A 111997-nucleotide genomic window follows, 5' to 3' on the forward strand; every position below is an offset into this window, starting at 1 on the left:
CTTCATCGTTCGACTTGCATGTGTTAAGCACGCCGCCAGCGTTCGTCCTGAGCCAGGATCAAACTCTCCGTAAAAAAATTACGAACACCAACCCCGAAAGGAAGGCACTCAAGTTTGACCTCTAGCAAATAAGACATCATTACTGACATCAATTTCCAAAGGAACCCAACCGGATCACAAGACCCGGACGGGGTTATAAATTTGGCATTGAACATAGTGCACGCTGTTGAGTTCTCAAGAATCGGACACGTCCCGCCTCCACACCTGAAGAGGTGCTTCACAACGGAAGTGATCGAAGATGTTGCCTTAGTCGGAAGACTTCGCTAAGCTGGAGAAGTTGTTCTCTCAGCCGCCGTGGCAACTTGACTAACTTAGCACATCCGCAGGCCGTGTCAAATCCGGCTTCTTCGCGATGCCGTTGCGCTCGTAGGCGCTCCGACGTTGCTCGGTTCCGGACCTGAGTCCGTCGCCGGGCGGCGAAGTTGCTGGATCCGAGGGATCCTGCGAAGGCTTTACATCCGTGCGGCAGACGTGACCCGAAGGACTGTCTTGCCGAGTGGATGGTGCCGAATGAGGCCGGGACGTTGAACCGTGCTCCCTGAGGAGCCCTGTTCTTCCGTTTCCCTGCGGCCTGTGTGGCGACTTGGAATAAGTTACGGCCCGATCCCGGCACTGTCAAACCGGGCCCCCGAAACCGCTCATCCCGGGCGTGTCGCGCTGGGGGTCCTCCCCAGGGCGCGGATGCCCGGACTCTCCACCGACCGAGCGGTCGGCCGTCCGCCGCCCCGGCACTGCTGGCCACAATGGGCCCATGCCTCTCCCCGACCAGCCCCGACCCGTGCTCGCCTCCCTCGAGGAGGCTGTCGCCGTGATCCGCACGGCGGCGTCGGACCGGCGTCTCCTGCTGGTGGGAGTCACCGGATCACCGGGCGCCGGCAAGTCCACGATCGTCGAGCGGCTGCGTGCTCGCCTTCCCGGCGCGCTCGTCCTCCCGCTCGACGGGTACCACCTGCCCCAGCAGCGGCTGCGCGAACTCGGCCGACGTGAGCGGATGGGAGCGCCGGACACCTTCGATGCGGTCGGATTCCTCGGGGCCTTGCAGAGTCTGCGGACCGCGCAGCCGGGCGACACCGTGCGGGTCGCCTCCTTCGATCGCGCGATCGAGGAGCCGGTGCCGGACTCGCTCGCCCTCCCCGTGGGTGAGCGGACCGTCGTCCTGGTCGAGGGCAACTACCTGCTGCTCGAGGACGACGGCTGGGGTGAGGTCGCCGGCCTCCTCGATCTGACGCTGCACCTGCGGGTCGAGCCGACCCTGCGCCGGCGGCGACTGGTCGCGCGGCACCTCCGCTTCGGCAAGACCCTCGAGGAGGCGATCGCCTGGACCGACGGGCCCGACGAGCGGAACGCGGAGCGGATCGAGGCGGCGGGAGCGCGGGCCGACGCGATCCTCGAGGAGGCCGCTCCCCGTGCCGTGCGGATCCTGCACCTCTCGGACACGCACCTGCTCGCCGACCCCGCCGCCCGCTACAACCGCGTCGTCGATCCGCGCGCCGCACTCGACGCGGTGCTCGCCGCCCACTCCGCCGTCGCCGACCTCGACGCCGTCGTGGTGTCCGGCGACCTGAGCGATGACGGCGATGCCGAGTCCTACCGGGTTCTGCGCGCGAGGCTCGAGGAGTGGTGCGCCGAGCGGGATGCCGCGCTCGTGCTCGCCCTCGGCAATCACGACGACCGCGAGGGCTTCGGCTCCGACGGGGCCTGGAACACCGAGGTCGTCGTGCGCGGGGTGCGGATCCTCGTGCTCGACTCCTCCGTTCCGGGCGGAGCGTCCTGGGGACTCCTCGCCGAGCCGACGTTGGCGTGGCTGCGGAATCGAGTGGCCGAGGACCCGGAGACGCCGACGGTCGTGGTGCTGCACCACCCGCCGATCGAGGCGGTCACCCCGCTGCACCGGGGGATGGGACTGGCGAATCCGCACGACTTCTGGGAGGCGGTCGAGGGATCGACGCTCCTGGCGGTGCTCGCCGGGCACTGGCACCACGCCTTCGTCGACACGACCCACCCGGCTCCGGTGGTGGTCGCTCCCGGTGCCGCGAATCGGACCGACGTCCTCGCCGGGCCGCAGCACGAGCGGTCGATCGCCGCATCGGGCTCCGCGATCGTGGAGATCCTGCCGAACGGGGTGCGCGTGACGAGCACCGAGATCGATGCTCCGCACCGGGGCAGCGAGCTCTTCGACGTCACCGGGGAGGTGCTCGCCGACTGGCAGCGACGCCTCGGTTTCCCGGGATGACGCCGTCGCACCGAGGGGTGACGCCCGTCGGACGGGGAAGCGGACGGCGCGGGGCCGCATGCGACAGCCCGCGCCGCCCGCTGCTCGGGGGCGCTCGGTCCGGGGGACCGGGCGGAGGTGCGCGGCACCGGGATCAGCCGGTACCGCGCACCAGGGGGTCAGGCGTGGATGCCGACCTCTTCCGGCGAGACGTCCGCGCCGGGGGCGGAGGGCTCGAGGGCCTCGGCGACGCGCTGCGACAGCGAGCTGTCCACGTTCGCCCAGTACTGGAGCACGCGCTGGCGCAGCTCCGGGCGGGTCACCTTGGAGACGTGGCCGGCGATGTTCGCGACCAGTCGCGCCTTGGCGTCGTCGTCGAGGACGTCGCGGTAGAGCGTGCCGGCCTGGCCGAAGTCGTCGTCCTCGGGGTGCAGGGTCGCCGCGGCCCGCGTGAGCGCGCCGTCGGTCTCCCAGCCGGGGCCCTCCGCCGCGCGGGCGGGGTCGGCGTGCGCGCCGCCCATCGTGTTCGGCGCGTAGACGGGCACCTCGGAGCGCTGGAAGTCGAAGCGCATCGCGCCGTCCTTCGAGTACGAGTGCACCGGCGACTTCGCGGCGTTGACCGGCAGCTGCGCGTGGTTGGTGCCCACGCGGTAGCGGTGCGCATCGGCGTAGCTGAAGATGCGCGCGAGCAGCATCTTGTCGGGGCTGGCCTCGATCCCGGGCACGAAGTTCGAGGGGGCGAAGGTCGCCTGCTCGATCTGCGCGAAGTAGTTCTCCGGGTTGCGGTCGAGGGTCATCGTGCCGACCTCGATCAGGGGGTAGTCCGCGTGCGGCCAGACCTTGGTGAGGTCGAACGGGTTGAACCGGTAGGACTCGGCGTCGGCGTACGGCATGACCTGGACGGAGAGGGTCCACGAGGGGTGGTCGCCGCGGTCGATCGCAGCGGACAGGTCGCGGATGTGGAAGTCCGCGTCCTCGCCGGCGATCTGGTCGGCCTGCTCCTGGCTGAGGATCTCGATGCCCTGGTTCGTCTTGAAGTGGTACTTCACCCAGAAGCGCTCGCCGGCGGCGTTGATCCACTGGTAGGTGTGCGAGCCGAAGCCGTCCATGTGCCGCCACGAGCTCGGCAGACCGCGGTCGCCCATCAGCCAGGTGACCTGGTGCGCCGACTCGGGCGAGAGGGTCCAGAAGTCCCACTGCATGTCGTGGTCGCGGAGGTGGGTGCCGGGAAGGCGCTTCTGCGAGCGGATGAAGTCGGGGAACTTGATGCCGTCGCGGAGGAAGAACACCGGGGTGTTGTTGCCGACGAGGTCGTAGTTGCCCTCGCTCGTGTAGAACTTCAGCGCGAAGCCGCGCGGGTCGCGCCAGGTGTCGGGCGAGCCCTGCTCGCCGGCGACGGTGGAGAAGCGGGCGAGCATCTCGGTCTCGACCCCGGGCTGGAACAGCGCGGCGCGGGTGTACGCGCTGACGTCGCCGGTGGTGACGAAGCGGCCGAAGGCGCCGCCGCCCTTGGCGTGGACGACGCGCTCCGGGATGCGCTCGCGGTTGAACTGCGCGAGCTTCTCGAGGAGGTAGTGGTCGTGGAGCGCGATGGGGCCGTCGGCTCCGACGCTGAGCGAGTGCTCGTCGCTGGCGACGGGGGCTCCGGCATCGGTCGTCGTGAATCGTTCCTCGGTCATGAGTCCTCCTGTCGGCGGAGCGCTGTCTCGCCCTCCGCGGCGGTGATGGCGGGCGCCGGCCGGGTCTCGGCCTGCGCGAGGCAGTCGGGGCAGGTGCCCCAGAACGTGATGTCGGCCGTGTCGATGGCGAAGCCGCTCGACGACGACGGGTGCAGGCAGGGCGCCTGGCCGACGACGCAGTCGACGTCGGCGACGGCGCCGCAGCTGCGGCAGACGACGTGGTGGTGGTTGTCGCCGACCCGGAGCTCGAAGCGGCGGGCGTGACCCTCCGGCTCGATGCGGCGGGTGAGGCCGGCCTCGGTGAAGGCGGCGAGGACGCCGTACACGGCCTGGGCCGAGGCGTCGGGCAGGTCGACGCGCACCCGCGCGAGGATCTGATCGACGTCGGAGTGCGGATGCCCCTCGAGCGCCTGCAGGACGGCCCGCCGGGTCGCGGTGGCCTTGAGCCCGGAGGCTCTCAGCCGGTCGTCCGTCATCGTCATGAGGACAAGGCTACCGAGTTGTGTTGAATAGTTCAAAACAACGGCGCGTCGCGGTGGGTGCGCCGGCGCCGCGTGCGCGTGCTGGCGGGGCGGGTCTCGATACGCCGCTCCGCGGCTACTCGACCAGCATGCGCGGTGCGCTCGCGTCCCTCGCCTTCATGCTGATCGAGCAGCCCGCGCAGCGGGCGTATCGAGATCCACCTGCGTCAGCACGCGCGTCTGCAGACCGCCCTGCTGGGCGCGGTGGGTCTCGATACGCCGCTCCGCGGCTACTCGACCAGCATGCTTCTCGCTGATGGACGAGCCCGCGAAGCGGACCGCTCCTAGGCGACCGGGCCCTCGACGAGGGTGACGGTCGCGGACTGCGAGGTGCCGGCGGCGGTGGTCCAGGTGAGGGTGACCGATTCGCCGGGCTCGCGCTGGGCCAGGTCCGCGGAGAGGGCGTCGCCCGAGGTGACGGCCGTGCCGTCGACCGCGGTGACGACGTCGCCCGCGACGAGACCGGCGGCGGCAGCGGGGGTGCCCTCGATCACGCCGGCGATGACGGCGCCCGCCGCGGTGCTCGCGCCCGAGACGGCTCCGGAGGCGGTGCCCGCCGTCGTGCCGGACGGCAGCGAGACGCCGAGGAAGGCCGGGTAGCCGATCGCGACGGTCGATGTGTCGGCGCCCGCCTCGATCGTCGCGACGATGTCGAGGGCCTTCGAGATCGGGATGGCGAAGCCGGTGATGTCCGCGGTTCCACTGGAGGCGGCGGTGTCGATGCCGACGACCTTCCCGGCCGCGTCGACCAGCGGGCCGCCCGAGTCGCCCGCGACGATGTCCGCGTCGACCTGGATCAGGCCGGTCAGCTTCTCGCCGGTGATGCCGGTCTCGGCCTGGGTGGTGATGCTCTGGCCGAGGGCCTCGACGGTGCCGGCCGCGGCGACCAGGTTGCCGGTGCCCTTCGCGTTTCCGACGGCGGTGACGGCGTCTCCGACCGCGACTCCGTCGGTGTCGAGGGTCGCCGGGGTGAGGCCCGAGGCGTTCTCGAGCTGGAGCACCGCGATGTCGTTCGTCTTGTCGGTACCGACGACGCGGGCGGTGTAGGCCTGCCCGGTGCTCTCGACCGTGACGGTGATGCTGGTGGAGCCCTCGACGACGTGGTTGTTGGTGAGGATCATGCCGTCGGAGGTGAGGATGACGCCGGTGCCGGCGGAGGTCGCGCCCTCGTAGGTGAGGTCGGAGGTGATCGTGACGACGCCGGCGGTCTGCGCGGTGCTCGCGGGGACGGCGTCGGTCGCCGTGGACGTCGAGGTGGAGCCGGAGGTCCCCGAGCCGGTGCCGCCCGAGCCCGAGCCGTATCCGTATCCGTAGGTCGACCCGCTGCCGGAGCCGTATCCCGAGGAGGACCCGCCCGAGTAGGGCAGCACGACGATGCCGCCGCCGAAGGAGCCGCGGGAGCCGCCGGGGTAGACGATGGTGCTGGCGGCGCTCGACGAGGCGGCCGAGGCGGACTCGGAGCGGCCGGCGAGCGAGACGCCGCCCGCGGTGACGCCGATCAGCAGGGCGAGCCCGGCACCGCCGGCGATCAGGGCGCGACGGCGACGGCGGCGGTCGTCGGTCCGGAGCGCCTGGCGCTCCTCGGCGCCGGTGGGGTCCGTCGCGGTGGCAGCGGGCTCACGCTCGGCGCCGTGGGATTCGGGTGACTCGTTCATGATGCGTCCTCGTGGCCGGGGCCGCCCCTGACGGCGACCGGAGTCCATTCGACGACCCGCCGCATCGCGCGGGCTGGACGCTGCCTATGGCGATCCTATGAACCCGGCGCCATCCCCACCTCCGCTTCCTCCCGTCAGGAAATAGTTGTGGCTACAACTGAGTTGGACCTAGCATGACCGGCATGACCACCTCCTCCCCCGACCTGCTCGCCCCCGACACCGTGATGGGCGCGGTCACCCTGCGCGTCGCCGACCTCGACGGCATGGTCGCCTACTACCGCGACGCCGTCCTGCTCGATCTGCTCTCGCAGGACGGCTCGGTCGCGGTGCTCGGCCGCGGCGGCGTCCCGGCGGTGATCCTCCAGCACGCTCCCGAGTTGCGGCACGCGGCCCCCCGCAGCGCCGGCCTGTTCCACACCGCGATCCTCTTCGAGTCGGAGGCGGCGCTCGCCGCCTCCGTGCACAGCGTCGCGACCCGGCACCCCGGCTCCTTCACCGGCAGCTCCGACCACCTGGTGAGCAAGGCGTTCTACTTCGACGACCCGGAGCACAACGGCGTCGAGCTCTACTGGGATCGCGACCGCAGCCAGTGGTCCTGGACGCACGGGCGGATCGAGATGTCGACGCTCTTCCTCGACCCCAACGCGTTCCTCCGGGAGCACCTGACCGAGGAGGCGATCGCGCAGCCGCGGCTCGGCGGCGCCTCGGTCGGCCACGTGCACCTGAGCGTCGGCGACGTCGCGACGGCGAAGGAGTTCTACGTCGACCGGCTCGGCTTCGAGACGACGATCGCCTACGGCGGGCAGGCGCTGTTCGTCTCGGCGGGCGGCTACCACCACCACATGGCGATGAACACCTGGAACTCGCTCGGCGCCGGGCGGCGGCAGCTCGCGCTCGGGCTGGGGCAGGTCGAGATCGTCGTGCCGGCGGCGGACGATCTGGGCGCGCTCGGCGAGCGCCTGCGCAGCGCGAAGGTCGCGACCGCGGACGACGGGCGGACGCTGTCCTTCGAGGACCCGTGGGCGAACACCCTGCGGGTGACCGCGGCGGCCTGAGCGGAAGCACCCGGAGGCCGGCGATCCCGGGACGGATCGCCGGAAAGCCGGGCGGGTACGATGGGCGCGCGGAGATCCGCACAGCCCCTCGAGACTCCGGAGAACACGGTGCCCACGATCGTCGTTGAAGTCATGCCCAAGGCCGAGCTGCTCGATCCGCAGGGGAAGGCCGTCGCCGGCGCGCTCTCGCGGCTCGGCCACTCCGCCGTCACGGGCGTGCGGGTGGGCAAGCGCTTCGAGATCACCGTCGACGAGGTGACCGACGAGGTCCGTGCCTCGATCGCCGCCCTGGCCGACGACATGCTGTCGAACTCGGTGATCGAGGACGTCGTCGGCATCCACTACCCGGAGGCGTGATCATGCGGATCGGCGTCATCACCTTCCCCGGTTCGCTCGACGACCGCGACGCCCAGCGCGCGGTCCGCTTCGCCGGCGCGGAGCCGGTGGCCCTCTGGCACGGCGATCACGACCTCGACGGCGTCGACGCGATCGTGCTGCCCGGCGGCTTCTCCTACGGCGACTACCTGCGCTGCGGCGCGATCGCCTCGCACTCGCCGATCATGCGCGAGGTGATCGACGCGGCGAACGCCGGAACCCCCGTCCTCGGCATCTGCAACGGCTTCCAGATGCTGACCGAGGCGCACCTGCTGCCCGGCGGCCTGATCCGCAACGACGTCGGCTCCTTCGTCTGCCGAGACCAGCGGCTCGTCGTCGAGAACGCCGCCACCGTCTGGACCAGCGACTTCGAGGCCGGCCAGGAGATCACCATCCCGCTGAAGAACGGCGAGGGCGGCTACATCGCCTCGGCCGAGACGCTCGCGGAGCTCGAGGGCGAGGGCCGCGTGGTCTTCCGCTACCTCGGCGCCAACCCGAACGGCTCGATGAACGACATCGCCGGAGTCGCGAACGCGCGCGGCAACGTCGTCGGCCTGATGCCGCACCCCGAGCACGCGGTCGAGCCGGGCTTCGGCCCTGACACCCCGGCCGCGATGCGCTCGGGCGTGGACGGGCTCGCGTTCTTCACCTCCGCGGTGCGCGCGCTGGTCGCCACGGCCTGACGCCCGGCCGCGCTACTCCCGCGCGGCGCGCAGACCTGCGATCTCGCGCGCTGCGCCGTAGAGCGCGAGGACGGCCGCGGCGTGCGCCTCGGGCGCGAAATCGGTGAAGGCGTCCCGGGCCGCCGCGGCCGCCGCGTGGACCGGGGCGCGGTCGCGGCAGAGCCGCTCCAGGTACTCGGCGAAGGCGGTCGGCTCGACGGGCGCGAGAAGTCCCGGGCCGTCGAGGCCCTCCGTGAGGGCCGGGTCGACGTAGAGGACTCCGCGGCCGCCCTGCAGCGCCTCGACCACGACCATCGGCTGATTGTCGAAGCCGGACGAGGTCAGGGCGACGAGGTCGGAGCGGCGGACGGCGTCGCCGATGAGGCGGTTCTCGACGAAGCCGCGGAAGACGACAGCCGGGGACCCCGCCGCGAGCCGGATCGCGGGGGCGAGCGAGGGACCGGTGCCGATGATCTCGACGCGGAGGGCGTCCGGGTCGCGGGCGAGGACCGCGAGGCAGGCCTCGACGAAGGGGACGAGCCGCTTCTCCGGTGCGCACCGGCCGACCCAGAGCAGGCGGAGCGGACCGGAGCCGTCCGGCGCGACGTCGCCGGCGCCGCGTTCCCGGGGGATCACGGTGTTGGGCAGCACCGCCACCCGCGGCAGGCCGGCGCGACGGAGCGCCTCGGCCTGGTGGGCCGAGGGGGAGATCACGAGATCGGGCCGGGCGGCGGCGCTCCGGGTGACGTCGCGGAGGAGCTCGCCGAGGAGGTCGCCACCGCCGCGTCGCGGGCGCGGGCGGTGGCCGGTCACGGCGGCGACGTAGGCCGCGGCGACCGGCGCCAGCAGGCGGCCGGCGCGACCGGGCACCCCGCGCCAGAAGAAGGTGTGCACGGTGGCGACCGAGGGGAGCGACAGCGCCGCGGCGACCTCCAGCGCGGCGACCGCGAGGCCGAACTCGGAGTGGACGTGGACCGCGCCGATCCCCTCCTCGCGGAGCAGCCGCTCGAGCAGGGCCCGGGTGCGACGGGAGTTCCGGACGACCGGCAGCTGCGCGACCGGGATCCGGGGTGCCGGGATCGGGCGCACGTCGATGCCGTCGAGCGGCAGCGTCGTGGCGGAGCGGGGGACGACCAGCAGGACGCGGACGCCCGCCTCCACGAGGCTCCGGCACTCCGCGACCATCGCCGTCTGCGCGCCGCCGGTGTAGTCGAGCGCGTAGTCGCTGACGACCGCGACGGTCGACTGCGCCGCCGGGGGAAACCGAGTACTGCTCATGACCATCGGGCGACGCTAGCAGCGGCCGGCGGGGCGGCTCCGCGGAGGCGCGTCGGGCGGCGCTGGGTGCGGGCGGGCGACACGGGAGGCGCGAAGCTTGCTGCGCGCTGCGCAGCATGCTGGTCGAGTAGCCCCGAAGGGGCGTATCGAGACCCCGCGTGCATGCGGTGGTGGATCTCGATACGCCCGCTGCGCGGGCTACTCGATCAGCATGGACGGCGCCCGCTCCGTGGACCGGTGTCTCGAAGAGGGCGCGCGGCGCAGCCGCTCGATCAGTGAAGAACGGGGTGCGGCGCAGCCCCTCCATCGCGAGCCGGGGCTACGGGCCCGTCAGCACCTCGGGCTCCGGGGTCATCGAGATGGTGGGGATGGAGGCGGTGATCACGGTGCCGTCCGAGCGGCGAGTGCCCTCGATGTCGGAGGTGGTCGGCGCTCCGGTGAGGCGGGGGCCCTGGTGGCCGAGGCCGACGCGGACCGGGTTGCCGGACTCGACGTGCACGCGCTCGCCGCGGACGGTGATCGCCGCGGCGTCGCCGTCCTCGACGGTCAGCAGCACCGCCTCCTGGGTCACCTCGACCCGCACCCGCGTGCCGTGCAGCGCGATGCGGAAGGTCAGGCGGTCCCAGTCGTCGGGGAGGCGCGGGTCGAGCGTGATCCGCCCGCCGTGGTCGCGCATCCCGCCGAAGCCGTAGACCAGGGCGGACCAGACGCCGCCGGTCGAGGCGACGTGGATGCCGTCGGCGGTGTTGCGGTGCAGGTCGGCGAGGTCGACGAACAGTGCCGAGAGGAAGTAGTGCCGGGACAGCTCGCTGTAGCCGACCTCGGCCGCGATGATCGACTGCACGACCGCCGAGAGCGTCGAGTCGCCGGTGGTCAGCGCGTCGTAGTACTCGAAGTCGGCGCGCTTCTGCTCCGCCGTGAACTCGTTGCCCTGCAGCAGCAGCGCGAGCACGACGTCGGCCTGCTTGAGCACCTGGAAGCGGTAGATCACCAGCGGGTGGAAGTGCAGCAGCAGCGGCCGCTTGGACGCCGGGGTGTTCTCGAGGTCCCACAGCTCCTTCTCGAGGAACGCCGCGTCCTGCGGGTGGATGCCGGCGCGCGCGTCGAAGGGGATGTGCATCTTGTCGGCCGCGCGGGCCCACTCGATGACCTCGTCCTCGTCCAGCAGCAGGCGGGCGACCATCCGCTCGTAGGCCGACGGCTCGACGGCCTTCAGCAGCTCGACGGCGCGGGCGGCCGCGCGCAGGTTCGAGCGGGCCATCACGTTCGTGTACAGGTTGTCGTTGACGACGGTCGTGTACTCGTCCGGCCCGGTGACGCCGTGGATGTGGAAGTGGTCGTCGCCGTTGCTGCGCCAGAAGCCCAGGTCGGCCCACATCCGCGCGGTCTCGACGAGGATGTCGATCGCGCCACGGGCGAGGAAGTCGTCGTCGCCGGTCGCGCCCACGTACTGCATCAGCGCATAGGAGATGTCGGCGTCGATGTGGTACTGCGCGGTGCCGGCGGCGTAGTACGCCGACGACTCCTGGCCGTTGATGGTGCGCCAGGGGAAGAGCGCGCCGCGCTGGTTGAGCTCGGCCGCGCGCGAGCGGGCCGCCTCGAGCATGTTCTGACGGAAGCGCAGGGCGTTCCGCGCCACGAGCGGCGCCGTGTAGCTGAGGAACGGGAGGACGTAGACCTCGGTGTCCCAGAAGTAGTGGCCGCCGTAGCCGGAGCCCGAGACGCCCTTGGCCGCGACGCCGCCGCCGTCCGTGCGGGCGGTGGACTGCGCGAGCTGGAAGAGGTTCCAGCGGGTGGCCTGCTGGATCGCCGGCTGGCCGTCGATCTGCACGTCGGAGCGGACCCAGAAGTCGTCGAGCCACTCGCGCTGCTTGGTGAACTGCTCCTCCACCGGGGTCTCGCGGGCGCGGTCGAGCGTGCGGTCGCAGCGGTCGGCGAGCTCGCGCACGGGGACGCCGCGCGACGTGTGGTAGGTCAACGTCTTCACCAGGCGCACCGGGACGCCGGCCTTCGCCTTCACCCGGTAGACGTGCTTGGCGAGGTCGTCGTCGATCTGGGAGGTCTGGTCCCACTCGTTCTCGGTCTCGAGCACGTGCTCGGCACCGCAGGCGACGGTCATCCGGGAGTTGGTGGTGCGGTAGCCGAGCAGATAGCGCGTGCCGCTGACCCGCTTGAGCTGCGGCTGCAGCACGCGGTCCTCGAACGACTCGGCCTTGCGCGGGTCGAAGCCGGCGGCCTCGCTGCCCGAGGGCGCGTGGTACTCGTCGACGCCGTCCTGGCGGTTGAGGATCTGACTCGAGATCAGCACCGAGGCGTCGTGGTCGAGCATCTCGACCTCGTAGTCGAGGATCGCGAGGTGCCGGTCGGTGAAGGAGACCAGGCGGCGCGAGCGGATCAGCACGCGCTTGCCCGAGGGGGTGCGCCACTCCAGCTCGCGGGTGAGCACGCCGTTCGCGAAGTCGAGGCGGCGCGTGTAGGCGAGGACGTCGGCCTCGCTCAGCACGAACGGCTCGTCGTCGACGTAGAGGCGGATGATCTTCGCGTCCGGCACGTTGACGATGGTCTGGCCGACGCGGGCGAAGCCGAACGCCTCCTCCGCGTGCCGGATGGGCCAGGTCTCGTGGAAGCCGTTGATGAAGGTGCCGTAGGCGTAGCCGTCGCGGCCCTCCTCGACGTTGCCGCGCAGGCCCAGGTAGCCGTTGCCGGTCGCGAAGAGCGTCTCGGTGCGCCCCTGCAGCTCGGTGGCGAACTCGGTCTCGATCAGCGACCACTCGTCGACCGGGAACCGGTTGCGGTCGAGCGGGTCGGAGGTGATGGGGTTCATGCGGCGTCCTCGGGGGCGGGGGCGGAGGGGAGGAAGGGGAGCAGCTCGGCCAGGTCGTCGACGACGATGTCGGCGCCGTGCTCGAGGAGGGTGTCGCGGCCGACGCCGCGGTCGACGCCGACGACGAGGCCGAAGGCGCCCGCGCGGCCGGCGGCGACTCCGGAGTGGGCGTCCTCGACGACCACGCACTCGGCGGCGGTCAGCCCGAGCAGCTGCGCGGCGTGCAGATAGGTGTCGGGGGCGGGCTTGCCGGCGATCGCGTCGCGGGCGGCGAGGAGGCCGTCGACGACGACCTCGAAGCGGTCGCGGATCCCCGCGGCCTCGAGCACCGGCACGCCGTTGCGGGAGGAGGTGACGACGGCCACCTCGACGCCCGCGGCGATCGCGGCGTCGACGAGCGCGAGCGAGCCGGGGTACGGGGCGACGCCGTTCTCGGCGAGGGTCTGGTTAAAGGCGTCGTTCTTGCGGTTGCCGAGTCCGCAGACGGTCTCGAGGGCGGGGTCGTCGCTCGGCGAGCCCTCGGGGAGGGTGATGCCGCGCGAGGCGAGCAGCGCGCGGACGCCGTCGTAGCGGGGGCGGCCGTCGATGAACCGGAAGTAGTCGGCGTCGGTGTAGCCCTCGGCGATGCCGCGCGACTCGAGGTACGGCGCGAAGAGACGGGCCCAGGCCTGCATGTGCACGTCGGCGGTGGGGGTGAGCACCCCGTCGAGGTCGAAGAGCAGCGCCTTCGCCCGGCCGAGGGCGGAGGCGTCGGGGCGCGTCGGTGAAGCAGTCACAGCGGGGAGGACCTCTGGTCGGGGCACGGGTGCGGTGGGCTCCGCCGTCGACAGGCCGTCCGCGCGGACACCGGGTATCGTATACGCCCCCCGGTCGCCGTCTGGAACCGTTTACACGTCCGACATCTGCGGGCCCCGGACGGTCTACACGGCGTGTGCGCGCCGGTGCGCGCGGAGTCGTCCGCGGAACGAAGGCCGGACGACCGGATCCGCGCGTTCGCGGGCGATCCCGGGCGCTCGGCCTTCGTTGTGCGGCTCGTCAGGCGGTGTCCGCGAGGGCGTCCCCCGCATCGGGGGTGGCCGCGAGCTGCGAGACGCGGGCGGGGCTGATCCCCAGGGCGGCCGCGACGGCCTCGACGGTGTAGCCGTCGGCGCGGAGGGTGCGGACGGCCTCGCGGCGGAGCGCGCCGGCGTGCCGCAGGGCGGCGCGGGCCGCCTCCTCGGCGCGGGCGCCCTCGTCCCAGATCGCGAGGACCTCGGGCGGAGCCTCGACGCTCACCCGCACGTCCACCTCGGCGATGCCGACGTGCACCGCGGCGAGCTCGCGGGCGGCGGCTGGGATGCCGCGGGTCGAGACCGCGCCTCCGGTCGCGACGATCTCGACGCCGTTCGGCGCGGTCGAGGTCAGCTCGGGGATCTCGATGGTCCACCAGGGAGTGCCGTCCCGGTAGGCGCGGGCCGCGAGGACCCGGGGTCCGCTCGTCATGGTCGGTTCCAATCGCTCGGGGTGTCCGCGAAGACCGCCTGCAGCTGGCGGACGACGCCGGGCGAGACCTCGCCCCGGTGCTGCACGAGGGTGACGGTCGCCCCGCCCTCGGCGGGGCTGCACGTCTCGTGGCTCCCTCTCTGCCGGGTGCGGTTCCACCCTTTCGAGCGGAGGAACCTCGTGACGTCGCGGTACTTCTGCGGCCTGGTCATCAGGGTATTCCAGCCCACCCTGCTGCTCAAGAGTCAGGGTGGGCTTGAACTTCGTGGAGAACGGAGGGATCTCGCGCCTGGGGAGGAGATCCGCGGCGGGCGGTCAGCCGAGGGGCTGCAGGTCGGCCTCGCCCGGGCCGGCGGTGAGGCGGTGCCGGCCGAGCGGGAGCATCAGCGGGGTGCCGGAGGTGGGATCGGTGATGATCCGGCTGTCCAGGCCGAAGACGGCGCGGACCGTGTCCTCGGTCAGGACCTCAGCGGGGGTGCCTGCGGCGTGCACGGTGCCGCCGGCGAGGGCGACGAGGTGGTCGGCGTAGCGGGCCGCGAGGTTGAGGTCGTGCAGGACCATCACGACCGTCGTTCCGCGGTTCCGGTTGAGGTCGACGAGGAGGTCGAGCACCTCGACCTGGTGGCTGACGTCGAGGAAGGTGGTCGGCTCGTCCAGCAGCAGCAGGTCGGTCTCCTGGGCGAGGGCCATCGCGATCCAGACCCGCTGGCGCTGGCCACCGCTGAGCTCGTCGACGGCGCGGTCGGCGAGGGCTGCGGTGTCGGTCGCGTCGAGCGCGGTCGCGACGGCCTCGTCGTCGTGCGCGTTCCAGCGGCTGAGGATGCCCTGGTGCGGATGGCGGCCGCGGCCGACGAGATCGGCGACGGTGATCCCCTCCGGAGCGATCGGCGACTGCGGCAGGAGGCCCAGGGTGCGGGCGAGCTGCTTCGCCGGCGTCCTGTGCACGGCCTTGCCGTCGAGCAGCACGGTGCCGGCGCGCGGCGCCAGCAGCCGCGACATCGAGCGCAGGAGGGTCGACTTGCCGCAGGCGTTCGCGCCGACGATGGCGGTGATCCGGCCGGGCGGGACGACGAGGTCGAGGCCCTCGACGACGGTGCGGTCGCCGTAGCCCAGGGTGAGCGTGTCGACGGTGAGGGTGTGCTCGGCGGTCACAGGGACCCTCCCGATCGGTTGCTGCGGACGATGAGGTAGATCAGGTACGGCGCGCCGAGCACGCCGGTGACGACGCCGACCGGGTAGCGCAGCCCCAGCGCGTACTGCCCGACGAAGTCGGCGACGAGCACGAGCAGCGCACCGACCAGCGCCGACGGGATCAGCAGCGAGCGGCCGGGGCCGACCAGCCGCGCGGCGATCGGGCCGGAGAGGAAGGCGACGAACGCGATCGGGCCGGCCGCGGCGGTCGCGAAGGCGATCAGGCCGACGGCGGCGACGATCACGACGAGGCGGGTGCGGTTCACCCGGATGCCCAGCGCGGAGGCGGTGTCGTCGCCGAGCTGCGTGCCGGAGAGGTCGCGCGAGCGGGCGAGCAGCACCGGGGTGAGGACGACCACGGCGATCAGCACCGGCACGACCTCGCTCCAGCGGGCGCCGTTGAGGCTGCCGGTGAGCCAGCGGCTGGCCTCCTGGAAGTCGAAGGCGGCGGCACGGGAGAGCACGTAGGCGGTGACGCTGTCGAGCATCGCGGCGACGCCGATCCCGATCAGGATCAGCCGGGTGCCGGCCACGCCGCTCCGGTAGGAGAGGGCGTAGACGACGAGCGCGACCAGGAGGCCGGCCGCGATGGCGAGGACCGAGACCTGCGTCGCTCCGAGCGAGAGCGTGACGATGGCGAAGGCCGCGGCGGCGCTCGCTCCGGCGCTGATGCCGATGATGTCGGGGCTGGCCAGCGGATTGCGCAGCATGGTCTGGAAGGCGACGCCGCCGAGGCCGAAGCAGAGGCCGACGAGCACGCCGAGGATCGCGCGCGGCAGGCGCAGGCGCCCGATCGTGAAGGAGGCGCCGGGGACCTGCTCGCCGAGGATCACCCGGACGACCTCGGCCGGCGAGTAGATCGTCTGCCCGACGATCAGGGAGACGGCGAAGACGACGACGAGCAGCGCGACGAGCACGGCGATGACGGCGCGCCGGCGGGCCCCGCGACGGCGGCGGCTCGCCGCGACGGCGAGGGCCGTGGCGGAGGGCGCGGCGGAGCGGGCCGCGGGCCGGGACTGCACGGCGGTCACAGCTCGCGCACCTTCTGCCGGCGGACGATCGCGATGAAGACGGGGGCGCCGATCAGCGCGGTGATGATGCCGACGTCGATCTCGCTCGGCCGCGCGACGATCCGGCCGACGACGTCCGCGCCGATGAGGAGGACCGCGCCGGCGACCGCGGAGAACGGGAGCAGCCAGCGGTGGTCGACGCCGACGATCAGCCGGCAGGCGTGCGGGACGACGAGGCCGACGAAGCCGATCGGCCCGGTGACCGCGGTGGTCGCTCCGCAGAGGACGACGGCGCCGAGGGCCGCCGCGCCGCGGGCCAGCGCCACCCGCTCGCCGAGGCCGGCCGCCAGCTCGTCGCCGAGGGCCAGCGTGTTGAGGCTCTTCGCCGAGAGCACGCAGAGCGCGAGTCCGACGGCGAGGAAGGGCAGGACCTGGCCGATGCTCGCGAAGGTGCCGCCGCCGACGCCGCCGATCTGCCAGGAGCGGATGCCGCCCGAGAGGTCGGCGCGCGGCAGGACGATGGCGCTGATCACCGAGACGAGCGCGGCGGAGGTGGCGGCGCCGGCCAACGCGAGCTTGAGCGGCGTCGCTCCCCCGCGGCCGAGCGAGCCGACCACGTAGACGAAGACGGCGGCGACGGCCGCGCCGCCGATCGCGACCCAGATGAAGCCGGTCGCGGTGGAGAGGCCGAAGAAGACGATGCCGGAGACGACCGCGAGCGAGGCACCGGTGTTGACGCCGAGGATCCCGGGGTCGGCGAGCGGATTGCGGGTGACGCCCTGCATCAGCACGCCGGCGACCCCGAGCGCGGCGCCCGCGACCGCGGCGAGGACGGTGCGCGGGAGGCGCTTGGCGACCGCGGCCTGACCGAAGCCGTCGGTGGAGCCGCCGAACGCGGCGACCACGTCGCTCCAGGCCACATCGCGCGAGCCGATCAGCACCGACACCACTGCGACGCCGGCCAGCACCAGCAGCGAGACGAGCAGCCAAAGGGCGCGCAGACGCCTCGGGCGCCGCACGGCGGCGGCACCCGAGACGGGAGGTGCGGTGAGGGTCACGCGGTCGGAGCTCACGCAGTCGGGCGGGAGTGGATCACTCCGCCTTGTCCGCGGCCTCGGCCAGCATGGCGAGGTAGTCGTCCAGCACGTACGAGATCGACAGCGGGGTCGGGTTCGCGGCGGTGCCGAGCGGCGTGGAGGGCAGGCGGACGATCGCGTCGTTCGCGACGGCCGGGATCTGCGAGAGCAGCGGGTCGGCCTTGAGGGTGTTCACGAGCTCGTCGTCGCCGTAGGTCACGATGACGTCGACGTCGTTGAACGCGTCGGCCTGCTCGGCGCTCTGGGTGAGCGAGAACGCGTCGGTGGTGGCCGAGGCGGTCGCGATGCTCTCGGGCGTGGTCAGGCCGAGGTCCTCGAAGAAGGCCGGGCGGGTGTCGTGCGTCGTGTAGAAGCTGACCTGGCTGAGGTCGGTCGGGTCGACGTGGGTCAGGAACATCGCCGAGGCGCCGGCGAGCTGCGGGTGCGCGGCGACCTTCTCCTCGATCTCGGTCTCGAGCTCGCCGATGAGCGCGGCGCCCTCGTCGGCCATGCCCATCGCCTCGCTGTTGAAGGTGATGGTGTCGCGCCAGGAGGTGCCCCAGGCGGTCTCGGGGTAGGCGACGACGGGCGCGATCTCGGTCAGCGTGTCGTAGTCCTCCTGGGTGAGGCCGGAGTAGGCGGCGAGGATCACGTCGGGCTGGGTGTCGGCGACGGCCTCGAAGTCGATGCCATCGGTCTCGTCGAAGAGGACGGGGGTCTCGCCGCCGAGCTCCTCGAGCTTCTCGGACACCCAGGGGAGCAGTCCGTCGCCGTCGTCGTCGCCGAAGTTCGCGGCGGCCATGCCGACCGGGACCACGCCGAGCGCGAGCGGGACCTCGTGGTTGGCCCAGTTGACGGTCGCGACGCGCTCCGGCTGCGACTCGATGGTCGTGGTGCCGAGGGCGTGCTCGATGGTGATCGGCTCGAAGCCGGAGTCGGCGGTGTCGGAGCCGGCCGCGGCGGACGAGCAGCCGGCGAGGCCGACGGTGAGCAGGGCGGTCGCGACGAGCGCGAGCGACTTGGTGGCGCGGGGCATTGTTCCCTTTCGGAAGGCTGTGGTCGTGGCGCGCAACGAGCGACGGACGCCGTGCACTAAGGACAGCCTAACCAAAGAATGTGCAGGTTCTCAGCCGGAAAGGGCTGGGGCGTCCTTACCTCAGGCCGTGACGAGCTTCTCCACGGTGCGGAGGTTCCGTGTCGTCGTGGTCGAGCGGAAGACCGCGCGGGCCAGGATCTTGGCGGCCGGCGTGTCGGTGGAGGAGCCCTTCGGGCAGCGCCAGTAGAGGACGCCGTCGCCGCGGGCGAGCAGCTCGACGGCCGGGTCGGTCGCGCCGACCGCGGACTCGGCGGCGTCGAGGGCGGCGGAGTCGGAGCCGAAGACGACGTAGGGGTGCGCGGTCTCGTCGATCCGCTCGAACGGGTAGGCGGCCGCGGCCGCGGCGAGCGCCTCCTGCGTGACGAGGACGATCCAGGCGTCGTAGCCGAAGCGCTCGCCGAGGGCCGCCTCCAGTGCGGGCTTCAGCTCGGCGGGGTCGCGGTCGGAGTCGAAGGCGGCGTTGCCGCTGGCGAGCACGGTGCGGACGGCCGTGCCGCCGACGCTCGCGACGGTGGCGGCGAGGTCCGCGCTGCGGACGGTGCGGCCGTTGACGTTCACTCCGCGGAGGAGGGCGACGAGGCGGGTCATGCCGCCGACGGTAGCGTGGCGGGATGGCGCGCGGTGGACGGATCTTCGGGGGCGGTGCGGGGCGGGCGGGATCGGACACGGGCTCGGACACGCTCGAGGCGGCGATCCTGCGCGCGAGCGCCCGTGGGCCCGGCGCGCGGACCCGGGCGGAGATCGTGCCGCCGTCGGGGCGGCACCTCGTGCTGCCGTCCACCTCGGGGACCGTGCTCGCCGTGGACGTCGACGCGCTGGTGGCGCTGGCCGCCTCGGAGGACCTGCTGATCGCGCTGGAGCGGCGGCCCGGCGACTTCGCCGTGGCGGCGACTCCGCTGCTCTCGTGGTGGTCGGCGGACGAGACGGTGCCGGACGAGGAGACGGAGCGACGGCTCGACGCGCGCGCGCTCGCCGCGGTGACGCTCGGGCCGGGTCCCGGGACGGATGTGGAGTCGCGGCTGCGCGGGCTCGTCGCGCGGGCGGACGTCGACGGGCTGGCCGCGGCGCTCGCGCTGCTGGCCCGGGTGCCGGATCCGCCGGCCGCGTTCCAGGACGCCGACGGGTTCTGGCGGCTGATGGTGCCGGAGGCGCCGTTCGAGCGGCGGCTGCTGCTGGCGCCGGCGGTCGAGGCGCCGGCCGAGCGGGTGCTCCTGCTGCTGCGCGACTGCGCCTTCACGGCGACGCTGCCGCGGCGACGCGCGGTGATCGCGGCGGCCTGCGCGCAGGTCGTGGCGGCGGCGCCGGACCCCGGGGCGCTCGCCGCACTGGCGGAGGCCGTCGACGACGCGCTGGAGAAGCGCTGGCGCGCGCTCTGACCCACCTCGGGCACGCATCGAGCGACCGCCGCTCCGGCGCCCGGAGCACCCGCGCAGGCCGGGTGCCTAAGCTGGACGGATGTCCCTTCCCGGTCTCGAATTCCGTCGCTTCCCCGCCGCCCTGACCGCCGAGGGCGGACCCGACGCCGCCACGGCCGCCTGGGGCACCGCGATCAACGCGGGCTTCCACGAGAAGGAGTACACGCCGGAGCAGTGGCGCGACTGGGCCGAGCACATGGTCGCCGACCAGCGCGAGCTGACCGCGGTGCACGACTCCGCCTCCCCCGAGGGCATCGACGGCGAGTCCGTCCCCGTCGCCACCTACGCCGCGTTCCCCGGCTCGCTGCAGGTCGGCCGCGGGCGCGAGCTCGCCGCGCACCTCGTCTCGCAGGTCACCGTCCGGGCCACGCACCGCCGCCGCGGGATCCTCCGCGCCATGATCACCGACGACCTGCGCCTGGCCCGCGAGTCGGGCGCCGCGGTCGCCGTGCTCACCGCGAGCGAGGCCTCGATCTACCGCCGGTTCGGCTTCGGCCGCTCGGCCTTCACCCGCTCGATCCGCGTCGACACCGGCCCGCGCTTCGCCCTCCAGGTCGAGCCGGCCGGCCGCGTCGAGGTCGTCGCGACGACCTGGCTGCAGTCGCGGGTGGAGGAGGTCTTCCGCGCCTTCCACGCGCGCACCCCCGGCTCGCTGACCCGCCAGTCGCGCTACGCCGCGAACGCCGTCGGCACCGAGCCCGGCGAGACCGCGCCGGGCCGCGCCGTCCGCTCCGCCGTGCACCTCGACGCCGACGGACAGCTCGACGGCTACGTCACCTACAAGGCCGTCGGGCCGGACGAGGACGACCGCACCCTCGAGGTCGTCGACCTCGTCGCCGCGACCGCCGACGCCTACCTCGGGCTCTGGGGCTTCCTCGGTGCCGTCGACCTCGCCTCGACCGTCACCTGGGACATGGCGCCCGTCGACGACCCGCTGACCTGGGCCCTGCGCGACGCGCGCGTCGTGGAGGTGACGAAGGTCGCCGACCTGATCTGGACCCGCGTGCTCGACGTGGCGGCGGCGTTCGGCGCGCGGCCGTGGACGAGCGACGGCACGCTGGTGCTCGCGGTCCGCGACGAGCTCGGCCTCGTCGACGGCACCTACCGCATCACGGTCGAGGGCGGCGAGGGCCGCGTGGAGCGCAGCGACGACGCGGCGACCCTGTCGCTGGACGTCGCCGACCTCGGCACGCTGCTGCTCGGCTCCGCCCGCCCGTCCACGCTGGCGCGGGCCGGCGCGGTGACGCTGGCGGAAGCGGACCACGAGGGCGTCGACCGCTTCTTCTCGCCGATCGCGGCGCCGTACTGCATCTCCTTCTTCTAGGCCGCGCGCAGGGGGAAGCCCTGCTGATCGAGTAGCCCGCGAAGCGGGCGTATCGAGATCCATCAGCGCCGGAACGGGGGTCTGCAGGCCTGCCCTTCTGAGGACGACGGGTCTCGATACGCCCCTGCGGGGCTACTCGACCAGCATGTGGCGGCGCGGCCGCGTCCCTTCGACCAGCATGCAGAGTCCGGGACTCGCAGGGTCCTCCGGGTGTCCCCGCAACCGCGGTCGGTCATGCTGGAGGATCCCGACCCGCGAGGAGTTCCGCATGGGCGCATCCGTGATCGTCGACGCCGTCGTCGTGCTGAGCCTCATCGGCGCGCTCGTCGACGGCCTGCGCCGCGGCTTCCTCCGCACGCTCGGCGGCCTGGCGGGCGTGGTCGCCGGGGCGATCGCCGCCTCCTTCGCCGTTCCCGCGGTCTCCGCCTGGGCGGCCGGCAGCGAGTGGCGGCTGCTCGCCGTGATCGGCACCGCGGTGCTGCTGCTCGGCGTCGGCTACGCGATCGGCGCGACCATCGGCGCCGTCTTCGGCCGCGGCGCCGACAAGGTGAAGCTCGGCCTCCTCGACCGCCTCGCCGGAGGGGTCGCCGGCGTCGCCATCACCGGGCTCGTCTGGATCGCCGTCACCTCGGCGGTCTCGCTGCTCGGCGTGCCGCTGGTCACGACCTCCGTCGCGGGCTCCACCGTCATCCGCACCATCGACGACCTCACGCCCGACCCGGTCCGCGGCTTCCTCGCCCAGCTCCAGTCGACCGTCGTCGACGAGGGCACCTCCTGGATCGTCGAGGCCCTCGACGCCCCGACCGAGGCGCCCGTCATCCCCAGCGTCGCGACGGACGACCCCGAGGTCGCGACCGCCGCCGATTCGGTCGTGCGCGTCTCCGGCACCGCCTGGGCCTGCGACGTCGGCGTCACGGGCAGCGGCTTCGTCGTCTCGGACGACCGGGTGGTCACCAACGCGCACGTGGTTGCCGGAGTCTCGCAGCCCGTGGTCGAGGCGCCGAACGAGCCGCCGCGCACCGGCCGCGTCGTCTACCTCGACGCCGCCGCCGACCTCGCGGTCATCGCCGTCGACGGGCTCTCCGCCGCGCCGCTCGCCCTCGACGACGCGGTCCTGGCCGGTGACGACGGCGTGGTGGCGGGCTACCCGTTCGGCGGACCGCTGACCCTCGGCGCCGCGCAGATCTCCTCCGACGCCACCGTCTCGCTGATGGTCGACGGCGCGCCGACCTCGCGCGAGGTGCTGACGCTCGCGGCCCTCGTCAACCAGGGCAACTCCGGCGGACCGCTGCTCTCCCTCGACGGCACCGTCTCGGGCGTGGTGTTCGGCAAGGCCGCCTCGGTCGACAACGTCGGCTACGCGATCCCGCTCTCGGTGCTCGGACCGGTGGCCGCCGAGGCGCCGTCGCTGACCGACACGGTCGATTCCGGGCCCTGCCGCTCCGCCTGAGCGCGCACTCCCGCGCACAACATCAGCTGAGAAGGGGGTCCCTCGCCCCACAGCGGAGGCACCCCCTTCTCAGCTGATGTTGTGCTGCGCATCCGCGCACACCCCGGTCACTCCGCCGGCAGCGGCCCGTCCGTGAGCACCAGCCGCAGCTCGTCGAGCTGCACCACGGTCGGATCGGTCGCCAGGTACTCCTCGACCCGCGGATCCAGCGGGAAGCGCGCCGACTCCTCGATCGCGATCGCGACGATCCCCTCCGACGCCGGATCCGTCGTGTACCGATCGCCGATGTAGGGCACGTAGACCCCCGACGACATCCCCTGCACCAGCACCAGCCCGCCGTCGAGCCCGCGCTCGTGCAGCGCGCCCGCCACCCGCGCGATCCCGGTCGGCCGCTCCTGCGCGATGCCGACGGAGGTCGCCGCCGCGATCACCAGCGAGGCCACCAGCAGCAGGACACCGACCGGCCGCGCGATCCGCCACGGCAGCACGAGCCCGTCGCGCAGCGCCTCGGCGATCCCCACCCCGGCCAGCACGCAGAGCAGCCACGCCCACGCCACGTAGTAGTGCGGCAGCGCGACCGCGCTGATCAGCAGGTGGAAGACCAGCAGGAGCAGCGTCGCGCCCGCCAGGTACAGCACCAGCGCCCGCCGCCGCGGCGCGAGCAGCGCCAGCAGCCCGCCGAGCACGAGCACGGCGAGCGCCGCCGGACCGACGCCCGACAGCATGAACCAGAGGTTCGCCCACCACGGCGGGAAGCGGTACGGCGCCCCCGCGACGTCGATCATGTGCCCGCTCGCGTTGTGCTCGCTCTGGAAGTCGAGCAGGTAGCGGATCGCCTCGACCGGGTGCACCGGCAGGTAGGCGAGCACCGCGGTCACGAGGAAGGCGAGCGCGAAGGCCGCGAAGCCCCGGAGCGCCCGGCGGAAGTCGCCGATCAGCAGCAGCGGCACGAGGAACACCGGCGCGAGCGCCAGGGTCGTCAGCTTCGAGGTGACCGACAGCGCGAAGAGGACGCCGGCGAGTCCGATCAGCCCGCCAGTGCGCTCCCCCGCCGCCCCGCGTCGCGCCCAGGCCCAGGCGGCGGCCATCGCGGCGACCGCGAAGAGCACCATGAACGGCTCCAGGAGCGCGAGCCGGTCGATCCGGGTGCCGCCGGTCGCGGTGGTCCGCGGGAAGAGAAGGAACAGGCCGGCCGGGATCAGCGCGAGGACGGTGCCGAGCTCGCGCTTCAGCCAGAACCAGAGGATGACGCCGGTGAGGAGGGTCGCCGCGCCGGCCGCGATCCGCCCCGCGAGCAGGCCCTCGCCGAGCACGACCTGCGCGAGTCCGATCAGGTACTTCGCGGTCGGCGGGTGCTCGAGATTGGGCGTCATGTCGCCGTGCAGATAGCTCCAGCCGGCGGAGAGGTAGACGGGCTCGTCCGAGGAGACGTTCGCGGCGCCGAGGTTGCCGAAGCACTGCCAGAGCGCCCAGAGGAGGGTCGCGAGGACGGCCGCTGACCGCGCCGTGCCGGTTCCGCGTGTCGTGCCGACGGCCCGCGCCGTCTCGCTTCCGCGCGCCGTGCCGATCCCCCGCTCCACCCGGCCGATCCTAGGCGGTGCCCGATCGACGGGCAGGACGCCCGGAGGCCGCCCCCGAGCGCCGAGCGCCCGCCCCGGTAGGATCGTCGCGCATCCCCACCCTCTCTCCTGGAGCCTCCAGCACATGGCAGACAGCCGCACCGCAGACGCCCGCATCGCCGTTCCCGACACCACCGCGAACGCGGCCGTCACTCCCGAGAAGGAGCAGCCCTACGCGGCGCTGGGGCTGAAGCCCGACGAGTACGCGAGCATCCGCGAGATCCTCGGCCGGCGCCCCACGAGCGGCGAGCTGGCGATGTACTCGGTGATGTGGAGCGAGCACTGCTCCTACAAGTCGTCCAAGATGTACCTCCGCCAGTTCGGGCAGAAGGTCTCGCCCGCCATGAAGAAGAACCTCATGGTCGGCATGGGCGAGAACGCCGGAGTGGTCGACGTGGGCGAGGGCTGGGCCGTCACCTTCAAGATCGAGAGCCACAACCACCCCAGCTACATCGAGCCGTTCCAGGGCGCGGCCACCGGCGTCGGCGGCATCGTCCGCGACATCATCTCGATGGGCGCCCGCCCCGTCGCCGTGATGGACGCCCTGCGCTTCGGCGACATCGACGATCCGGACACCGCGCGCGTCGTGCACGGCGTGGTCGCCGGCATCTCCTTCTACGCGAACTGCCTCGGCCTGCCGAACATCGGCGGCGAGACGTACTTCGACTCCGTCTACCAGGGCAACCCGCTCGTCAACGCGCTCGCGGTGGGCGTCCTCCGCCACGAGGACCTGCACCTCGCCAACGCCCGCGGCGTCGGCAACAAGGTCGTGCTGTTCGGCGCGCGCACCGGCGGCGACGGCATCGGCGGCGCGTCGATCCTCGCCTCCGACAGCTTCGCCGACGGCGGCCCGACCAAGCGGCCCGCCGTGCAGGTCGGCGACCCGTTCGCCGAGAAGGTGCTCATCGAGTGCTGCCTCGAGCTGTTCCGCAAGGACCTCGTCGAGGGCATCCAGGACCTCGGCGCGGCCGGCATCTCCTGCGCCACCTCCGAGCTCGCCTCCAACGGCGACGGCGGCATGTTCATCGAGCTCGACTCGGTGCTGCTGCGCGACCCCTCGCTGACGGCCGAGGAGATCCTGATGTCGGAGTCGCAGGAGCGGATGATGGCGGTCGTCCGCCCCGAGAAGCTCGACGCGTTCCTCGAGGTCGTCCGCAAGTGGGACGTCGAGACCAGCGTGCTCGGCGAGGTCACCGACTCCGGCCGGCTCATCATCAACTGGCACGGCGAGGAGATCGTCAACGTCGACCCGCGCACCGTCGCCGTCGACGGCCCGGTCTACGAGCGCCCGATCGCCTACCCCGCCTGGCTCGACGCCCTGCAGGCCGACTCCTCCTCGCGACTGCCGCGCTCGACCGAGGGCGACGCCCTCCGCGCCGAGACCCTCGCGCTGCTCGGCTCCGCGAACCTCGCCGACAAGAGCTGGATCACCTCGCAGTACGACCGCTACGTGCTCGGCAACACCGCGCTGAGCTACCCCGACGACGGCGGCATGGTCCGCGTCGACGAGGAGTCCGGACTCGGCTTCGCCGTCGCCACCGATGCCAACGGCCGCTGGTGCCAGCTCGACCCCGCGCAGGGCGCGCGCCTCGCGCTCGCCGAGGCGTTCCGCAACGTCGCCGTCACCGGAGCGACGCCCGTCGCCGTCTCGGACTGCCTCAACTTCGGCAGCCCGGAGAACCCCGAGGTGATGTGGCAGTTCCGCGAGGCCGTCGGCGCGCTCGCCGACGCCTGCCTCGAGCTCGAGATCCCCGTCACCGGCGGCAACGTCTCGTTCTACAACCAGACCGGCGACGTGCCGATCTTCCCGACCCCCGTCGTCGGCGTGCTCGGCGTGATCGACGACGTCGCCCGCCGCATCCCCTCCGGCTGGCAGGACGAGGGCGACAACGTCTACCTCCTCGGCGTCACCCGCGACGAGCTCGACGGCTCCGCCTGGGCGGGCACCGTGCACGACCACCTCGGCGGCCGTCCCCCGCAGCTCGACCTCGCCGCCGAGAAGTCGCTCGCCGAGCTGATCGCGGCCGGCTCGACCGAGTCGCTGATCGCCTCCGCGCACGACCTCGCCGACGGCGGACTCGTCGTCGCGCTGGCCGAGTCCGCGATGCGCTTCGGCGTCGGCGTGCGGATCTGGCTCGACGAGCTGATGGAGCGCGACGGCGTCGACGCCACCGCAGCCCTCTTCTCGGAGTCGACCGGCCGCGTGCTGGTGTCCGTGCCGCGCGAGGACGACGTGAAGTTCCGCGGGCTCTGCGAGGGCCGCGGCTACCCCGTGCTCCGGATCGGCGTCACCGACGCCGAGTCCCCCGTCGTCGAGGTCCAGGGCCTCTTCACGGTGCCGCTCGAGGAGCTGCGCACCGTGAACGGCGCCGTGCTGCCGTCCCGCTTCGCCTGACGCCGGGCGGCTCCGCTCCGGAGCCCACCCCACCCTCCAAAAGTTGCGGTAGTCGCGCGCCGCTACCGCAACTTCCGAGGACTCGCCCGCACCACCCGCCGGGGCCTCCGGCCGAGCCTCCAGAAGTTGCGGTAGTCGCGCGCCGCTACCGCAACTTCCGAGGACTCGACGCGCGCGTTCGCCCGCGCCCCGCGGCCGGTGCCCGCGCATGCCTGCGCACGCCTTCGAGCCCGCCCCACTCTCCAGAAGTTGCGGTAGTCGCGCGCCGCTACCGCAACTTTCGAGGAGTCGCCCGCGCCACCACCCGGCTCGCTCGGCCGAGTCTCCAGTAGTTGCGGTAGTCGCGCGCCGCTACCGCAACTTTTGAGGAGTGGGGCGGGCGAGTCTCCGCGGGTGCGTCGCGGGTGCGCAGAAGTTGTCGTGCTCGGGAAGCGCGTACGACAACTCTTGAGGAGTGGGCGCCGGGACTGGAGCGCGGGTTCCGGGATTACGGAATGTTTGCAATAGTGGAGGTATGACCTCCGAACGTGATCTCCCCGGCGAGCTCGACGAGCTGCGGGAAAGGCTCGAGCGGCTCGAGGGGGCCGCGCTCGTCGCGACGCCCGGCAGCACCGTGGCCGCCCCGGCGCAGGACGACCTGTTCTGGGCGCTCACCGCGCTCAAGGAGCGGCTGCCCTCGCCGGGCGGGGTCGTCTTCGCGGGTGCCGTCGCCACTCCGGCCGGGCCGGTCGAGTGGCAGTACGGCCTCAGCACCGACGCGTTCTTCGAGCGCGACTGGGGGTCGAGCCCGGGCCCGGCGGCGCTGGCCGCGCTGGGCAGCCCGGTGCGCCTGCGCTTCCTGCAGGCCGTCGCGGGCGGAGTCGAGACGGTCGCGCAGCTCGCCGAGAGCGAGGGCGCGGGCACGACCGGCCAGATCTACCACCACGTCAACCAGCTGGTCGCGGCGGGCTGGCTCGAGGCGCGAGGGCGCGGGCGCTACGGCATCCCGCCCGCGCGGCTGGTGCCCCTGCTGACGATCCTTCTCGCCGCAGGAGGTCCCCGATGAGAACCCGAACCCGCGTGATCGCCGCCGCCGCGGCCGTCGCCGTGCTCGGCGGCGGGGTGCTGCTGCGCCCGCCGGCACCCCGGCTCTCGGACGAGCGCACCGGCGACGCCGCGATCGCGCAGTGGCTGTCCGACCAGGCCGACGGCACGCGCGACCGGCTCGTCGCCGCGGTCGTCACTCCCGACGGCGTCCGCTTCGCCGGCCTCGGCGCCGACGAGAGCATGGAGGTCGAGATCGGCTCGGTGACCAAGACGATGACGGCGCTGCTCCTCGCGCAGAGCGCCGACACCGGGACGGTCGCCCTCACCGATCGCGCCGGCGACCACGCGGAGCTGGGCGGCTTCGACGGCACGCTGGAGGAGCTGGCGAGCCATCGCTCCGGGCTCCCGCGCCTGTCCTCGGCCCCGCTGGACCTGGTGGCGACGCTCGTCGCGCAGCTGCGCGGCGTCGATCCGTACACCACCTTCTCGCCGGACGACGTCCTGCGCCAGGCGGCGAGCGCCGGCGGCGGAACGGACGAGGTCGCGTACTCCAACCTGGGTGTCGCCGTCCTGGGGCAGACCCTCGCCCGGGCGGAGGGAGCCGACTACGCGGATCTGGTCCGGGAGCGGATCTTCACGCCGCTCGGGATGACCGGCAGCTCGGTCCCCGTCTCGGCGGACGCCCTCGCGCCGGACGCGCCCACGGGCTACTCCGAGAGCGGCCGCTCGGTCGGCCCGTGGACGCTCGAGGGCTACGCGCCGGCGGGAGGCGTCCGCTCGACCGCCGCGGACATGGCGCGGTACGCGAGCGCCCTGCTCACCGACGACCCCGCCCTCGGCGTTCCGGCCGCGACCGTTCTCGAGCCGCGCTTCGACGCCGGCGACGGCGACCGCATCGGCCTCACCTGGTTCACCTCCCCGGTGGACGACGGCGGCTCGACGACCTGGCACAACGGCGGCACCGCCGGCTACGCGACCATGCTCGCGATGGACCGGGAGCGCGGCGTCGCCGTCTTCGTCAACTCGAGCACCGCGACCTCGGTCGACGCGCTCGGCCTCGACCTGCTCGCCCACGTCCTGGAGGAGGAGGCATGATCCTCGCCACGCTGATCGCCCTCGCCGTCGCGGTCTTCACCGTCGGCCGCTTCGCACTCGGGAGCATCCCCTCGCGCCGCACCGCCGCGCATCTCGACCGCGACCGCTTGCGCGTGCTCACCCGCGGCATCGAGTCGGCGCTCGTGCTGCTCCTGGTGCGGGTGCTCGCCGACTGGACGCTGGTGACCCTCGTGCCGTGGTTCGCGCTCGTGGCGCTGGCGGCGGCCGGGGCAGCGGGCGCCGTCGTGCGCTGGAACGCCCTCCCCTGGCTCGAGGACCCGGCGAAGCGCCGCGCCCGGACCACCGGCCTCGCCGGCACGGTCGCCCTCTCGGCCGTGCTCGTCGGCGCGATCGGGCTTTGACCGACGCGCCGCCCATGGTGGTCGAGCAGCCCCGCAGGGGCGTATCGAGACCCACCACCGCCAGCAGGGCGGGACTGCAGACCCGACTCCCGGTGACGCGGGATCTCGATACGCCCGCTCCGCGGGCTACTCGATCAGCATGAGTCGGCAGCCGCCTCGATCAGCATGAGTCGGCAGCCGCCTCGATCAGCAGGATCATGCGGGCGCCTGCGCCCCATGCTGGTCGAGTAGCCCCGCAGGGGCGTATCGAGACCAACGGCCGGCAGGACGACCGGCTCAGCCGGCCTGGGTCGGCAGCGGCTCGGGCTCGGCGTTGTCGAGGACGCGGCCGTTCTGGTCACCGACGGTCAGGACCGTCGATGGGCTGAGGTTGAGGGTGTCGCCGCCGAAGAGGCTGCTCAGGGTGACGCCGTCGCGGCGGACGGAGTTCAGGGCGTCGAGGTAGTCGGCGCTGACGCAGAAGCGGTCGGCGATCCGGGCCGGGTTGTCACCGGCGGCGACGACATAGGCGGCGGGCGTGCCGTCGGTCGCGGTGCGCACCGTGCCGGCCGCGCCCTCGCGGGTCCCCCGGTCGCGCACGACCTCGAGGTCGACGTCGCCGATCGAGCCGCCGCCGGCGAGGTCGGAGATCACGCACTCGCCGGTCGCGGCGACGGGCACCGGCGCGAGCGAGACGCTCGGCACGGGACGCGGACCGGCGTCGACGCTCGGCGCGGTCGTGGCGGTCGCGGAGCTCGCCGCACCGGCCTCGGCGGTCGGCGCCGCGTCCGGGATGTCGGCCGCCGACGTGCAGCCGGCGAGCAGGAGGGTGCTCGCGAGCACGATCACGATGCGCTGAGTCGTCTTCGATGCCACTCCCAGACTCTAACCCGCACCGCGATTGACCTCCTCCCCCGCTGAATCCCATCGCCGACGCCTGTTGGACACCGGGCCCGCGACGGCGTCAACTGGAGGCATGCAGTACACGAATCTCGGCCGCACCGGTCTGTCCGTCTCCCGCGCCGTCCTGGGCACCATGAACTTCGGCCCGGAGACCAGCGAGCCCGACTCGTTCGCGATCATGGACCGCGCGCACGAGCTCGGCGTCAACTTCTTCGACACCGCGAACGTCTACGGCGGCGAGGGCGGACGCGGCGCGACGGAGGAGATCGTCGGCCGCTGGTTCGCGCAGGGCGGCGAGCGCCGCGAGCGCACCGTCCTCGCGACCAAGCTCTACGGCGACATGGAGCAGCACGCCGCTCCCGGCGCCGAGCGCGGTCGCGACTCCTGGCCCAACGGCGGGCGGCTCTCCGCCCTCAACATCCGCCGCGCGCTCGACGACAGCCTGCGCCGCCTGCAGACCGACCACATCGACCTGTACCAGTTCCACCACGTCGACCGCACGACGCCGTGGGACGAGATCTGGCAGGCGATGGAGGTCGCCGTGCAGCAGGGCAAGGTCCTCTACGTCGGCTCGAGCAACTTCGCCGGCTGGCACATCGCGCAGGCGCAGGAGGCGGCGCGCGACCGCCGCTTCACCGGCCTCTCCTCCGAGCAGTCCATCTACAACCTGCTCGTCCGCGACATCGAGCGCGAGGTCCTGCCCGCCGCCCAGCACTACGGGCTCGGCGTCATCCCCTGGTCGCCGCTGCAGGGCGGGCTGCTCGGCGGCGTGATCGAGAAGACGGAGTCGGGCAGCCGTCGCGCCTCCGCCCGCTCGCTCGAGGCGATCGAGAAGAACCGCCCCGCGCTGGAGCAGTACGAGGCCTTCGCCCGCGAGCGCGGGATCGCGCCGGGGGAGCTCGCGCTCGCCTGGCTGCTGCACCAGCCGGGCGTCACCGGTCCGATCACCGGGCCGCGCACGATGGAGCAGCTCGAGAGCGCCGTCGCGGCCGTCGACATCGCGCTCGAGCCCGCGGATCTCGCCCGCCTCGACGAGATCTTCACCGGGCACCGCACGGCGCCGGAGGACTACGCCTGGTGAGCCGCCCGCCCCGCTGATCGAGCGGGGCGCTCCCCTTCCATGCTGATCGAGCAGCCTGCGCACCGTGCGCATTTCATGCTGATCGAGCAGCCCGCGCAGCGGGCGTATCGAGATCCACCACCGCCGGAACTCGAGTCTGCAGACCCGCCCCTCCGACAACGGTGGTCTCGATACGCCCCTCCGGGGCTACTCGACCAGCATGTCGATCTCCCGTCCCATGACACCCCCTACCCGGAAAGAGACCCCATGAAGCAGCGCAGCCTCGGCGACATCAGCGTCGGCAGCATCGGACTCGGCGGCATGCCGATGTCGATCGAGGGCCGCCCCGACCGCGAGCGGTCGATCGCCACGATCCACGCCGCCCTCGACGCCGGCGTCACCCTCATCGACACCGCGGACGCCTACCACCAGGGCGGCGACGCCGACCTCGGCCACAACGAGCTGCTCATCGCGGAGGCGCTCCGCGGCTACGGCGGCGACACCTCCGGGGTGCTCGTCGCCACCAAGGGCGGGCACCTCCGCCCCGAGCCGGGAGTCTGGACGCAGGACGGCCGCCCCGAGTACCTCAAGGAGGCGGCCCGCGCCTCCGCGCAGCGCCTCGGCGTCGACGCGATCGGCCTCTACCAGTACCACCGCCCCGACCCCGAGGTGCCCTACGCCGACTCGATCGGCGCGCTCGCCGAGCTGCTCGACGAGGGAGTGATCCTCCGCGCCGGCATCTCGAACGCCGACCCGGACCAGATCCGCGAGGCGCACGGGATCCTCGGCGACCGCCTGGTCTCCGTGCAGAACCAGTTCTCGCCGAAGTTCCGCTCCAGCGAGCCGGAGCTCGAGCTCTGCGCCGAACTGGGCCTCGCCTTCCTGCCGTGGAGCCCGCTGGGCGGCATCACCTCGGCCGCCGAGCTGGGCACGTCGTTCGCGGCGTTCGCCACCGTCGCCGAGGCGCACGACGTCTCGCCGCAGGTCGTCTGCCTGGCCTGGGAGCTCGCGAAGTCGCCGACCGTCCTCCCGATCCCCGGCTCCTCGCGCCCCGAGAGCATCCGCGACTCGGCCACGGCGGCCGACCTCGAGCTGACGGCGGAGGAGCTCGCCTCGCTCGACTGAGCGCTCGCCTCATGCTGGTCGAGTAGCGCGCAGCGCGTATCGAGACCCACGCTCCGGACGACGGTGGATCTCGATACGCCCGCTCCGCGGGCTACTCGATCAGCATGAAGGGGCGGCTCCGAGGGCTGCTCGATCAGCATGCAGGGGCCCCGCGCGGGCCGTCGATCAGCGTGCGGCGGCGGCGGCCGGCAGGGCCGCGACGAAGGCGCGGGCCGCGGCCGTCGGCCGCTCGGGGAGGGCGACCATCGTGCGCCAGACGAGCAGCGGGTCCTCCAGCGGCACCGCGCGCAGGCCGGCCGGACGCTTCTCGGCGAAGTGCGCCGGCACGACGGCCACGCCCATGCCGTACTCGACGAGGTCGAGCAGGGTGTGCACGTCGTTCACCTCGAGCTCCACCTCGAACGCCAGGCCTTGCGCGGCGAACGCCTGGGCGGCGAGGTGGCTCGCGCCCCAGTGCTCCTGCAGGCCGACGATCGTCTGCCCCTCGAGGTCCGGGATCCGGCAGACCGGCCGGTCGGCCAGCGGATGCTCCGGATGCGCGAGCACCGCGAAGCCCTCACTGGCGAGCGGCCGCGTGACCACTCCCGCCGGCACCGCGCCGATGTCGGCGACCAGCGCGAGATCCAGCCGCCCGCTGCCCACCGCGTCCAGCAGCGTGCCGGACCCGTCATGGGTCAACCGCAGCCCGACGCCCGGGTGCTGCTCCCGGAAGGTCGCGAGCTCGCGCGGCAGGTGCACGCCGCCCAGGCACTCCTCGGTGCCGACCGCGAGACTTCCCCGCAGCACGCCCTGCACTGCCAGCACGGCGTCGCGGGCGGCGAGCGCGCTGGCGACCGACTGCTCCGACTCCGCCAGCATCGCGCGGCCGGCCGGCGTCAGCTCGACCCGGCGGGTGCTCCGGGTGAACAGCGGGCTGCCCAGCTCGCTCTCGAGCGCCCGGATCGACGCCGACAGGCCCGACTGCGAGATCTGCAGGGCGCTCGCCGCGCGGGTGAAGTGCTGCTCCTTCGCGACGGCGAGGAAGTGTTCGAGCTGGCGCAGTTCCATGGGTCCATCCTCCTCGCGCGCGGGCACCACCGGGACCGGTTGCGCCGGCGGCTCAGCGCCCCACGACCCAGCGCCCGACGGCTCCGCGCCCGGCGGACCGGCCTACCCGGCCTAGCGCTCCGCCGAGATCGCCAGCACCACGTCGGTGAGCGTCGCCCGGAGCCGCTCGAGCGCGGCCTCCTCCGAGTCGCCCTCGAGGATCGAGGTCTTCACCGCGTCGTCGTAGCTCGCGATCAGCAGGCGGACGGCCGTGGTCGGCGCCAGCGAGAAGTCGCGGTGCACCTGCTGCAGCGCCCCCCGCACGATGTCGACGAGGGTCGCGTCGAAGCCCGCCCGGAAGGCGCTGTACTGCGGAGCGATCGCCGCGTCGCGCAGCGCGAGCAGCTCGAACTCGGACTGCACGACGCACCAGCGCCGGCTGTCGGTGAACGGCCCCTGCAGGAAGTCGAGGATGACGACCGCGAGCGTCTCGGGGGTGAGCGGCTCGTCCGATTCGGCGACCTTGGGGATCGTGCGCCCCATCTGCTCGACCAGCCCGTCCAGGCGGGCGCCGTTCTCCCGCTGCATCAGCGCGAAGAACAGCTCCTCCTTCGTGGAGAAGTTGGAGTAGAAGGCGCCGCGGCTGAACCCCGCGCGCTCGCAGATCTGCTCGACCGAGGCGGTGTGCACGCCGGTCTCGGCGAAGACGTCGTACGCGGCGTCGAGGAGCCGCTCGCGCGTCCGACCCCGGCGGGAGGTCTCGACGGAGTCGGTCATCCTGAGTCCTTCCCGGGCGGGCGTCGGCGGTATTGAGATACATCACTGTATCGGATACATTCGCGTATCGGATACGTTCGTGTATCGAGCACGGTCGTGCATCGAACACGTCGCCTCCCGCGCGTTCGTGCTGACGGCACGACCGCGCTCTCCGAGCACAGAGTCGTGTCCCTTTCCGCTCCCCCGTCGTCAGGAGACACGCGTGTCGTCGATGCTCTACCGACTCGGCCGCTGGGTGTTCCGCGCCCACCGGCTGGTCGCCGTCCTCTGGCTCGCCGTCGTCGTCCTCGCGGGCGGCGGCGCGCTGCTGCTCAACCAGGGCACGGACAACACCTTCTCGATCCCCGGCACGCAGTCGCAGACCGCGCTGGACCAGCTCGAGCGCACCTTCCCGCAGGTCAGCGGCACCTCGGCGCGCTACGTCGTCGTCGCGCCCGACGGCGGCAGCGTCGAGGACGCGGACATCAGCGGCCCGGTCGGCGAGGCGGTCACCGCGCTGGAGGCGATCGACGGCGTCGCGGCGGTCACCGACCCCTACTCCGACACCGTCGAGGGCACGATCTCCGAGGCCGGCAACGCGCTCGTCATCACCACGCAGATGGACGGCTCCGCCACCACGACCTCCGAGGCGTCGCGGGACGCGCTCCAGGCCGAGGCCACCACCCTCCAGGACGCGCTCCCCGCGGGCGCCGTGGTCTCGCTCGGCGGCGACCTCTTCTCCCAGAGCCTGCCCGGCGTCACCGTCACCGAGGGGATCGGCCTCCTCGTGGCGCTGGTCGTCCTGGTGCTCACCTTCGGCTCGTTCCTCGCCGCCGGCATGCCGCTGGTGACCGCGCTGCTCGGCGTCGCGCTCTCGATGTCCGCGATCTTCATCGCGACCCGCTTCGCCTCGATCTCCTCCACCACGCCACTGCTGGCGCTGATGCTCGGCCTCGCGGTCGGCATCGACTACGCGCTCTTCATCATCAGCCGGCACCAGGACCAGCTGAAGCAGGGCATGGCGCCGGAGGAGTCGACCGCCCGCGCGACCGCGACCGCCGGCTCCGCGGTCGTCTTCGCCGGCCTGACCGTCATCATCGCGCTCGCCGGCCTCTCGGTCGCGGGCATCCCGTTCCTCACCACGATGGGCATCGCGGCGGCGGGCGGAGTCGCCATCGCGGTGGTCATCGCCCTCACGCTCACCCCCGCGCTGCTCGGCTTCGCCGGCGAGCGCCTCCGGCCGAAGGAGCGGAAGGCGAAGAAGGCCGCCGCGAAGCAGGCTGCCGCGACCTCCGGCGCCGAGAAGGCCGCCGTCACCACCGGCGCCCACACCGACCCCGACGCCGCCGAGGACGCGACCGCCCCCTCCCCCGGCTCGCACGTGCACGCCGAGGTCCCGCGCGGCTTCTTCCGCGGCTGGGTGCGCGTCGTCACCCGCTTCCCGATCCTCACGATCATCGCCGTCCTCGGCGTGCTCGGCATGGCGTCGATCCCGGCGCTGAGCCTCCGCCTCGCGCTGCCCGACGCCGGCTATCAGGCCGAGGGCACCCCCGCGCGCGACACCTACGACCTGCTCGCCGAGAACTTCGGCCCCGGCTACAACGGCCCGCTCATCGTCACCGGCACGATCATCGGATCGACCGACCCGCTCGGCCTGATGGCCGACCTCAAGACCGAGATCGAGGGCCTGGACGGCGTCGCCTCGGTGCCGCTCGCCACCCCGAACGAGACCGCGGACACCGGGATCATCCAGGTGATCCCCGAGGGCGGCCCGGACTCCGAGGCCACCAAGGCGCTCGTCGCCGAGATCCGCGACAAGCACGACTACTTCGAGGAGACCTACGGGGTCGACCTCGCGGTCACCGGGCAGACCGCGGTCGGCATCGACATCTCCGACACCCTGGCGAACGCGCTGCTGCCGTTCGGCCTGCTGGTCGTCGGGCTCTCGCTGGTGCTGCTGACGATGGTCTTCCGCTCGCTCTGGGTGCCGCTCAAGGCGACGCTCGGCTACCTGCTCTCGGTCGGCGCGTCCTTCGGCGCCGTCGCGGCGGTCTTCGAGTGGGGCTGGTTCGCCGACGCCCTGCACGTGGACAAGACCGGCCCGATCATCAGCTTCATGCCGATCATCCTGATGGGCGTGCTCTTCGGACTGGCGATGGACTACGAGGTGTTCCTCGTCTCGCGGATGCGCGAGGACTACGTGCACGGCCGTCCGGCCCGCGCGGCGGTCGAGTCGGGCTTCGTCGGCTCGGCGAAGGTCGTCACCGCGGCCGCGATCATCATGTTCTCCGTCTTCGCCGCGTTCGTTCCCGAGGGCGACACCAACATCAAGCCGATCGCGCTCGGCCTGGCGGTGGGCGTCTTCGTCGACGCCTTCATCGTCCGGATGACGCTCGTGCCGGCGGTGCTGCATCTCCTCGGCGACCGCGCCTGGCACATGCCGCGCTGGCTCGACCGAGTGCTCCCCTCCTTCGACGTGGAGGGCGAGGGCCTGACCAAGGAGCTCGCTCTCGCCGACTGGCCCGAGCCCGGCGCCAGCGACGCGGTCGCGGCCGAGGGGCTGTGCCTCGACGGTCCCGACGGCCCGGTGTATCGCGACGTCGACGTGCGGGTGCCCGCGGGCGGCGCACTCGTCGTGCACGGCCCGCACCGCTCGGGCCGCACCGCGCTGCTGCTGACGATCGCGGGGCGCCTCGCCCCCGACGCCGGCCGGCTCAAGGTCGACGGCCTCGTCGTGCCGATCCGCTCCTCCGCGGTCCGCGGGCGCGTCGGACTCGTCCGGCTCGCCGGCGCGGTCGATCCGGTGGCCGAGGTGCGCGCGGCGCTCGAGACGGCTCCGCCGCTGCTCGTGCTCGACGACCTCGACACCGTCACCGACCCGCAGCTGCGCGACGGCATCCGCGCCGAGCTCGACCGGGCCCGCGCGAAGGCCGCGCAGAAGGAGCACTCCTTCACGGTGATCGCCTCCTCCGTCGACGCGGACGCGCTCGACGACCTCCTCCCCACCGACCGCGGCGAGCTCGCGGTCTCCCCCGCGGCCGAGCGCCGCGCTATCGCGAAGGTCCGCTGACAGATGGCTCTCTTCTCCCTCGAACGCCCCCGCGGCGTCAAGAAGGTGTCCTGGGTGACCCTTCTCGGCATCGTCCTCGTCCCGCTGGTCATCGGCGGCCTGCTCGTCTGGGCGCTGTGGAACCCGACCGAGCGCCTCGACACCATCACGGCCGCGGTCGTGAACGAGGACACCCCCGTCGAGCTCAACGGGCAGACCGTGCCGCTCGGCCGCCAGCTCGCGGCCGGGCTCGTCACCGGCGGGGAGACGGACGCGGCGACGCCCGCGCCCTCCGCGTCCGGCACTCCCTCCCCCTCCTCGAGCCCCGCGGCGAACGTCTCGGGCTCCGACTCGACCGGCAACTTCACCTGGGTCCTCACCGACAAGGACGACGCGGCGAAGGGCCTCGCCGACGGCAGCTACGCGACCGTCGTCACCATCCCGTCCTCGTTCTCCGCTGCCGCGACCTCCTACGCCGGAGACGCCGCCGCCGCGACGAAGGCCACGATCGACATCACCACCAGCGAGAAGGCGAAGCTCGTCGACGACGCCATCTCGGCGACGGTCACCAGCACGGCGACGGCGCTGCTGAACACGCAGCTGACCACCGCCTACCTCGAGAACATCTACGTCGGCTTCAACACCCTGAACGAGCAGATCGGCCAGGCCGCCGACGGCGCGGGCACGCTCGCGGACGGCGCCGACCAGCTCGGCACCGGCGCCTCGACGCTCGCCGACGGCACCAGCACGCTCGCGGACGGCATCGACGACCTCGCCACCGGCGCCTCCGGCCTCTCGGACGGAGTGGCGCAGCTCGGCACCGGCGCGTCCTCCCTGGCGGACGGCGTCGCGCAGGTCGGCACCGGCGCCTCCGACCTCTCGGGCGGGGTCTCGCAGCTCGCGACCGGCGCGCAGCAGTCGGCCGACGGCGCGACGCAGCTCGCGACCGGCGCGGGCTCGCTCGCGGACGGCCTCGACGGGCTCGCCGCGGGAGTCTCGGCGCTGGGCGACACCGCCGCGACCGCCTCCGGGCTCGCCGCCCAGTCCGCGACCACCACCGGCACCTCGCTCGGCACCATCGCCGCGCTCGCGCAGTCCTGCGCCGCGACCGACCCCGTCTGCGCCGCCATCCTCGCGGAAGCCGGCAGCCAGCTCGACACCACGAACCAGGCCGGCGCGCTCTACCAGGCGGGCGCGACCGCTCAGTACGCCGCGGGCATCTCGGCCGGCATCACCGACGGAGTGAACGGTCAGCCGTCGCTCGTCGCCGGGACCGCGCAGTCGGCCGCCGGAGCGCGCGGCGTCGCCGACGGAGCGACCGCCCTCGCGGGCGGCCTGGGCCAGCTCTCGACCGGCGCCGCGACGGCCGCCGGCGGAGCGTCGCAGCTCGCCACCGGCGCCGCCTCCGCCGCCGACGGCGCCCGCCAGCTGGCGACCGGCGCGACCTCGGCCGCGGACGGAGCCGCGCAGCTCTCGACCGGCGCCTCCTCGGCGGCCGACGGAGCACGACAGCTCGCCGACGGCGCGGGCGGAGTCTCGGACGGCGCCCTCCAGCTCGCCGACGGCACCCGCTCGCTCGCGACCGGCCTCGACGCCGCGGTGGCCCAGCTGCCGACGTACACGGAGTCGGAGTCGCAGAACCTCGCCGACGTCGTCTCCGACCCGGTCGAGAACTCGAGCGGCACCAGCACGGACCTCTTCGGAGCGTCGAGCGTGCCGTTCTTCGCGACGATCGCGCTCTGGCTCGGTGCCCTGGCGACCTTCCTCGTCCTCGCCGCGTTCTCGCACCGCGCGCTCTCCTCGACCCGCTCCTCCGCGGCGCTGGCGCTGTCCTCCTACGTGCCGGCCCTCGTGATCGGACTCGTGCAGGGCCTCGCCGTCGCGATCGTGATGAGCGCGGTCGCGAGCCTGGACCTCGTGACCTGGTTCGGCTTCGCCGCGCTGGCGATGCTCGCGGGGGCCTCGTTCGCCGCCGTGAACCAGGGACTGGTCGCGCTGCTCGGCGGGCTCGGCCGGTTCCTCTCGATGGTCGCCGCGGTGATCGGCCTCGGCGCCGGCATCATCTCGACCGTCCCGGGCGTCTTCGACGACGCCCTCGCCTTCCTGCCGCTCTCGGCCGCGCAGAACGCGCTGGCCGGCGTGGTCGAGGGCACCGGCGGCGCCGGCGCCGCGGTGGTCGGCCTGCTGATCTGGCTGCTCTTCGGCCTCCTGCTGACGGTCGCCGCCATCGCCCGCCGCCGCGTCACCTCGGTCCGCGCCCTGACCCGCCCCGTCGAGGCCTGACCCCTCCCCTCCGCGAGATGCCACATGTGCACGCGACACGCCGTGTCGAGCGTGCACAAGTGGCATCTCGCGGAAGGGGTCAGGACGTCCAGCATCACGGAGCGGCCGCCGCAGGCGCCTCCCATGCTGGTCGAGCAGCCGCCGGAGGCGGCGTATCGAGACCCGCCGTCGTCAGCAGGCCGGGTCCGCAGACTCCACTTCTGACGCTGGTGGATCTCGATACGCCCGCTGCGCGGGCTACTCGATCAGCATGAAGCGGGGGCCGCTCGGTGAGCGGCCGCCCAGCATGTCGGGCGGGCGCCCATCCATGCTGGTCGGGTAACCGCCGCAGGCCCGCACCCATGCTGGTCGAGTAGCCGCCGGAGGCGGCGTATCGAGACCCGCAGGCAAGCCCGCCGGGCCGCCCTCAGTCCGCCGCGCCGCTCGCGATCTGCTCGTGGTGGTGGATGACCTCGGCGACGATGAAGCCGAGGAACTTCTCCGCGAAGGCCGGGTCGAGGTGCGCGTCCTCCGCCAGCGCCCGCAGCCGCGCGATCTGGCGCGACTCGCGGTCGAGGTCGGCGGGCGGCAGGCCGTGCGCCGCCTTCAGCCGCCCGACCTTCTGGGTGAACTTGAAGCGCTCGGCGAGCAGGTGGATCAGCGCCGCGTCGATGTTGTCGATGCTCTGACGGATCTGCTCGAGCTCGGCCAGCGCCTCGGCGTCCGACCCCTCGCGCGACGGTTCCTCGATCATGCCTCCGACCCTAACGGACGGGCACGACGCACTCCTGCCGTGGCAGACCTCCGGCTCGCGGAGGCACCTCCGGCACGCCGAAAGCCGCAGTTCCCGCGAGCCCGACCCGTAATCACGAGCCCGAGCTCGACCCCCGCCAAGCTCCGGCACGCAGAAACACCCCGGGCACGCGAAATCTCGCGATTTCCACGAGCCCCAGCCAGAATCACGAGCCGAAGCTCGACCCCACCGACCCCCGGCACGCACAAACGCTTCCGGCACGTCGAATCCCGCGATTCCCGCGAGCCGGAGCCGGAATCACGAGCCGAAGGCGGCGGCACGTCGAAGGCCCCCGCCCGTCACCGGGCAGGGGCCTTCGAGGAGAGGCGGCGTCAGTCGACGATGTTGAGGACGACGTCCACGTTGCCGCGGGTCGCGTTCGAGTACGGGCACATGGTGTGCGCCTTCTCGGCGACGGCGTGCGCGTCCTCCGAGCTCGCCTTGGGGACATAGATGTCGAGCTCGACCGCGAGGCCGAAGCCGCCGTCGTCGTTCTTGCCGATCGAGACGCTCGCCGACACCTGCGCGTCGGTGGTGTCGATCGAGAGCGCCTTGCCGGAGCCGTGCAGCGCGCTGAGGAAGCAGGCCGCGAAGCCGGCGGCGAAGAGCTGCTCGGGGTTCGTGCCCTCGCCGGAGCCGCCGAGCTCCTGGGGCGGGCGGGTGTCGAGGTCGAGCCGGTCGTCCTCGGTGCGGACGTGGCCGTCGCGTCCTCCACCGGAGGCGTGGGCGATGGCGGTGTAGAGAGCATCCATCCCTCCATCACACCACTGCGCGGCCGGGAGCGGGGTGAGCGTCGGGTGCACGTCCTCTCGACATCGCCGGCGCTCGGCACGGCCCTCACCCGGGAAGAGCCTCCGAACCGCGCCGTCCGGCCGTCAACCCCCTCGCGACTCCGCGCCGCCGGGTGTGGCCTGGAGAGGTACCCGGCGAGCGCCGGAGAACCACCGGCGTCAGCGCCGGGAGAAGGAGGAAGCATGCGCGCACTCACGTGGCAGGGCGTCGAGAAGGTCTCGGTCGAGACGGTTCCCGATCCCCGCATCCAGCAGCCGACGGACGCCATCGTCCGGATCACCTCGACCGCCATCTGCGGCTCCGACCTGCACCTTTACCGCCTGCTCGGCCCGTACCTCGACAAGGGCGACATCCTCGGCCACGAGCCGATGGGCGTCGTCGAGGAGGTCGGCGCGGGCATCACCAAGCTCAAGGTCGGCGACCGCGTCGTCGTCCCGTTCAACATCTCCTGCGGCGAGTGCTTCATGTGCCGTCGCGGCCTGCAGTCGCAGTGCGAGACCACCCAGGTGACCGAGTACGGCTCCGGAGCCTCGCTCTTCGGCTACACGAAGATGTACGGCCAGGTCCCCGGCGGCCAGGCGGAGTTCCTCCGCGTGCCGCTCGCCGACTACAACACCGTCGTCGTCGACACCGTCCTGCCGGACGAGAACTACCTCTTCCTCAGCGACATCGTGCCGACGGCCTGGCAGGGCGTCGAGTACGCGAACGTGCCCGACGGCGGCTCGCTCGTCGTCTTCGGCCTCGGCCCGGTCGGCCAGTTCGCCGCCCGCATCGGCGCGCACAAGGGCTACCGCGTGCTCGCGGTCGACCCGGTCGCCGAGCGCCGCGCGATGGCCGCCCGTCACGGCATCGAGGTCTTCGACTTCACGGACGACATCAACGACCAGTTGCGCGACCTCACCGAGGGCCGCGGCCCCGACTCCGTCGTCGACGCGGTCGGCATGGAGGCGCACGGCTCGCCGATGGGCTCGTTCGCGCAGACCGTCGCCGGGCTGCTCCCCGACCCGATCGCGCGGAAGGCGATGGACACGGTCGGCGTCGACCGGCTCGCCGCGGTCGTCTCCTCGCTCGACCTGGTGCGCCGCGGCGGCACGGTCTCGCTGAGCGGTGTCTACGGCGGCGAGGCGGACCCGCTGCCGCTGAAGTCGATGTTCGACAAGCAGATCACCCTGACGATGGGCCAGTGCAACGTGAAGCGCTGGATCGACGACCTGCTGCCGCTGGTCGAGGACTCGAGCGACCCGCTGGGCGTCAACGACCTCGTCACCCACCGCGCCCCCCTCGAGGACGCCCCCGGCCTCTACGAGACCTTCCAGAAGAAGGAGGACGGCTGCATCAAGGTCGTCCTGCAGCCGTAGCGGGCGGCGTGGGGTCTCGATATGCGCCTCCGGCGATACTCGACCAGCATGGGCCGCTCATGCTGATCGAGTAGCCGCGGGACGCGGCGTATCGAGATCCCTCCGCCGGGACACGACGAAGGCGGCGTCCCCGAGGGGGCGCCGCCTGAGTCGTGGTGCGGGGTAGACCTACTTGAAGACGTCCTTGATGTCCTCGCCGGTCTGCTTCGCGGAGGCCGAGGCCTGGTCCTTCTGGCCCTCGGCCTTCAGGCTGTCGTCGTTCTTGTGGTCGCCCAGGGCTTCCTTCGCCTTGCCGGCGATGTCCTGAGCGGCGTTCTTGATCTTGTCATCGAGCCCCATAGTGGTGCCTCCTTCGTGATCGTCGTGCGCTGAACTGTCACCCGAAGGTAGGAGCCGTTTCTGCTCGTCGGCTGGGAGCCGGAAGGGGCTTGCCCGGACGATCGCCGAGGTGCCACGATCGTCGGTTGCCCGCTCCCGGCGGGGTCACATGACGGGCGTCGCGGTGTCCGACGGCGCGGTCTGCGTCGGCTCCATCGTGGGCGTGCGGGTCGAGCCGTCATCGGCGCTGGTGGGCACGGCGCTCCCGGACTGGTTCGGGGTCTGCGCGTCGCCGGTGCAGCCCGCGAGCAGGCCGATGGTCAGGGCGGAGGCGCCGAGCGCGCCGAGGACGCGCACGGTGCGGGACGGTCGAGTGCTGAGCATGGGGTGCCTTTCCGGAAGCGGAGACGGGGCGGTCGTGCCCCCGTCCCCGTCGACGCTAGGCAGCGCTCTTCGCCGACGAGAAGGGCTTGACGCGCCGGTCCACCGGATCCGGAGCCGACGTCCAGGAAGCGCCGCCCGGGCGTCAGAGCACGGATGCGCGGGATCGTACGCCCTCACGCCTTCTGTCCGCTACGCCCTATCTCGGTGCGCGGCGCACTGCCCAGACTGGCGACGCCGGCACGCAGACCACCATTTCTCGATCCTGGAAGGGACAGACGATGTCGAACATCGATCCCGCTTCACCTCCGTTCGGAGACGGCGCGGCGAACGCCCGCGCCGCCGACCCCTCGTACGACAGCACCGACAGCACCTACGGAGCACCGCTCACCTCCGAGCCGTACTCGTCGGACACGACGACCACGGACACGACCTCCAGCGCGCACAGCGTCGGCGGGGGCACCTCGGGCAGCGTCTCGGACGCCGCCGGCTCCGCCAAGGAGAAGGCCGCCGAGACCGCGGGCGCTGCGAAGGAGCAGGCCGGCGCCGTCGCCGGCGACGCCAAGCAGGCCGCGGGCGACGTGCTCGCCACCGGCAAGGAGGAGGCCGCCAACGTCGCCCAGGAGGCGAAGGTGCAGGTCAAGGACCTCCTCGACCAGAGCCGCACCCAGCTCACCGAGCAGGCGCACGCCCAGAAGGAGAACGCCGCCAAGGGCGCCCGCGCCTTCAGCGACGACCTCACCGCACTCGCGAACGGCGAGGGCGGCGACGACAACGCGGCGTCGAAGCTCGTCTCGCAGGCCGCCGAGCGCGTCCAGGGCGTCGCCTCGTGGCTCGAGAACCGCGACCCCTCCGAGCTGCTGGACGACGTCCGGTCGTTCGCGCGCCGCCGTCCGGGTGCGTTCATCCTGATCGCCGCCGCGACCGGCCTGGTCGCCGGACGCCTCGTCCGCGCGCTGACCGCCGAGGCGAAGGACGAGAAGGCCGCGACCGCGGACACCTCCGGACCCGAGTTCGCCGCTCCCGCCGCCGCGGACTACTCCGGTGGCGCGACCACGACGACCGCGTTCGACGAGCGCGGCGATTTCGCGCCGACCGAGCCGGTCGCCGACCCGCTGAGCACGCCGATCACGCCCGGCTACGACGCCTTCCCGAACGGAACCCGGCCGTGAGCGATCCGCTGGGCGCGCATCGCGCCTCCGCCGAGCCGACGCCCGGAGAGCGCGCGGGCTCGACCTCCCTGGGCGATCTGCTCGGCGAGGTCTCCCGCGACCTCTCGACGCTGATCCGCCAGGAGATGGCGCTGGCGAAGGCCGAGATCAAGGAGTCGGCCGGCAAGGCCGGGAAGGGCGCCGGACTCCTCGGCGGTGCGGGCTACGCGGCGCTGATGGCCGTGCTCTTCCTCTCGATCGCCCTCTGGTGGGCGCTCGGGACACTGGTCGGCAACGGCTGGTCGGGTGTGATCGTCGCCGTGATCTGGGGCGTCGTCGCGGCGATCCTCTTCGCCGTCGGCCGCAAGAGCCTCAAGCAGGTCGACGGAGTCCCCGAGACGGTCGACACCCTCAAGCAGATTCCCGAAACCCTCAAGCCGAACGGGGCAGGACGATGACGTACGACGCAGGACAGAGCAAGACTCCGGAGGAGATCCGGGCCGACATCGAGCGCACGCGGCTCGAGCTCGGCGGAGACGTGGACGCGCTGGCCGAGAAGGTCAGCCCGAGCGCGATCGTCGACCGCCAGACCGACAAGGTCAAGGCAGCCGTCGGCTCCGTGCGCGACCGGGTGATGGGCTCGGCGCACGACGCCGGCGACTCGCTCTCCGGCACGGCCGGAGCGGTGAAGAGCAAGGCGAACGGCAACCCCTTCGCTGTGGGCCTGATGGCCTTCGGCGCCGGGCTCCTGATCGCCTCGCTCATCCCCGCCTCGGACGCCGAGAAGGACGCGGCCGGCAAGGTCAAGGAGCAGGCGCAGCCCGTCGTCGACTCCGTGACCGGTGCCGCGAAGGACGTCGCGAACGAGCTGCGCGAGCCGGCGCAGCAGGCGTTCGCCTCGGTGAAGGACACCGCGACCGACGCCGCGCAGAACGTCAAGGAGGCGGGTGGATCCGCCGCCGAGGACGTCAAGGACTCCGCCCGCGAGGCCAAGCACGCGGTGCAGGAGAACGTGACGCAGGACAGCGACCGCTCGTAACTCCCCCTCTCCGCGAGATGCCACTTGTGTACGCCTTTCACGGCGTGTCGCGTACACAAGTGGCATCTCGCTGTCTGGGACGGGGTGCGCGGGAATAGGGGGCGGCTCGCGGGGCTTCTGGGTCGTATGCGATCCATCGTCTACTCCCGCTCCGGTTCCTCCTCCGTCCTCTCGCTCGTCGACCGGGAGGCCGGCACGCCGGGCGCCGGCGAGGTGCGCGTGCGCGTCCTCGTCTCGGGCGTCAATCCGACCGACTGGAAGGCGCGCGCCGGTGGCGAGCCGCCCTTCGACGAGGTCGTCCCCAATCAGGACGGCGCCGGCGTGATCGACGCCGTCGGCGAGGGCGTCGACGGGTTCGCGGTCGGCGACCGCGTCTGGTTCTACCTCGCCGCCCACCAGCGGCCGACCGGCTCCGCGCAGGAGTCGACCGTCCTCGCCGCCGAGCACGTCGTGCGCCTGCCCGAGGGCATCGGCGCCGAGCTCGGAGCGAGCCTCGGCGTCCCCGCGATGACCGCGCACCGCGCCCTCACCGTGCACGAGGAGGGGCCCGTCCGCCTCTCCCCCGGCGCGCTCGCCGGCCGCACCGTCCTGGTGCAGGGCGGCGCGGGAGCGGTCGGTCACGCCGCCATCCAGCTCGCGGTCTGGGCCGGAGCGACCGTCATCGCCACCGTGAGCAGCGACGCGAAGGCGCGTCTCGCGACGGCCGCCGGCGCGCAGCACGTCCTGCAGTACCCGGACGAGCAGCTCGCGGAGAGGATCCTCGAGATCGCTCCCGACGGCGTCCAGCAGATCGTCGAGGTGGCGCCGACGCAGAACGCCGCCCTCGATGTCGAGGTGCTCGCGAACCACGGCAGCATCGGCTACTACGCGAACAACAACGGCGACGAGTTCACCATCCCGATCGTGCCGAGCTTCGCCAAGAACGCCCGCTGGCAGGGTCTGCTGCTCTACACGGTCGGCGAGGCGCCGCTCCAGGCCGCGGCGGAGGACATCACCGCGGCCCTGCGCGACGGCGCCCTCCCCGTCGGCGAGGAGGCCGGCCTGCCGCTGACCTGGTTCCCGCTCGAGGAGACCGCCGCCGCCCACGACGCCGTCGAGAGCGGAGTGACGGGCAAGGTGCTCATCCGCGTCGCCGCGGAGTAGGCCTGCTGATGCCGAGCGAGCAGCCCTCGCGCGGTTCCTGCTGATCGAGTAGCCCTCGCAGAGGGCGTATCGAGATCCACCGTCATCCGGTGGGCGGGTCTCGATACGCCGCTGCGCGGCTACTCGACCAGCATGAAGGGCGCTGCGCGCTCCTCGACCAGCATGGAACGCGCGTGCCCGCCCACGCCGTGCAGCGCGTTCGAGCCTTTCTTCGCATGCTCGCGCCGGAGGGCCTCTTCCTGCTGATCGAGTAGCCCTCGCAGAGGGCGTATCGAGATCCGCGGTCAGCCGCGCAGCGGCGGCGAGCCGGCGACCGTCGCGCGGTCGGCGAGGCCGTCGAGCAGCTCGCGCAGCGCCTCCTCGGCGGTGGTCGTCGGCTCCCAGCCGAGGACGGTGCGCGCCTTCTCCGTCGACATGACCGGCGTGTTCGTCGCGATGTCGAGCCAGCCCGCGTCGGTGCGCTGCAGCCGCAGCCGCCAGGTCGCGGTGACGATCGAGCGGAGCAACCCCACCGGCACCGTCACGAGCCGCGCGCCGACGACGTCCGCGATCCGCTGCGGCGTGAGCACCGGCTCCGCGGCGATGTTGAAGGCCCCGCCCGCCCGGCGGTCGAGCGCGCGCCAGAACGCGTCCGCGACGTCGTCGGCGTGCACGCCCTGGAAGATCAGCGTCCGCGGCAGCGGCAGCACCGGCGGCCGGACCGCCCGCAGCCAGCGCGTCGGGTACCGCGGCCCGGCGAAGAGCCCGGCGATCTCGGTCGCCGCCCCGCGCTGGAACACGAGCCCCGGGCGCAGCCGGGTGAGCACCACCTCCGGGTGCTCCGTCTCGAACACGTCCATCGCGCGCTCGTTCGCCGCCTTGTGCCGGCTGTAGGTCGAGGTGTGCAGCCCGCCGGTCGGCCAGCTCTCGTCGACGCGCAGGCTCTTCGGCGCCGCACTGTAGGCGCCGACGGACGACGCCACCGCGACCTGGCCGACTCCGCTCGCCGCCGCGGCCGCCAGCACCGCCGCGGTCCCGCCGACGTCGACCAGACGCTGGAACGGCTCGTCGTGGCTCGGCTGCAGCGCCCAGGCCAGGTGCACGACCGCGTCCACGCCGGTGAACGCCTCCCGCAGCTGCCGCTCGGCGTCGCTCGAGGCCACGTCGACCTCGTGCCAGCGGACGTCGCGGTACTCGTCCGCTCCGGGTCGCGGCTCGCGCCGGGCGATCCCGACGATCTCTGTCACCGCGTCCTCCCGCTGAAGGCGCCTCAGCAGGGCCGTGCCCAGGTTGCCCGTCGCTCCGACGATCGCGATCCGCATGATGTCCCTCCGCGGGCGGCATCCGCCGTCCTGCTCCGAGGCTAGGCACCGCTCCCCCGCCGCAGCAGCCGCTTGACACTCCCCGCCCCGCCGACCGCCCCGCCCGACCGCCTAGCCCACCCGACCGGCGCCGCGCACCCCCGCGCGCGCCGGCAGCGCCGTGCCTAGCCTGGAGGGCATGTCCCGCCCCTCGCCCGTCGTCCGCCACCGGATCGACGGGATCGAGCTCCGGACCCTCGCGACCGGTCGCGCCGACGCCGAGCACACCTTCGTCCTGATCCACGGCATCGGGATGTCGCACCACACCTTCTCGACCCTCGCCGTCACCCTCCGCGCGCACGGCCGCGTCGTCGCCGTCGACCTCGCCGGCTTCGGCGCCAACCGCTCGCCCCGCCGCCGCGTCGGCATCGCCGACCACGCCCGCCTGGTCGAGAGAGCGCTGGCGGAGCGCGGCGTCACCCGGGCGGTCGTCGTCGGCCACTCGATGGGCGCCCAGGTGGCGGTCGAGCTCGCCGCCCGCGCGCCCGGCCTCGTCGCGGGCGCGGTCCTGATCGGCCCGGTCGTCGATCCGCAGCGCCCCGGTGCCGTCCGGCAGGGCCTCGCGCTCGCCCGCGACTGCCTGGGCGAGCCGCTCGGCGTCGACGCCCTGCTCTTCGCCGACTACGTCCGCGGCGGTCTCGGCTGGTACCTGCGCCAGCTGCCCGAGATGCTGCACTACCCGATCCAGCGGCGGCTGGCCGCGGTCAGCGCGCCCGTGCTGATCGTGCGCGGACGGGACGATCCGATCGCCACCCGCGACTGGTGCGAGCGCCTCCTCGCCCACGCCGCCGACGGGCGCCTCCTCGAATTCGCCGGCTCCCGCCACGTGGTCCCGCGCACGCAGCCGGAGTCGCTCGCGCTCGCCCTGGCGTCCTTCGCCGCCGACATCGCCCGCGCGCCCGACGCCGCCCCTGCGCCCGACGCCGCCCCCGCGCCCGGCCCCGCCCCCGCGCCCGACGCCGACCCGTCCCCGGTGCCCGCATGACGCACCTCGTCCGCGACGCCGTCTGGTGGATCCGCGACTACGCCTACGCCGTCGCCTGGCAGGTCCGCGCCTTCGTCTCCCGCCGCGCCCCCGACGACTACCTCGACGGCACGGAGCGGCCGATCGTGGTCCTGCCCGGGATCTGGGAGACCTGGGCCTTCCTCCGACCGATCATCGACCCGCTGCACCACCGCGGCCACCCGATGCACGTGCTCACCAGCCTCGGCTGGAACGGCCGCCCGGTCGCCCGCACCGCGGAGGACGTGGCCGCCTACCTCGCCGAGCACGACCTCCGCGACGTGGTGATCGTCGCGCACAGCAAGGGCGGCCTGATCGGCAAGTACGTGATGACCGAGCTCGACCCCGACGGCCGCGTCGACCGGATGGTGGCGGTCGCCACGCCGTTCGGCGGCTCGCGCTACGCGCCCTACCTGCTGCTGAAGAGCCTCCGCTCGTTCTCGCCCCGAGACGCGACGACCCTGCTGCTCTCCAGCCGGGCGGGCGCGAACGCGCGGATCACCTCGGTCTTCGGCCTCTTCGACCCGCACATCCCCGAGGGCAGCATGCTCGAGGGCGCGGTCAACGTGCGGATCGAGACCGGCGGGCACTTCCGCATCCTCAGCGACCCGGAGACGCTCGCGGCGGTCGTCGCCGCGGTGGACGCGCCTACTCGGCCGGCGGAGTGATCGTCTCGGCGTCGGCCGGGCACTCGATGACCGCCACGCCTCCGCCGTCGGCGTCGTCGACCACGGCACCCGCCGCGGCGAACGGCGCGCGGAAGCAGTAGGCCTCCGGCAGATCGGCCACGTCCGGGAAGGCCGCGGCGTCGACCGGTGTGCGGAACGACAGCGCCCCGAACTCGCCGCCCTCGCTGAGAGCGTCGTAGGACTCGATCCCGATCAGGTCCACGCCCTCGACGGCCTGGTCGCTCGCGAGCCGGGCGTAGCCGAAGGCGTCGTCCTGCGGCCCGGCGAGGGAGGAGACGAGCGCGAGCACGCGGTCGCGCGACTCCTCGCGGGGCGCCACGTCGTTCGACACGACCACGTCCGGCGCGGGAGCGGTGCAGCCGGCGAGCGCGAGCACCGCCAGGGCCGCGCCGATCAGCAGGGCCGGCGGGGTCGCGCGGGCCGGGGAGGTCGTCGGGGCCGGTCGCGTCCGCATCAGCTTCACCCGACCGACCCTAGCCGCGTAGCAACTGCTCCGCACCGCGCGGAACCCCCTCGGCCGGGCGGGCGCCGGAGCGGAGCATGGAGCGATGAGCTCCTCCACCAGCCCCGGCCCGCGCACCTCCGGCCCCACCGAGCTCCTCCTCGTGCGCCACGGCGAGAGCGTCGCCAACATCGCGGCGAGCGCCGCCGAGGCGGAGGGCGCCCACGACATCGCCGTCGACCGGCGCGACCCCGACGTCGAGCTGTCCCCGGCCGGCCGCGAGCAGGCCCGCGCGCTCGGCCGCTGGCTCGCCGACGGCAACGCCCCGGTCGCCGCCTGGTCCTCGCCGTACCTGCGCGCGTCCTCGACGGCGCAGCTGGCCTTCGAGGAGGCGGGCCTCGACCTCGTGCCCCGCCTCGACGAGCGGCTCCGCGACCGCGATCTCGGCATCGCCGACCGCCTGACCACCGCGGGCTTCCGCGCGCGATTCCCCGAGGAGGCGGCGCGGCGGGACTGGCTCGGCAAGTTCTACTACCGCCCGCCGGGCGGCGAGTCCTGGACCGACCTCGCCCAGCGGGTGCGCTCGTTCCTCGACCACCTCGACGTCGTCGCGCCGGCCGGACCGGTCGCGCTGTTCTGCCACGACGCCGTCGTCCTGATCATCCGCTCGGTCTGCGAGGGCCTCACCGAGCGCGAGCTGCTCGACATCGGCCGGGCGACCCCGGTCGCGAACGCCTCCGTCACCCGGCTCGTCCGCGACGGCGACGCCTGGACGCTCGAGCGCTTCAACGAGACCGCGCACCTCGAGGAGTCGAGCGCGCCGGTCACCCGCCACGACACCGGCGAGGACACCGCCGTCGACACCGCCGTCGACGACCCGCGAGGAAGGACCGGCTCATGAGCGAGACCCGGCACAGGAGCGAGACCGCGCACAGGAGCGCCGTCGTCGACCGCGCCCTGCTCGAACGGCGCTGGCCGCTGCCCGACCCGGCGGGATCGAAGCACGCCCGCGGTGACGTGGTCGTGGTCGGCGGCGCCCGCAAGACGCCCGGAGCGGCGATCCTCGCCGGGATCGCGGCCCTCCGGGTCGGCGCGGGCCGGATCACCCTCTGCGTCGCCGAGTCCGTCGCCTCCGCCACCGCCGTCGCGCTGCCCGAGTGCGGCGTCGTGCCGCTGGAGGAGACCCGCGGCGGCTCGATCTCGGGCCGTGGGCTCTCCGCGCTGGAAGGCGAGCTGGGCTCCGCCGACGTCGCGCTGATCGGCCCCGGACTCGACGACCCGAAGGCGACCGCCGCGACGCTGCGCGCGATCGCTCCGCTGCTCGCCGACGTCCCCGCTGTGCACCTCGACGCCTTCCCGCTCGGCGTGCTGCCGGGCCAGCGGCGCGTCGCCCGCGCCCTCGCCGGCCGCCTGCTCCTGACGCCGAACACGGAGGAGGCCGCGCGGCTGCTCGGCGCGGAGGTGGACGACGTGGAGGCCGCCGCGATCGCCGTCGCGCAGCGCTACGGAGCGGTCGTCAGCCTCTTCAACGTGATCGCGGCGCCCGACGGCGACGCCGTCCGCATCGAGGGCGAGCACCCCGGCCTCGCGACGGCGGGCAGCGGCGACGTCCTCGCCGGCGCGACGGCCGGGCTCCGCGCACGGGGCCTCGACCCGCAGGGCGCCGCGGCGTGGGGTGCCTTCCTGCACACCGAGGCCGACTCGGTCCTCGTGCGCAGGCTCGGCCCGGCCGGCTACCTCGCGCGCGAGATCCCGGGCGAGTTCCCGGCGCTGCTCACAGGCTGACGCGGGAGCGGTCCGGGACGGCGGCCCGGAACGTGCGGCTCAGGACGCGCCGGTCAGGATCAGTGGTCAGGATCGGCGGCTCAGCCGGCGGCGGTCAGTGCGCGACGTCGGCGACGGAGAAGGCCACTCCCGGCGTGATCAGGATCGACGTCTCGCGGGGCTGGCCCTCGCCCTGGTTGACGGTCAGCCAGCGCGAGGCGGTGCCGTCGAGCGCCTCCTCGACGCTCGCACGGACCTCCGCGGCGGTGGTGTCGTGCAGGCTGTAGGGGGTGCCGCCGTAGATCAGCTCGACGCGCTTCACAGCAGGCCCTCCTCGCTCTGGCGGGCTCCGCCGTGCGGCTCCTCGCTGATGCGCAGGCCGTGGGCGCTGTGCGAATCGGCCAGGAGCTGGCGGATCCAGTCGGGGTTGATGGCCGGCGCGCGGCCGCCGTGGTACTTGAAGCGCAGCGGGATCGCCGGGTGCAGCCAGATCGACGTGCGACCGTCGCCGACGGACTGCGAGTCCTTCCACGAGAGGTAGAAGGACTCGTTGCGCGACAGCTTCGAGCCGATGACGATCTGCAGATGGGCGAGCAGTCGGTCGTCGAAGTCGGCTTCGAGAGTCGAGTCGTAGATCAATCGGCCCATGAGGGCGGTCTCCGTTCGCAGTGCAGTCCAGCCGGCGGGGGCACGGCCGGACGGTACGGGGCGATTCTAACCGCCCCGGGTCCGACGCTCAGCGTCGATCGTCATCCGAATCGAAGTGCGGGATCTCGAGGTCGGACAGGTGCGGCGAGGACGAGTCGCCCTCCTCGGCCAGCGGCTGGGACACTCCGAGCCGCGCCGTCTCCTTCGCGAGCCTCTCGACCAGGGCCGCGTCCACGATCTCCTCGCCGCCGTCGTCCTCGGTCTCCGAGAAGAGCTGGCTGGCCGGACCGATCAGCAGGGTCGCCCGGCCGAGCTCGCCGGTGGAGCGCCGGATCGGGATGTCGACCGACATCGCGCCCTTGCGCAGCGCGAGGGCCTCCGCGTAGCCGACGAGCGAGTGCGCGATCCGGCTGCCGGTGAGCACCGAGCTGCCGGCGTAGTGGATGCGTTCCATGCGTCCTTCCTACCGCTCAGCGCCCGATCGGAGCATCCGGGTTGCGCGGCGGGACCGGGCTTGATAGCGCCTCGATCCTCCGCTCGAGCCCCTCGCGGACCGCCGGCCACTCCTCCACCAGGATCGAGTGCACCGCCGTGTCGCGCCAGGAGCCGTCCGCCCGCCGCTGGTCGTGCCGCAGCACGCCCTCGAAGACCGCGCCGAGGCGGAGGATCGCCGCGCGGGAGCGCGCGTTCGCCGCGTCCGCCTGCAGCTTCACCCGCGAGAAGCCGCTGTCGAAGGCCAGGCCGAGCAGGAGGAGCTTGGTCTCGGGGTTCACGGCCGTGCCCCAGACCTCGGGGGCGTAGGCGGTCCAGCCGAGGTGCGCCGCCTCCCGCCGCTCGTCGAAGTCGGTCAGCGAGGAGGTGCCGACGACCCGGCCGTCGACGAGCACGGCGGAGGGATTGCCGGTCTCCCACGGGTAGTAGCGCCGGGCGAAGGCGCGGAACGCCTCGGCGCCGTCGGGGAGGCCCGAGGGCCCGCCGCCGTAGCCCGCGGCGAACACCTCGGGGCGGCCGATCGCGGCCCGGAGCGGCTCCAGGTGCTCCTCGGTGAGCGGCTCGAGGACGACGAGGCGGCCGGTCAGCACCGCGGGCGCCGGGCGGACAGGACGGCCGGGACGATCGGGCGAGGCGGGGCTGCTCATCCGGACATTCTGGGGCCACTGCGGCCCGCTGAGGAGTCCAGGACGCGTGCCAGCATGAGGTCCATGGACAGCACCGCGATGTTCGCCTCCTCGGCCGGCGCCCTGCTCCGCCTGGTCGAGCGGATCGGGGACGAGCAGTGGGCGCTGCCAGGGCTGGGCGTCTGGGACGTCCGCGGCCTGACCGGGCACGCCTCGCGGGCGATCACGACGGTCGAGACGTACCTGCTCGCGGAGGAGCCGGCCGCCGCGACCGTGCCCGACGCGCTCGGCTACTACGCGGCCCTGGCCGGCGGACGCGCCGACCCCGCGGCCGTGGCGCGGCGGGGCGTCGAGACCGGGGCGCTGCTCGGCGAGCACCCGGCCGAGGTGATCGCGTCGTCGCTGCAGCGCGCCCTCGCGCTGCTCACGCAGCAACCGCCCGGGCGCCTCGTCGCGATCGGCGAGCACGCCCTGGCGCTGGACGAGTACCTGCGGACCCGTGTGCTCGAGCTGGTCGTGCACGCCCTCGACCTGTCGCGGGCGACGGGCCTCGCGCACGAGATCCCGCCCGAGGCGGTCGAGGCCTGCTCCGCGATGGCGGGGGCGCTCGCCGCTCGGGCGGGACGGGGCGAGGAGCTCCTGCTCGCGCTGAGCGGGCGGGAGCGCCTCGCGGACGGCTTCTCGGTGGTGTGAGCCGCTCGGTCGTTCGAGCGGCCCGGTGGTTCGAGCCGCTCGCGAGCCGAGCGGCCGGCGCGCTCAGGCGACGGCGAGCGCCTCCACCGGCGGCACCCGGGTCGCGCGGCGGGCCGGCAGGACCGCGGAGACGGCGGTGAGGACGATGCTGACCAGGACGACGGCGACCAGGATCCCGACCGGGATCGTCGGCGGCACCAGTCCGATGCCCGGCAGCGAGCCGAAGATCGCGACCGCGCCGGCCCAGCCGTAGAACGCGCCGAGGACGAGACCCAGCAGCGCCGCGGCGATCACCATCTGCGCCGCCTCGACGACGACCATCCATTGCACCTGCGAGCCCGTGAAGCCGAGCGCGCGGAGCAGTCCCAGCTCGCGGCGGCGCTGCAGCACGCTCAGCGAGAGCGTGTTGACCATGCCCACGGCCGCGAGCAGCACCGAGAAGCCGAGCAGCACGCTCATGATCGCCGTGCTGACCGCGACGAACTGGTCGAGCGCCGCGAAGATCTCCGGGCTCATCTCGCTCGAGGCGCGCATGATCGACGAGAAGGTCGCAGCGGCCACCGCGAACATCGTGACGAGCGTCACTCCGATCACGAGGCCGATGACGGCGCGCGCGCTCCTGGCGGGGTTGCGGGTGGCGTTCGCTGAGGCGAGGCGCGCGACGGGGCTGCCGCCGAAGGCCCGGCCGACCAGCGAGATCAGCGGCGGGAGCAGCACCGGCGCACCGAGGACCACCCCGGTGAAGGAGAGCATGCCACCGGCGAGGCCGATCAGGACGCCGAGCGGGCTGACCAGCCCGACCACGACGCCGATCACGAGGAGCAGGACGCCGACCACGAGGAGGACGATCGCCAGGACGTTCCGGCCCGTGCGTCCGCGGAGCTCGTCGTAGCGGGGCTCGGCGGCGGAGCCGGCGGCCTGCGACGGCGCGACCGAGAGCACCCGGCGGGATCCGGCCCAGGAGGCGACGACGGTCGAGACGATCACGGCGAGGCCCGGCAGCAGCAGTCCCGGCGAGGCGAGCGGCACGGCGATGCGCGTGAGGGTCCCGGTGCTGAAGGCGATCTCGGCGCCCACGGCCACCAGGACGACGGCGGCGACGAGGCCGAGGGCCGCGCCGATCAGCCCCTGCACGAGGCCCGTCCGCACCACCTCGGCGCGGAGCGAGCGTCCGGAGGCGCCCAGCAGGCGCAGCAGCGCGATCTCGCGGGTGCGGCCGGCGATGACCGTCGACACCGCGTTGGAGGTGACGATCGCGCCGACGAAGACGGCGATGCCGAAGAAGACGCCGCCGACCACGCCCAAGGTCGTCGCGGCCTGCGCGATGCCGTCGAGACCGGCGGCGTAGAACGCCGCCACCATGTCGGCGATGACCATCACCAGGACTCCGCCGAACGCGGCCGAGAGCGCGGCGACCGTGATGATCGCGCCGCCGCCCTGGCCGGACGCGGCCCGGAGGCCCGTGCGGGCGCTCACGACGCTCCCTCCATCGAGAGCATCGCGCGAGAGATCTCCTCGGCGCTCATCCCGCGGCGGTCGTCGACGACGGCCCCGTCGCGGAGGAAGACGATGCGGTCGGCGAATGCCGCGGCGATCGGGTCGTGGGTGACCATCGCGATCGACTGGCCGTACTCGCGGGTCGAGGCGCGGAGGAGGCTGAGCACCTCGCGGCCGGTGCGCGAGTCGAGGTTGCCGGTCGGCTCGTCGGCGAAGATCAGCTGCGGGCGGGTGGCCAGGGCGCGGGCGATGGCGACGCGCTGCTGCTGGCCGCCGGAGAGCTCGTGCGGGCGGTGGGTGAGGCGCTCGCGGAGTCCGAGGGACTCGATCAGGCGGGCGATCCACTCCTCCTCCTCGGCCGTGACGCGGCGACCGTCGAGCTCGAACGGGAGGCGGATGTTGCCGCGCACGTCGAGGGTCGGGACGAGGTTGAACGCCTGGAAGACGAAGCCGACGCTGCGCCGGCGGAGCACGGTGAGCTCAGCGTCGCCCATCGCGGTGATCTCGACGTCGCCGAGGAAGACGCGGCCGGCCGAGGCGGTGTCGAGGCCGGCGAGCACGTGCATCAGCGTCGACTTGCCGGAGCCGCTGGGGCCCATCACCGCGGTGAACTCGCCGCGCTCGATCGAGAGGGTGACGTCGTCGAGGGCGACGACGGGCGTCGTGCTGCCGTAGAGCTTGCGCACGCCCTCGACGCGCGCCACGACGGAGGAGGTCTGGTTCTGCATGTCTCCGACGCTACGGAGCCGCCTCTGTCGCGGGCGTCGCCCCGGGTGGCCGCCGCCGTCATCCTCCCGGGTGACCCGTGCTGGTCCCTGCGGCCCCCGCGAGATGCCACTTATGAGCGGGATCCGCGGCGTGTCGTGCTCATAAGTGGCATCTCGCGGCGGGGATCGGCGCGCGCGTCAGGGGGCGGCGTCAGGGGCGGAGGCCGGCTCGGCGGAGGGTGAGGGCGGAGAGGGCGGCGGTGGCGGCGGGGTCGCCGGCGCGCCAGGCGGGGACGGCGGCCGGGTGGGCGGCGAGGATCTCGCGCGGGGTCGCCTCGGTGAGGGCGCGGAGGGCCAGCAGCTCGGCGCCGCCGGGGGTCGTGCCGAGGGCACGCAGCTCGGCGGTGCGGCGGGCGAAGCGCAGGCGCGGGCGGAGCCAGACCACGGCGAGCAGGAGCAGCGGCAGCCCGCCGATCGCGAGGCCGGCCACGATCGCCAGCGCGCTCGCGAGCTGCTGCTGGTCGCGGCCGGCCGCGGCGAGCACCGCTCCGGCGCCGCTGGCCTCGTCGAACGGCGCGCGCACGGCGTCGCCGAGCAGCGGGATGCCGCCGAGCGTCGAGCCGGCGTCGCTCATGGTCGAGCCGAAGCCGCTGCCCGCGCTCTCGAGGCGGCGGCCGATCTCGGCGAGGCCCGCGATCAGCGAGCCGACGGCGATCCCGGCCGCGATCGCGATCACCGCGACGGCGAGCGCGAGGGCGTCGGCCGTGATCTGCCGGGCGCGGACGGCGGGGAGGTCGGCGTAGATCTGCACCAGCCGATCATCCCCCGCCCGCGGCCGTCGTGCGCATCGCTGCCGACGCGGACGGGTCTCGAAGCGGGTCGACCCCGTCGCGCCTCAGTCGAGGAGGTCGTGCAGGACGACGACCTGCTCGCGCTCCGGTCCGACGCCGATCGCGGAGAAGCGGGCGCCGCTCATCGCCTCGAGGGCGCGGACGTAGTCCTGCGCGGCCTGCGGCAGGTCGGCGAACTCGCGGCAGCCGGTGATGTCCTCCTGCCAGCCGGGGAACTCCTCGTAGATCGGCTTCGCGTGGTGGAAGTCGCTCTGCGAGACGGGGACCTCGTCGTGGCGCACGCCGTCGACCTCGTAGGCGACGCAGACCGGGATGGTCTCCAGGCCCGAGAGCACGTCGAGCTTGGTCAGCACGAAGTCGGTGACGCCGTTGATCCGCGCGGAGTAGCGGGCGATCGGGGCGTCGTACCAGCCGCAGCGGCGCGGGCGGCCGGTGGTGGTGCCGAACTCGAAGCCCTGCTTGCGCAGGTACTCGCCCCACTCGTCGAACAGCTCGGTCGGGAACGGGCCGGCGCCGACGCGGGTCGTGTACGCCTTGATGACCGCGATGACGCGCTCGATGCGGTTGGGCGCCACTCCGGAGCCGGTGGCCGCGCCGCCCGAGGTCGCGTTGGAGGAGGTGACGAACGGGTAGGTGCCGTGGTCGACGTCGAGCATCGTGGCCTGGCCGGCCTCGAAGAGCACCGTCTTGCCGGCGTCGAGCGCCCGGGCGAGGACGAGCGAGGTGTCCGCGACCATCGGGCGCAGGCGCTCCGTGTACTGCAGCAGGTCCTCCATGACCTGCTCGACCAGGATCGCGCGGCGGTTGTAGACCTTCACCAGCAGGTGGTTCTTCTGGTCGAGGGCGCCCTCGATCTTCTGCCGGAGGATGTTCTCGTCGAAGAGGTCCTGGATCCGGATGCCGACGCGGTTGATCTTGTCGGCGTAGGCCGGGCCGATGCCGCGGCCGGTGGTGCCGATCTGGCGCTTGCCGAGGAAGCGCTCCGTCACCTTGTCGAGGGTGCGGTGGTAGCTGGTGATCACATGCGCGTTGGCGCTGACGAGCAGCTTCGAGACGTCGACGCCGCGGGCGCTCAGCGCCTCGAGCTCGTGGAAGAGCACCTCGATGTCGACGACGACGCCGTTCGCGATGACGGGGACGACGCCCGGCGTGAGGATGCCCGAGGGCAGCAGGTGCAGCGCGTACTTCTCGTCGCCCACGACGACCGTGTGCCCGGCGTTGTTGCCGCCGTTGAACTTGACGACGTAGTCGACGCGGCTGCCGAGCAGGTCGGTCGCGCGTCCCTTGCCCTCGTCGCCCCACTGGGCGCCGGTGATGACGATTGCTGGCATGGCGTGTCCTTCGCTGTGCGAAACGGCAGTACCCGGAGACGCCGGGTGCGGGGCCGGCCGTGCGACGGAGGAGTCGCGACAGGGCGACCAGCCCGAGCCAGTTTACGGGAGGGCCGCCGCCACTCCCCCGATCACTACCGTCTCACTCGGACGCGGCGGAGGCCCTTCCTGCTGGTCGAGCAGCCCCGCAGGGGCGTCCCCATGCTGGTCGAGCAGCCCCGCAGGGGCGTATCGAGACCCGCCCTCATCAGCAGGGCGGATCTGCAGACTCGTCCTTCTGACGCTGGTGGATCTCGATACGCCCGCTCCGCGGGCTACTCGATCAGCATGGACGTCCCGACACCGACAGGGTGATCTGCCTCCGAGCACGAAGACCCTTCCGAGCACCCGCAGCCTCCGCTCCGCGCCGAGGATCGGATCGCGGACGAGCCCGCGCCGGCGACGGACCGCCCACACCACCGGCTCGGCGACCGACGCTTCAGGGACGTCGTCGCGAAGGAGGCAGAACGCCGTGCGGTGCACTCCGGAGATCGCCGCGACGTGCATCGACCGACTCGCCGACGCGACGACGGCGGCCGACAGTCCGCCTCCGCTGAGGGAGGCCACCCGCAGCAGCCGCCCGTCCCGCTCCACCGCGACGAGGCGACCCTCGCGCGCCAGCAGCGTTCCGAGCCGAGTCACCGAGTCCATAGATCAGGACTCGCTTCCCGTGTTGCTCTCACCGCTGTTCGTCTCGAAGCGTCTCCAGGGGTGCAGGGCATAGATCGGCTCCTCACCCGCGTCATTGAACGGACTCCTCACGACGAATTCGATGGCGGCCGCCTCCATGAGAGGCGGACCGACCTCGACGTCGAACTCCTCGACCAGAGCCGCGAGCCAGGCGCGGACGTTCTCCTCACGCCCCCACTTGACGACGACATCGGTCCGCACATCTCCGAGCTGGACGAACTCCCGGCTGAACGTGAGCTCGATGCACTTCTCGTCCGCCGGCGATGAGCACGGGCTGCACAGGACGTAGAAGGCCTCGACTCCGGCCGAGCCGGTGAAACCGACACCTCCGCGATCGAGCAGCCGGTCGATCCCCTCGTCGCCAGGCATCATTCCAACTCAGCGCGAGAGTCGTCCAGCAGGGCGTTGCGGCCGAACTCTCGCTGCGCTCTCCCGTTCTTCCTCTCCTCGGGCGCGTGGGTTCGAGCGAGGATCGCGCGGGTGGTCACGGTGAGCACGGCCGCCCCGGCGAAAATCGACGCCTCGATCCACGCGTGGGCCGCGAGAAGGAGCCCGAAGAGCGGAACGGACACCAGCACGGGAACCAGCAGGCCCTCGACGCCACCGCCGCGAGGGGAAGCACCAGACACCATCACCGACGCCCTTCCCTTCGAGTCCAGTCCTCCGCAGCATGATGCCGAGCTCCGCACGGGGGCGCGGACGACGATTCCCTGAGGGTGACGTCCTGCCACGTGTCCGCCGCAGCCTAGTTGACATACCCTCAGCATTGAGAGGGAGTGCACAAAGGGGACGCGATCCGCCCCGTCCGACCGATAGCCGAGCGATGCTCTCGAACCCGTAACGACGCGTTCACACCCGGCGCATAGATTCGAAGGCGTTCACACTCCACCGATCACGCGAACAGGAAACCGATGCGCACACTCCGCGCCGCAAGCCTCCTCGCCGTCATCGCGCTCGGGGCGGCCACCGCCGCTCCCCTCGCGAGCGCGGCCACCCTCGACGACGGCGTCGAGCTCACCCTGGTGTCGACGACCGACACGCACGGGCACGTCTACAACTGGGACTACTTCGCGAACGCGCCCTACGAGGGCGAGGACACGCTCGGCCTCACCCGCGTCGCGACCGAGGTCGACCGCCTCCGCGCCGAGAAGGGCGACGACTCCGTCCTCGTCTTCGACAACGGCGACGCGATCCAGGGCACGCCCCTCACCTACTACTACGGCCTCGGCGACGGCGCCGCGGGCGTCCTCTCGGGCGAGACGACGCACCCGATGGCCACCGCGTTCAACACCATCGGCTACGACGCGCAGGTCGTCGGCAACCACGAGTTCAACTACGGCCTCGACATGCTGAGCGCCTACGAGGGCGATCTGAACGCCCCGCTGCTCGGCGCGAACGTCGTCGACGTCGCGACCGGCGAGCCGTACCAGAAGCCGTACACCGTGATCGAGCGCGAGATCGACGGCGAGACCGTGCGGGTCGGCGTGCTCGGCCTGGTCACCCCGGGCGTCCGCGTCTGGGACAAGCAGTACGTCGACGGCGTGCTCGAGTTCCGCGACATGGTCGAGACCGCGAAGGAGTGGGTCCCGAAGGTCGAGGCCGAGGCCGACGTGGTCGTCGTCCTCGCGCACACCGGCCAGGGCACCGTCCCGGACGCCGAGTACGACCCGGCCGACCTCAACGAGGACGTCGTCAACAACATCGCGACGCAGGTCCCCGGCATCGACGTGGTCGTCGCCGGCCACAGCCACCAGGACGTCCCCGAGACGCTCTACACGAACGTCGCCGGCGAGCAGGTCCTCGTCACCCAGCCGTACTTCTGGGCGCAGGGGCTCACCGAGGTGACCCTGAACCTGGTGAAGGACGCCGCGGGCGACCTGCAGGTCGACTGGACCGAGGGCAGCGCTCCCGTCGTCACCCCGGTCTACGCGCGCGACATCGCCGAGGAGTCGACCGCCGTGGTCGACGCCCTCGCCGAGCCGCACGCGACCACGATCGAGTACGTGAACACCCCCGTGGCCGAGTCGCTCGAGGAGCTCTCGGCCGAGACCTCGCGCTACGAGGACACCCCGATCATCGACTTCATCAACAACGTCCAGGCCGAGACGGTCGACGCCGCGCTCGAGGGCACGGAGTGGGCCGACGTCCCGGTCATCTCGCAGGCGTCGCCGTTCTCGCGCACCGCGGTCTTCCCGAAGGGGCAGGTCACGATCCGCGACATCGCCGGTCTCTACATCTACGAGAACACCCTCCGGGGCGTCGAGATGACGGGCGCGGAGGTGCGCGACTACCTCGAGTACTCGGCGCGCTACTTCAACCAGGTCGCCCCGGGCGCTCCGTTCGACCCGGCCACCGGCACGAACGCGATCACCGCGGACCGCCCCACGGGCATCCCGGACTACAACTACGACGCGCTCTCGGGCCTCGACTACGTCATCGACATCTCGCAGCCGGCCGGCTCCCGGATCCGCGACCTGACGCAGCTCGACGGCACCCCCGTCGCCGACGACGACCGCTTCGTGATGGCCGTCAACAACTACCGGCAGAGCGGTGGCGGGGCCTACCCGGCCGTCGCCGCGGCTCCCCTCGTCTACGACGAGCGGCTCGAGATCCGGCAGCTGCTGATCGACTGGGCGAGCGCGCGCGGCGTGATCGACCAGGCGGACTTCTTCGACCAGAACTGGTCGCTGACGTCGGTCGCGGCCGAGGTCCCGGCCGAGCCCGGCACGCCCGGCACGCCCGGCCAGCCCGGCACGCCCGCGCCCGGCCAGCCTGAGCCCGGCCAGCCCGAGCCGACCGAGCAGCCGACGGCCACCCCGGTGCCGCTGCCCTCCGCCACGCCCGTCCCCGTCGCCGGGGGCTCGCACTCCGGACCGCTCGCGAACACCGGCGTCGACGCGGCCTCCTCCGCAGGAGGCGCGGCTCTGCTGCTGCTCGCCGGCATCGCGCTGACGGTGCTCCGCCGCCGCCGCTCCGCCTCGCACTCGGAGTAGCCGCCCGCACCACCCGCACGACCGGACGGCGCCGCCCTCATTCCCGAGGGCGGCGCCGTCTCGCGTTCCAGGCGGCGAGCACGCCCGTCGACCACAGCGCCCAGAGCACGAGCAGCGGCTGGAAGACCAGCCGGATCGCCCGGGCAGCGTCGGTCTCGAGGCCGAAGGCCGGAGTCCGGGTGACGAGCTGCGAGACGTTCCCGGGGAACACCGCGACGAAGAAGGCGGCGACGACGATCCCCACCAGCACCCGCCGGCGCCGCAGCAGCAGGAGCGCGAGCCCGAGCGCGATCTCGACGACACCGGATGCCAGGACGACGAAGTCCGCATCGAACGGCAGCCACGGCGGAACCTGCGCCTGGAAGGACCGCCGCGCGAAGGTCAGGTGCCCCGTCCCCGCGAACACGAGCACGAGGCCCAGGAGGATGCGGGCGATCGTGCGCGGGAGGCTCATCGCCCCAGTCTGCGCCCGCGGTTCCCGCGCTCCGGCTGCACCGCCCCGTATCCTCGATACCGCGCGCGCCGCGCCACCCCGTCATTACCGCCCTGTCCGCAGACCGTGAAACGAGTTCCATGAGCACCCTGCCCCGCCTGATGGCCTTCGACCTCGACGACACCCTCGCCGCCTCGAAGTCCCCCGTGGACCCGGTGATGGCCGACCTCTTCGTCAAGCTGCTGCAGGCGACGGAGGTGTGCATCATCTCCGGCGGCCAGATCGGCCAGTTCCGGATGCAGGTGCTCGACCGCCTCGAGGGCGCCGACCCCGCCGTGCTGGCGAAGCTGCACCTGATGCCCACCTGCGGCACGCAGTACTACCGCTACGAGAACGGCGACTGGGCGCAGATCTACGCCGAGAACCTCACCGACGACGAGAAGTCCCGCGCGCTCGCCGCCGTCGAGGAGAAGGCCAAGGAGCTCGGCTACTGGGAGTCCGAGACCTGGGGCCCGATCCTCGAGGACCGTGACTCGCAGATCACCTTCTCCGCGCTCGGCCAGGCCGCTCCGGTGCCGGTGAAGCAGGCCTGGGACCCGACCGGCGAGAAGAAGAACACCCTCCGCGAGGCCGTCCAGGCCGTGCTGCCCGACCTCGAGGTCCGCTCCGGCGGCTCCACCTCGGTCGACATCACCCGCAAGGGCATCGACAAGGCCTACGGGATGAACAAGCTCACCGAGCTCACCGGCATCCCCCTCGACGAGATGATCTTCGTCGGCGACCGCCTCGACCCCGACGGCAACGACTACCCCGTCAAGGCGATGGGCGTCGAGACCTTCGCCGTCGAGGGCTGGCACGACACCGCCGCCTACCTCCGCTCCTACGGCCTGTAGGTCTCTGCGAGCCCGGTCCTCCCCCGCGAGATGCCACTTGTGCGCGCGACACGCCGCGAAAGTCCGTCACAAGTGGCATCTCGCGGGGAGGGCCGGGCTCGGGTCAGGCGTCCTCGCTGAGGGAGCCGGTGGCGGTGCCGTCGAGGGCGAGGCGGAGGCGGCGCGGCAGCTTCGCGACGATGATCGCGTGCGACTCCGCGAGCAGCTCCTGGACGAGGCCCTCCTCGACCCGGCCGCCCGCGTCGACGGTCACCCAGTGCTTCTTGTTGAGGTGGTAGCCGGGCTCGATGCCGTCGACGCCCGCGACGAGGTGCACGACGTTCTCGGGCAGCGCTTTGACGCTGACGACGGGCCGGCCGAACCGCTCCATCTCGAGCGCGAAGACCTTGCCCTCGACCTTCCACACCCGCGTCTCCGGGCCGAAGGGGAAGCTCGCGCCTGCGCCCGGCAGGTCGGCGAGGAAGGACTCGAGCGCGGCGGTGTCCATGCGTCCATCATGCCCGCAGAGGTGCCGCCCGCGTAGGCTCGTCCTGTCGTCCGTCCAGCCAGTGGAGCAGTCTCCGCCGTCGGAACGACCGGAATCGGATCCGACCATGCCAGACCCCACGACCACCTCGACCTCCGCTCTGAGCCGTGCGACCGGGAGTTACGCGCGGGCGTTCGCCCTCCCGGGGTCGCTCGCCTTCTCCTCGGCCGGCTGGCTCGGCCGCTTCCCCAAGGGCAGCCTCGCGATCGGGGTGCTCGTCCTCGTGTCTGCGCAGTCGGGCAGCTACGCGCTCGGCGGCGCGGTCTCCGGCGCGCTGACCCTCGCCCTCGCCGTGACCGGGCCGCTCTGGTCGCGGGTGATGGACCGCTGGGGGCAGCGCCGGGCGCTCGCCCTGTCGCTCCCGGTCCTCGTCGCCGCCTCGCTCGGGCTCGTCGCCGCCGTGCTGCTGGGCGCTCCCGTCTGGACCTGGTTCGCGCTCGGGATCCTCGCCGGCGCGGCCGTCCTCGACGTCGGCTCGGCCGTCCGCTCGCGCTGGAGCGCCGCGACCTCGGACCCGGGGCTGCGGCACACCGCGTACTCGGTCGAGTCGGTGGCGGACGAGGCGGCCTTCGTGGTCGCGCCGCCGATCGTCACCCTGCTGGCCTCGCTCGTGCACCCGGCGGCCGGCGTCCTGGTCGGCCTCGGGATCGGCGTGGCCGGCGGTGTCGCGCTGCTCGTGCAGACGGGGACGCAGCCGGCGCTCGCTCCGGTGCGCTCGGCCGCGTCGCCCGCGCGGGAGCGGCTGCCGCTCGGTCTCGTCGGCATCGTGGCGGTCTTCGCGACCATCGGCGGGGTCTTCGGCTCGTTCAACGTCGCGGCGATCGCGACCGCGGAGGCGTCCGGGGCGGGAGCCGCCTCGGGGCTGCTGCTCTCGGCGTACAGCATCGGCAGCGTGCTCACCGGGGTGGTCGTGGGTGCCGCGCGCCTGCCCGGCGGTCCGCGCTCGAGGTTCCTGGTGGCGGGCGCCGTCTTCGGAGTGGTGGTGCCGGTGCTCGTGCTCGCCGGGTCGCTGCCCGTGCTGATCGCGCTGGCCTTCGTCGCCGGCCTCGCGACGTCGCCGCTGCTGATCACCGGCTCGAGCCTCGTCGAGTCGATCGCCCCGCGCAGCCGCCTCACCGAAGCCCTCGCCTGGCCGCCGACCGGCATCGCCCTCGGCGCCACCGCCGGCTCCACCCTGAGCGGCCTGGCCGTCGAGGCCCTCGGCCCGCAGTCCGGCTTCCTGGTCACCGCCGGCGCGGCGGCGCTGGGCGCCCTGCTGACCCTCGCGACGGTCCTGCTCCTCCGCCGCCGCGCCGCCCCTGCGGCGACGCACTCGTCCCGCTGACCGAACACCCAGCCGAGGAGCCCGCACAGCGGGCACACTTCTGCCGCGTCGAGCGGCCCGCGAAGAGGGCCCCGCTTCATGCTGATCTCGTAGCCCGCGCAGCGGGCGTATCGAGATCCACCCACCGAACGACGGTGGGTCTCGATACGCCCCTGCGGGGCTACTCGACCAGCATGCGGCGGGGACGGCAATCCTGCACCGCCTCAGCCTGATCGTCGTCCGGTCGCGGTGATCGCAAGGCGGAGGAGGGAGGCGTAGCGGAGCTACGGCGACCGACGACAACGCCGCGAGCGCCGCGGCCGGGCGGCGATCAGTCCGCGCCGAGGATGACGATGGCGGCCGTGGGGGGCAGCGCGTCCTCGTGGTAGCGCTCGATCTCGGGGATCGCGGCGGGGTCGGCCTGCTCGAGGAAGCCGGTGAGGCGCGCGACCTCGTCGGTCTCGCCGATCGACTCGGCGGCGCGGCGGAGGGCGTAGAGGGAGAGCAGGAAGCCGCGGTTGGGACCGTGGCGCCACGGGATGGGGCCCTGGCCGCGCCAGCCGGCGGTGCGGAGCAGGTCGAGGCCGCGGTGATAGCCGACGCGCGCGTAGGCGTAGGACGGCAGCGCCGCGTCGATCCCCCACACGCTGTCCGCGAGGAGAGCCCAGGCCAGCGGTGAGCGCGGGTGGGCCGCCGCGAGCGCGGCGAACTCGACGGCTCCCGGGTTCGCGTGCTTGGCGAGGGCCGCGGTGATCGCGGGCTCGTCCGGGAGGAGGGTCGGTTCGGGGCCCAGCAGGTTCTCGCCATTCATGTCCTCAGGGTAACCCGCTCCCGCTGTGCCCCTCCGGGGCAGCCCGTCGACTCCCCCGTCCGGGCTGCGCCGATAGCATCGACCCCATGGCGACGAAGCGCAGCGAGGTCGAGGCCTGGCTCACGGACATGGACGGCGTGCTGGTGCACGAGAACCAGGCGCTCCCCGGCGCGCCCGAGCTCATCCAGGAGTGGACGGACGCGGGCACCCCGTTCCTGGTGCTCACGAACAACTCGATCTTCACCCCGCGCGATCTCGCGGCGCGGTTGCGGGCGTCGGGGCTGCACGTGCCCGAGGAGCGGATCTGGACGAGCGCCCTCGCGACCGCCGACTTCTGCGCCTCGCAGATGCCGGGTGGCAGCGCCTTCGTGATCGGCGAGGCCGGCATCACCACGGCCCTGCACGAGGCGGGCTTCATCATGACCGAGACCGCGCCGGACTACGTCGTCGTCGGCGAGACCCGCAACTACAGCTTCGAGGCGATCACGAAGGCGATCCGCCTGATCGTCGGGGGCGCCCGCTTCATCGTGACCAACCCCGACGCGACCGGCCCGAGCGCCGAGGGCGTCATGCCCGCGACGGGCGCGATCGCCGCCCTGATCACGAAGGCCACCGGCAAGGACCCGTACGTGGTCGGCAAGCCGAACCCGATGATGTTCCGCTCGGCGATGAACAAGATCGGCGCGCACAGCGAGAACACCGGCATGATCGGCGACCGGATGGACACCGACATCGTCGCCGGCATCGAGGCCGGCCTGCACACCGTCCTCGTCCTCACCGGCATCAGCGACCGCGCCGAGATGGACCGCTACCCGTTCCGCCCCGACGAGGTGCTGACCGGCGTGCACGAGCTGCTCTCGACCGACCCGTACGAGACCGAGTTCCCGCCGGACGACCAGATCCTCTGACCGCCGCCCCGGCCCGCCGCTCCTCACCCCCGACCTGCCGACACTCCAGAAGCTGCGGTAGTCGCCCACTCCGACTCCTCCGAAGTCGCGGTAGTCGAGCGCGAGTACCGCAACTCTTGGAGAGTGGGAGGGGGAAGGGGGCGCCCGGCTGCTCAGAAGCGGACGTGCTGGAGGATCCAGGCGTGCATCGCCACGGCGGCGGCGGCCGAGGCGTTGATCGAGCGGGTCGAGCCGAACTGCGAGATCTCGAGCACGGCGACGGAGGCGGCGATCGCCTCCTCCGAGAGGCCCGGCCCCTCCTGCCCGAACAGCAGCACGCAGCGCTCCGGCAGCGCGAACGTCTCGATCGGCACGCAGCCGGGCACGTTGTCGATCGCGAGCAGCGGGACGTCCTCCGCCTCGGCCCAGCGGGCGAGGTCGGCGACGGTCTCGTGGTGCTGCACGTGCTGGTAGCGGTCGGTGACCATCGCGCCGCGCTTGTTCCAGCGCCGGCGCCCGACGATGTGCACGCTCTCGGCGCCGAACGCATTGGCGCTGCGCACGATCGAGCCGATGTTCATGTCGTGCTGCCAGTTCTCGATGGCGACGTGGAAGGGGTGCCGCGACGCGTCGAGCTCGGCGACGATCGCGTCCATCCGCCAATAGCGGAAGCGGTCGATCACGTTGCGGGAATCACCGCGCTCGAGCAGCTCGGGATCGAGGCGGTCGTCGTCGGGTCGCGGACCGACCCACGGCCCCACGCCGTTCGTCGTCGCCTCGGGGGAGGCGGAGGGCCCGGCCTCGTCCACGTGTCGCGCCGCCCGGCCTAGGCCGACGGGGTGCCGTCGACCGAGCCGAGCATGTCGCCGCCGCCGGCGCGGTCGACGAAGCAGTAGTAGCTGCGCTCGCCGGCGTCCCACTGCTCCTGGGTCACGGGGTAGGAGGCGGACACCTGCACGTCGCCGTACGCCTCGGCACCCGCGATGTCGACGACGCCCTGCGCCTGGCAGAGCGAGGAGACCGAGACGGCCAGCGCGTCCTGGCCCGGGAAGGTCGCGTCGGTCAGCTCACCGGTCGCGACCATCTCGCCGGTGTGGGCGGTGGCGCAGTCGACGACCGTGAACTGCTCGGCCCAGACCGTGTCGAACGGCTGGAGGCACTCCCCGCCCAGCAGCGCCGTCCAGGCGTAGCTGCCGGCCGGCAGCGGGCCGACGGTGGGCAGGGCGGCGGTGGGCGTCGCACTCGGCTCGGACGGAGCGGCGGTCGTCGCGGCCGGGGCCGGCGCGGCCTCCTGGTCGCCGTTCGAGCCGACGGCGATCCCGATGGCGAGGATCGCGCCGAGCAGGAGCACGACGCCGACGGCGATCAGGCCGATCAGCAGGCGCCGCCGGCTTCGGGCGCGGTCGGGGCCGGGCGCGCCGACGCTCGTGACGGAGGGGACGGGAGCGGGGGCCGGTGACTTCGCGGGCTTCTCGGCGCGGGGCTTCTCGGCGCGGGGCTTGCGGGTCGAGCGCTTGGCGGCGTTGACGTGCGCGCGAGCGGGAGTGCTGAACGGCGCGACGGCCGGGGCGGCGGACTCGTCCTCGCCGGACGTCCCCTCCGCATCGGTGGTCGCCTCGCCGGTCGGCTCGCCGGAGGCGGTGCCGTCGTCGTCCGGCTCGAGGTTCCAGGCGTAGGCGCCGGCGGTCTCGCGCCAGAGCTCCTCGTCGCCGCCGTCGTCCTCGGGCTCGTCGCGCGGGGCGACGACGTCCTCCCACACCGGCGGCTCGTCCCAGCCGCCGCGGGGGTCGGGCCACTGGTACACGCTGGGCGCCGCGGGCTCGCGCGGCTCGGGCTCGGTCGCACCCTCGGGTCGGTCGCGGCGCGCCTCGGAGCGGCGCCCTCGCTCGCGGAGCGCCGGGGGCGCGGTCGGCAGATCGTCGACCGGCGGTGCCGCGGGCAGGACGGGCGCGGCGGGCGCGGGCTCGGCCTGCGCGACGGGCGACTCCGGCGCGGGAGCCGCGACGGGGCCCGGGGCGGCCGGCGACTGCGGGAGCACCGGGCCGAGCGGGAAGCGCGGCGAGGGCGTGACCGGTCGCTCGGGAGCGGACTCCGCGGTGGTCGAGTCGTCCGCTGCGGGCCTCGACCGGGGAGCGGTGAAGGCGGCCCAGATGTCGCGGCGCGCGGAGGCGGCGTCGGCCTCCGGATCGGACGCGGGCTCCACGGGCGTCTGCGCGTCGTCCTCCGCGGGCGCCGCGTCCGTGGTCGGCGGTGCGGGGGCGGGGTCCGGCTGGACGACGGTCTCAGGAGCGGAGCCGGGCTCGGGCTCGACGGGCCGCACGGCATCGACCGGCTGCTCGACGTCGGCCTGCTGCTCGGGATCGACCCGCTGCTCGGAATCGAAGCGCTGCTCGGAATCGACGCGCTGCTCGGAATCGACGGGACGCTCGGCAGCGACGGGGCGCTCGTCCTCGACGGGGCGCTCGTCCTCGACGGGGCGCTCGTCCTCGACGGACTGCTCGGCAGCGACGGGGCGCTCGAACGGGCCGTCCTGCTCGGTCTCACCGGCCTGCTCGATCGGGCCGGCCTGCTCGGCCTCATCGGCCCGCTCGGTCCCGTCGGCCTGCTCGATGCTGACGGCCGGTTCGGACCCGGCGCGGCGCTCGACGTCCGCCGACTGCTCGACGACCGACTGCTCGACGACGGACTGCTCGCCCGCGACGGACCGCTCAGCGTCGATGGCGCGCCCCACCTCGGCAGGCTGCTCCACCTCGGTGGAGTTTCGCGTCTCCGCGGGCTGCCCGGCCTCGGTCGGGTCCTGCGTCTCCGTGGGCTGCTCCTCCTTGGCGGGCGCCGCCTCGGTCGCGGGCGCAGGCTCGGGTGCGGCCTCGGGCGCAGGGCTGCGCGGGGCGTCGAAGATGCTCTTCAGGCGGCCGCCGCTCAGCTGCTCGAGGAGCCACTCGCTGCCGCCGGCGCGGCGCTCGGGCTCGGGCTGCTCGTCGCGCCCGCCGTCAGGCTGGTCGCCGCGCTCGCGGCCGTCGTCGTCCACCATCAGCTCAGCCCGAGGTCGGCCAGCCCGATCGCGGCGAAGTAGGGGTAGCCGGCGCCCTCGATGATCTCGCGGGCCCCGGTCGCGCGGTCGACGACGACGGCGACTCCGGCGATCTCGGCGCCGACCTTCAGCAGGGCCTCGATCGCAGCGAGCGGGGAGCCGCCGGTGGTGGAGGTGTCCTCGACGACGACGACGCGCTTGCCGGCGAGGTCCGGGCCCTCGACCTGGCGGCCGCGGCCGTGGTCCTTGGGTGCCTTGCGCACGACGAAGGCGTCGTACTCGAGTCCGCGGAGGACGCCGCGGTGCAGGATCGCGGACGCGATCGGGTCGGCGCCCATCGTCAGACCGCCGACGGCGTCGACCCGCTCGATCGGGGCGATGAGGTCGAGCATGACGTCGCCGATGAGCGGGGCGACCCGGTGGTCCAGGCTGACGCGCCGCAGGTCGACGTAGTAGCTCGCCTTCTTGCCGCTCGTCAGGGTGAAGTCCCCGTGGAAGACGGCGTCGGAGCCGATGTACTCGATGAGCTGCTGGCGTGCGTCGGTCACGCGCCTACTCTACGGGGCACGCCTACGGCGCGGACTCGGCCCCGCCCGCGCGCGTCGCACCGGCCTTCTCGCCCTGTCCCTCCTCGGCTCCCCCGCGGAACTGGGTCATGTAGAGGTCGTAGTACGCGCCGCGGCGCTGGAGCAGCGCCTCGTGAGCGCCCTGCTCGACGATGCGGCCGGCCTCCATCACCAGGATCGTGTCGGCGTCCCGGATCGTGGAGAGGCGGTGCGCGATGACGAACGAGGTGCGGTCGGTGCGCAGCGCCGCCATCGCGTGCTGGACGAGCAGCTCGGTGCGGGTGTCGACCGAGGAGGTCGCCTCGTCGAGGATGAGCAGCGACGGGTTGGCGAGGAACGCGCGGGCGATCGTGATCAGCTGGCGCTCACCGGCCGAGACGCTGCCGCCCTCGGCGTCGAGCACCGTGTCGTAGCCGTCGGGGAGCTGCTGCACGAAGCGGTCGACCATCGTCGCCCGGGCGGCGTCGACGATCTCCTCGTCGGTCGCGTCGAGGCGGCCGTAGCGGATGTTCTCGCGGATCGTGCCCTGGAACAGCCAGGCGTCCTGGAGCACCATGCCGACCCGCGAGCGCAGGTCGCCGCGGCCGATCCGGGTGATGTCGACGCCGTCGAGCAGGATCCGCCCGCCCGTGAGCTCGTAGAAGCGCATCACCAGGTTGACCAGCGTGGTCTTGCCGGCGCCGGTCGGACCGACGATCGCGACCGTCTGGCCCGGCTGGGCCGAGAAGGTCAGTCCCTCGATCAGCGGCTGCTCCGGGTCGTAGGAGAAGGAGACGTCCTGGAACTCGACGTGGCCGTCGGTGCGCTCGGGCAGCGAGTCGACCGCGGTCTCCGGCTCCTGCTCGTCGGCGTCGAGCAGCTCGAAGGTGCGCTCGGCCGAGGCGACGCCCGACTGCAGCATGTTCGCCATGCTCGCGAGCTGGGTCACCGGCTGGGTGAACTCGCGCGAGTACTGGATGAACGCGGTCGCGTCGCCGAGGGTCAGCTGACCCGAGGCGACCCGGAGCCCGCCGACGACGGCGATCAGCACGTAGGAGAGGTAGGACACGAAGGTCATCGCCGGCATGATCATGCCCGAGACGAACTGGGCGCCGAACGAGGCCGAGTAGAGCGCGTCGTTCCGGCGGTCGAACTCCTCGAGCATCTCGCGGTCGCGGCCGAAGGTGCGGACGATCTCGAGGCCGGAGAAGGTCTCCTCGATGTGGCCGTTCAGCGCGCCGGTGTTCTTCCACTGCGCGGCGAAGAGCTTCTGCGAGCGGGCGCCGATGACGCCGGCGATCACGGCGGACAGCGGGATCGAGACCAGCGCGATCAGCGCGAGCTGCCAGGAGACGATGAACATCATCACGGCGATCCCGATGATGGTGAGCACCGACTGCACGAGCTGCGAGAACGCCTGCTGCAGCGCCGTCTGGATGTTGTCCACGTCGTTGGTCACCCGCGACATCACGTCGCCGCGCTGCCGGGTGTCGAAGTAGCGCAGCGGGAGGCGGTTGATCTTCGCCTCGATGTCCTGGCGCAGGCCGAAGACGACCCTCATCACGAGGCCGTTGAGGATGTAGCCCTGGGCCCACATCAGCACCGACGCGACGACGTACATCAGCAGCACGATGATGATCAGGCGCCCGAGGACGGTGAAGTCGATGCCCTCGCCGGGCACGATCGCGGTCTTGGAGAGCATGTCGGCGAAGGTGCCGTTGCCCTCGGCCCGCTGCTGCTCGATGATCTGCTCGAGCGGGACGCCGGCCGGCAGCTGCGAGCCGATGACGCCGTTAAAGATGGTGTCCATCGCCTGGCCGAGGATCTTCGGCGCGATGACGGTGAGGACGACCGACGCGGACACGAGCGCGACGACCAGGATCATCCGGGCGCGCTCGGGGCCGAGCAGGCTGAACAGCCGCTTGGCGGAGGGCCAGAAGTTCTGCGCCTTCCGGGCGGGCGGGCCGTCGCCGAACATGCCGCCGTCGCCCTCGCCGGGCTCGAACTCGGGCTCGAGCTCGGAGGACTCGGCGACCGGCGCCGTCTGGGCCTCGGTGTCGCGTGCGCGTGCCATCTCAGGCCACCCCTTCCACGCTCAGCTGGGATTCGACGATCTCGCGGTAGGTCGCGTTCGTCTCGAGGAGCTCGTCGTGCGTGCCGCGGCCGACGATGCGGCCCGCGTCGAGCACGACGATCTGGTCGGCGTTCCGGATCGTCGACACGCGCTGGGCGACGATGATCACGGTCGCGTCGGTGGTCGCCTCGGCGAGGGACTCGCGCAGGCGCGCGTCGGTCGCGACGTCGAGTGCCGAGAACGAGTCGTCGAAGAGGTAGACGCGCGGCTTCGCGACGAGCGCCCGCGCGATGCAGAGCCGCTGCCGCTGCCCGCCGGAGACGTTGGTGCCGCCCTGCGAGACCGGCTCGTCGAGCCCGCGCTCCTTCGCCCGGACGAAGTCCTCGCCCTGGGCGATGCGCAGCGCCTCCCAGAGCTCCGCGTCGGTCGCGTCGGGCCGGCCGAAGCGGAGGTTGGAGGCGATGGTGCCCGAGAAGAGGTAGGGCCGCTGCGGGACGAGCCCGACGACCTTCGCGAGCTGCGCGCGGTCGAGCGAGGAGACGGGCACGCCGTCGATGGCGACCGAGCCCTCCTGCGGGTCGAACAGCCGCGGCACGAGGCCGAGCAGCGTCGTCTTGCCCGCACCGGTCGAGCCGACGATGGCCGTCGTCCGGCCCGGCTCGGCGACGAGATCGAGCTGCGAGAGCACGGGGCGCTCGGCGCCCGGGTAGCCGAAGACCACGCCGGAGAACTCGACGCGGCCGCCGGTCGGCGCCTCGACGCCGCCGGTCGGCGTGGTGAGGCTGGTCCGGGTGTCGAGGACCTCCTGGATGCGCTCGGAGCAGACCACGGCGCGCGGGATCATCATCACCATGAAGACGCCCATCATCACGGCGGTGAGGATCTGCAGCAGGTACTGGAGGAACGCGGTCAGCGAGCCGATCTGCATCTGACCCGCGTCGACCCGGTGCCCGCCGAACCAGAGCACGGCGGCCGTGGCGAGGTGCAGGATCATCATGATCGCCGGGAACATCAGCACGAAGATGTTGCCGACCTTGATCGACACCTCGGTGATCGCCTCGTTCGAGCGGCGGTAGCGCTCCGACTCGAAGGGCTCGCGGACGAAGGCGCGGACCACGCGGATGCCGGTGATCTGCTCGCGCAGCACCCCGTTGATCCCGTCGATGCGGTCCTGCATCAGGCGGAACAGCGGCAGCAGCAGGAAGACCAGCACGCCGACGACGACGAAGAGCACGGGCACCGAGACCCAGACCAGCCAGGAGAGCCCGGCGTCCTCGCGCAGGGCGAAGACGATCCCGCCGATGCACATGATCGGCGTCGAGACCATGAAGTTGAGCGTCATCAGCACGAGCATCTGCACCTGCTGCACGTCGTTCGTGCCGCGGGTGATCAGGGTGGCGGTGCCGAAGCGGCCGACCTCGAGCCCGCTCAGCGAGTCGACCCGGCGGTAGACGTCGCGGCGCAGGTCGCGGCCGACGGCCATCGCGGTGCGCGCACCGAAGTAGACGCCGCCGATCGCCGCGGCGACCTGGACCAGGCAGACCATGAGCATCGTCATGCCGGTGGCCCAGATGAAGTCGGTGTCCCCCTGGCCGATGCCCTGGTCGATGATCTCGGCGTTGAGGCTCGGCAGGTAGAGCGCCGCGAGGGTCGCGATCAGCTGGAGCACCACGACCGCCGCGATCGACCGGGAGTAGGGCTTCGCGTACGAGGACGCGAGACGGAGCAGGATCATGGGTCCTCCGGTCGGGGCGGGGCGGGAGAGGGCGGCCGGATCAACGAGAGGCGGATCGGCCGAGCACGGGGACGGTCGGAGCTTCGGGGCTCGGGCCGAGCGGCGCGGAGGAGCGGCCGCTTCAGGGACGGCGCAAGACAACCATCGACCACCGACACCGGTTCCGCAATCGGTCGGCAGGAGGAGACCGCGCGCGCCCGGCCCCCGTGCGGGGAAGCTGTCGGCGGCGGCTCCTAGACTTCCGGAATGCGCATCGCCACCTGGAACGTGAACTCCATCCGGGCCCGCACCGGCCGCGTCGTCGACTGGCTCGTGCGCGAGGACGTCGACGTGCTCGCCATGCAGGAGCTCAAGTGCAAGCCCGAGCAGTTCCCGCACGAGGCCTTCGCCCAGGCGGGCTACCACGTCGAGATGGTCGGCCTCAGCCAGTGGAACGGCGTCGGCATCGCCTCCCGCCTGCCGATGGAGGAAGTCCAGGTCGGGTTCCCCGGGATGCCCGGCTTCGCCAAGGAGCCCGCGGCGGACGGCTCCTTCCCGCTCGAAGCGCGCGCGATCGGCGCGACCGTCGACGGCGTGCGGGTCTGGAGCCTCTACGTCCCCAACGGCCGCGCGGTCGGCGACCCGCACTGGCACTACAAGCTCGAGTGGTTCGCGGCCCTCGAGGCGAGTACCCGCGCCTGGCTCGCGGCCGAGCCCGACCTGCCGCTCGCGCTGGTCGGCGACTGGAACGTCGCCCCGCTCGACAGCGACGTCGGCGACCCGACGCTCGGCCCCGGCTCCACCCACGTCTCCCCCGAGGAGCGCGCGGCCTTCGAGGCCTTCACCGCCGCCGGCCTGCACGACGTCGTGCGCCCGCTCGTCCCCGAGGGCTACACCTACTGGGACTACAAGCAGCTGCGCTTCCCGCGCAACGAGGGCCTGCGGATCGACTTCGTGCTCGGCTCGCGCGCCTTCGGCGACCTGGTGACCGGCGCCTCCATCCACCGGAACGAGCGCAAGGGCGACGCCCCGAGCGACCACGTCCCCGTGGTGGTCGATCTCGACCTCGACACCTCGCTCGACGACGACCGCCCGATGATCTTCTGACCGTGGCGTCCTCGAAGAAGAAGCGCGCCCGCGCCGAGCAGCCCTCGAGCGCCCAGCGCCCCTCCACGACACAGCGCTCCTCCACCGCCCAGCGCGCCGCCGCGAGCCGCCCCGCCGTGGCCCGCGCGCACGACGAGCTCCGCGCCGACGCCTACCGCTCCGTCCGCGAGACCTTCGCCGCCGGGAAGCCGCTGCGCCGCCGCTGGGACCTGGTGCTCTCGATCCTCGGCTGCCTCGCGCTCGGGCTGCTCTGCGTGGTGCTCGGCTACCTCGCCGCGATCCTCGCCGTCTTCCCCGGCCAGTGCGAGGGGCAGAACATCGCCTGCGACTACGACCGGATCGACTGGGGCGTCTCGCTCGCCCTGATCGGCCCGCCGATCCTGACGCTGATCGCCGTGGGCGTGACGATCATCCGCTACCTCGTCGGCCGCCGGGTGTTCTGGATCCCGATCGTCGCCTTCGTGCTCTGCGTCGGCACCGCGTTCCTCGCGTCCTGGCTCGTCACCAGCTCGATCCCCGGCTCCGCGCTGGCCTGAGCGGAGCGGCCGTCCACCGGCCGCCCCGCTCTCAGCCGGCGCAGGTCGGGTCGTCGGCGAGCGTCACCTCGGTCTTGTTGATCATCGGGGTGACCCGGACGGCCTGCTCGCCGAAGGTCGCGGCGGGGTCCGCGGCGGTGAAGCCGATCGTCACCGTCGTGGACTCGCCGGGAGCGAGCTGCACCGAGACGCGCGCGACCGGCCGGCCGAGGTCGTCGGTCGGGTCGAAGATCCGGGCCGCCTCACCGAGCGGGTCGGACCAGGACGCCTGCGCCTGCGAGGTCGTCGTGCCGGGAGGGCCGTAGACGTAGACGTTGGTGACGAAGTCGCCGAGCGGGAAGCGGTTCCCGCCGTTCGCCGCCACGTACTTGGGCAGCGTGCGCGCGACCTTCTCGGTGATGGTGTTGGTCAGCGTCACCTGCGTCGAGAAGCTGGTGCCGCCGGCGGCGCAGCGGTTCGTGCTCGACTGGGTCACCGCGGTGTCGAGGTAGTAGTCCATCTTCGAGCCGACCGACGCGTCCTGGAAGAACACGCCCGTGGTCGAGGTGTCGTCGTTGTCCGTCGGCAGGACGCCCGCGATCGGGGTCGGCGCCAGCAGAGCCTGCTCCTCCGGATCGGTGCTGTAGGCGAGGATCCGGCTCTCGCCGACGGCCTTCACCACGGCCGGGAGCATCTTCGACGGCTCCATGTCGCCGCCGAGGATCTTGCCGAGGACGGTGGCGCTGGCCTCCGAGAAGAACGCGTCGGTCGCGTCGGCGACCGTGGCGTCCGAGTAGCGGAAGTAGACCTTGTTGAGCAGCGTCGAGACCGTGTTCTCGCTGGTCAGCTCGGTGCCGTCGGTGAGCGTCACCGGGCCGGTGGAGGCGAGCAGGTACTGCAGCGCCATCGGGTCGATCGCGAGCACGCCGTCGATCTTCTGCTCCGGGAACTTCTGCGCCCAGAACTGCGTCGCGATCGAGGACGCGGTCGGGAAGTCGGGGCGGCTGGTCGACACGTTGAACGTGGTCGCGAGGTTGCCGCCGAAGGTGTCGAGCGCGCTCTGGTCGACCGTGACCGGCTGCAGCCCGCGGAAGTCCTGGCTCGACTGCTGCGTCCCCACCGTGATCGCGCCGCCGTCCACGTTCAGCTGCATCACCGAGGAGGCGCCGCCGCCCAGGGCCTGCGCCTCGGCGAGGTTCTGGAAGAGCACGAGGTAGCTGCGCGGTCCGCTGGCGCCCAGGGCGTCGGGGAGGATCGCGGTGATCGGCTGGACCTGGTCCATCGCACTGGTCGCCGTCTCGAGCTGCGGGGCGAACGCGTCGAGCGCGGACGCGACCTGCGGCACGAGCGCGCCCCGGTCGATCCCCTCGACGCGGGCCTGCGCCTCGTCGACGACGCCCTTGGCGACGGTGATCTTGTCGGAGAGGGCGGTGATCGCGGCGATGTCGACCTTGCCGTCGACCGGCTTGAGGACGTCGAGCGAGGTGGAGGAGAGCGGGGTGACGATCTTGCCCGAGACGTCGTCGGCGATCTCGGTCGCGGCGCGCACGGCGGAGAGGTTCGGGCCGAGGAACGGCACGATCTCCATCACCCGCCACACCGGGTCGTCGGTCTCGTCGCGCGCCTCGCCGGTGAGGGTGGCGATCTGGCCGGCGGTCGACTCCGCTCCCGCCGTGTCGAAGCCGGTGAGCTGGTCGGCGACCTGGGAGACCAGCGGGATGGCGGAGGTGAGCTTGGCGCGCACCGTCATCGCCTTCTCGTAGGTCTGCACCGCGAGGAAGGCGGCGACGACCGCGCCGATCACGAGGACCAGCAGGACGGTCAGGGTGATCCAGAGGCCCCGTCTGCTGCGGCGAGGGGTGCCGGAGGCGCGGCGAGAGGAGGTCGTCGTGGTGCTCATTCGAGAGAGCCTAAGCGACGCCCGCCCGCGCACGGCGGTCGATCCGCGCCGTCGTCAACCCAGGAGGAGGGACACGGCGATGAGCACGGGCACCGCCGTGACGGTGGTCACCAGGGCCGTGTCGCGCGCCACGGCGACGCCGCGGTCGTAGCGGGAGGCGAAGTTGAAGATGTTCTGCGCGGTCGGCAGCGCCGCCGTCACGGTCACCGCGAAGAGGTGCTCCGCGTCGAGCGCGAAGGCGAAGCGGCCGAGCAGATAGGCGGTCGCGGGCATCACCAGCGTCTTGAGCAGCGAGGCGACGGCGACCTCGATCCGCCCGGGCCCCGGCTCCAGCGGCCGCTGCCCGCGCAGCGACATCCCGAACGCCATCAGCACGAGCGGGATCGACGCGTTGCCGATGATCGAGAACGGCTCGAGCAGCGGTGCCGGCAGCTGCACCCCGGTGACGGAGACGACCAGGCCGAGCGCCGAGGCGATGATCATCGGGTTCCGCAGCGGCTGAGTGAGGATGCCCGTGACGGAGGCGCGCCCGCTCGTCGAGACGTCGAGCACGGTGAGGATCGTCGGCGCGAGCAGCAGCAGCTGGAGGAGCAGCGTCGGCGCGACCCACTGCGGATCGCCGAGCACGTAGATCGCGACCGGCAGGCCGATGTTGTTGGCGTTCACGTAGGAGGAGGCAGCGGTGCCGATCACCGTCTCCGGCACGGGCCGGCGGAAGAACAGCCGCGACGCGACCAGATAGAGGACCGCCACGATCGCGACCGTGATCAGCGACACCAGGAGGAAGGAGGAGAACAGCACCGTCACGTCGGCGCGGGCGAGCACCGTGAACAGCAGCGCCGGCGTCGTGACGAAGAAGGCGATGCGGGTGAGGACGGCGCGACCCTCGGGCGGCACCAGGCCGAACCGGGCGATCAGGTAGCCGACCGCGATGACCGTCCCGATGATCGCGAACCCGGTGAGCACTCCCTCCACGGCGTCCTCCGTCTCGTCGGCGGAGCCGGGCGGCTCGCGGGCTGGGATCGTCGGCGCGGGTCGGCGCACCGCGTCCAGCCTAGGAGGCGCCGCCCGTTGCCCCGTCGCGAGGCCGGGCCTACGGTGGGCGCATGCCGCATCTCGAGGTCCCCGGAGCGACCCTGCACTGGGAGGCGGACGGCCCCGCCTCCGCCCCCGCCCTCCTGCTCGTGCACGCGGGCATCACCGATCTGCGGATGTGGGACCCGGTCGTCCCCGCGCTCGCGGAGGACCACCTGGTCATCCGCTACGACACCCGCGGCTTCGGCGAGACCCGGACGGACGACGTCGAGTTCGACCCGCGGCAGGACGCCCTCGACGTGCTCGAGCACCTCGGCGTCGAGCGCGCGACGGTGATCGGCTGCTCCCGCGGCGGCTCGCTCGTCCTCGACCTGACGCTCGAGCACCCCGACCGCGTCACCGGCCTGGTACTGATCGCCCCCGGCGTCGGCGGCTTCCCCTACCCGGACCTCACCGAGGAGGAGGACCGCCGCTTCGACGAGATCGACGCGGTGCTGACCGCTGGCGACCACGAGCGCGTCGCGCGGATGGAGGCGGAGCTGTGGGCGTTCGGCCCCGACCGCGACCCCGCCTCGCTCGATCCCGCGTTCGTCGAGACCGTGCGCGAACTCGCCCGCGGCCGCGCCGGCCACGAGGGCGAGAAGCCGCGGCCGACCGCGATCGAGCCGCCCGCCTACGACCGCGTCGTCGACATCGCCGTGCCCACGCTGGCGATGGTCGGCGCGCACGACGTCTCCGAGTCGCTCCCCGTGCACGCCTTCCTCTCGGCGACCGTGCCGGGCGCCGACGCCAAAGTCTTCGATGACGCGGCCCACCTCCCCAGCGTCGAGCGGCCCGACGAGTTCCTCGCGGTCCTCCGCCCCTGGCTGGCGACCCACGGCCTCTGACACGAGCCGCGACGGCGGACGCGCCCACGACGGCGCACACTCATGCTGGTCGAGCAGCCCCGCAGGGGCGTATGGAGACCCACCGACTTCAGCACGCCGGCTCTGCAGACTCGACGTCCGACGCTGGTGGATCTCGATACGCCCGCTGCGCGGGCTACTCGATCAGCATGGACGGGCCCACTGCGGCGGAGAAGCGTGAACATCCCCGCACACCTGCTGGTTGCGCAGCGCGCAGGGAACGGGCGCGCCAGCGCGCAATGTGGTCGCGGAGCGCGCAGGGAACGGGCGCGACAGCGCGCCATCATGCTGGTCGAGTAGCGCGCAGCGCGTATCGAGACCCCACGCCCTGCAGGAGGGTGGATCTCGATACACCCGCTGTGCGGGCTACTCGATCAGCATGGTGGGCCGAGACTACGCGACGTCGGCGAGGTCGAACGCCCAGTCGGCGTAGAGGACGGGCGGGTCGCCGGCCTCCACGACGTCGACGCGGTCGAAGCCGGCCTCGACGCAGATCGCGCTGTCCTCGGCGTCGTCCGCGGGGACGTACGCGTGCACGAAGCGCGGCAGTGGGAACGCCGCGGCCTCCTCGAGGAGCAGGCGCACCGAGCGCGCCACGACGCCGCGATCACGGGCAGCGGGAGCGATGCTCCAGCCCGTCTCGTAGGCGAGCGCGCCACGCGAGTGGCCGTACCAATAGCCGATGGAGCCGACGCAGTGCCCGTCGAGCTCGATCGCGTAGAAGAATCCGCTCCCCTCGGCCCAACCGCGCAGGTAGCGGTCGTGCCGGTCGAGGAACTCGTCTTCCGTCTCGAGACGCTCTCCGGACTCCGCGAGATCGCTGCGGAGTGCGGTGACGTCCGCCTGCGGCCAGGGCAGGAGGCGGAGGGTCTCGGAGTGCTGATCGATGCTGACTGTTCTGTGGTCGCTTCCGGGTTCGGGTCCCGTCACGCGATCCGATCCTTCCTCTTGAAGGTGGACCGACGCCCTGCCGCTCCGCCAGGTGTTCGGAGTCGCAGGTCGATCGGATGGCCGCCGGGTGTGTGCAGCCGAGATGTCCGCCCTATCTTCGACCCCTTGGAGGAGCCTTGGCAGGAACCTTGCGAATCTAGCCCCGGACGGGGGGTGCTACCTGCGAAAAGGCTGGTCGCGGCCTGATATCGCGCGCCGATTCCCCCGTCGATCCGCGCAGAGAGGGCCGTTTCGGCGGAGTCGTGCGCCGTGATCGCCGACCTCGCGGATTCGCTCCGGGCCCACGCAAGAAAAGCGCGCGCCGCGGCCCATACGCTCGGGGATGGGCCGGATCCGGCCCGAACCACCCGGTTATACGAGCGTGAGGAGGATCACCATGTCGCAATTCGTGCAGAGCACCGTCGTCGGAGAACCCGAGGTCGTCGAGGACCGCATCGAGACCTCCGGCGCCTGGCTCCGCCTCAAGGCCGCGGCCACCGCACTGCAGCCGCTTCAGGCGCAGGACGGCTCGCTGGCCGACCCGGACCGCCTGGACGACGCCCGCGCCGAGATCGACCGCCTCGTCGACGCGATCCGCACCCTCGCGCCCGCCTTCCCGCACGACGCCGCCTACCTCGAGGCGCTCGTCGTCGACTTCGAGCGCTGGAGCGCCGAGGGCCTCGGCGTCCCGGACTTCCTCGACTCGCTGCAGGCGTTCCAGCCGCAGCTCGACCGGATCGACGGACTGCGCCACCTGGTCGTCTTCCCGATGCTCACGCAGAACGGCAGCCGCGACCGCCACGTCGAGGCGGTGCTCGTCGAGGTCGTCTGGCCGCGCTTCGTCGCCGAGCTCGAGGCGGGGGACTACTCGAACGCGCTGTTCGTGCCCGTGCGCTTCGTCGACTTCACCGCCGGCTACGACACCGACAGCGCCGTGCTCTTCCCCGAGACCGTCGCGATGCGCGCCGTCCCCGCCTTCACCTGGGGCGCGATCTTCGCCGACCGCGAGGCCGCGCGCTTCCGCCGCGTCGTCTCCGCCGCCGCGGAGATCACGCGGCTCGAGCTGCCGGAGGACGCCCGCCGGATGCTCGAGGACCAGCACACCGCGGAGGAGGCCTTCGTGATGTGGGACCTCATCCACGACCGCACTCACATGCGCGGCGACCTGCCGTTCGACCCGTTCATGATCAAGCAGCGGATGCCGTTCTTCCTCTACTCCCTCGAGGAGCTGCGCTGCGATCTGACCGCCTTCCGCGAGTCCGTCGCGATCGAGCGGCGCCTGGCCGGCCAGGAGCACCGCGACGGCGAGGAGGAGGCGCTCGCGGCGCGGGCGCGCACGGTCCAGTACGCCATCCTCTTCGACCGGCTGTTCCGCTTCCCGCTGACCGGCTCGCGGGTGCGCAACTACGACGGGCTCGGCGGCCAGCTGCTCTTCGCCTGGCTGCACCAGCACGGCGTGCTGCACTGGACCGACACCCGGCTCGCCTTCGAGTGGGACAGCGTCGCGGACGTCGTCGTCGCGCTCTCGGACGCCATCGACGAGCTCTACTGGCGCTCGATCGACCGGCCGAAGACCGCGCACTGGCTCGCCGCCTACGCGCTGGTCGCGGCGACCGTGACGCCGCACCCCGCCTCCGCCTGGGCGCGCGGGCTGCCGGACGAGGTGCTCCTCGGCGCTCCGCGCGGGCTGACCGACGCGGTGCTGGACGACGAGTTCCCGCTCTCGATGTTCTACGAGGCCCTCGGCAAGAAGATGGGCGACGTGATCGCGTCGACCGCGGGCATCACCGGGCGCGACTGACCGCGCGGGCGGGCCGCGCAGCGGGCACCATCATGCCGATCGAGTAGCCCGCACAGCGGCCCCGCCCCTGCTGATCGAGTGGCCCGCGCAGCGGCCCCGCCCCTGCCGATCGAGCAGCCCACGCAGCGGCCCCGCCCCTGCTGATCGAGTAGCCCGCGCAGCGGGCGTATCGAGATCCACCGTCCCCAGCACGCCGGGTCTCGATACGCCGCCTCCGGCGGCTACTCGACCAGCATGGGGACGTGCACGACCGATTCGAATGGAGCGTCATGCGGCGACTCAGGCGGCAGCCTGCCCGACCGTCGTCGGTTAGCGTGGGGCGCATGCCTCCTGGCGCCGTCGCTGCCGACCCCTTCGATGCGGGCTGGACTCGGCGAGCGCCGACCCGTTCCGCCTACGTCCGCGACGCCGTCGCCGCCGGCGTCCTGCTGGTGGCGACCCTCGTCTCCGTCGCCCTCTACGCCTCGGCGGGCTTCACGGACGCCGCGCACCCCGCCGTGAGCACGCTCTGGGCGCTCGCGATGACCCTCCCGCTCGCCCTCCGCAGGCGCTTCCCGTCGACCGTGGCGGTCGCGCTCACCGCTGTCTACGCGCTCGGGCTGATCCTCCAGGTGCCGGAGTCGCTGTTCAACCAGATCTGCCTCTACCTCGCCCTCTACACGGTCGGCGCGTGGAGCCGCGACCGGCGCCTGGCGCTCGTCGTGCGCACGGTCATCGCCGTCGGCATGCTGGGCTGGCTGATCGTCACCCTCGCCACCGGCGCCCCCGTGAGCAGCCCGCTCCCGGCGGAGGAGTCGGCCGGGCTGCTCCCGCCCTACGTCGCGGAGTCGGCGCTGGCCGTCGTCGCGAACCTGCTCTACTTCGGCAGCGCCTACGTCTTCGGCGACGCGTCCTGGCAGTCGGCGCGGCGGCTCGAGGCGCTCGAGGCGCGCACCGCCGAGCTCGACGACGAGCGGGAGCGCTCCTCGCGCCAGGCGGTGTCGTCCGAGCGGCTGCGCATCGCCCGCGAGCTGCACGACGTCGTCGCCCACCACGTCAGCGTGATGGGCGTGCAGGCGGGCGCTGCTCGGCGGGTGCTCGCGCGCGATCCGGAGCGGGCGGCCACGGCGCTCAGCGCGATCGAGAGCGATGCGCGCTCGGCGATCGAGGAGCTGCACCGCATCCTGATCGCCCTCCGCGCTGAGGACACGGCCCTCGACCCGCTCACCGACGCCGCCTCGACCAGGGGGGTCGCGCAGCTCGAGGAGCTCGTCCTCGCCGCGGCCGGCTCCGGTCTGCCCGCCGTGTTCCTCACCGTCGGCGAACCCCGGGACATCCCGGCGACGGTCGGTCTCAGCCTCTACCGGATCGCGCAGGAGTCGCTCACCAATGTGCGCAAGCACGCCGGCCGCGGCGCCACCGCCGAGGTGCGGCTGCGCTACCTCGACGACGCGGTCGAGCTCGAGGTCTCCGACGACGGCGGCGAGGGCGCGCATCCCGTCGCCGCGACGTCCTGCGGGCTCGGGCACACCGGCATGAGCGAGCGCGCCGCGGTCGTCGGCGGCACGGTCGAGACCGGCCCGAGCGGCTCCGGCTACCTGGTGCGTGCCCGCGTCCCTCTGACGAGCGTCCGCGCGGGGTCCGGAGAGCCGGTAGCGTCGTCCGAGGTGTCGTGGGGGCGCCGGGAGCGAGCGAGCGGGGGGCGCGCATGACGGCCGATGTCCGGGTGCTGCTGGTCGACGACCAGGAGCTCGTCCGCGCCGGCTTCCGCACCATCCTCGAGTCCGAGCCCGGGATCGTCGTCGTCGGCGAGGCCCGCACCGGGATCGAGGCGATCGAGCGGGCCTCCGACCTGTGCCCGGACGTCATCTGCATGGACGTGCAGATGCCCGGGATGGACGGCCTGGCCGCTACCCGCGAGATCGTCAAGGATCCGCGGCTGTGCTCCAGCGTCCTCATCCTGACCACCTTCGACCGCGACGACTACCTCTTCGAGGCGCTGTCCTCCGGCGCGAGCGGCTTCCTGCTGAAGAACGCGTCGCCGGAGGAGCTGGTCGAGGCCGTGCAGGTCGTGGCCCGCGGCGACGCGATGCTCGCACCCGACGTGACGCGCCGCGTGCTCGAGCGCTTCGCGACGGCGCCGGCCCGCGCCGAGGTCCACCCCGGCATCGAGGAGCTCACCGACCGCGAGCGCGAGGTGCTCGTGCACCTGGCCCGCGGCTCGTCCAACGCCGAGATCGCCGCCGAGCTCTACGTCGGCGAGGCCACCGTGAAGACCCACGTGTCCAAGATCCTGATGAAGCTGCGCGTCCGCGACCGCATCCAGGCCGTCGTCTTCGCCTACGAGCACGGGATCGCGGTGCCGGGGCGGTCCTGACCGTTCCGGTCCGCGCGCCGGCCCGATCGCGCCCGTCACCGGGCGCTCGTGCCCGTTCGGGCGTCAGCGCCGAGGCTGGGCCGGAGCCGGACGTGGCGGGATTCGACGGACGAACTCCATGCGGATGTCGGGGACGATCTTCCTGTCGAGCACGACGGTCATGTAGCGGCCGTCGACCCGGGCGCCGATGGCGACCACGTCGGGGTCGGTGTCGACGCGGTAGCCGCGCAGCGCCTCGCCGTCGACGACGACCGGGACGCCGCGCACGACGTCCTCGTCGCGCAGGGCGGCGGCGACGACCGGCATGCCGCCGCGGCGGGTGCGGACGCGGCCGGGGAAGGTGTTCCTCAGCACGTCGCCCATGTGCGCGGCGAGGCGCGACTCGAGCGGGCGGCTGCGCTCGGCGGGGATCGGCACGGAGGTGCGCACCGCCTCCCACAGCACGGGGTAGCGCATCCGCGTGACCTGATCGACCATCCACGGCGGGAGGTGGTCGTTCTCGGCGCGCTCGATCGCGCGCTTCTGCTCGGGGGTGAGCGGGACGTGGTTGACCGGGTCGGCGCGGTTGCGCGGATTCTTGAAGAACGAGTAGGAGAGGGAGATCTCGACGAAGCGTCCGAGCGCCATGGTCTGCGCCGCCGCGAACTCCTCGAGGCGGGGCTGCGGGGCGAACGCGAGGACGGGGTCGCCGAAGCGTGCCGCGATCTCGTCCACCCCGGGAGGGGCGGGCATGTCGCGGACCGCCCCCGAAGTGTCCATGCGCATAGGACAAGAGTGGCCTGCCTCCCACGCGATACCAACTTCTTGACGGCAATCGGCTTTCAGGGGATGGTCCGTTCACATGCCGGAAACACAGGGAGCGGCGGCGCCCGCCACCAGGATCGATCCGCGGCGGGCTGCGAGGATGGGGGGATGAGCGCTCTGCACGATCCCGACCTCCGCGGCTTCGCCTCCGACAACTACTCCGGCGTGCACGAGGAGGTGCTCGCCGCGATCGCCGCGGCGAACGGCGCCCACCAGGTCGCCTACGGCGAGGACGTCTACACCGCGGAGCTGCAGCGCGTCTTCCGCCGCGAGTTCGGCGAGCAGGCCGAGGCCTTCCCCGTCTTCAACGGAACCGGGGCGAACGTGACCGGTCTGCAGTCGATGCTGCCCCGCTGGGGGGCGGTCGTCTCGGCCGGAACCGCGCACATCAACTCGGACGAGGGCGGGGCCCCCGAGAAGGTCGGCGGGATCAAGATCCTCACCGTCGAGAGCCCCGACGGCAAGCTCACGCCCGCGCTCGTGGACGAGCAGGCCTGGGGCTTCGGCGACGAGCACCGCGCCCAGCCGCTGGTCGTCTCGATCACGCAGTCGACCGAGCTCGGCACGGTCTACACGCCGGAGGAGGTCCGCGCGCTGGCCGACCAGGCCCACGAACGGGGGATGCGGCTCCACATGGACGGAGCGCGGATCGCGAACGCCGGAGCGGCCCTCGGGCTGCCCCTGCGCGCCTTCACCAGCGACGCCGGAGTCGACGTCCTGTCCTTCGGCGGCACCAAGAACGGCATGCTGCTCGGCGAGGCGATCGTCGTGCTCGACCCCGAGGCGTCCAGCGGGCTGACGTTCCTCCGCAAGACCAACATGCAGCTGTCCTCGAAGATGCGCTTCCTCTCGGCGCAGCTGCTCGCGATGCTCGGCGAGGACGGCGAGGCGGAGCCGCTCTGGCTGCGCTCGGCCCGGCACGCGAACGCGATGGCGGCGCGGCTGCGCTCGCAGCTGGACGAGGCCATGGCCGCCGGGCGGATCACCGGACTCGCCTTCACCCAGCCGACGCAGGCGAACGCGGTGTTCGCGACCCTGCCGGCGGGGGTCGCGGACCGGCTGCGCGCCGCCTACCGCTTCTACGACTGGAACCCGGCGACCGGCGAGGTGCGCTGGGTCTGCTCGTTCGACACGAGCGAGGACGACATCGACGCGTTCACGGCGGCGATCGAGCGCGAGCTGGCCGCGTGAGGGCGCGCGCCGTCGGGACCGGGGCGGCGCTGCTCGTCGCGGCCGGCCTGCTCGCGGGCTGCACGGCCGCCGAGCCGGAGGCGAGCGGGACGGCGTCCGCGACGGCCTCTGCGACTCCTCCTGCCTCCACGTCCGCGTCGCCGACCCCGAGCCGCTCCTCCGCCGCCCGGCTCGGCTGCGACGCCCTGCTGCCGGTCGCACGCGCGTCGAGCGCCCTCGGGGTCGCGGCCGGCTCGCTCGAGGGCACGCGGGACGAGACGGTGCGCTCCTCGGCCGAGCTGATCCGCGAGTCGGCGCAGGAGAACGGCGGGCTGCTGACCTGCGCCTGGTACGAGGAGGACGGCACGGCGTCGATCACCGCCTCGGCCGCCGAGGACGCCGCGGACGCGTTCGCCGCGGCCGGTCTCTCCGGGGGAACGCGACTCGCGACCGACGTCGAGGCCTACAGCGCCTGCTCGGTCGAGATCTGCTCCGTCGATCTGCTCACCGGCTCGACCTGGGTGACGCTCGCGCTGACCGGCTCGCCGGCCGACGCCGACCTCGCGGCCCTCGCCACGGCGACCGCCGCGGCGGCCGGCGGTCGGCTCGACGAGCCGGTGACCGCGACCGCACCCGCCTGCGCCGAGGTGCTGACCGGCGAGCAGCTGGCCGCGACGGCCGGGCTCGTGGACGCGACCCCGGGGAGCGGGACCGAGGGCGTCGCGCCGTCGACCGCCTCCGGAGCGGCCGCCGCCCGCGCGGGCTACGCCTCGTGCACCTGGACCGACGCGACCAGCAGCAGCTACGCGGGTCTGAGCGTCGACGTGCTCCCGAACGGCGAGGACGGCTGGCGCAATCTGTCTCTGACGACGGGGCTCGCCGTCACCCTGACTCCGCTCGACGGCCTCGGCGACCGCGCGCTCTCGGGCTGCGGCGGCGGCTCGTGCGAGGTCGACGTGCTGGCCGACGACACGTGGTGGCGCGTGCTCGTCACGGGCGACGCGGCCCGAGCCGAGTCCGTGGCGCGCGCGGTCATCGCCGGCTGATCCCCCGCCGCGAGATGCCACTTGTGCACGCGTTCCACGGCGTGTCGCGTGCACAAGTGGCATCTCGCGGGAGGGAGGGGGACGGTCAGCGGCGCCAGTACTCGTAGTGCGAGGACTCGCGGCAGCCGAGGGACGCGTAGAGGCGGCGGGCGGCGGCGTTGTCGGCGAGCACCTGGATCCACAGGCGGTCGACGCCTCGGGCGGCGGCCTGCTCGAGCAGGGCGCGGAGGAGCGTGGCGGCGTGGCCGCGGCGGCGCGCGTCCGGGCGCGTGGCCAGCGCGAAGAGACCGCACCAGGACTCGCCGTCCTCGGCGGTCGCCCAGGAAAGCCGGCCGCAGGCGGCGGGGCCGCTCCCGTCCCGCAGCAGGGCGTAGGCGGAGTCGCAGCCCGCGAGGATCCGCTCGGCGATCCCGCGCTCGGCGTCGCCGCCGCGGCCGTCGACCGACCACCAGAGCGACAGCCACTCCTCACCGGGCGCCTCCGTCGTCTCGACCTGCTCCGCGTCCTCCGGGGCGGCGGGACCGAGCGCGGCGAGCGCCTCCGTCACGGAGCCGGTGAGGACGAGGGTGCGCTCGTGCCCGGCGTAGCCGCGGCGGGCGAGCCGCTCGGGCAGGTCGGCGGGGAGCGTCGCGGGGCCGAGCTGGAAGAGCGGCGGGATCCCCTGCTCGCGCGCGAACTCCTCCGCTGCGGTGATCGCCTGGTCCACGTCCTCGACGGGACCGGAGGTGAGCACCGAGTTGGCGCGCTTCGTGACGCCGCCGGCCGCGCGCAGCCGCCAGCCGCCGAGCACGCGGCGCTCGAGGGGCGGCCAGGCGTCGGCGGCGAGTCGGTCGAGGAGTCGCGGATCCATCCGTCCACGCTAGCGGCGGCCCCGAGCCGGGCTCGTCGAGACGCGATACGGCTCGGGACGGGATCTCCGGCTCGCGGAAACAGCTCCGGCCCGCAGGATCCACGCGATCGGACGAGCTGAGGCGGATCCTGCGAGCCGGAGCAGGTGCGGCCGCGAGCCGGGGCGCGCGGTGCAGGTGGTGCGGGGAGCTACATGTTGATCATGTGGCCCTTGAGGCCGTGGAAGCCCTCCTGGAGCGCCTCCGACAGCGTCGGGTGGGTGTGCACGTTGCGAGCCAGCTCGGTCGCGGTGAGGTCCCACTTCTGCGCGAGCGTGAGCTCGGGGAGCAGCTCGGACACGTCCGGGCCGATCATGTGGGCGCCGAGGAGCTCGCCGTACTGCTTGCTCGCGATGAGCTTGACGAAGCCGGTCGGCTCGCCGAGGCCGTGCGCCTTGCCGTTGGCCATGAACGGGAAGGTCGAGACGGTGATCTCGTGGCCCTCGTCCGTCGCCTGCTTCTCGGTGAGGCCGAAGGAGGCGATCTGCGGCTGGCAGAACGTGGCGCGCGGCATCATCCGGTAGTCGCCGAGGGTCTGCGTCTCGGCCCCGGCGATGGTCTCGGCGGCGACGACGCCCTGCGCCTCCGCGACGTGCGCGAGCTGCAGCTTGGCGGTGACGTCGCCGATCGCGTAGATGTGCGGGACGTTGGTGCGCATGTACTCGTCGATGCCGATGGCGCCGCGCTCGGTGACCTCGACGCCCGTCTTCTCGAGGCCGAAGCCCTCGACGCGGGGGACCCAGCCGATCGACATGAGGACCTTGTCGACCTCGAGGGTCGACTGCGTGCCGTCCTTGCCGGTGTAGGTGACGGTGACGTAGCCGTCCTTGTCGACGACCGACTCGACCTTGGTCGAGGTGAGGATCTCGACGCCGAGCTTCTTGTACTGCTTCTGGATCTCCTTGGAGACGTCCGGGTCCTCGTTGGGGAGGGCGCGGTCCATGAACTCGATGATCGTCACGTCGACGCCGTAGTTCTTCAGGACGTAGGCGAACTCCATGCCGATCGCGCCGGCGCCCACGATGGCCATCGTGTCGGGCAGCTCGCGGGTCATGATCTGGGTCTCGTAGGTGACGACGTTCTCGGAGAGCTCGACGCCGGGGAGGAGGCGGACGCTCGCGCCGGTCGCGATAATCGCGTCGTCGAAGGTCAGCGACTCGGAGCCGCCCTTGGTGAGCTGCACGTCGAGGCCCTGCGGGCCGGTGAAGGAGCCGGTGCCGTCGAACTCGGTGATCTTGTTCTTCTTCATCAGGAAGTGGACGCCCTTGGTGCGTCCGTCCGCGACGGTGCGGCTGCGGTCGAAGGCCACGCCGAAGTCGAAGGAGACGTCGCCCGAGATGCCGAACTGCTTCGCCTGCGCGTGGAAGATGTGGGCGAGCTCCGCGTTGCGCAGCAGCGCCTTGGAGGGGATGCAGCCCACGTTGAGGCAGACACCGCCCCAGTACTTCTTCTCGACGATGGCGACGGACTTGCCGAGCTGGGCGGCACGGATCGCGGCCACGTATCCACCGGGGCCTGCCCCCAGGACGACGACGTCGAAGTGCTGGGCCATGGATGATCCTCCATCAGAGTGGTGAGTTGTCGCGCGCGGGGAAGCACGCCGCTCTCCAGGGTACCGTTCCGCACCGACAGGACCCCGTGCTCCTCCGTGGGCGAACGGCCGGTCGGCGCGACGAGCGGGAATGCCGGCGGAGCTCCTGCGGTTGGGTCCCTCGGGCGACGAGGCCCGCCCTGTTCAGCCATCTCCGGAGAGAAGCACCCCATGACCGACACCGCCACCCGCACCGCCTCGACCAGCGCCCCGATCCTGGACGTCCTCGCCGAGCGCTGGAGCCCCCGCTCCTACGACGCCTCCGCGGCGATCGCGGACGAGACGCTGACCGCGCTGCTCGAGGCCGCCCGCTGGTCCCCCTCGGCCGGCAACTCGCAGCCGTCGCGCTTCATCGTCGCGCGCCGCGGCACTCCGGAGTTCGACAGCATCGTCGGCACCCTCGTCGGCTTCAACGCCGCCTGGGCCGGCTCGGCCGCCGCGCTGATCGTCGCGCTCGCCGAGACGGTCGACGAGAAGGGCGAGGCGCGCCCGTGGGCCGTCTACGACCTCGGCCAGGCCGTCGCCCACCTCAGCGTGCAGGCGCACCACGAGGGGCTGCACGTGCACCAGATGGCCGGCTTCGACAAGGACGGGATCCGCACGGCGTTCGGCGTCGACGCGCGCTTCGACCCGGTGACCGTCGCCGCCGTGGGCGTGCTCGCCAGCCCCGACGCGCTCGAGAACGACGTGCTCCGCGAGCGCGAGACCGCTCCCCGCACGCGCCTGCCGCTCGAGGAGCTCGTGCTCGTCCAGGCGTAGTCCGCTCCCCCGAGGCCCCGTCGGCCGCCGCTGCGCGGTGCCGGCGGGGCCTTCGTCGTGCACCCTGTGTTACTCCGCGTTTCATCACGGAATCGGAGGAGTCGGCGCTCGTCCGTACGATCGGACGGTCCGCCCGCCCGCCCCGCCTCGGAGCCCTCATGACCGGAACCCCCGCCCGCACGAGCCTGGCCTTCGACGCCGCGCTCGGCCAGTCGGCGTTCCCGGTGCGCTTCGACGGGGTCGGCCGCACCTTCGCCCCGGGCGCCCCCGTGCTCGCCGACGTCTCGCTCGACGTGCGCGCCGGCGAGGTGATCGCGATCCTCGGCCCGAGCGGCTGCGGCAAGTCGACGCTGCTGCGGATCGCCGCCGGCCTCGACACGGCGAGCGCCGGCAGCGTGCTGATCGACGACTCGCCGGTGTCGGGCATCGATCCGCGCTGCGCGGTGGCGTTCCAGGAGCCGCGGCTGCTGCCCTGGCGCTCCCTCGCGGCGAACGTGGCGCTCGGGCTCCCGCGCGGCACCTCGCGCGAGGCCGGCCGCACGGCGGTCGACGAGCTGCTCTCGCTGGTCGGGCTGACCGCGCACGCCGGCTCCCGGCCGCGCGAGGTCTCCGGAGGCATGGCGCAGCGCGCCTCGCTCGCGCGCGCCCTGGCCCGCAACCCCGGTGTGCTGCTGCTGGACGAGCCGTTCGGCGCGCTCGACGCGCTGACCCGCCTGCGGATGCAGGACCTGCTGCTCGAGGTGCACGCGGCTGCCCCCGCGACCATCCTGCTCGTCACCCACGACGTGGACGAGGCGCTGCAGCTGGCCGACCGCATCGTGCTGCTCGGCCGCGACGAGCCGGGCGGCGTCTCGCGCATCCGGCAGATCATGACGGTCCCCGGTGCGCGGCCCCGCGACCGCGGCTCCGCCGAGCTCGCCGAGCGGCGGGTCGAGCTGCTCGAGGGGCTCGGGATCGAGCGGCACTAGGCCGCTGCGCCCCTCCTTCCTCTCCTCCCCAGGCGCCGATCCCGCCCTCCGTCCACGGATCCCACCGCTCGCGGACATCCCGTCCGTCCGCTCCCGCACACTCGTCCCACTCCCGCCACCGCACCGAAGTCGAGGCCCCCATGTCGTTCCCGTCGTTCAGCACCTCCCCGCTCACCCGCCGCACCGCGCTCGCGGGCCTGCTCACCGCCGCCGCGGTCCCGCTCCTCGCGGGCTGCGTCCAGGGCGAGGGCGGCGGCGGCGCGGCCGCGGCGCCCGCCGCCTCCGACGGCTCGACCGCGAAGACCCAGGGCGGCACGCTGACGCTCGACTTCGCGACCTACAATCCGCTGAGTCTGGTCATCAAGGAGAAGGGCTGGCTCGAGGCAGCCCTCGCCGAGCAGGACGTCACGGTCACCTGGGTGCAGTCGGCCGGCTCGAACAAGGCCAACGAGGCCCTGCGCGCCGGGGCGATCGACGTCGGCTCCACGGCCGGCTCGGCCGCGCTGCTCGCGCGCTCGAACGGCTCGCCGATCAGGACGATCGACATCTTCTCCCAGCCGGAGTGGTCCGCCCTCGTCGTGCCCGCCGGCTCGGCGATCACCAGCGTCGAGCAGCTCGCCGGCAAGCAGATCGCGGCCACCAGCGGCACCGACCCCTACTTCTTCCTGGTGCAGGCGCTCGAGGCCGCCGGCCTGAGCATCGACGACGTCACCGTGCAGAACCTGCAGCACGCCGACGGCTGGGCCGCGCTGCAGAACGGCTCGGTCGACGCCTGGGCCGGACTCGACCCGATCATGGCGGGCGCGGAGGCGGCCGGCGCGACCCTGCTCTACCGCAACGTCGACTTCAACTCCTACGGGCTGCTCAACGCCACCGAGAGCTTCCTCGCGGCCAAGCCCGACCTCGCGCAGACCGTCGTGAACGCCTACGAGCACGCCCGCGCCTGGGCCCTGGAGAACCAGGAGGAGACGGCGAGCATCCTCGCGTCCGTCGCCGGGCTCGACGTCGCCGTGGCCACCACGGTGATCTCCGAGCGCAGCAACCTCGACGTCGACAACGTCCCCGGCTCGGCCCAGACCGACGTGCTCGCCATCATCGGCCCGATCTTCGTCGCGAACGGCGACGTCGCCACGCAGGAGCAGGTCGACGCGGCCCTCGACTCGCTGATCGACGACAGCTACGCGTCGGCGGCGGACCCGTCCGCGATCGCCTGACGGCGCTCCTGACGCCCGCACGACCGCAGCACGACAGCACCGACCCGGGACAGACCGACCCGCGACAGCACTGACCGCGACACCGACCGAGGAGACGACGATGGCGACACGCGACGACGAGACCGTGACCGACGCCGACCTCGTGCGCCGGAGCACCGGGCTCGTGCAGGCGCCGGGTGCGGTCGGCACCGCCGTGGTCGGTCCGAGCGTCGAGGCGTCGCAGAAGCGGCTCCGCGACGACGAGGCGGCGCACGCCCGGCCGCTCACCTCGCGGCGCTGGTTCCTGGTCGTGGGCGGGGCGATCCTCCCGGTGCTGCTGCTCGCGGCCTGGCAGATCGTCACGACCACCGGGATGGTGTCGGTCTCGGTGTTCCCGTCGCCGGCGATGGTCTGGGCGGCGGCGGTCGATCTCGCGCAGCGCGGCGACCTCGGGCAGGACGTCGCGATCTCGACCCAGCGGGTGCTGATCGGCTTCGGCCTGGGCTCCGCGCTGGGGCTGCTGGTCGGCGCGCTCTTCGGGCTCTCCCGGGTCTGGGAGGTCGTGCTGGCACCGACGCTCGGCGCGATCCGCGCGGTGCCGTCGCTGGCCTGGGTGCCGCTGCTGCTGCTCTGGATGGGGATCGGCGAGGAGTCGAAGATCACGCTGATCACGATCGGCGCGTTCTTCCCCGTCTTCACCACCGTGGCGACCGCCCTCGGCCACGTCGACCGGCAGCTCGTCGAGGCGGGCCGGGCGTTCGGGCTCTCGGGGGTGCGGCTGTTCACCGCGGTGCAGCTGCCGGCCGTGATCCCCTCGGTGATCGCCGGGCTGCGCCTGGCGCTCGCGCAGTCGTGGCTGTTCCTGGTCGCCGCCGAGCTGATCGCCTCGTCGATGGGCCTGGGCTTCCGCCTGACCGACAGTCAGAGCAACGGGCGCATCGACCGCGTCTTCCTCGCGATCATCCTGCTGGCGGTGCTGGGCAAGCTGACCGACTCGATCGTCGGCGTGTTCCAGCGCTACGCGATCCGGAAGTGGGCGTGAGGATGACCGGCACGGCGCGTCCCACGACCGGCACGACGACCGGCACGACGACCACGGAGGCCCGCCGATGAGCGAGACGATCGCGAACCTGCTCGAGGAGTCCCGCCGCTTCCCGGCGCCCGAGGCCTTCGCCGCGCAGGCGAACGTCGGCCCCGGCGAGCACGCCCGCGCCGCCGCCGACCCGGTGGCGTTCTGGGAGGAGGCCGCCCGGCGCCTCGACTGGGTCGAGCCCTGGCACACCGCGCACCGCTGGGAGCCGGCTGTCCCGCAGGAGGACGGCACGCTGTCCGTCCCGCGCGCGACCTGGTTCGAGGGCGGCACGCTCAACGTCGCCGTCAACTGCGTCGACCGGCACGTCGACGCGGGCCGCGGAGACAAGATCGCCCTGCACTTCGAGGGCGAGCGCGGCGACCGGCGCTCGATCAGCTACGCCGAGCTGCAGCGCGAGGTGGCCCGCGCCGCGCACGCGCTCACCGCGCTCGGCGTCGGGAAGGGCGACCGCGTCGTCGTCTACCTCCCGGTGATCCCCGAGACCGTCGTGATCACTCTCGCGATCGCGCGGATCGGCGCGATCCACTCCCTCGTCTTCGGCGGCTTCTCCGCCGAGGCGGTGCGCTTCCGCGTCGAGGACACCGGCGCGAAGCTGCTCGTCACCACCGACGGCCAGTTCCGGCGCGGTCTCGCCGTCCCGGTGAAGGCGAACGCCGATCACGCGGTCGCCGGCGTCGCATCGATCGAGCACGTGCTCGTCGTCCGCCGCACCGGCGACGAGACGCCGGACCTCCCGTGGACCGAGGGCCGCGACGTCTGGTGGCACGACGTCGTCGACGGGCAGAGCGACGTGCACGAGGCCGAGGCCTTCGACGCGGAGACGCCGCTGTTCATCATCTACACCTCGGGCACGACCGGGAAGCCGAAGGGCCTCGTGCACACCAGCGGCGGCTACCTGACCCAGGCGTCCTGGACGCACTGGGCCGTCTTCGACGCGAAGCCGGACGACGTGCACTGGTGCACCGCCGACCTGGCCTGGGTCACGGCGCACACCTACGAGATCTACGGTCCGCTCTCGAACGGGCTCACCCAGGTCATCTACGAGGGCACGCCGAACACCCCGCACACCGCGCGGCACTTCGAGATCATCGAGCGCTACGGCGTCACCGTCTACTACACGGCGCCGACCCTGATCCGGACGCTGATGACCTGGTTCCCGGAGGGCGTGCCGTCCGAGTACGACCTCTCCAGCCTCCGACTGCTGGGCACGGTCGGCGAGTCGATCAACCCCGAGGCCTGGGTGTGGTTCCACGAGCGGATCGGCGGCGGACGCTGCCCGATCGTCGACACCTGGTGGCAGTCCGAGACGGGCGCGGCCGTGATGTGCCCGCTGCCGGGCGTCTCGACCCTCAAGCCCGGCTCCTCGCTGGGCGCCCTGCCGGGCCTCGGCGCCCTCGTCGTCGACGAGGCGGGCGAGCGGGTGCCGAACGGCTCCGGCGGCTACCTCGTGGTCGACCGCACCGGCCCGGCCCTCGCCCGGACGGTCTGGGGGAACCCGGAGCGGTACCGCGACTCCTACTGGGCCCGCTACGCCGACCGCGGCTACTTCTTCTCCGGCGACGGCGCGAAGTACGACGCCGACGGCGACATCTGGGTGCTCGGCCGGGTCGACGACGTCATCAACGTCTCGGGGCACCGGCTCTCGACCATCGAGATCGAGTCCGCCCTGGTGGCGCACCCGGCAGTCGGCGAGGCCGGCGTGGTCGGCGTCGAGGACGCGACGACCGGTCAGGCGATCGCGGCGTTCGTGATCCCCTCCGACGAGGCGATCGACCGCGCCGAGGAGGATCCCGCCTACTGGACGGCGCTCGAGGCCGACCTGTCGCAGGCGCTGCGCGAGCACGTCGCGACGGCGATCGGCCCGATCGCGAAGCCGCGCGACGTGGTCGTCGTCCCCGACCTGCCGAAGACCCGCTCGGGCAAGATCATGCGCCGCCTCCTCGGCGACATCCGCGACGGCCGCGCCCTCGGCGACGTCACGAGCCTCCAGGACGACACGGTCCCGGAGCGGATCGCCCGCATCGTCGCCGCGCGCGGCTGAGACGCGCGGGCGCCGCGTCCAGCAGGGTGGGTCTCGATACGCCGCCTCCGGCGGCTACTCGACCAGCATGGGGCGCCGCCTCCGGCGGCTACTCGACCAGCATGGGGCGCCGGACGCGCCGGAGGCGGGTCGGCGAGCGGACCCGCGAAGGGGTCCGGTAGCTGTGGAGAGCCCGATGTGCGTCCACTCGCGCAGGTCGGCACCGTCGAGTGGACGTGTGCGGGGGCCTGTCTCGAACAGGAGGCCCCTCGCGGGTCCGTCCGAGGATCTCCCGGATCAGCAGCCCGCGCGGCGGGCCCCCGGCATGCTGATCGAGTAGCCCGCGCAGCGGGCGCATCGAGATCCACCGTCATCAGAAGGGCGAGTCTGCAGACCTGCCGTGCTGGTGACGGCGGGTCTCGATACGCCCCTGCGGGGCTACTCGACCAGCAAGGGGGTGTGCGGGCGGGGCTGCTCGACCCGGCACGTGCGCGCCCGGACGGGGCCACCCGACCTGCAGGACGATGTGCGCCGCCTGAGGCTCGCGGTCGGCTCCGAAGCGGGGCGGGGCGGCGGCATCGGGAGTAGCGTTGGATCGTGCGCGATGTCCAGCAGCGAATCATCTCCGAGCTCCACGTCTCCCCCACCGTCGACCCGGCCGCCGAGGTCGAGCGGCGCAGCGGCTTCCTCGCCGACTACCTCCGGCACACCGGGGCCAAGGGCCTCGTGCTCGGCATCAGCGGCGGGCAGGACTCGAGCCTGGCCGGCCGGCTCTGCCAGCTCGCGGTCGAGCAGGTGCGCGCGGAGGGCGGCGACGCCTCCTTCATCGCGGTGCGGCTGCCCTACCGGGTGCAGGCCGACGAGGAGGACGCGCAGCTCGCGCTGACCTTCATCCGGCCGGACCGCCAGGTGACCTTCGACATCCACGCCGGGGTCGACGGCATCGCCTCCGCGTTCGGCGACGCCGTCGGAGAGCCGATCTCGGACTTCGTCAAGGGCAACGTCAAGGCGCGTGCCCGGATGGTCGCGCAGTACGCGATCGCCGGCCAGGCGGGCATGCTCGTCGTCGGCACCGACCACGCGGCGGAGGCGGTGACCGGCTTCTTCACCAAGTTCGGCGACGGCGGCGCTGACGTCCTGCCGCTGACCGGCCTCACGAAGCGCCAGGGCCGCTCGCTGCTCGAGCACCTCGACGCCCCGACCCGCCTCTACGAGAAGGCGCCGACCGCCGACCTGCTCGACGAGAACCCCGGTCAGACGGACGAGTCGAACCTCGGCCTCGTGTACGCCGACCTCGACACCTACCTCGAGGGCGGCGACGTCGCGACCGAGGTCGCCGAGGCGATCGAGGCCCGGTACCAGGCGACCGAGCACAAGCGGCAGGTGCCGCTGTCGATGTTCGACGACTGGTGGCGCGCCTCCGCCGTGTACACGCCCGGCAACCACTGACGCCACGAGCGGGCCGACAGCACGAGCCCACTGACACGACGAGCCGCCCCCGGGATCCCTCGGGGCGGCTCGCTCGTTCAGGGCGCGGGGCTCAGTCCGCGGCGCGCGCGTTGTAGACGAGCACCTCGCCCGCGTCGACGTGCGCGCGGTAGGCGCGGAAGACCTCGAGCGCCTCGTCGCGGAGCACGCCGTCGACGACCTCGATGCCGCGCGCCTCGAACTGGGCGGCCCAGTCCTCGCGCATCGGACCCTCGTCGAACGTGGAGATCTCCTCCAGCTCCGGACCCGACCCGGCGACCACCAGGCGCCGCACGCCCGACCACAGCGTCGCTCCGTAGCACTGCACGCACGGCCGCCAGTTGACGACCAGCTCGTGCGCCGGCAGGCCCTCGCCACCGAGATCCCACGAGCCGAGCGCGGTCTGCGCGAGACCGAGCGCGGTGACCTCCGCGTGGCCGGAGGAGACTCCGCTGCCCAGAACGACGTTCACGCCGACCGAGACCACGCGGCCGGAGTCGCGCTCGACGACGATCGCGGCGAACGGGCCGCCGTTGCCCTCGCGGAAGTTGCGGTCGGCCAGGGCGTGCACGAGGGCCATGCGGTCCTCGCGCTCGGGCAGGAACTCGGGGACGTCGCGCACGGCGTCCTCGATCCAGGCGGGCAGGGCGATCTCGTAGCGGGTGGCGAGGCGGTCGATGTCCATGCGTCCATGCTCCCATCCGGCGCAGCGGCCCCTCGCACGGCCCGACCCGCCGTCCGGTCCGGCCCGGATCGCAGGCCCTCAGACCCCCAGTGCCCTCCCGAGAGCGGCGGCCTTCGCCGCCCAGAAGCGCTTCGCCACGCCGGTGCGGGAGAAGAGGGCGTCGAAGCCGTGGAACGCGCCGTCGACGATCTCGAGCTCGCAGGGCACCCCGGCCGCGCGCAGGCGCTCGGCGTAGCGGACGTCCTCGTCGTGGAAGAGGTCGAGGGTGCCGACACCGATCCAGGCCGGCGGGAGGCCCGAGAGGTCGTCGCGGCGGGCGGGCGCGGCGTACGGCGAGACGTCGGGGCCGCCGGGCTCGGCGCCGAGGTAGGAGGTCCAGCCGAAGCGGTTGCTGCCCGGCGTCCAGACGCGGACGCCGCGGGGAACCGGTCCGGGTCGGGTGACGGTGCGATCGTCCAGCATCGGGTAGACGAGCAGCTGGAACGCGGGCTGCGCTCCCCCGCGGTCGTGGGCGAGGAGGGTCGCCCCCGCGGCCAGGCCGGCGCCCGCGCTCGCGCCGCCCAGCGCGATCCGTTCGGGATCGACTCCCCGCTCCTCGGCGTGCGCGGCGAGCCAGCGGAACGCGGCCAGCACGTCCTCGAGGGCGGCCGGCGCCGGATGGGCGGGCGCGAGCCGGTAGCCGACCGAGAGGACGGTGATGCCGAGCGTGCGGGCGAAGGCGATGTTCGACGACTCGTCGTCGAAGCGGCTGCCGAGCACCATGCCGCCGCCGTGCACCCAGACCAGCGCGGGCGCGGCGCGGCGGAGGGTGCGCGGACGGTAGCTGCGGACCGGGACCGGGTGCCCGTCCGGCCCCGGGATCTCGAGGTCCTCGACGAGCAGGTCCGGCGGCGCCTCCCCGCCGACGGCGGTGCGACGGGTGGCGAGGCGGAGCAGCCGCGGTCCGAGCACGATCGGCGGGACGAGGCGGCCGAGCGCGAGGTCGGGGTGGAAGCGCGGTGCGGCGCCGCGCGCGGACCCGCTCATGCCCGCGGGTCCGTGACGAGCGGCAGCACGTCGTCGTAGTGGCCGGGCACGACCGCCGGCTCGACGTCGTAGACGCGCACCGCGTCTCCCTCCGCGCCGTGCGCCGGCGGCCAGGGCAGCTCCTCGCCCCGGACGAAGGCCACCAGCTCGCCGTGCATCACCGTGGCGAGCGCCGCGGGCGGGTCCTCGCCCAGGACCCGGGTGGTCGCCTCGGCGTCGAGGTGGTCGAAGAAGAACGGCAGGTCGAGGCAGTGCGACGCGCCGCCGGTCGCGGGCGAGAGCCGGTCGAAGGCGTAGAGCCAGGTCGGCGCCGGTCCTGCGGCACGGTTCCGCGCCGCCTGCAGCACCGCGCGGCGGAACAGCAGGTCGGTCGTGCGGGGCACCGCCCCGGGCTCGCGCTCGAGGCGCGGGCTGTCGAACTCGTCGGCGGTGGACCCGATCAGGAGCGGCTTGTCGAGGCCGGTCGTCGCGGTCGCCTCGGACACGGGCAGGGGCAGGAGCGCGTCGCCCGAGACCGGCGCGAAGACGATCGCGTGACCTGAGCCGGGCATCATCGTGAGGGCGGCGGTCTCGGAGAGCCCGTCCTCGTCGAGCGAGGCGAGCGCGGCGCGGGTGGGCTCGACGCCGAGGGCGTGCGCGAAGGCGGTGAGCTGCTCCTCCGCCTCCTCGATAGGGACGCTGCGATCGGTCGGCGAGATCGCGACGGCGCGCGCGAAGAGCGGCTGCGCCTCGGCGCAGCCGAGCAGGGCGAGCACGGCGCCGCCGCCTGCGGACTGGCCCGCGATCGTGACCCGGCCGGGGTCGCCGCCGAACGCGCCGATGCTCTCGCGGACCCACTCGAGGGCGGCCAGCCAGTCGCGGACCCCGCGGTTCGCGTCGCCCTCGACGACGCCGAAGCCGTCGACCCCCAGCCGGTAGGCGGCGGTCACGACGATCACACCGTCGCGCGCGAACGCCGAGCCGTCGTGCCAGTCGCTCGAGGCCGCTCCGGTGACGTAGCCGCCGCCGTGCAGGTAGACCAGCACGGGGAGCGAGCCGGCCGGCTCGGAAGGGGCGAACACGTTCAGGGTCAGCGTGTCCTCACCCGGGATCGAGTGCTCGGGGATGGTCGTGAACTCGAACGGGCGGCCGCGCTGAGGCGTCGCCCCGTACACGTCCGCCTCGAAGACGCCGTCGAACGGCGCCCGCGGCTCGGGCGCGCGGAACCGGCGATCGCCCACCGGCGCCGCGGCGAAGGGGACGCCGAGGAACCGGGCGACGCCGTCCTCCGCGACCCCGGCGACGACGCCACGGGACGTCTCGACCTCGATGCGCACGACCGGCTCCCGCTACGGCCGCACGAGGGTCTTGATCGCGCGGCGCTCGTCCATCGCGGCGTACGCCTCGGCGATCTCCTCGAGCGGCAGCTCCAGGTCGAAGACGAGGCCCGGCTCGATCGCGCCGCTGAGCACGTCGGGCAGCAGCTCCGCCATGTAGCCGCGGACCGGCGCGACGCCGCCGTTGACGCCGACGTTCGAGCCGAACATCTGGCGCACGGGCAGCTCCGGGCCGCCGTTGGGGACGCCGACGTAGCCGACCATGCCGCCGGGGCGGGCCGAGTCGAGCGCCTGCTGCATCGACTCCTTGGTGCCCACGCACTCCAGGACGCAGTCGGCGCCGATGCCGTCGGTGAGCTCGCGGACGCGGGCCACGCCCTCGTCGCCGCGGGTGTCGACGATGTGGGTCGCGCCGAAGCGGGTGGCGAGCGCCTGGCGGGACTCGTGCCGCGACATCGCGATGATCGTCGTCGCGCCGAGGCGCTTGGCCGCCAGCACGGCGCAGAGGCCGACCGCGCCGTCACCGACGACCGCGACGGTGGAGCCCGCGGTGACGCCGGCCGAGACGGCGGCGTGGTGACCGGTGCCCATCACGTCGGCGAGGGTGAGCAGGCTCGGGATCAGCGTCGGGTCGACGTCGGTGCCGACCGGGAAGAGCGTGCCGTCGGCGAGCGGGACGCGGACCTTCTCGCCCTGCGCGCCGTCGGCGAAGCCCTGCTCGCCGACCTCGGCGCCCCACCAGCCGCCGGTGAGGCAGGAGGTCGAGACGCCGTTCGCGCAGTTGGCGCAGGTGCCGTCGCAGACGTAGAAGGGGGCGATCACGAAGTCGCCGACCGCGATGTCGTGCACGTCGTCGCCGATCTCCTCGACGACGCCGACGAACTCGTGGCCGATCCGGTGCGCCTCCTTCGTCGGGGTGACGCCGCGGTACGGCCAGAGGTCGGAGCCGCAGACGCACGCGGCGGTGACGCGCACGATCGCGTCGCGCCCGGTCGAGAGCACGGGGTCGGGCACCTCCTCGAGTCGGACGTCGCGCTCGCCGTGGATGATCGTTGCTCGCATGGGGACTCCTGATCGAGAGGGGGTGGGGGCTCGTCCACGGTACGCCGCCGTCGCGGGGCGGAAGGGTGGCCGGCCAGGGGCTTGCATGAACGCCCGCGGCTGCTACGGCGGCGCCTCCCGCCAGCCGTCGGCGCCGACGACGACGTGCGCGACGAAGCGCAGCCCGCAGGCCGCGCACGCCTCGGCCAGCGCCCGGGTCGCGGCGAGGTCGGAGGAGAGGACGTCCGCCGCGCCGGCGTGGCTGTGCGCGAGGCCGACGCCGGCCGCACCGCGCGCCAGGACCTCGGCGAGGATCTCGGCCACCGGCACCTCCGCGTGGGTGGGCGGTCCGTCGGCGAGCGCGATCACGTCGCGGACGGCCCCGGCGGCGGTCAGCGCGACGGCGAGCACGGTCTCGGTCGGCCGTGCGGCGAGCAGCGGCGTCACCAGCTCGGCGAGGCCGGCCGCGTCGACGACGCGCGCGGTCCGCCCGGCGCGGTTCATCCTCCGCCGCAGCTCGAAGGACGCGACGATGCGGCAGGCGGCGACCTCGCCGACGCCGCGCTGGCGGACCAGGTCGGCGACGCCCGCCCGCGACACCGCGTCGATGCCGCCGAAGCGTGCGAGCAGGCGCTGCGCGACGACCGTCGCGTTCGCCCCGCGGACCCCGCTGCCGATCAGCACGGCGAGCGTCTCGGCGTCGGTCAGCGCCTCGGGACCGCGGGCGCAGAGCCGCTCGCGCGGCCGCTCCTCGGGCGCGAGGTCGGCCATGCGGGCGCCGGCGGCGGGAGACGGGGAGTTCATGGGCGGGACGCTACCCGCCGACGCGACCCCGGCGAGGCGCCCGGGCTGCGTCTGTGGACGGCCCGTCCGCGATCACCCCCTGTGGAGGAGCCCCCGCCCCGAACCGCCCGTTCCATCCTCCAAAAGTTGCGGTAGTGGCGCGCGACTACCGCAACTTTTGAGGAATGGGAGAGGAGGGTCGGGGCGGGACGGGGGCGACAGGCGGGGCGGACCGGCCCGAGCTACGGCGTCGCGAGGCCCGCGGAGACCAGCAGGCCGTCCGGGCCCGCGTCGACGAGCACCACGTCGCCGTCGCGGATGGAGCCGTCGAGGAGGGCCGTCGCCAGCCGGTCGTCGATCTCCTGCTGCATCAGGCGGCGCAGCGGCCGGGCGCCGTACTGCGGGTCGTAGCCGCGCTCGGCCAGCCAGCCGCGGGCGGCGGGCGTCACGGCGAGGTCGAGACGTCGCTCCGCCAGCCGGCGCGAGAGGCGGTCGACGTAGAGCGAGACGATCTCGCCGAGCTCGGTGCGGTCGAGCGCCTCGAACACGACGATGTCGTCGAGCCGGTTCACGAACTCGGGCTTGAAGGCCTGGCGCACCATCTGCTGCACGGCCTCGACCTTCTGCGGGCGGGTCAGGGACTGGTCCACCAGGAACTGCGAGCCGAGGTTCGAGGTGAGGATGAGGATCGTGTTGCGGAAGTCGACCGTCCGCCCCTGGCCGTCGGTGAGCCGGCCGTCGTCGAGCACCTGCAGCAGCACGTCGAAGACCTCGGGGTGCGCCTTCTCGATCTCGTCGAGCAGCACGACCGAGTACGGCCGGCGGCGCACCGCCTCCGTCAGCTGGCCGCCCTGCTCGTAGCCGATGTAGCCGGGAGGGGCGCCGACCAGCCGCGAGACGGCGAACTTCTCGCCGTACTCCGACATGTCGATCCGCACCATCGCCTTCTCGTCGTCGAAGAGGTGGTCGGCGAGCGCCTTCGCCAGCTCGGTCTTGCCGACGCCGGTCGGTCCGAGGAAGAGGAAGGAGCCGGTGGGCCGGTCGGGGTCGGAGACGCCGGCGCGGGTGCGGCGGACGGCGCCGGCGACGGCCGAGACCGCCTCGTTCTGGCCGATGAGGCGCCGGTGCAGCTCGGTCTCGAGGTGCAGCAGCTTCTCGGTCTCGCCCTGCATCAGCCGGCCGACGGGGATGCCGGTCCAGGCGGCGATGACCGCGGCGATGTCGTCCGAGGTGACCTGCTCGTTGACCATGCGGCCCTCGGCCGGCTGCTCCTCCTGCTCGGCGGCCGCGAGCTCGCTCTCGGCGGCGGGGATGTCGCCGTAGAGCAGGCGGGAGGCGCGCTCGAGGTTGCCCTCGCGCTGGGCCCGCTCGGCCGCGATCCGCAGCGCGTCGAGCCGGTTCTTGAGATCGCCGATGCGGTTGAGGGAGGCGCGCTCGCGCTCCCAGCGCTGCTGCAGCTCGGCGAGGTGGGCGCCGCGGCGGGCGAGGTCCTCGCGCAGCGTCTCCAGCCGCGCCTTCGAGGCCTCGTCCTTCTCCTTCTTCAGCGCGAGCTCCTCGAGCTTCAGCCGGTCGACGGAGCGGCGCAGCTCGTCGATCTCGACCGGCGCGGAGTCGATCTCCATCCGCAGGCGCGAGGCGGCCTCGTCGATCAGGTCGATGGCCTTGTCCGGCAGCTGGCGGGCGGTGATGTAGCGGTTGGACAGCGAGGCGGCGGCGATCAGCGCGGAGTCGGCGATCGCGACCTTGTGGTGGGCCTCGTAGCGCTCCTTCAGCCCGCGGAGGATCGCGACCGTGTCCTCGACGGTCGGCTCGCCGACGAACACCTGCTGGAAGCGGCGCTCGAGGGCCGCGTCCTTCTCGATGTACTGGCGGTACTCGTCGAGCGTCGTGGCGCCGATCATCCGCAGCTCGCCGCGGGCCAGCATCGGCTTCAGCATGTTCGCCGCCGCCACAGAGCCCTCGCCACCGCCGGCGCCCATCAGCGTGTGCAGCTCGTCGATGAAGGTGATGATGCGGCCGCCGGAGTCGTTGATCTCGGCGAGGACGGCCTTCAGCCGCTCCTCGAACTCGCCGCGGTACTTCGCCCCCGCGATCAGCGCGGAGAGGTCGAGGCTGACGAGCCGCTTGCCCTTGAGGCTGTCGGCGACGTCGCCCGCGACGATCCGCTGCGCGAGCCCCTCGACGACCGCCGTCTTGCCGACGCCGGGCTCGCCGATGAGCACCGGGTTGTTCTTGGTGCGACGCGTGAGCACCTGGCTGACGCGGCGGATCTCGGCGTCCCGTCCGATGACCGGGTCGAGCTTGCCGCTCGCCGCGATCGCGGTCAGGTCGACGCCGTACTGCGCGAGAGCGGACGACTCGTCCTGCTGGGGTGTCCGACCGGCCTGCATCTGCATCTCCTCCTTGCGGTTCGAAAGTTGAGTTCGGGTGACTCAAGTTTACGCCCGTCGGAGCCGCCGCGGGGGAGGCGGCGAGTTCTCGAGGAGACGGCGCCGCAGATCAGGCGGTGAGGCGCCCGTCGCCGAGGCCGCCGCGGAGGGAGCCGAGCGCGTCGCGGAGGACCGCGCGCAGCCGCGACTCGCGGACGCCCGTGAGCGCGGCGATCTCGGGCTGGGAGTAGCGGCCGGCCACGGCGAGCAGCAGCAGCTCGCGGTCCGGGCAGGCCAGTGCGAGGAGCCCCTCGGCGAGCGGGCGGCGCGAGCCCTCCCGGGAGGAGCCGAGCGTCTCGCAGAGCACCTCGAGCAGCCAGAGCACCGGCTCCGGGGCGCTGGCGCCCTCCCGGGCACGGCGCCAGACGGCGGCGAAGGCCTCGGTGCAGAGCCGGTCGCGCGTGGAGGCGTCGGCGTGCACCGTGGCGATCGAGGCGGAGAAGAGCCCGCCGAAGCGGTCGAACAGCTCGGCGAACGCGGCGCGGTCACCGGTCGCGACGGCCCGGAGCAGGCGCGCGGCCGTCTCGGCCAGGGCAGGGCGGACCCGCTCCGCACTCGCGTCGTCGCCACCTGCATGCATCTGCACAGAGTGTCACTGGAAGCCGGACCTCGGCACTGCTTGCGATCACACCCGTCAGGGGGTATCGGCCCCGCGCCGCGCTCGCCTGTCACGGCTCCGCGCTCTCCGGCGGCGTCCTTCCGGGGATCAGGAGCCCGGCGACGGCGCAGATCGGGAGGGCGGCGTGGTGCGGATCCGGCGCGCATGGGCGGGCTCCGCGACGGCTATCGCGCCGAGCCCTCCCGCCGGCGCGACGTCGGTGCCCCGGCGGCCCTCCTCAGAGCTTCGGCCAGCGCGCCCGGGCGAAGCAGAACGCGCCGTAGGCGATCAGCCCGACGGCGACGACGCCGAGCAGCACCACGCCGAACGGCAGCTCGGTCAGCGTCTTCAGCGCCTCGTCCAGGCCGCCCGCCTGCGCCGGGTCGTGCGTGACGGCGGCGATGATCACGAGGATCCCGAGCACGCCGAGCACGACGCCCTTCGCGACGTAGCCCGCGATGCCGAGACCGGTGACGACGCGGCCGGCCGTCCCGCCCGGCAGTGCGACGTTCTCGAGGAACTTCTTCGACGCGCCCCGGTAGACGAAGACGCCGCCGACCGCGAGGATCGCGAGCCCGGCGATCACGAGCAGCACCACTCCGCCGGGAGCGGCGAGGACCTGCGCGCTCGCGCTCTCGGACGTCTCGGACGAGTCGGAGCTGCCGCCCAGCGCGAAGCGGAGGGTCGTGATGCCGAGCGCGAGGTAGACGACGGCCTTCGCCGCCTCCTTGAGGCGGCTGCCCCAGCGCGACGCCGCGCTGTCGCCGCCCGCCACGAGGAACGCTTCGAGCGCGCCCCAGAGCGCGAGACCGAAGAGCCCGATCGCGCAGACCCAGAGCACGACCAGTCCGCCGGGCTGCGCGGCGAGCGAGCCGAGCGCGCCGGACTGGTCCGCCTCGCCCTGGCCGCCGGTCGCGATCTGCAGGGCGATGACGCCGATGAGGACGTGGACGAGGCCGTTCGCGGCGTAGCCCCCGCGGGCGAGGGTGCGCACCGCGGTCGAGTCCTGAGCGTCGTCGGCGGCGCGCTTGGCCTGGGTTCCTGAAGGAGTGTTCACGGTCCGGACGGTACGCGGTTCCGCCCCCCGGCGTCGAACCGGGAGCCTGATCCCCCGTTCCAGGGGCGCGGGTTCACCGACCGGACACCTCGCGTTTCCACACCCTCTGCTCGGCCGGATCCGCTGCGGGACGGGCGATCCGCGGCGGCGGGCACCGGCGAGGACGCCCGTTCTCCACATCTCTCCACAGGTTTGTCCACAGCTGTGGAGATCTCTCGATCCTCTAGCGGAAAGGCCTGGCCGCGACCGTCGCGATCACACGTCGATCGCGCGGACCAGGCCGTCCTGGACGCTGCCGAGCCAGTCGTAGACCGCGCGGATCGCCTGGCCGGTCTCGCCGTCGGGCTCGACGTCGTCGGTGTCGACGATGCCGAGGCGGGCGGCGAGGGCGAGGCGCATGTCGGTGAGCCCGCGGAGCCAGGACAGCGCCTGCGGCGGCTCGAGCCGGACGGCGACCTCGCCGAGACCGGCGAAGACGCGGGCGTGGCCGGAGCCCTCGCCCGCGTCGAGCGCAGCGGTGATCGCGCGGGCGTCGTCCATCTTGCGGCCGGCCAGATCCGGGGCGGTGAAGCGGCGGAACTCGGCGGCGGCCTCGTCGTCGTCGCGGTAGGCGTCGGGCAGCAGCCGCGCCAGCGCCGGGTCGTTGCGCGCGTCCTCGCTCGTCCCGCGGTCGAGCAGCTCGAGCATCTCGCCGGCGAGGTGGCGGAGGATCCCGGCCTCCTCGCGGTCGAAGCGGGCGACGGCGGCACCGGAGGAGTCGCGGCGGAAGGAGCGCATCAGGGCCTGCCCGCCGTGAGTCGAGCGGTCATGCGTCGGCCTTCTGCAGTGTCGCCCACAGGCCGTAGCCGTGCATCGCCTCCACGTGCCGCTCCATCTCCTCGCGGTTGCCGGTCGCGACCACAGCGCGCCCCTCCGTGTGCACCTGGAGCATGAGCCGCTCGGCCTCGGACCGGCCGAAGCCGAAGTAGCTGCGGAACACGTAGGACACGTACGACATCAGGTTGACCGGGTCGTCCCAGACGAGCACGACCCACGGCAGCTCGGCGGCCGAGCGGGTCGCCAGCCGCTCGTCGGCGCGCTCGATCGTGTCCACCATCCCTCCAGCCTAGGTCGCAGCGACGGGCGTCTCCCTGCCTGCGGCCTCGCTGGTCGAGCAGCCCTCTCCATGCTGGTCGGGTAGACGCCTCCGGCGGCGTCTCGAGACCCGGCCTCTGCGAAACGGTGGATCTCGATACGCCCGCTCCGCGGGCTACTCGATCGGCATGAGGGGAGGCTCAGGCCGACAGGCGCGGCAGCACCTCGCGGGCGAAGAAGTCGAGGTGGTCGAGGTCCTGGAGGTCCATGAACTGGAGGTAGACGCGCTCGGCGCCGCCCTCGCGCAGGGACTCGAGGCGGTCGACGGTCTCGTCGACGCCGCCGGCGACGCCGTGCTCGCGCAGCTCGGCGGGCTCGCGGCCGATCGCCGCGGCGCGCCGGACGAACTCCGCCTCGTCCGCTCCGCCGACCGCGATCAGCGCGACCGAGTGCACGAGCGAGGACGGCTCGCGCCCGATCGCGACGCAGGCCTCGTCGACGCGCTCGAACGCGCCGGGGATCGCGTCGAACTCGGGGAAGGGCAGGTTGAACTCGCTGGCGAAGCGGGCCGCGAGCCGCGGGGTCCGCTTGGGTCCTCCTCCCCCGACGATCACCGGCAGCGGCAGGCGCGCGGGCTTGGGCAGCGCGGGCGAGTCGGTCAGCGTGTAGTGCTCGCCCGCGAACGAGTAGCGCTCGCCGACCGGCGTCGACCAGAGGCCGGTGACGATCTCGAGCTGCTCCTCGAGCAGGTCGAAGCGACGCGGCGGGAAGTCGATGCCGTACGCGGCGTGCTCCTCCTCGAACCAGCCGGTGCCGAGCCCGAGCTCGACGCGGCCGCCCGACATCGCGTCGACCTGGGCGACCTGGATGGCGAGGATCCCCGGCGGCCGGTAGGTGACGGAGGAGACGAGGGTGCCGAGCGCGATCCGCTCGGTCTCGCGCGCGAGGCCCGCGAGGGTCGTCCAGGCGTCGGTCGGGCCGGGGCCGGGATCGCCGTCGCCCATCCGGAGATAGTGGTCGGAGCGGAAGAAGCCGTCGTAGCCGAGGGCTTCGGTGGCCTGCGCGACCGCGAGGAGATCCTCGTAGCTCGCGCCCTGCTGGGGTTCGGTGAAGACTCTGAACTGCACGGGTCCAGCCTGCCGCACCGACCCGAGCGCACGCTCCGCCTGCGCCCGCGCCGCGGCCCCCGTGTACGGTGGAGCTTTTGCCGTCGACGAGAGGCCCGCGCAATGCCCGAGCAGAAGACGTCCGAGAGGCCCCCGCAGCGCCTCGCCCGCTGGGTGTTCTGGCCGGCCGCGGTGATCACGCTCTCGATCGCCGCGTTCGCGATCCTCGCCCCCGAGGTCGCCACCGAGGTCTTCGCCTCCCTGCAGACCACCGTCGTCAACACCTTCAGCTGGTACTACGTGCTGATCGCCGCGGTCTTCGTCGCCTTCGCGATCTGGATGGGCGTCAGCCGCTTCGGCGACATCACGCTCGGCGCCGACGACGACGAGCCCGAGTTCTCGATGCTCTCCTGGATCTCGCTGCTCTTCGCCGCCGGGATGGGCATCGGCCTCGTCTTCTACGGCGTCGCGGAGCCGCTCACCCACTTCGCCACCCCGCGCCCCGGCGTCACCGGCACCGAGACGGAGCTCGCGCAGAGCGCCATCTCGCAGACCTATCTGCACTGGGGCGTGCACGCCTGGTCGATCTACGTCGTCGTCGGCCTCGCCCTCGCCTACGCGATCCACCGCCGCAAGCGCCCGGTGTCGATCCGCTGGGCGCTCGAGCCGCTGCTGGGCCGTCGCGTCCGCGGCGGCTGGGGCAACGCCATCGACGTGGTCGCCCTCGTCGGCACGATGTTCGGCGTCGCCACCTCGCTCGGCCTCGGCGTCACGCAGATCTCCGCGGGACTGGAGGCGAGCGGCATCGTCGACTCCTCGCTCACGGTGCAGATCATCGTGATCGCGGTCGTGACGGCGCTCACCGTGTTCTCGCTCGTCTCCGGTGTGGGCAAGGGCATGAAGTGGCTCTCGACCGGCAACCTGCTGCTCGCCGCCGCGCTGCTCGTGTTCGTGCTGGTCGCCGGCCCGACCCAGTTCCTGCTGCGCGAGTTCGTGCAGTCGCTCGGCAATTACCTGCAGAACTTCATCGGCCTCACCTTCACGGTCAGCGCCTACGCCGGCCAGGAGGGCGAGGCCTGGCAGGCGACCTGGACGACGTTCTACTGGGGCTGGTGGATGTCGTGGGCGCCGTTCGTCGGCATCTTCATCGCCCGGGTCTCGAAGGGCCGCACCGTCCGCGAGTTCGTCGCGGGCGTGCTGCTGGTGCCGACCATCATGACCTTCCTCTGGTTCAGCGTGCTCGGCGGCACCGCGCTCTACCGCGAGCTGTACGGCGACGGCGGGCTCGTCGGCGCCGACGGCTCGGTCAGCACCGACGCGGCGCTCTTCTCGATGCTGCAGGGCCTGCCCGCGGGCTCGGTGCTCACGGTCGGCGCGATCGTCCTGATCGGCATCTTCTTCGTCACCTCCGCCGACTCCGGCGCCCTGGTGATGGCGATGATCGCCACCGGCGGCGAGGCGGAGCCGCGCAACGGCATCCGCATCTTCTTCGCGCTCGCGACGGCGCTGCTCGCGCTCTCGCTGCTGATCGCCGGCGGACTCGACGCCCTGCAGACGGCCGCGATCCTCTCGGCGCTGCCGTTCAGCGTGGTGATGATCCTGATGTGCGTCGCGACGGTGATCGCCTTCCGGAGGGAGATCCGCGCCTACGACCGCGCCCGCCGGGCCGCTTTCGTCGGCGACATCGGCTCGTTCTACGGCCTCGAGGTGGAGGAGCCGCTCGAGCGCGAGCCGGCGCACCCGCTGAAGCGGCTGGCGCAGCGGATCAAGCCGGGGCCGACCCCGCGGGAGTAGGCGGACGATCATGCTGGTCGAGTAGCCGCCGCAGGCGGCGTATCGAGACCCGGCGACGCCGCTCGCGTCGTGCCCGGCGCGCTCACCGTACGATCGCCTCGCACGAGACCGACGTCCGCACCCGCGTCCTCAGGAGCACCCGCATGACCGATCCCCGCCCGCTGCTCTTCAACGCGTTCGTGATGAACACGCCGTCGCACATCCACCACGGCCAGTGGCGGCGGCCCGGGGCGCGGCCCGGCGCGTTCGAGGACCTGGGGCACTGGATCGAGGTCGCGAGGACGCTCGAGCGCGGGGTGTTCGACGCGATCTTCTTCGCGGACGTCGTGGGCACCTACGGGGCGGTCGGCGCTCCGCTCGAGGTGAACGCGCGCGAGGGACTGCAGCTGCCGAACAACGACCCGTCGATCCTGCTCGCCGCGCTGATCGGCTCGACCGAGCACCTGGGACTGGCGATGACGAGCTCGATCCTGCAGGCGCACCCGTTCGAGTTCGCGCGGCGGATGTCGACGCTCGACCACCTCTCGAAGGGCCGGGTCGCCTGGAACATCGTCACCAGCTACCAGGAGAACGCGGCCCGCAACTTCGGCCTCGACCGCCTGACCGAGCACGACGACCGCTACGCGCAGGCCGAGGAGTACCTCGACGTCGTCTACAAGCTGTGGGAAGGGTCGTGGGACGACGACGCCTCGGTCCGCGACCAGGCCGGCGCGTACTCCCGTCCGGAGTCGGTGCACCGCATCGACCACGCCGGCGCGAGCTACCGGGTCGAGGGCCCGCACCTCTCGGCGCCGTCGCCCCAGCGCACGCCGTTCCTCTTCCAGGCCGGCTCCTCCCCCGCAGGGCGGGCCTTCGCGGCCCGGCACGCGGAGGCGCAGTTCGTCGGCGGCTCGACGACGGAGCAGACCCGCGAGCTGATCGCCTCGACGCGGGCGCTCACGGAGGCGGCGGGGCGCCGGGGCGACGACGTGCTGTTCTTCTCACCCCTGTCGGTGATCGTGGGCAGCACCGAGCGCGAGGCCCGGGAGCGCGAGGCCGAGCTCGACGAGTACAGCAGCGTCGACGCCCACCTGCTGCACGCGGGGCTGAGCGTCGACCAGGCCGACGGGACGCCCTTCCCGCCCGAGACGAGGCTGCGCGACATCGTCACCAACGGGAATCGCAGCACGCTCGAGTCGATGATCCGGCTGCTGCCCGACCGGGACGCGACCGTCGCGGACCTGGCGCGACTCACCGTCGGCCGGCACCAGCGCGTCGTCGGGACGCCCGAGCAGATCGCCGACCGGCTGTCGGAGCTGCGCGACGCGGGCGTCGACGGCATCAACCTCGCGCACTGGACGCTGCCCGACAGCTACGTCGAGTTCGTCGACGAGGTGATGCCGGTGCTGCGGGCGCGCGGCCTCGCCCGCTCGGAGTACGCGCCCGGCGGGCTGCGCGAGCGGCTGACCGGCGCCGCGCGGCTGAACCCGCGGCACCCGGCGGCGCGCCACCGCGGGGCGTTCCGCGGCTGACGAGGGTCGGC

Annotated in this window: 103 protein-coding genes and 1 rRNA gene; 45 read left to right on the forward strand and 59 right to left on the reverse strand. The window is 73.0% G+C overall.

Features of this window, described 5'->3' with window-relative positions; genetic code table 11:
• Positions 1-74 (reverse strand): 16S ribosomal RNA (locus MT350_RS00005); the annotation flags it as partial.
• 737 nt (positions 75-811) lie between these two features.
• On the opposite strand from MT350_RS00005, the gene MT350_RS00010 reads away from it, so the two are divergent.
• A complete protein-coding gene (locus tag MT350_RS00010; protein WP_243615201.1) occupies positions 812-2293 on the forward strand; it encodes a metallophosphoesterase in 1482 nt (493 codons plus the stop codon).
• Positions 2294-2451: 158 nt separating this feature from the next.
• On the opposite strand, the gene MT350_RS00015 is transcribed toward MT350_RS00010, so the two are convergent.
• From MT350_RS00015 to MT350_RS00025, 3 genes are all read right to left on the reverse strand, one after another.
• Positions 2452-3951 (reverse strand): catalase, encoded by a 1500-nt coding sequence (locus MT350_RS00015; RefSeq protein WP_243615202.1) that lies wholly within the window; start codon positions 3949-3951, stop codon positions 2452-2454.
• A complete protein-coding gene (locus MT350_RS00020) occupies positions 3948-4433 on the reverse strand; it encodes a Fur family transcriptional regulator (protein ID WP_185019989.1) in 486 nt (161 codons plus the stop codon). The genes MT350_RS00015 and MT350_RS00020 overlap by 4 nt, the downstream gene beginning before the upstream one ends.
• A gap of 323 nt (positions 4434-4756) precedes the next feature.
• Positions 4757-6127, reverse strand: coding sequence for a S1C family serine protease (locus MT350_RS00025; protein ID WP_243615203.1), 1371 nt, complete (start codon positions 6125-6127; stop codon positions 4757-4759).
• 182 nt (positions 6128-6309) lie between these two features.
• Between MT350_RS00025 and MT350_RS00030 the strand changes: the two genes are divergently transcribed.
• From MT350_RS00030 to purQ, 3 genes are all read left to right on the forward strand, one after another.
• Positions 6310-7182 (forward strand): VOC family protein, encoded by an 873-nt coding sequence (locus MT350_RS00030; RefSeq protein ID WP_374206622.1) that lies wholly within the window; start codon positions 6310-6312, stop codon positions 7180-7182.
• 108 nt (positions 7183-7290) lie between these two features.
• The gene (gene purS, locus MT350_RS00035; protein ID WP_123447082.1) at positions 7291-7539 is read left to right on the forward strand and encodes a phosphoribosylformylglycinamidine synthase subunit PurS; all 249 of its coding nucleotides are present in this window, start codon (positions 7291-7293) and stop codon (positions 7537-7539) included.
• A gap of 2 nt (positions 7540-7541) precedes the next feature.
• Positions 7542-8240 (forward strand): phosphoribosylformylglycinamidine synthase subunit PurQ, encoded by a 699-nt coding sequence (gene purQ / locus MT350_RS00040; protein ID WP_123447083.1) that lies wholly within the window; start codon positions 7542-7544, stop codon positions 8238-8240.
• 12 nt (positions 8241-8252) lie between these two features.
• On the opposite strand, the gene MT350_RS00045 is transcribed toward purQ, so the two are convergent.
• From MT350_RS00045 to MT350_RS00090, 10 genes are all read right to left on the reverse strand, one after another.
• Complete coding sequence (locus MT350_RS00045; protein WP_243615205.1) at positions 8253-9497, reverse strand: glycosyltransferase family 4 protein; 1245 nt, start codon at positions 9495-9497, stop codon at positions 8253-8255.
• Positions 9498-9816: 319 nt separating this feature from the next.
• A complete protein-coding gene (locus MT350_RS00050; RefSeq protein ID WP_243615206.1) occupies positions 9817-12321 on the reverse strand; it encodes a glycoside hydrolase family 65 protein in 2505 nt (834 codons plus the stop codon).
• The gene (locus MT350_RS00055) at positions 12318-13097 is read right to left on the reverse strand and encodes a beta-phosphoglucomutase family hydrolase (protein ID WP_308197453.1); all 780 of its coding nucleotides are present in this window, start codon (positions 13095-13097) and stop codon (positions 12318-12320) included. Before MT350_RS00055 ends, MT350_RS00050 begins: the two co-directional genes overlap by 4 nt.
• Before the next feature lie 259 nt (positions 13098-13356).
• On the reverse strand, positions 13357-13803 hold the full coding sequence (locus tag MT350_RS00060; RefSeq protein ID WP_243615207.1) for a hypothetical protein: 447 nt from the start codon (positions 13801-13803) through the stop codon (positions 13357-13359).
• Positions 13800-14015 (reverse strand): type II toxin-antitoxin system HicA family toxin, encoded by a 216-nt coding sequence (locus MT350_RS00065; RefSeq protein WP_243615208.1) that lies wholly within the window; start codon positions 14013-14015, stop codon positions 13800-13802. The genes MT350_RS00060 and MT350_RS00065 overlap by 4 nt, the downstream gene beginning before the upstream one ends.
• A 103-nt stretch (positions 14016-14118) precedes the next feature.
• Positions 14119-14955: an ABC transporter ATP-binding protein gene (locus MT350_RS00070; RefSeq protein WP_243615209.1), complete on the reverse strand. Its 837-nt coding sequence runs from the start codon at positions 14953-14955 to the stop codon at positions 14119-14121.
• A complete protein-coding gene (locus MT350_RS00075; protein ID WP_374206623.1) occupies positions 14952-16025 on the reverse strand; it encodes a FecCD family ABC transporter permease in 1074 nt (357 codons plus the stop codon). Before MT350_RS00075 ends, MT350_RS00070 begins: the two co-directional genes overlap by 4 nt.
• A complete protein-coding gene (locus tag MT350_RS00080; RefSeq protein ID WP_243615210.1) occupies positions 16022-17062 on the reverse strand; it encodes an iron ABC transporter permease in 1041 nt (346 codons plus the stop codon). Before MT350_RS00080 ends, MT350_RS00075 begins: the two co-directional genes overlap by 4 nt.
• 34 nt (positions 17063-17096) lie before the next feature.
• Positions 17097-18116, reverse strand: a complete 1020-nt coding sequence (locus MT350_RS00085) for an iron-siderophore ABC transporter substrate-binding protein (protein ID WP_243615211.1) — start codon at positions 18114-18116, stop codon at positions 17097-17099.
• 120 nt (positions 18117-18236) lie between these two features.
• Positions 18237-18764, reverse strand: a complete 528-nt coding sequence (locus MT350_RS00090; RefSeq protein ID WP_132437439.1) for a DUF1697 domain-containing protein — start codon at positions 18762-18764, stop codon at positions 18237-18239.
• A 23-nt stretch (positions 18765-18787) separates the two neighbouring features.
• On the opposite strand from MT350_RS00090, the gene MT350_RS00095 reads away from it, so the two are divergent.
• From MT350_RS00095 to MT350_RS00105, 3 genes are all read left to right on the forward strand, one after another.
• The gene (locus tag MT350_RS00095) at positions 18788-19552 is read left to right on the forward strand and encodes a DUF2254 family protein (RefSeq protein ID WP_243615212.1); all 765 of its coding nucleotides are present in this window, start codon (positions 18788-18790) and stop codon (positions 19550-19552) included.
• A 79-nt stretch (positions 19553-19631) separates the two neighbouring features.
• Complete coding sequence (locus MT350_RS00100; protein ID WP_243615213.1) at positions 19632-20915, forward strand: GNAT family N-acetyltransferase; 1284 nt, start codon at positions 19632-19634, stop codon at positions 20913-20915.
• Between the two features lie 268 nt (positions 20916-21183).
• Complete coding sequence (locus tag MT350_RS00105; RefSeq protein WP_243615214.1) at positions 21184-22365, forward strand: MarP family serine protease; 1182 nt, start codon at positions 21184-21186, stop codon at positions 22363-22365.
• A 107-nt stretch (positions 22366-22472) separates the two neighbouring features.
• On the opposite strand, the gene MT350_RS00110 is transcribed toward MT350_RS00105, so the two are convergent.
• Positions 22473-23945: a glycosyltransferase family 39 protein gene (locus MT350_RS00110; protein ID WP_243615215.1), complete on the reverse strand. Its 1473-nt coding sequence runs from the start codon at positions 23943-23945 to the stop codon at positions 22473-22475.
• Positions 23946-24069: 124 nt separating this feature from the next.
• On the opposite strand from MT350_RS00110, the gene purL reads away from it, so the two are divergent.
• From purL to MT350_RS00130, 4 genes are all read left to right on the forward strand, one after another.
• Positions 24070-26379 (forward strand): phosphoribosylformylglycinamidine synthase subunit PurL, encoded by a 2310-nt coding sequence (gene purL, locus MT350_RS00115; RefSeq protein ID WP_132437434.1) that lies wholly within the window; start codon positions 24070-24072, stop codon positions 26377-26379.
• Positions 26380-26893: 514 nt separating this feature from the next.
• Positions 26894-27424, forward strand: coding sequence for a winged helix-turn-helix domain-containing protein (locus MT350_RS00120; protein ID WP_243615216.1), 531 nt, complete (start codon positions 26894-26896; stop codon positions 27422-27424).
• Positions 27421-28500: a serine hydrolase gene (locus tag MT350_RS00125; RefSeq protein ID WP_243615217.1), complete on the forward strand. Its 1080-nt coding sequence runs from the start codon at positions 27421-27423 to the stop codon at positions 28498-28500. The genes MT350_RS00120 and MT350_RS00125 overlap by 4 nt, the downstream gene beginning before the upstream one ends.
• Entirely contained in the window at positions 28497-28862 is a 366-nt protein-coding gene (locus MT350_RS00130; protein WP_243615218.1) for a hypothetical protein, read from the forward strand. Before MT350_RS00125 ends, MT350_RS00130 begins: the two co-directional genes overlap by 4 nt.
• Before the next feature lie 276 nt (positions 28863-29138).
• Here MT350_RS00130 and MT350_RS00135 read toward each other — a convergent pair whose 3' ends face one another.
• Positions 29139-29717 (reverse strand): hypothetical protein, encoded by a 579-nt coding sequence (locus tag MT350_RS00135; RefSeq protein WP_243615219.1) that lies wholly within the window; start codon positions 29715-29717, stop codon positions 29139-29141.
• A gap of 100 nt (positions 29718-29817) precedes the next feature.
• Here MT350_RS00135 and MT350_RS00140 point away from each other — a divergent pair, with 100 nt between their 5' ends.
• Together MT350_RS00140 and MT350_RS00145 are read left to right on the forward strand one after the other, a co-directional pair.
• Positions 29818-30825: an aldo/keto reductase gene (locus tag MT350_RS00140; RefSeq protein WP_243615220.1), complete on the forward strand. Its 1008-nt coding sequence runs from the start codon at positions 29818-29820 to the stop codon at positions 30823-30825.
• A gap of 246 nt (positions 30826-31071) precedes the next feature.
• Complete coding sequence (locus MT350_RS00145) at positions 31072-31929, forward strand: aldo/keto reductase (RefSeq protein ID WP_243615221.1); 858 nt, start codon at positions 31072-31074, stop codon at positions 31927-31929.
• Between the two features lie 165 nt (positions 31930-32094).
• Here MT350_RS00145 and MT350_RS00150 read toward each other — a convergent pair whose 3' ends face one another.
• Entirely contained in the window at positions 32095-32976 is an 882-nt protein-coding gene (locus tag MT350_RS00150; protein ID WP_243615222.1) for a LysR family transcriptional regulator, read from the reverse strand.
• A 111-nt stretch (positions 32977-33087) separates the two neighbouring features.
• Positions 33088-33732, reverse strand: a complete 645-nt coding sequence (locus MT350_RS00155) for a TetR/AcrR family transcriptional regulator (RefSeq protein WP_123447102.1) — start codon at positions 33730-33732, stop codon at positions 33088-33090.
• Positions 33733-33934: 202 nt separating this feature from the next.
• Here MT350_RS00155 and MT350_RS00160 point away from each other — a divergent pair, with 202 nt between their 5' ends.
• A complete protein-coding gene (locus tag MT350_RS00160) occupies positions 33935-36781 on the forward strand; it encodes an MMPL family transporter (protein WP_243599324.1) in 2847 nt (948 codons plus the stop codon).
• A gap of 3 nt (positions 36782-36784) precedes the next feature.
• Positions 36785-39043: a YhgE/Pip domain-containing protein gene (locus MT350_RS00165; protein WP_243615223.1), complete on the forward strand. Its 2259-nt coding sequence runs from the start codon at positions 36785-36787 to the stop codon at positions 39041-39043.
• A gap of 406 nt (positions 39044-39449) precedes the next feature.
• On the opposite strand, the gene MT350_RS00170 is transcribed toward MT350_RS00165, so the two are convergent.
• Together MT350_RS00170 and MT350_RS00175 are read right to left on the reverse strand one after the other, a co-directional pair.
• A complete protein-coding gene (locus MT350_RS00170) occupies positions 39450-39776 on the reverse strand; it encodes a chorismate mutase (RefSeq protein WP_132437413.1) in 327 nt (108 codons plus the stop codon).
• 371 nt (positions 39777-40147) lie between these two features.
• Positions 40148-40567: an organic hydroperoxide resistance protein gene (locus MT350_RS00175; RefSeq protein WP_123736270.1), complete on the reverse strand. Its 420-nt coding sequence runs from the start codon at positions 40565-40567 to the stop codon at positions 40148-40150.
• 222 nt (positions 40568-40789) lie between these two features.
• On the opposite strand from MT350_RS00175, the gene MT350_RS00180 reads away from it, so the two are divergent.
• Positions 40790-41965, forward strand: coding sequence for a zinc-dependent alcohol dehydrogenase (locus tag MT350_RS00180; protein WP_123736269.1), 1176 nt, complete (start codon positions 40790-40792; stop codon positions 41963-41965).
• Between the two features lie 168 nt (positions 41966-42133).
• Here MT350_RS00180 and MT350_RS00185 read toward each other — a convergent pair whose 3' ends face one another.
• Both MT350_RS00185 and MT350_RS00190 read right to left on the reverse strand, forming a co-directional pair.
• Entirely contained in the window at positions 42134-42304 is a 171-nt protein-coding gene (locus MT350_RS00185; RefSeq protein WP_123447107.1) for a CsbD family protein, read from the reverse strand.
• Between the two features lie 144 nt (positions 42305-42448).
• The gene (locus MT350_RS00190; protein WP_123447108.1) at positions 42449-42667 is read right to left on the reverse strand and encodes a hypothetical protein; all 219 of its coding nucleotides are present in this window, start codon (positions 42665-42667) and stop codon (positions 42449-42451) included.
• Between the two features lie 278 nt (positions 42668-42945).
• Between MT350_RS00190 and MT350_RS00195 the strand changes: the two genes are divergently transcribed.
• The 4 genes from MT350_RS00195 (at position 42946) to MT350_RS00210 (ending at position 45997) form a co-directional block, all read left to right on the forward strand.
• Positions 42946-43836, forward strand: coding sequence for a hypothetical protein (locus MT350_RS00195; RefSeq protein WP_243599326.1), 891 nt, complete (start codon positions 42946-42948; stop codon positions 43834-43836).
• On the forward strand, positions 43833-44273 hold the full coding sequence (locus MT350_RS00200; protein ID WP_372487831.1) for a phage holin family protein: 441 nt from the start codon (positions 43833-43835) through the stop codon (positions 44271-44273). Before MT350_RS00195 ends, MT350_RS00200 begins: the two co-directional genes overlap by 4 nt.
• A complete protein-coding gene (locus MT350_RS00205) occupies positions 44270-44854 on the forward strand; it encodes a DUF3618 domain-containing protein (protein WP_243599327.1) in 585 nt (194 codons plus the stop codon). Before MT350_RS00200 ends, MT350_RS00205 begins: the two co-directional genes overlap by 4 nt.
• Positions 44855-44980: 126 nt before the next feature.
• Complete coding sequence (locus MT350_RS00210; RefSeq protein WP_243599328.1) at positions 44981-45997, forward strand: NADPH:quinone reductase; 1017 nt, start codon at positions 44981-44983, stop codon at positions 45995-45997.
• 284 nt (positions 45998-46281) lie between these two features.
• Here MT350_RS00210 and MT350_RS00215 read toward each other — a convergent pair whose 3' ends face one another.
• Positions 46282-47298: an NAD-dependent epimerase/dehydratase family protein gene (locus tag MT350_RS00215; protein ID WP_243615224.1), complete on the reverse strand. Its 1017-nt coding sequence runs from the start codon at positions 47296-47298 to the stop codon at positions 46282-46284.
• Between the two features lie 178 nt (positions 47299-47476).
• Here MT350_RS00215 and MT350_RS00220 point away from each other — a divergent pair, with 178 nt between their 5' ends.
• Both MT350_RS00220 and MT350_RS00225 read left to right on the forward strand, forming a co-directional pair.
• The gene (locus MT350_RS00220; RefSeq protein WP_243615225.1) at positions 47477-48322 is read left to right on the forward strand and encodes an alpha/beta fold hydrolase; all 846 of its coding nucleotides are present in this window, start codon (positions 47477-47479) and stop codon (positions 48320-48322) included.
• Entirely contained in the window at positions 48319-49008 is a 690-nt protein-coding gene (locus MT350_RS00225; RefSeq protein WP_243599331.1) for a triacylglycerol lipase, read from the forward strand. Before MT350_RS00220 ends, MT350_RS00225 begins: the two co-directional genes overlap by 4 nt.
• Here the strand turns inward: MT350_RS00225 and MT350_RS00230 are convergent.
• Positions 48989-49492: a hypothetical protein gene (locus MT350_RS00230; RefSeq protein WP_243599332.1), complete on the reverse strand. Its 504-nt coding sequence runs from the start codon at positions 49490-49492 to the stop codon at positions 48989-48991. The two genes, MT350_RS00225 and MT350_RS00230, sit on opposite strands and share 20 nt — an antisense overlap.
• Before the next feature lie 85 nt (positions 49493-49577).
• Between MT350_RS00230 and MT350_RS00235 the strand changes: the two genes are divergently transcribed.
• Together MT350_RS00235 and MT350_RS00240 are read left to right on the forward strand one after the other, a co-directional pair.
• Positions 49578-50372 (forward strand): histidine phosphatase family protein, encoded by a 795-nt coding sequence (locus MT350_RS00235; RefSeq protein ID WP_243599333.1) that lies wholly within the window; start codon positions 49578-49580, stop codon positions 50370-50372.
• Positions 50369-51256, forward strand: a complete 888-nt coding sequence (locus MT350_RS00240; RefSeq protein ID WP_123736259.1) for an ADP/ATP-dependent (S)-NAD(P)H-hydrate dehydratase — start codon at positions 50369-50371, stop codon at positions 51254-51256. The genes MT350_RS00235 and MT350_RS00240 overlap by 4 nt, the downstream gene beginning before the upstream one ends.
• A gap of 94 nt (positions 51257-51350) precedes the next feature.
• Here MT350_RS00240 and MT350_RS00245 read toward each other — a convergent pair whose 3' ends face one another.
• The 4 genes from MT350_RS00245 to MT350_RS00260 all read right to left on the reverse strand — a co-directional run bounded on the left by MT350_RS00245 (position 51351) and on the right by MT350_RS00260 (position 53022).
• Entirely contained in the window at positions 51351-51557 is a 207-nt protein-coding gene (locus tag MT350_RS00245) for a hypothetical protein (RefSeq protein ID WP_243599334.1), read from the reverse strand.
• Positions 51554-51883, reverse strand: a complete 330-nt coding sequence (locus tag MT350_RS00250; RefSeq protein ID WP_123447118.1) for an ATP-dependent DNA ligase — start codon at positions 51881-51883, stop codon at positions 51554-51556. Before MT350_RS00250 ends, MT350_RS00245 begins: the two co-directional genes overlap by 4 nt.
• A gap of 88 nt (positions 51884-51971) precedes the next feature.
• A complete protein-coding gene (locus MT350_RS00255; RefSeq protein WP_123706004.1) occupies positions 51972-52337 on the reverse strand; it encodes a hypothetical protein in 366 nt (121 codons plus the stop codon).
• Positions 52338-52353: 16 nt separating this feature from the next.
• Entirely contained in the window at positions 52354-53022 is a 669-nt protein-coding gene (locus MT350_RS00260; protein ID WP_243599335.1) for a GNAT family N-acetyltransferase, read from the reverse strand.
• A gap of 63 nt (positions 53023-53085) precedes the next feature.
• Between MT350_RS00260 and MT350_RS00265 the strand changes: the two genes are divergently transcribed.
• Positions 53086-53694 (forward strand): maleylpyruvate isomerase N-terminal domain-containing protein, encoded by a 609-nt coding sequence (locus MT350_RS00265; protein ID WP_243615226.1) that lies wholly within the window; start codon positions 53086-53088, stop codon positions 53692-53694.
• 63 nt (positions 53695-53757) lie between these two features.
• On the opposite strand, the gene MT350_RS20305 is transcribed toward MT350_RS00265, so the two are convergent.
• The 6 genes from MT350_RS20305 to MT350_RS00295 all read right to left on the reverse strand — a co-directional run bounded on the left by MT350_RS20305 (position 53758) and on the right by MT350_RS00295 (position 59441).
• Positions 53758-55170 carry an FtsX-like permease family protein gene (locus MT350_RS20305; RefSeq protein ID WP_243615227.1) on the reverse strand — a complete coding sequence of 471 codons (1413 nt, stop codon included), beginning with the start codon at positions 55168-55170 and terminating at the stop codon, positions 53758-53760.
• The gene (locus MT350_RS00275) at positions 55167-55919 is read right to left on the reverse strand and encodes an ABC transporter ATP-binding protein (RefSeq protein ID WP_243615228.1); all 753 of its coding nucleotides are present in this window, start codon (positions 55917-55919) and stop codon (positions 55167-55169) included. The genes MT350_RS20305 and MT350_RS00275 overlap by 4 nt, the downstream gene beginning before the upstream one ends.
• 190 nt (positions 55920-56109) lie before the next feature.
• Positions 56110-56709, reverse strand: a complete 600-nt coding sequence (locus MT350_RS00280) for a hypothetical protein (RefSeq protein WP_243599338.1) — start codon at positions 56707-56709, stop codon at positions 56110-56112.
• A gap of 84 nt (positions 56710-56793) precedes the next feature.
• Positions 56794-58080, reverse strand: coding sequence for an adenylosuccinate synthase (locus MT350_RS00285; RefSeq protein WP_123736253.1), 1287 nt, complete (start codon positions 58078-58080; stop codon positions 56794-56796).
• A gap of 693 nt (positions 58081-58773) precedes the next feature.
• Positions 58774-59178, reverse strand: a complete 405-nt coding sequence (locus MT350_RS00290; protein WP_243599339.1) for a hypothetical protein — start codon at positions 59176-59178, stop codon at positions 58774-58776.
• On the reverse strand, positions 59178-59441 hold the full coding sequence (locus MT350_RS00295; RefSeq protein ID WP_243599340.1) for a hypothetical protein: 264 nt from the start codon (positions 59439-59441) through the stop codon (positions 59178-59180). The genes MT350_RS00290 and MT350_RS00295 overlap by 1 nt, the downstream gene beginning before the upstream one ends.
• Before the next feature lie 279 nt (positions 59442-59720).
• On the opposite strand from MT350_RS00295, the gene MT350_RS00300 reads away from it, so the two are divergent.
• Positions 59721-61802, forward strand: a complete 2082-nt coding sequence (locus MT350_RS00300) for a 5'-nucleotidase C-terminal domain-containing protein (RefSeq protein ID WP_243599341.1) — start codon at positions 59721-59723, stop codon at positions 61800-61802.
• A gap of 37 nt (positions 61803-61839) precedes the next feature.
• Here the strand turns inward: MT350_RS00300 and MT350_RS00305 are convergent, their stop codons facing one another.
• Positions 61840-62256, reverse strand: coding sequence for a hypothetical protein (locus tag MT350_RS00305; RefSeq protein WP_243599342.1), 417 nt, complete (start codon positions 62254-62256; stop codon positions 61840-61842).
• A 119-nt stretch (positions 62257-62375) separates the two neighbouring features.
• On the opposite strand from MT350_RS00305, the gene MT350_RS00310 reads away from it, so the two are divergent.
• Positions 62376-63128: an HAD-IIB family hydrolase gene (locus tag MT350_RS00310; RefSeq protein WP_123447127.1), complete on the forward strand. Its 753-nt coding sequence runs from the start codon at positions 62376-62378 to the stop codon at positions 63126-63128.
• A 103-nt stretch (positions 63129-63231) separates the two neighbouring features.
• Here MT350_RS00310 and MT350_RS00315 read toward each other — a convergent pair whose 3' ends face one another.
• On the reverse strand, positions 63232-63615 hold the full coding sequence (locus MT350_RS00315; protein WP_208110615.1) for an MmcQ/YjbR family DNA-binding protein: 384 nt from the start codon (positions 63613-63615) through the stop codon (positions 63232-63234).
• A 106-nt stretch (positions 63616-63721) separates the two neighbouring features.
• On the opposite strand from MT350_RS00315, the gene MT350_RS00320 reads away from it, so the two are divergent.
• Entirely contained in the window at positions 63722-64978 is a 1257-nt protein-coding gene (locus tag MT350_RS00320; protein WP_243599343.1) for an MFS transporter, read from the forward strand.
• Positions 64979-65288: 310 nt separating this feature from the next.
• On the opposite strand, the gene MT350_RS00325 is transcribed toward MT350_RS00320, so the two are convergent.
• Positions 65289-65768 (reverse strand): DUF3151 domain-containing protein, encoded by a 480-nt coding sequence (locus MT350_RS00325; protein WP_123447130.1) that lies wholly within the window; start codon positions 65766-65768, stop codon positions 65289-65291.
• Between the two features lie 86 nt (positions 65769-65854).
• Here MT350_RS00325 and MT350_RS00330 point away from each other — a divergent pair, with 86 nt between their 5' ends.
• Positions 65855-66676, forward strand: coding sequence for an HAD-IIA family hydrolase (locus MT350_RS00330; RefSeq protein WP_123447131.1), 822 nt, complete (start codon positions 65855-65857; stop codon positions 66674-66676).
• A 152-nt stretch (positions 66677-66828) separates the two neighbouring features.
• Here the strand turns inward: MT350_RS00330 and MT350_RS00335 are convergent, their stop codons facing one another.
• The 5 genes from MT350_RS00335 to MT350_RS00355 are packed head-to-tail and all read right to left on the reverse strand — an operon-like array spanning position 66829 to position 74040.
• Positions 66829-67464 (reverse strand): TrmH family RNA methyltransferase, encoded by a 636-nt coding sequence (locus MT350_RS00335; RefSeq protein WP_123736245.1) that lies wholly within the window; start codon positions 67462-67464, stop codon positions 66829-66831.
• Between the two features lie 17 nt (positions 67465-67481).
• A complete protein-coding gene (locus MT350_RS00340) occupies positions 67482-69686 on the reverse strand; it encodes a septum formation family protein (protein WP_243599344.1) in 2205 nt (734 codons plus the stop codon).
• Positions 69686-70234 carry an orotate phosphoribosyltransferase gene (gene pyrE / locus MT350_RS00345; protein ID WP_123447133.1) on the reverse strand — a complete coding sequence of 183 codons (549 nt, stop codon included), beginning with the start codon at positions 70232-70234 and terminating at the stop codon, positions 69686-69688. The genes MT350_RS00340 and pyrE overlap by 1 nt, the downstream gene beginning before the upstream one ends.
• 22 nt (positions 70235-70256) lie before the next feature.
• The gene (locus MT350_RS00350; RefSeq protein WP_279392292.1) at positions 70257-72305 is read right to left on the reverse strand and encodes an ABC transporter ATP-binding protein; all 2049 of its coding nucleotides are present in this window, start codon (positions 72303-72305) and stop codon (positions 70257-70259) included.
• A gap of 1 nt (position 72306) precedes the next feature.
• A complete protein-coding gene (locus MT350_RS00355) occupies positions 72307-74040 on the reverse strand; it encodes an ABC transporter ATP-binding protein (protein WP_243599345.1) in 1734 nt (577 codons plus the stop codon).
• Positions 74041-74286: 246 nt separating this feature from the next.
• Between MT350_RS00355 and MT350_RS00360 the strand changes: the two genes are divergently transcribed.
• The gene (locus MT350_RS00360; protein WP_243599346.1) at positions 74287-75126 is read left to right on the forward strand and encodes an exodeoxyribonuclease III; all 840 of its coding nucleotides are present in this window, start codon (positions 74287-74289) and stop codon (positions 75124-75126) included.
• A gap of 2 nt (positions 75127-75128) precedes the next feature.
• Positions 75129-75662, forward strand: a complete 534-nt coding sequence (locus MT350_RS00365; protein ID WP_243599347.1) for a DUF6264 family protein — start codon at positions 75129-75131, stop codon at positions 75660-75662.
• Positions 75663-75693: 31 nt separating this feature from the next.
• Here MT350_RS00365 and MT350_RS00370 read toward each other — a convergent pair whose 3' ends face one another.
• Both MT350_RS00370 and MT350_RS00375 read right to left on the reverse strand, forming a co-directional pair.
• Positions 75694-77541 (reverse strand): DUF4012 domain-containing protein, encoded by a 1848-nt coding sequence (locus tag MT350_RS00370; protein WP_132437390.1) that lies wholly within the window; start codon positions 77539-77541, stop codon positions 75694-75696.
• A gap of 54 nt (positions 77542-77595) precedes the next feature.
• Positions 77596-78516: an AEC family transporter gene (locus MT350_RS00375; protein WP_123736312.1), complete on the reverse strand. Its 921-nt coding sequence runs from the start codon at positions 78514-78516 to the stop codon at positions 77596-77598.
• A 131-nt stretch (positions 78517-78647) separates the two neighbouring features.
• Between MT350_RS00375 and MT350_RS00380 the strand changes: the two genes are divergently transcribed.
• Positions 78648-79463 carry an alpha/beta fold hydrolase gene (locus MT350_RS00380; RefSeq protein ID WP_243599349.1) on the forward strand — a complete coding sequence of 272 codons (816 nt, stop codon included), beginning with the start codon at positions 78648-78650 and terminating at the stop codon, positions 79461-79463.
• Positions 79464-79874: 411 nt separating this feature from the next.
• Here MT350_RS00380 and MT350_RS00385 read toward each other — a convergent pair whose 3' ends face one another.
• Positions 79875-80411, reverse strand: coding sequence for a GNAT family N-acetyltransferase (locus MT350_RS00385; RefSeq protein WP_159421751.1), 537 nt, complete (start codon positions 80409-80411; stop codon positions 79875-79877).
• 397 nt (positions 80412-80808) lie between these two features.
• On the opposite strand from MT350_RS00385, the gene MT350_RS00390 reads away from it, so the two are divergent.
• The 3 genes from MT350_RS00390 to MT350_RS00400 all read left to right on the forward strand — a co-directional run bounded on the left by MT350_RS00390 (position 80809) and on the right by MT350_RS00400 (position 84568).
• Positions 80809-82212, forward strand: a complete 1404-nt coding sequence (locus MT350_RS00390; RefSeq protein WP_243599350.1) for a DUF6421 family protein — start codon at positions 80809-80811, stop codon at positions 82210-82212.
• A gap of 323 nt (positions 82213-82535) precedes the next feature.
• Entirely contained in the window at positions 82536-83903 is a 1368-nt protein-coding gene (locus MT350_RS00395) for a sensor histidine kinase (protein ID WP_243599351.1), read from the forward strand.
• Entirely contained in the window at positions 83900-84568 is a 669-nt protein-coding gene (locus MT350_RS00400; RefSeq protein ID WP_123706238.1) for a response regulator transcription factor, read from the forward strand. The genes MT350_RS00395 and MT350_RS00400 overlap by 4 nt, the downstream gene beginning before the upstream one ends.
• A gap of 63 nt (positions 84569-84631) precedes the next feature.
• Here the strand turns inward: MT350_RS00400 and MT350_RS00405 are convergent, their stop codons facing one another.
• Positions 84632-85300, reverse strand: a complete 669-nt coding sequence (locus tag MT350_RS00405) for a hypothetical protein (RefSeq protein ID WP_123447150.1) — start codon at positions 85298-85300, stop codon at positions 84632-84634.
• Between the two features lie 180 nt (positions 85301-85480).
• On the opposite strand from MT350_RS00405, the gene MT350_RS00410 reads away from it, so the two are divergent.
• Positions 85481-86563, forward strand: a complete 1083-nt coding sequence (locus MT350_RS00410) for a low specificity L-threonine aldolase (RefSeq protein ID WP_243599352.1) — start codon at positions 85481-85483, stop codon at positions 86561-86563.
• Positions 86560-87588 (forward strand): hypothetical protein, encoded by a 1029-nt coding sequence (locus MT350_RS00415; RefSeq protein ID WP_243599353.1) that lies wholly within the window; start codon positions 86560-86562, stop codon positions 87586-87588. The genes MT350_RS00410 and MT350_RS00415 overlap by 4 nt, the downstream gene beginning before the upstream one ends.
• 85 nt (positions 87589-87673) lie before the next feature.
• On the opposite strand, the gene MT350_RS00420 is transcribed toward MT350_RS00415, so the two are convergent.
• Together MT350_RS00420 and lpdA are read right to left on the reverse strand one after the other, a co-directional pair.
• Complete coding sequence (locus MT350_RS00420; RefSeq protein ID WP_243599354.1) at positions 87674-88438, reverse strand: N-acetyltransferase; 765 nt, start codon at positions 88436-88438, stop codon at positions 87674-87676.
• Between the two features lie 188 nt (positions 88439-88626).
• Positions 88627-90027, reverse strand: a complete 1401-nt coding sequence (gene lpdA, locus MT350_RS00425; protein ID WP_123706034.1) for a dihydrolipoyl dehydrogenase — start codon at positions 90025-90027, stop codon at positions 88627-88629.
• A 210-nt stretch (positions 90028-90237) separates the two neighbouring features.
• Between lpdA and MT350_RS00430 the strand changes: the two genes are divergently transcribed.
• From MT350_RS00430 to nadE, 6 genes are all read left to right on the forward strand, one after another.
• On the forward strand, positions 90238-90825 hold the full coding sequence (locus MT350_RS00430; RefSeq protein WP_123447154.1) for a nitroreductase family protein: 588 nt from the start codon (positions 90238-90240) through the stop codon (positions 90823-90825).
• A 158-nt stretch (positions 90826-90983) separates the two neighbouring features.
• Complete coding sequence (locus MT350_RS00435; RefSeq protein WP_160085958.1) at positions 90984-91793, forward strand: ABC transporter ATP-binding protein; 810 nt, start codon at positions 90984-90986, stop codon at positions 91791-91793.
• A gap of 140 nt (positions 91794-91933) precedes the next feature.
• The gene (locus MT350_RS00440; protein WP_243599355.1) at positions 91934-93007 is read left to right on the forward strand and encodes an aliphatic sulfonate ABC transporter substrate-binding protein; all 1074 of its coding nucleotides are present in this window, start codon (positions 91934-91936) and stop codon (positions 93005-93007) included.
• 100 nt (positions 93008-93107) lie between these two features.
• A complete protein-coding gene (locus MT350_RS00445; protein ID WP_123447157.1) occupies positions 93108-94028 on the forward strand; it encodes an ABC transporter permease in 921 nt (306 codons plus the stop codon).
• Between the two features lie 67 nt (positions 94029-94095).
• Positions 94096-96120 carry an acetate--CoA ligase gene (acs, locus tag MT350_RS00450; protein ID WP_243599356.1) on the forward strand — a complete coding sequence of 675 codons (2025 nt, stop codon included), beginning with the start codon at positions 94096-94098 and terminating at the stop codon, positions 96118-96120.
• Positions 96121-96696: 576 nt separating this feature from the next.
• Complete coding sequence (gene nadE / locus MT350_RS00455) at positions 96697-97548, forward strand: ammonia-dependent NAD(+) synthetase (protein WP_243599357.1); 852 nt, start codon at positions 96697-96699, stop codon at positions 97546-97548.
• Positions 97549-97639: 91 nt separating this feature from the next.
• Here nadE and MT350_RS00460 read toward each other — a convergent pair whose 3' ends face one another.
• The 11 genes from MT350_RS00460 to MT350_RS00510 form a co-directional block, all read right to left on the reverse strand.
• Positions 97640-98251, reverse strand: a complete 612-nt coding sequence (locus MT350_RS00460; protein ID WP_173234484.1) for a nucleoside deaminase — start codon at positions 98249-98251, stop codon at positions 97640-97642.
• Positions 98252-98329: 78 nt separating this feature from the next.
• Positions 98330-99277: an alpha/beta hydrolase fold domain-containing protein gene (locus MT350_RS00465; RefSeq protein ID WP_243599358.1), complete on the reverse strand. Its 948-nt coding sequence runs from the start codon at positions 99275-99277 to the stop codon at positions 98330-98332.
• Positions 99274-100593, reverse strand: a complete 1320-nt coding sequence (locus MT350_RS00470) for a carboxylesterase/lipase family protein (protein ID WP_243599359.1) — start codon at positions 100591-100593, stop codon at positions 99274-99276. The genes MT350_RS00465 and MT350_RS00470 overlap by 4 nt, the downstream gene beginning before the upstream one ends.
• 12 nt (positions 100594-100605) lie before the next feature.
• The gene (locus MT350_RS00475) at positions 100606-101655 is read right to left on the reverse strand and encodes a zinc-dependent alcohol dehydrogenase family protein (protein WP_127887857.1); all 1050 of its coding nucleotides are present in this window, start codon (positions 101653-101655) and stop codon (positions 100606-100608) included.
• A 102-nt stretch (positions 101656-101757) separates the two neighbouring features.
• Positions 101758-102438 (reverse strand): RadC family protein, encoded by a 681-nt coding sequence (locus tag MT350_RS00480; RefSeq protein ID WP_243615229.1) that lies wholly within the window; start codon positions 102436-102438, stop codon positions 101758-101760.
• A gap of 221 nt (positions 102439-102659) precedes the next feature.
• Entirely contained in the window at positions 102660-104807 is a 2148-nt protein-coding gene (locus tag MT350_RS00485) for an ATP-dependent Clp protease ATP-binding subunit (RefSeq protein ID WP_123706241.1), read from the reverse strand.
• A 109-nt stretch (positions 104808-104916) separates the two neighbouring features.
• Positions 104917-105426 (reverse strand): hypothetical protein, encoded by a 510-nt coding sequence (locus tag MT350_RS00490; RefSeq protein WP_243599361.1) that lies wholly within the window; start codon positions 105424-105426, stop codon positions 104917-104919.
• 256 nt (positions 105427-105682) lie between these two features.
• Positions 105683-106501, reverse strand: a complete 819-nt coding sequence (locus MT350_RS00495) for a DUF1206 domain-containing protein (RefSeq protein WP_243599362.1) — start codon at positions 106499-106501, stop codon at positions 105683-105685.
• 255 nt (positions 106502-106756) lie between these two features.
• A complete protein-coding gene (locus tag MT350_RS00500; RefSeq protein ID WP_243581408.1) occupies positions 106757-107278 on the reverse strand; it encodes a DUF2017 domain-containing protein in 522 nt (173 codons plus the stop codon).
• A 28-nt stretch (positions 107279-107306) separates the two neighbouring features.
• On the reverse strand, positions 107307-107597 hold the full coding sequence (gene clpS / locus MT350_RS00505) for an ATP-dependent Clp protease adapter ClpS (RefSeq protein ID WP_243615230.1): 291 nt from the start codon (positions 107595-107597) through the stop codon (positions 107307-107309).
• A gap of 178 nt (positions 107598-107775) precedes the next feature.
• Positions 107776-108702 carry an LLM class F420-dependent oxidoreductase gene (locus tag MT350_RS00510; protein ID WP_243599363.1) on the reverse strand — a complete coding sequence of 309 codons (927 nt, stop codon included), beginning with the start codon at positions 108700-108702 and terminating at the stop codon, positions 107776-107778.
• 102 nt (positions 108703-108804) lie between these two features.
• On the opposite strand from MT350_RS00510, the gene MT350_RS00515 reads away from it, so the two are divergent.
• Positions 108805-110475, forward strand: coding sequence for a BCCT family transporter (locus MT350_RS00515; protein WP_243599364.1), 1671 nt, complete (start codon positions 108805-108807; stop codon positions 110473-110475).
• Positions 110476-110618: 143 nt separating this feature from the next.
• Positions 110619-111986, forward strand: coding sequence for an NtaA/DmoA family FMN-dependent monooxygenase (locus tag MT350_RS00520; RefSeq protein ID WP_243599365.1), 1368 nt, complete (start codon positions 110619-110621; stop codon positions 111984-111986).
• The last annotated feature ends 11 nt before the right edge of the window (positions 111987-111997 follow it).

Source organism: Rathayibacter sp. VKM Ac-2928 (assembly GCF_022815545.1).
GTDB classification, from domain to species: domain Bacteria; phylum Actinomycetota; class Actinomycetes; order Actinomycetales; family Microbacteriaceae; genus Rathayibacter; species Rathayibacter festucae.

Bases quoted from the DNA above. Each gene is read 5' to 3' on its own strand.
- MT350_RS00010 (WP_243615201.1), top strand. From the start codon at position 812: ATGCCTCTCCCCGACCAGCCCCGACCCGTGCTCGCCTCCCTCGAGGAG.
- MT350_RS00015 (WP_243615202.1), bottom strand. From the start codon at position 3,951: ATGACCGAGGAACGATTCACGACGACCGATGCCGGAGCCCCCGTCGCC.
- MT350_RS00020 (WP_185019989.1), bottom strand. From the start codon at position 4,433: ATGACGATGACGGACGACCGGCTGAGAGCCTCCGGGCTCAAGGCCACC.
- MT350_RS00025 (WP_243615203.1), bottom strand. From the start codon at position 6,127: ATGAACGAGTCACCCGAATCCCACGGCGCCGAGCGTGAGCCCGCTGCC.
- MT350_RS00030 (WP_374206622.1), top strand. From the start codon at position 6,310: ATGACCACCTCCTCCCCCGACCTGCTCGCCCCCGACACCGTGATGGGC.
- purQ (WP_123447083.1), top strand. From the start codon at position 7,542: ATGCGGATCGGCGTCATCACCTTCCCCGGTTCGCTCGACGACCGCGAC.
- MT350_RS00045 (WP_243615205.1), bottom strand. From the start codon at position 9,497: ATGAGCAGTACTCGGTTTCCCCCGGCGGCGCAGTCGACCGTCGCGGTC.
- MT350_RS00050 (WP_243615206.1), bottom strand. From the start codon at position 12,321: ATGAACCCCATCACCTCCGACCCGCTCGACCGCAACCGGTTCCCGGTC.
- MT350_RS00060 (WP_243615207.1), bottom strand. From the start codon at position 13,803: ATGACGAGCGGACCCCGGGTCCTCGCGGCCCGCGCCTACCGGGACGGC.
- MT350_RS00065 (WP_243615208.1), bottom strand. From the start codon at position 14,015: ATGACCAGGCCGCAGAAGTACCGCGACGTCACGAGGTTCCTCCGCTCG.
- MT350_RS00085 (WP_243615211.1), bottom strand. From the start codon at position 18,116: ATGCCCCGCGCCACCAAGTCGCTCGCGCTCGTCGCGACCGCCCTGCTC.
- MT350_RS00090 (WP_132437439.1), bottom strand. From the start codon at position 18,764: ATGACCCGCCTCGTCGCCCTCCTCCGCGGAGTGAACGTCAACGGCCGC.
- MT350_RS00095 (WP_243615212.1), top strand. From the start codon at position 18,788: ATGGCGCGCGGTGGACGGATCTTCGGGGGCGGTGCGGGGCGGGCGGGA.
- MT350_RS00100 (WP_243615213.1), top strand. From the start codon at position 19,632: ATGTCCCTTCCCGGTCTCGAATTCCGTCGCTTCCCCGCCGCCCTGACC.
- MT350_RS00105 (WP_243615214.1), top strand. From the start codon at position 21,184: ATGGGCGCATCCGTGATCGTCGACGCCGTCGTCGTGCTGAGCCTCATC.
- purL (WP_132437434.1), top strand. From the start codon at position 24,070: ATGGCAGACAGCCGCACCGCAGACGCCCGCATCGCCGTTCCCGACACC.
- MT350_RS00120 (WP_243615216.1), top strand. From the start codon at position 26,894: ATGACCTCCGAACGTGATCTCCCCGGCGAGCTCGACGAGCTGCGGGAA.
- MT350_RS00125 (WP_243615217.1), top strand. From the start codon at position 27,421: ATGAGAACCCGAACCCGCGTGATCGCCGCCGCCGCGGCCGTCGCCGTG.
- MT350_RS00130 (WP_243615218.1), top strand. From the start codon at position 28,497: ATGATCCTCGCCACGCTGATCGCCCTCGCCGTCGCGGTCTTCACCGTC.
- MT350_RS00140 (WP_243615220.1), top strand. From the start codon at position 29,818: ATGCAGTACACGAATCTCGGCCGCACCGGTCTGTCCGTCTCCCGCGCC.
- MT350_RS00145 (WP_243615221.1), top strand. From the start codon at position 31,072: ATGAAGCAGCGCAGCCTCGGCGACATCAGCGTCGGCAGCATCGGACTC.
- MT350_RS00150 (WP_243615222.1), bottom strand. From the start codon at position 32,976: ATGGAACTGCGCCAGCTCGAACACTTCCTCGCCGTCGCGAAGGAGCAG.
- MT350_RS00155 (WP_123447102.1), bottom strand. From the start codon at position 33,732: ATGACCGACTCCGTCGAGACCTCCCGCCGGGGTCGGACGCGCGAGCGG.
- MT350_RS00165 (WP_243615223.1), top strand. From the start codon at position 36,785: ATGGCTCTCTTCTCCCTCGAACGCCCCCGCGGCGTCAAGAAGGTGTCC.
- MT350_RS00170 (WP_132437413.1), bottom strand. From the start codon at position 39,776: ATGATCGAGGAACCGTCGCGCGAGGGGTCGGACGCCGAGGCGCTGGCC.
- MT350_RS00175 (WP_123736270.1), bottom strand. From the start codon at position 40,567: ATGGATGCTCTCTACACCGCCATCGCCCACGCCTCCGGTGGAGGACGC.
- MT350_RS00180 (WP_123736269.1), top strand. From the start codon at position 40,790: ATGCGCGCACTCACGTGGCAGGGCGTCGAGAAGGTCTCGGTCGAGACG.
- MT350_RS00185 (WP_123447107.1), bottom strand. From the start codon at position 42,304: ATGGGGCTCGATGACAAGATCAAGAACGCCGCTCAGGACATCGCCGGC.
- MT350_RS00190 (WP_123447108.1), bottom strand. From the start codon at position 42,667: ATGCTCAGCACTCGACCGTCCCGCACCGTGCGCGTCCTCGGCGCGCTC.
- MT350_RS00195 (WP_243599326.1), top strand. From the start codon at position 42,946: ATGTCGAACATCGATCCCGCTTCACCTCCGTTCGGAGACGGCGCGGCG.
- MT350_RS00205 (WP_243599327.1), top strand. From the start codon at position 44,270: ATGACGTACGACGCAGGACAGAGCAAGACTCCGGAGGAGATCCGGGCC.
- MT350_RS00210 (WP_243599328.1), top strand. From the start codon at position 44,981: ATGCGATCCATCGTCTACTCCCGCTCCGGTTCCTCCTCCGTCCTCTCG.
- MT350_RS00215 (WP_243615224.1), bottom strand. From the start codon at position 47,298: ATGCGGATCGCGATCGTCGGAGCGACGGGCAACCTGGGCACGGCCCTG.
- MT350_RS00220 (WP_243615225.1), top strand. From the start codon at position 47,477: ATGTCCCGCCCCTCGCCCGTCGTCCGCCACCGGATCGACGGGATCGAG.
- MT350_RS00225 (WP_243599331.1), top strand. From the start codon at position 48,319: ATGACGCACCTCGTCCGCGACGCCGTCTGGTGGATCCGCGACTACGCC.
- MT350_RS00235 (WP_243599333.1), top strand. From the start codon at position 49,578: ATGAGCTCCTCCACCAGCCCCGGCCCGCGCACCTCCGGCCCCACCGAG.
- MT350_RS00240 (WP_123736259.1), top strand. From the start codon at position 50,369: ATGAGCGAGACCCGGCACAGGAGCGAGACCGCGCACAGGAGCGCCGTC.
- MT350_RS00250 (WP_123447118.1), bottom strand. From the start codon at position 51,883: ATGGGCCGATTGATCTACGACTCGACTCTCGAAGCCGACTTCGACGAC.
- MT350_RS00255 (WP_123706004.1), bottom strand. From the start codon at position 52,337: ATGGAACGCATCCACTACGCCGGCAGCTCGGTGCTCACCGGCAGCCGG.
- MT350_RS00260 (WP_243599335.1), bottom strand. From the start codon at position 53,022: ATGAGCAGCCCCGCCTCGCCCGATCGTCCCGGCCGTCCTGTCCGCCCG.
- MT350_RS00265 (WP_243615226.1), top strand. From the start codon at position 53,086: ATGGACAGCACCGCGATGTTCGCCTCCTCGGCCGGCGCCCTGCTCCGC.
- MT350_RS00275 (WP_243615228.1), bottom strand. From the start codon at position 55,919: ATGCAGAACCAGACCTCCTCCGTCGTGGCGCGCGTCGAGGGCGTGCGC.
- MT350_RS00285 (WP_123736253.1), bottom strand. From the start codon at position 58,080: ATGCCAGCAATCGTCATCACCGGCGCCCAGTGGGGCGACGAGGGCAAG.
- MT350_RS00290 (WP_243599339.1), bottom strand. From the start codon at position 59,178: ATGCCTGGCGACGAGGGGATCGACCGGCTGCTCGATCGCGGAGGTGTC.
- MT350_RS00295 (WP_243599340.1), bottom strand. From the start codon at position 59,441: ATGGTGTCTGGTGCTTCCCCTCGCGGCGGTGGCGTCGAGGGCCTGCTG.
- MT350_RS00300 (WP_243599341.1), top strand. From the start codon at position 59,721: ATGCGCACACTCCGCGCCGCAAGCCTCCTCGCCGTCATCGCGCTCGGG.
- MT350_RS00305 (WP_243599342.1), bottom strand. From the start codon at position 62,256: ATGAGCCTCCCGCGCACGATCGCCCGCATCCTCCTGGGCCTCGTGCTC.
- MT350_RS00310 (WP_123447127.1), top strand. From the start codon at position 62,376: ATGAGCACCCTGCCCCGCCTGATGGCCTTCGACCTCGACGACACCCTC.
- MT350_RS00315 (WP_208110615.1), bottom strand. From the start codon at position 63,615: ATGGACACCGCCGCGCTCGAGTCCTTCCTCGCCGACCTGCCGGGCGCA.
- MT350_RS00320 (WP_243599343.1), top strand. From the start codon at position 63,722: ATGCCAGACCCCACGACCACCTCGACCTCCGCTCTGAGCCGTGCGACC.
- MT350_RS00325 (WP_123447130.1), bottom strand. From the start codon at position 65,768: ATGAATGGCGAGAACCTGCTGGGCCCCGAACCGACCCTCCTCCCGGAC.
- MT350_RS00330 (WP_123447131.1), top strand. From the start codon at position 65,855: ATGGCGACGAAGCGCAGCGAGGTCGAGGCCTGGCTCACGGACATGGAC.
- MT350_RS00340 (WP_243599344.1), bottom strand. From the start codon at position 69,686: ATGGTGGACGACGACGGCCGCGAGCGCGGCGACCAGCCTGACGGCGGG.
- MT350_RS00350 (WP_279392292.1), bottom strand. From the start codon at position 72,305: ATGGCACGCGCACGCGACACCGAGGCCCAGACGGCGCCGGTCGCCGAG.
- MT350_RS00355 (WP_243599345.1), bottom strand. From the start codon at position 74,040: ATGATCCTGCTCCGTCTCGCGTCCTCGTACGCGAAGCCCTACTCCCGG.
- MT350_RS00360 (WP_243599346.1), top strand. From the start codon at position 74,287: ATGCGCATCGCCACCTGGAACGTGAACTCCATCCGGGCCCGCACCGGC.
- MT350_RS00370 (WP_132437390.1), bottom strand. From the start codon at position 77,541: ATGAGCACCACGACGACCTCCTCTCGCCGCGCCTCCGGCACCCCTCGC.
- MT350_RS00380 (WP_243599349.1), top strand. From the start codon at position 78,648: ATGCCGCATCTCGAGGTCCCCGGAGCGACCCTGCACTGGGAGGCGGAC.
- MT350_RS00390 (WP_243599350.1), top strand. From the start codon at position 80,809: ATGTCGCAATTCGTGCAGAGCACCGTCGTCGGAGAACCCGAGGTCGTC.
- MT350_RS00395 (WP_243599351.1), top strand. From the start codon at position 82,536: ATGCCTCCTGGCGCCGTCGCTGCCGACCCCTTCGATGCGGGCTGGACT.
- MT350_RS00400 (WP_123706238.1), top strand. From the start codon at position 83,900: ATGACGGCCGATGTCCGGGTGCTGCTGGTCGACGACCAGGAGCTCGTC.
- MT350_RS00405 (WP_123447150.1), bottom strand. From the start codon at position 85,300: ATGCCCGCCCCTCCCGGGGTGGACGAGATCGCGGCACGCTTCGGCGAC.
- MT350_RS00410 (WP_243599352.1), top strand. From the start codon at position 85,481: ATGAGCGCTCTGCACGATCCCGACCTCCGCGGCTTCGCCTCCGACAAC.
- MT350_RS00420 (WP_243599354.1), bottom strand. From the start codon at position 88,438: ATGGATCCGCGACTCCTCGACCGACTCGCCGCCGACGCCTGGCCGCCC.
- lpdA (WP_123706034.1), bottom strand. From the start codon at position 90,027: ATGGCCCAGCACTTCGACGTCGTCGTCCTGGGGGCAGGCCCCGGTGGA.
- MT350_RS00430 (WP_123447154.1), top strand. From the start codon at position 90,238: ATGACCGACACCGCCACCCGCACCGCCTCGACCAGCGCCCCGATCCTG.
- MT350_RS00435 (WP_160085958.1), top strand. From the start codon at position 90,984: ATGACCGGAACCCCCGCCCGCACGAGCCTGGCCTTCGACGCCGCGCTC.
- MT350_RS00440 (WP_243599355.1), top strand. From the start codon at position 91,934: ATGTCGTTCCCGTCGTTCAGCACCTCCCCGCTCACCCGCCGCACCGCG.
- MT350_RS00445 (WP_123447157.1), top strand. From the start codon at position 93,108: ATGGCGACACGCGACGACGAGACCGTGACCGACGCCGACCTCGTGCGC.
- acs (WP_243599356.1), top strand. From the start codon at position 94,096: ATGAGCGAGACGATCGCGAACCTGCTCGAGGAGTCCCGCCGCTTCCCG.
- MT350_RS00460 (WP_173234484.1), bottom strand. From the start codon at position 98,251: ATGGACATCGACCGCCTCGCCACCCGCTACGAGATCGCCCTGCCCGCC.
- MT350_RS00465 (WP_243599358.1), bottom strand. From the start codon at position 99,277: ATGAGCGGGTCCGCGCGCGGCGCCGCACCGCGCTTCCACCCCGACCTC.
- MT350_RS00475 (WP_127887857.1), bottom strand. From the start codon at position 101,655: ATGCGAGCAACGATCATCCACGGCGAGCGCGACGTCCGACTCGAGGAG.
- MT350_RS00480 (WP_243615229.1), bottom strand. From the start codon at position 102,438: ATGAACTCCCCGTCTCCCGCCGCCGGCGCCCGCATGGCCGACCTCGCG.
- MT350_RS00485 (WP_123706241.1), bottom strand. From the start codon at position 104,807: ATGCAGGCCGGTCGGACACCCCAGCAGGACGAGTCGTCCGCTCTCGCG.
- MT350_RS00490 (WP_243599361.1), bottom strand. From the start codon at position 105,426: ATGCATGCAGGTGGCGACGACGCGAGTGCGGAGCGGGTCCGCCCTGCC.
- MT350_RS00500 (WP_243581408.1), bottom strand. From the start codon at position 107,278: ATGCGCTCCTTCCGCCGCGACTCCTCCGGTGCCGCCGTCGCCCGCTTC.
- clpS (WP_243615230.1), bottom strand. From the start codon at position 107,597: ATGGTGGACACGATCGAGCGCGCCGACGAGCGGCTGGCGACCCGCTCG.
- MT350_RS00515 (WP_243599364.1), top strand. From the start codon at position 108,805: ATGCCCGAGCAGAAGACGTCCGAGAGGCCCCCGCAGCGCCTCGCCCGC.
- MT350_RS00520 (WP_243599365.1), top strand. From the start codon at position 110,619: ATGACCGATCCCCGCCCGCTGCTCTTCAACGCGTTCGTGATGAACACG.